General features: G+C 33.8%; 109 protein-coding genes and 1 tRNA gene (2 of these 110 running past the window's edge). 44 read left to right on the top strand and 66 right to left on the bottom strand.

The genetic code is table 11. From position 1 onward, the window contains the following. Together GGR32_RS01390 and GGR32_RS01385 are read left to right on the top strand one after the other, a co-directional pair. Window positions 1-1,448 carry the 3' portion of a PIG-L family deacetylase gene (locus tag GGR32_RS01390; protein WP_183475652.1) on the top strand. Its footprint begins 1,057 nt before the window's first position, so 1,448 of the gene's 2,505 nt are visible here — the last part of the coding sequence; the start codon falls outside the window, past its left edge; it ends in the stop codon at window positions 1,446-1,448. Window positions 1,449-1,554: 106 nt separating this feature from the next. Continuing rightward, window positions 1,555-3,234: a sodium:solute symporter family protein gene (locus GGR32_RS01385; RefSeq protein WP_183475651.1), complete on the top strand. Its 1,680-nt coding sequence runs from the start codon at window positions 1,555-1,557 to the stop codon at window positions 3,232-3,234. Between the two features lie 98 nt (window positions 3,235-3,332). Here the strand turns inward: GGR32_RS01385 and GGR32_RS01380 are convergent, their stop codons facing one another. Beyond that, window positions 3,333-4,175 (bottom strand): DUF2911 domain-containing protein, encoded by an 843-nt coding sequence (locus GGR32_RS01380; protein ID WP_183475650.1) that lies wholly within the window; start codon window positions 4,173-4,175, stop codon window positions 3,333-3,335. Between the two features lie 137 nt (window positions 4,176-4,312). After that, on the bottom strand, window positions 4,313-4,564 hold the full coding sequence (locus GGR32_RS01375) for a type B 50S ribosomal protein L31 (protein ID WP_183475649.1): 252 nt from the start codon (window positions 4,562-4,564) through the stop codon (window positions 4,313-4,315). A gap of 152 nt (window positions 4,565-4,716) precedes the next feature. On the opposite strand from GGR32_RS01375, the gene GGR32_RS01370 reads away from it, so the two are divergent. The 7 genes from GGR32_RS01370 (at window position 4,717) to GGR32_RS01340 (ending at window position 11,342) form a co-directional block, all read left to right on the top strand. Next, entirely contained in the window at window positions 4,717-5,238 is a 522-nt protein-coding gene (locus GGR32_RS01370) for a DUF4199 domain-containing protein (RefSeq protein ID WP_183475648.1), read from the top strand. Window positions 5,239-5,254: 16 nt separating this feature from the next. Beyond that, window positions 5,255-6,214: a glycosyltransferase family 2 protein gene (locus tag GGR32_RS01365; protein WP_183475647.1), complete on the top strand. Its 960-nt coding sequence runs from the start codon at window positions 5,255-5,257 to the stop codon at window positions 6,212-6,214. A 66-nt stretch (window positions 6,215-6,280) separates the two neighbouring features. Then, on the top strand, window positions 6,281-7,999 hold the full coding sequence (locus GGR32_RS01360) for a phospho-sugar mutase (RefSeq protein WP_183475646.1): 1,719 nt from the start codon (window positions 6,281-6,283) through the stop codon (window positions 7,997-7,999). After that, on the top strand, window positions 8,000-9,826 hold the full coding sequence (locus GGR32_RS01355; RefSeq protein WP_183475645.1) for an ABC transporter ATP-binding protein: 1,827 nt from the start codon (window positions 8,000-8,002) through the stop codon (window positions 9,824-9,826). A 10-nt stretch (window positions 9,827-9,836) separates the two neighbouring features. Further along, entirely contained in the window at window positions 9,837-10,379 is a 543-nt protein-coding gene (locus GGR32_RS01350; protein ID WP_183475644.1) for an RNA polymerase sigma factor, read from the top strand. Window positions 10,380-10,412: 33 nt separating this feature from the next. Continuing rightward, a complete protein-coding gene (locus GGR32_RS01345) occupies window positions 10,413-10,907 on the top strand; it encodes a hypothetical protein (protein ID WP_183475643.1) in 495 nt (164 codons plus the stop codon). A 12-nt stretch (window positions 10,908-10,919) separates the two neighbouring features. After that, a complete protein-coding gene (locus GGR32_RS01340) occupies window positions 10,920-11,342 on the top strand; it encodes a hypothetical protein (protein ID WP_183475642.1) in 423 nt (140 codons plus the stop codon). 21 nt (window positions 11,343-11,363) lie between these two features. On the opposite strand, the gene GGR32_RS01335 is transcribed toward GGR32_RS01340, so the two are convergent. Continuing rightward, complete coding sequence (locus GGR32_RS01335; protein ID WP_183475641.1) at window positions 11,364-12,440, bottom strand: sialidase family protein; 1,077 nt, start codon at window positions 12,438-12,440, stop codon at window positions 11,364-11,366. 81 nt (window positions 12,441-12,521) lie between these two features. On the opposite strand from GGR32_RS01335, the gene GGR32_RS01330 reads away from it, so the two are divergent. From GGR32_RS01330 to purL, 3 genes are all read left to right on the top strand, one after another. Then, window positions 12,522-13,736 (top strand): RsmB/NOP family class I SAM-dependent RNA methyltransferase, encoded by a 1,215-nt coding sequence (locus tag GGR32_RS01330; protein WP_183475640.1) that lies wholly within the window; start codon window positions 12,522-12,524, stop codon window positions 13,734-13,736. A gap of 76 nt (window positions 13,737-13,812) precedes the next feature. After that, on the top strand, window positions 13,813-15,612 hold the full coding sequence (locus tag GGR32_RS01325; RefSeq protein WP_183475639.1) for an endonuclease: 1,800 nt from the start codon (window positions 13,813-13,815) through the stop codon (window positions 15,610-15,612). Between the two features lie 157 nt (window positions 15,613-15,769). Continuing rightward, the gene (purL, locus tag GGR32_RS01320; protein ID WP_183475638.1) at window positions 15,770-19,435 is read left to right on the top strand and encodes a phosphoribosylformylglycinamidine synthase; all 3,666 of its coding nucleotides are present in this window, start codon (window positions 15,770-15,772) and stop codon (window positions 19,433-19,435) included. 66 nt (window positions 19,436-19,501) lie between these two features. Here purL and flxY read toward each other — a convergent pair whose 3' ends face one another. The 4 genes from flxY to GGR32_RS01300 are packed head-to-tail and all read right to left on the bottom strand — an operon-like array spanning window position 19,502 to window position 27,651. Beyond that, window positions 19,502-20,791 carry a flexirubin biosynthesis putative acyl-CoA ligase FlxY gene (flxY, locus tag GGR32_RS01315; RefSeq protein ID WP_183475637.1) on the bottom strand — a complete coding sequence of 430 codons (1,290 nt, stop codon included), beginning with the start codon at window positions 20,789-20,791 and terminating at the stop codon, window positions 19,502-19,504. Beyond that, window positions 20,788-22,440 (bottom strand): C45 family autoproteolytic acyltransferase/hydrolase, encoded by a 1,653-nt coding sequence (locus GGR32_RS01310; RefSeq protein WP_343066407.1) that lies wholly within the window; start codon window positions 22,438-22,440, stop codon window positions 20,788-20,790. The genes flxY and GGR32_RS01310 overlap by 4 nt, the downstream gene beginning before the upstream one ends. After that, complete coding sequence (locus GGR32_RS01305; RefSeq protein ID WP_183475636.1) at window positions 22,437-23,987, bottom strand: phytoene desaturase family protein; 1,551 nt, start codon at window positions 23,985-23,987, stop codon at window positions 22,437-22,439. Before GGR32_RS01305 ends, GGR32_RS01310 begins: the two co-directional genes overlap by 4 nt. After that, complete coding sequence (locus GGR32_RS01300; RefSeq protein ID WP_183475635.1) at window positions 23,980-27,651, bottom strand: 1-acyl-sn-glycerol-3-phosphate acyltransferase; 3,672 nt, start codon at window positions 27,649-27,651, stop codon at window positions 23,980-23,982. Before GGR32_RS01300 ends, GGR32_RS01305 begins: the two co-directional genes overlap by 8 nt. A 234-nt stretch (window positions 27,652-27,885) precedes the next feature. On the opposite strand from GGR32_RS01300, the gene GGR32_RS01295 reads away from it, so the two are divergent. After that, the gene (locus GGR32_RS01295) at window positions 27,886-28,083 is read left to right on the top strand and encodes a hypothetical protein (RefSeq protein WP_183475634.1); all 198 of its coding nucleotides are present in this window, start codon (window positions 27,886-27,888) and stop codon (window positions 28,081-28,083) included. An 89-nt stretch (window positions 28,084-28,172) separates the two neighbouring features. Here GGR32_RS01295 and GGR32_RS01290 read toward each other — a convergent pair whose 3' ends face one another. The 28 genes from GGR32_RS01290 to flxA all read right to left on the bottom strand — a co-directional run bounded on the left by GGR32_RS01290 (window position 28,173) and on the right by flxA (window position 50,432). Beyond that, window positions 28,173-29,357, bottom strand: coding sequence for a DUF2062 domain-containing protein (locus GGR32_RS01290; RefSeq protein ID WP_221403671.1), 1,185 nt, complete (start codon window positions 29,355-29,357; stop codon window positions 28,173-28,175). Between the two features lie 7 nt (window positions 29,358-29,364). Then, window positions 29,365-29,829, bottom strand: a complete 465-nt coding sequence (locus GGR32_RS01285; RefSeq protein WP_183475633.1) for a hypothetical protein — start codon at window positions 29,827-29,829, stop codon at window positions 29,365-29,367. 54 nt (window positions 29,830-29,883) lie between these two features. Continuing rightward, entirely contained in the window at window positions 29,884-30,252 is a 369-nt protein-coding gene (locus GGR32_RS01280; RefSeq protein ID WP_183475632.1) for an ApeI family dehydratase, read from the bottom strand. Window positions 30,253-30,255: 3 nt separating this feature from the next. Further along, window positions 30,256-30,867 (bottom strand): outer membrane beta-barrel protein, encoded by a 612-nt coding sequence (locus GGR32_RS01275; RefSeq protein ID WP_183475631.1) that lies wholly within the window; start codon window positions 30,865-30,867, stop codon window positions 30,256-30,258. 7 nt (window positions 30,868-30,874) lie between these two features. Then, window positions 30,875-31,498 carry a flexirubin biosynthesis protein LolB2 gene (lolB2, locus tag GGR32_RS01270; protein WP_183475630.1) on the bottom strand — a complete coding sequence of 208 codons (624 nt, stop codon included), beginning with the start codon at window positions 31,496-31,498 and terminating at the stop codon, window positions 30,875-30,877. After that, window positions 31,464-32,105 (bottom strand): flexirubin biosynthesis/transport protein LolA2, encoded by a 642-nt coding sequence (gene lolA2, locus GGR32_RS01265; protein WP_246415148.1) that lies wholly within the window; start codon window positions 32,103-32,105, stop codon window positions 31,464-31,466. The genes lolB2 and lolA2 overlap by 35 nt, the downstream gene beginning before the upstream one ends. After that, entirely contained in the window at window positions 32,098-32,757 is a 660-nt protein-coding gene (locus tag GGR32_RS01260) for a polysaccharide deacetylase family protein (RefSeq protein WP_343066406.1), read from the bottom strand. Before GGR32_RS01260 ends, lolA2 begins: the two co-directional genes overlap by 8 nt. A 90-nt stretch (window positions 32,758-32,847) precedes the next feature. Beyond that, the gene (locus GGR32_RS01255) at window positions 32,848-33,336 is read right to left on the bottom strand and encodes a MepB family protein (RefSeq protein ID WP_183475628.1); all 489 of its coding nucleotides are present in this window, start codon (window positions 33,334-33,336) and stop codon (window positions 32,848-32,850) included. Window positions 33,337-33,341: 5 nt separating this feature from the next. Further along, entirely contained in the window at window positions 33,342-34,409 is a 1,068-nt protein-coding gene (locus GGR32_RS01250; RefSeq protein WP_183475627.1) for a beta-ketoacyl synthase N-terminal-like domain-containing protein, read from the bottom strand. 10 nt (window positions 34,410-34,419) lie between these two features. After that, complete coding sequence (locus GGR32_RS01245) at window positions 34,420-35,613, bottom strand: beta-ketoacyl-[acyl-carrier-protein] synthase family protein (RefSeq protein WP_221403670.1); 1,194 nt, start codon at window positions 35,611-35,613, stop codon at window positions 34,420-34,422. A 33-nt stretch (window positions 35,614-35,646) separates the two neighbouring features. Beyond that, window positions 35,647-35,904: a phosphopantetheine-binding protein gene (locus GGR32_RS01240; RefSeq protein WP_183475626.1), complete on the bottom strand. Its 258-nt coding sequence runs from the start codon at window positions 35,902-35,904 to the stop codon at window positions 35,647-35,649. Window position 35,905: 1 nt separating this feature from the next. Further along, window positions 35,906-36,463, bottom strand: a complete 558-nt coding sequence (locus GGR32_RS01235) for a 3-oxoacyl-ACP synthase (RefSeq protein WP_246415147.1) — start codon at window positions 36,461-36,463, stop codon at window positions 35,906-35,908. Between the two features lie 103 nt (window positions 36,464-36,566). Continuing rightward, window positions 36,567-37,694: a beta-ketoacyl synthase N-terminal-like domain-containing protein gene (locus GGR32_RS01230; protein ID WP_183475624.1), complete on the bottom strand. Its 1,128-nt coding sequence runs from the start codon at window positions 37,692-37,694 to the stop codon at window positions 36,567-36,569. Further along, window positions 37,687-38,136 (bottom strand): acyl-CoA thioesterase, encoded by a 450-nt coding sequence (locus GGR32_RS01225; RefSeq protein WP_183475623.1) that lies wholly within the window; start codon window positions 38,134-38,136, stop codon window positions 37,687-37,689. Before GGR32_RS01225 ends, GGR32_RS01230 begins: the two co-directional genes overlap by 8 nt. Further along, window positions 38,111-39,388, bottom strand: coding sequence for an ABC transporter permease (locus tag GGR32_RS01220; RefSeq protein ID WP_183475622.1), 1,278 nt, complete (start codon window positions 39,386-39,388; stop codon window positions 38,111-38,113). Before GGR32_RS01220 ends, GGR32_RS01225 begins: the two co-directional genes overlap by 26 nt. After that, a complete protein-coding gene (locus GGR32_RS01215; protein ID WP_183475925.1) occupies window positions 39,378-40,133 on the bottom strand; it encodes an ABC transporter ATP-binding protein in 756 nt (251 codons plus the stop codon). The genes GGR32_RS01220 and GGR32_RS01215 overlap by 11 nt, the downstream gene beginning before the upstream one ends. Before the next feature lie 16 nt (window positions 40,134-40,149). Next, entirely contained in the window at window positions 40,150-41,145 is a 996-nt protein-coding gene (gene darH, locus GGR32_RS01210) for a BtrH-related acyltransferase DarH (protein ID WP_183475621.1), read from the bottom strand. After that, window positions 41,145-41,546 (bottom strand): flexirubin biosynthesis protein DarG, encoded by a 402-nt coding sequence (gene DarG, locus GGR32_RS01205; RefSeq protein ID WP_183475620.1) that lies wholly within the window; start codon window positions 41,544-41,546, stop codon window positions 41,145-41,147. The genes darH and DarG overlap by 1 nt, the downstream gene beginning before the upstream one ends. Before the next feature lie 2 nt (window positions 41,547-41,548). Further along, entirely contained in the window at window positions 41,549-41,992 is a 444-nt protein-coding gene (locus GGR32_RS01200) for a hotdog family protein (protein WP_183475619.1), read from the bottom strand. Beyond that, the gene (locus tag GGR32_RS01195; protein WP_183475618.1) at window positions 41,993-42,427 is read right to left on the bottom strand and encodes a hotdog family protein; all 435 of its coding nucleotides are present in this window, start codon (window positions 42,425-42,427) and stop codon (window positions 41,993-41,995) included. After that, window positions 42,427-43,560 carry a dialkylresorcinol biosynthesis protein DarB gene (gene darB, locus GGR32_RS01190; RefSeq protein ID WP_183475617.1) on the bottom strand — a complete coding sequence of 378 codons (1,134 nt, stop codon included), beginning with the start codon at window positions 43,558-43,560 and terminating at the stop codon, window positions 42,427-42,429. The genes GGR32_RS01195 and darB overlap by 1 nt, the downstream gene beginning before the upstream one ends. Before the next feature lie 8 nt (window positions 43,561-43,568). Next, window positions 43,569-44,477: a dialkylrecorsinol condensing enzyme DarA gene (locus tag GGR32_RS01185; RefSeq protein ID WP_183475616.1), complete on the bottom strand. Its 909-nt coding sequence runs from the start codon at window positions 44,475-44,477 to the stop codon at window positions 43,569-43,571. 48 nt (window positions 44,478-44,525) lie between these two features. Then, window positions 44,526-45,398 (bottom strand): lysophospholipid acyltransferase family protein, encoded by an 873-nt coding sequence (locus GGR32_RS01180; RefSeq protein ID WP_183475615.1) that lies wholly within the window; start codon window positions 45,396-45,398, stop codon window positions 44,526-44,528. Next, on the bottom strand, window positions 45,398-45,649 hold the full coding sequence (locus GGR32_RS01175) for an acyl carrier protein (protein ID WP_183475614.1): 252 nt from the start codon (window positions 45,647-45,649) through the stop codon (window positions 45,398-45,400). Before GGR32_RS01175 ends, GGR32_RS01180 begins: the two co-directional genes overlap by 1 nt. 120 nt (window positions 45,650-45,769) lie before the next feature. Next, a complete protein-coding gene (locus GGR32_RS01170) occupies window positions 45,770-46,996 on the bottom strand; it encodes a beta-ketoacyl-[acyl-carrier-protein] synthase family protein (RefSeq protein ID WP_183475613.1) in 1,227 nt (408 codons plus the stop codon). Window positions 46,997-47,043: 47 nt separating this feature from the next. Then, window positions 47,044-47,775, bottom strand: a complete 732-nt coding sequence (flxB, locus tag GGR32_RS01165) for a flexirubin biosynthesis SDR family reductase FlxB (protein ID WP_183475612.1) — start codon at window positions 47,773-47,775, stop codon at window positions 47,044-47,046. 14 nt (window positions 47,776-47,789) lie between these two features. Further along, window positions 47,790-48,902, bottom strand: a complete 1,113-nt coding sequence (locus GGR32_RS01160; protein ID WP_246415146.1) for a WG repeat-containing protein — start codon at window positions 48,900-48,902, stop codon at window positions 47,790-47,792. Between the two features lie 12 nt (window positions 48,903-48,914). Next, window positions 48,915-50,432, bottom strand: a complete 1,518-nt coding sequence (flxA, locus tag GGR32_RS01155) for a flexirubin biosynthesis tyrosine ammonia-lyase FlxA (RefSeq protein ID WP_183475611.1) — start codon at window positions 50,430-50,432, stop codon at window positions 48,915-48,917. Between the two features lie 94 nt (window positions 50,433-50,526). Here flxA and GGR32_RS01150 point away from each other — a divergent pair, with 94 nt between their 5' ends. Beyond that, complete coding sequence (locus GGR32_RS01150; protein WP_183475610.1) at window positions 50,527-51,750, top strand: NAD(P)/FAD-dependent oxidoreductase; 1,224 nt, start codon at window positions 50,527-50,529, stop codon at window positions 51,748-51,750. 4 nt (window positions 51,751-51,754) lie between these two features. Here the strand turns inward: GGR32_RS01150 and GGR32_RS01145 are convergent, their stop codons facing one another. The 11 genes from GGR32_RS01145 to GGR32_RS01095 all read right to left on the bottom strand — a co-directional run bounded on the left by GGR32_RS01145 (window position 51,755) and on the right by GGR32_RS01095 (window position 62,731). Continuing rightward, entirely contained in the window at window positions 51,755-52,780 is a 1,026-nt protein-coding gene (locus GGR32_RS01145; protein ID WP_183475609.1) for an SMI1/KNR4 family protein, read from the bottom strand. A gap of 90 nt (window positions 52,781-52,870) precedes the next feature. Beyond that, window positions 52,871-53,410, bottom strand: coding sequence for a hypothetical protein (locus tag GGR32_RS01140; protein WP_183475608.1), 540 nt, complete (start codon window positions 53,408-53,410; stop codon window positions 52,871-52,873). Window positions 53,411-53,434: 24 nt separating this feature from the next. Continuing rightward, a complete protein-coding gene (locus GGR32_RS01135) occupies window positions 53,435-54,130 on the bottom strand; it encodes a suppressor of fused domain protein (protein ID WP_183475607.1) in 696 nt (231 codons plus the stop codon). A gap of 67 nt (window positions 54,131-54,197) precedes the next feature. Continuing rightward, window positions 54,198-54,617: a hypothetical protein gene (locus GGR32_RS01130; protein WP_183475606.1), complete on the bottom strand. Its 420-nt coding sequence runs from the start codon at window positions 54,615-54,617 to the stop codon at window positions 54,198-54,200. A gap of 130 nt (window positions 54,618-54,747) precedes the next feature. Beyond that, window positions 54,748-55,389 (bottom strand): response regulator, encoded by a 642-nt coding sequence (locus GGR32_RS01125; RefSeq protein WP_183475605.1) that lies wholly within the window; start codon window positions 55,387-55,389, stop codon window positions 54,748-54,750. Between the two features lie 6 nt (window positions 55,390-55,395). Further along, window positions 55,396-57,276 (bottom strand): tetratricopeptide repeat-containing sensor histidine kinase, encoded by a 1,881-nt coding sequence (locus GGR32_RS01120; protein ID WP_183475604.1) that lies wholly within the window; start codon window positions 57,274-57,276, stop codon window positions 55,396-55,398. 36 nt (window positions 57,277-57,312) lie between these two features. Next, on the bottom strand, window positions 57,313-59,706 hold the full coding sequence (locus GGR32_RS01115) for a disease resistance family protein (RefSeq protein ID WP_183475603.1): 2,394 nt from the start codon (window positions 59,704-59,706) through the stop codon (window positions 57,313-57,315). A gap of 16 nt (window positions 59,707-59,722) precedes the next feature. Further along, entirely contained in the window at window positions 59,723-59,899 is a 177-nt protein-coding gene (locus tag GGR32_RS01110) for a hypothetical protein (protein WP_183475602.1), read from the bottom strand. 479 nt (window positions 59,900-60,378) lie between these two features. Then, window positions 60,379-61,692 carry a UDP-N-acetylglucosamine 1-carboxyvinyltransferase gene (murA, locus tag GGR32_RS01105; protein ID WP_183475601.1) on the bottom strand — a complete coding sequence of 438 codons (1,314 nt, stop codon included), beginning with the start codon at window positions 61,690-61,692 and terminating at the stop codon, window positions 60,379-60,381. Between the two features lie 9 nt (window positions 61,693-61,701). Further along, on the bottom strand, window positions 61,702-62,340 hold the full coding sequence (locus tag GGR32_RS01100) for a DUF4290 domain-containing protein (protein ID WP_183475600.1): 639 nt from the start codon (window positions 62,338-62,340) through the stop codon (window positions 61,702-61,704). A gap of 97 nt (window positions 62,341-62,437) precedes the next feature. Continuing rightward, window positions 62,438-62,731: a DUF493 family protein gene (locus tag GGR32_RS01095; RefSeq protein ID WP_183475599.1), complete on the bottom strand. Its 294-nt coding sequence runs from the start codon at window positions 62,729-62,731 to the stop codon at window positions 62,438-62,440. A gap of 140 nt (window positions 62,732-62,871) precedes the next feature. Here GGR32_RS01095 and GGR32_RS01090 point away from each other — a divergent pair, with 140 nt between their 5' ends. The 5 genes from GGR32_RS01090 (at window position 62,872) to GGR32_RS01070 (ending at window position 67,368) form a co-directional block, all read left to right on the top strand. Next, on the top strand, window positions 62,872-63,402 hold the full coding sequence (locus GGR32_RS01090) for an AAA family ATPase (protein ID WP_343066405.1): 531 nt from the start codon (window positions 62,872-62,874) through the stop codon (window positions 63,400-63,402). Window positions 63,403-63,405: 3 nt separating this feature from the next. After that, window positions 63,406-65,328 (top strand): RecQ family ATP-dependent DNA helicase, encoded by a 1,923-nt coding sequence (locus GGR32_RS01085; protein ID WP_183475597.1) that lies wholly within the window; start codon window positions 63,406-63,408, stop codon window positions 65,326-65,328. Next, window positions 65,315-66,262, top strand: coding sequence for a methionyl-tRNA formyltransferase (gene fmt, locus GGR32_RS01080; protein WP_183475596.1), 948 nt, complete (start codon window positions 65,315-65,317; stop codon window positions 66,260-66,262). Before GGR32_RS01085 ends, fmt begins: the two co-directional genes overlap by 14 nt. 186 nt (window positions 66,263-66,448) lie before the next feature. After that, window positions 66,449-66,721 (top strand): HU family DNA-binding protein, encoded by a 273-nt coding sequence (locus GGR32_RS01075; RefSeq protein ID WP_183475595.1) that lies wholly within the window; start codon window positions 66,449-66,451, stop codon window positions 66,719-66,721. A gap of 89 nt (window positions 66,722-66,810) precedes the next feature. Continuing rightward, the gene (locus tag GGR32_RS01070) at window positions 66,811-67,368 is read left to right on the top strand and encodes a YqgE/AlgH family protein (protein ID WP_183475594.1); all 558 of its coding nucleotides are present in this window, start codon (window positions 66,811-66,813) and stop codon (window positions 67,366-67,368) included. Here the strand turns inward: GGR32_RS01070 and GGR32_RS01065 are convergent. After that, window positions 67,365-68,216 carry an aminotransferase class IV gene (locus tag GGR32_RS01065; RefSeq protein WP_183475593.1) on the bottom strand — a complete coding sequence of 284 codons (852 nt, stop codon included), beginning with the start codon at window positions 68,214-68,216 and terminating at the stop codon, window positions 67,365-67,367. The two genes, GGR32_RS01070 and GGR32_RS01065, sit on opposite strands and share 4 nt — an antisense overlap. Before the next feature lie 75 nt (window positions 68,217-68,291). Further along, complete coding sequence (locus GGR32_RS01060; RefSeq protein ID WP_183475592.1) at window positions 68,292-68,678, bottom strand: START-like domain-containing protein; 387 nt, start codon at window positions 68,676-68,678, stop codon at window positions 68,292-68,294. Between the two features lie 129 nt (window positions 68,679-68,807). On the opposite strand from GGR32_RS01060, the gene GGR32_RS01055 reads away from it, so the two are divergent. The 7 genes from GGR32_RS01055 (at window position 68,808) to GGR32_RS01030 (ending at window position 73,522) form a co-directional block, all read left to right on the top strand. Then, window positions 68,808-68,881: transfer RNA gene (locus tag GGR32_RS01055), tRNA-Met, on the top strand. Window positions 68,882-69,293: 412 nt separating this feature from the next. After that, window positions 69,294-69,425, top strand: coding sequence for a hypothetical protein (locus tag GGR32_RS12075; RefSeq protein ID WP_281372593.1), 132 nt, complete (start codon window positions 69,294-69,296; stop codon window positions 69,423-69,425). Window positions 69,426-69,437: 12 nt separating this feature from the next. Next, window positions 69,438-69,899: a hypothetical protein gene (locus GGR32_RS01050; protein WP_183475591.1), complete on the top strand. Its 462-nt coding sequence runs from the start codon at window positions 69,438-69,440 to the stop codon at window positions 69,897-69,899. A gap of 116 nt (window positions 69,900-70,015) precedes the next feature. Next, window positions 70,016-70,762: a hypothetical protein gene (locus GGR32_RS01045; RefSeq protein ID WP_183475590.1), complete on the top strand. Its 747-nt coding sequence runs from the start codon at window positions 70,016-70,018 to the stop codon at window positions 70,760-70,762. 98 nt (window positions 70,763-70,860) lie between these two features. Beyond that, window positions 70,861-71,319, top strand: coding sequence for a hypothetical protein (locus GGR32_RS01040; RefSeq protein WP_183475589.1), 459 nt, complete (start codon window positions 70,861-70,863; stop codon window positions 71,317-71,319). A gap of 130 nt (window positions 71,320-71,449) precedes the next feature. Then, window positions 71,450-72,616, top strand: coding sequence for a nicotinate phosphoribosyltransferase (gene pncB / locus GGR32_RS01035; RefSeq protein ID WP_183475588.1), 1,167 nt, complete (start codon window positions 71,450-71,452; stop codon window positions 72,614-72,616). 192 nt (window positions 72,617-72,808) lie between these two features. Beyond that, window positions 72,809-73,522 carry a DUF4197 domain-containing protein gene (locus GGR32_RS01030; protein ID WP_183475587.1) on the top strand — a complete coding sequence of 238 codons (714 nt, stop codon included), beginning with the start codon at window positions 72,809-72,811 and terminating at the stop codon, window positions 73,520-73,522. Window positions 73,523-73,670: 148 nt separating this feature from the next. On the opposite strand, the gene GGR32_RS01025 is transcribed toward GGR32_RS01030, so the two are convergent. Further along, window positions 73,671-74,435 (bottom strand): ABC transporter substrate-binding protein, encoded by a 765-nt coding sequence (locus GGR32_RS01025; RefSeq protein WP_183475586.1) that lies wholly within the window; start codon window positions 74,433-74,435, stop codon window positions 73,671-73,673. Between the two features lie 40 nt (window positions 74,436-74,475). Here GGR32_RS01025 and GGR32_RS01020 point away from each other — a divergent pair, with 40 nt between their 5' ends. From GGR32_RS01020 to GGR32_RS00965, 12 genes are all read left to right on the top strand, one after another. Further along, window positions 74,476-75,060 carry a Crp/Fnr family transcriptional regulator gene (locus GGR32_RS01020; RefSeq protein WP_183475585.1) on the top strand — a complete coding sequence of 195 codons (585 nt, stop codon included), beginning with the start codon at window positions 74,476-74,478 and terminating at the stop codon, window positions 75,058-75,060. Window positions 75,061-75,128: 68 nt separating this feature from the next. After that, the gene (locus GGR32_RS01015; RefSeq protein WP_183475921.1) at window positions 75,129-76,007 is read left to right on the top strand and encodes a pirin family protein; all 879 of its coding nucleotides are present in this window, start codon (window positions 75,129-75,131) and stop codon (window positions 76,005-76,007) included. A 137-nt stretch (window positions 76,008-76,144) separates the two neighbouring features. Further along, window positions 76,145-76,708 (top strand): helix-turn-helix domain-containing protein, encoded by a 564-nt coding sequence (locus GGR32_RS01010; RefSeq protein ID WP_183475584.1) that lies wholly within the window; start codon window positions 76,145-76,147, stop codon window positions 76,706-76,708. Window positions 76,709-76,866: 158 nt separating this feature from the next. Next, complete coding sequence (locus tag GGR32_RS01005; RefSeq protein WP_183475583.1) at window positions 76,867-77,235, top strand: DUF2085 domain-containing protein; 369 nt, start codon at window positions 76,867-76,869, stop codon at window positions 77,233-77,235. Window positions 77,236-77,245: 10 nt separating this feature from the next. Further along, a complete protein-coding gene (locus tag GGR32_RS01000) occupies window positions 77,246-77,479 on the top strand; it encodes a hypothetical protein (RefSeq protein ID WP_183475582.1) in 234 nt (77 codons plus the stop codon). Window positions 77,480-77,584: 105 nt separating this feature from the next. Continuing rightward, window positions 77,585-78,166, top strand: a complete 582-nt coding sequence (locus tag GGR32_RS00995; protein WP_183475581.1) for a LamG domain-containing protein — start codon at window positions 77,585-77,587, stop codon at window positions 78,164-78,166. Window positions 78,167-78,392: 226 nt separating this feature from the next. After that, the gene (locus GGR32_RS00990; protein WP_183475580.1) at window positions 78,393-80,810 is read left to right on the top strand and encodes a heavy metal translocating P-type ATPase; all 2,418 of its coding nucleotides are present in this window, start codon (window positions 78,393-78,395) and stop codon (window positions 80,808-80,810) included. 99 nt (window positions 80,811-80,909) lie between these two features. After that, a complete protein-coding gene (locus tag GGR32_RS00985) occupies window positions 80,910-81,131 on the top strand; it encodes a heavy-metal-associated domain-containing protein (protein ID WP_183475579.1) in 222 nt (73 codons plus the stop codon). 13 nt (window positions 81,132-81,144) lie between these two features. After that, complete coding sequence (locus tag GGR32_RS00980; RefSeq protein ID WP_183475578.1) at window positions 81,145-82,107, top strand: cation diffusion facilitator family transporter; 963 nt, start codon at window positions 81,145-81,147, stop codon at window positions 82,105-82,107. Window positions 82,108-82,411: 304 nt separating this feature from the next. Beyond that, entirely contained in the window at window positions 82,412-83,275 is an 864-nt protein-coding gene (locus GGR32_RS00975) for a DUF5004 domain-containing protein (RefSeq protein ID WP_183475577.1), read from the top strand. 115 nt (window positions 83,276-83,390) lie between these two features. Beyond that, a complete protein-coding gene (locus tag GGR32_RS00970; RefSeq protein ID WP_183475576.1) occupies window positions 83,391-84,659 on the top strand; it encodes a DUF2130 domain-containing protein in 1,269 nt (422 codons plus the stop codon). Window positions 84,660-84,693: 34 nt separating this feature from the next. Continuing rightward, window positions 84,694-85,119, top strand: a complete 426-nt coding sequence (locus GGR32_RS00965; RefSeq protein WP_183475575.1) for a GNAT family N-acetyltransferase — start codon at window positions 84,694-84,696, stop codon at window positions 85,117-85,119. A gap of 108 nt (window positions 85,120-85,227) precedes the next feature. Here the strand turns inward: GGR32_RS00965 and GGR32_RS00960 are convergent, their stop codons facing one another. The 4 genes from GGR32_RS00960 to GGR32_RS00945 all read right to left on the bottom strand — a co-directional run bounded on the left by GGR32_RS00960 (window position 85,228) and on the right by GGR32_RS00945 (window position 88,398). Next, complete coding sequence (locus GGR32_RS00960; protein ID WP_183475574.1) at window positions 85,228-86,442, bottom strand: serine hydrolase domain-containing protein; 1,215 nt, start codon at window positions 86,440-86,442, stop codon at window positions 85,228-85,230. 146 nt (window positions 86,443-86,588) lie between these two features. Next, on the bottom strand, window positions 86,589-86,804 hold the full coding sequence (locus GGR32_RS00955) for a hypothetical protein (RefSeq protein ID WP_183475573.1): 216 nt from the start codon (window positions 86,802-86,804) through the stop codon (window positions 86,589-86,591). Between the two features lie 158 nt (window positions 86,805-86,962). Further along, window positions 86,963-87,781, bottom strand: coding sequence for a DNA alkylation repair protein (locus tag GGR32_RS00950; protein ID WP_183475572.1), 819 nt, complete (start codon window positions 87,779-87,781; stop codon window positions 86,963-86,965). After that, window positions 87,775-88,398, bottom strand: coding sequence for an FMN-dependent NADH-azoreductase (locus GGR32_RS00945; protein ID WP_183475571.1), 624 nt, complete (start codon window positions 88,396-88,398; stop codon window positions 87,775-87,777). Before GGR32_RS00945 ends, GGR32_RS00950 begins: the two co-directional genes overlap by 7 nt. Before the next feature lie 94 nt (window positions 88,399-88,492). Between GGR32_RS00945 and GGR32_RS00940 the strand changes: the two genes are divergently transcribed. Beyond that, a complete protein-coding gene (locus GGR32_RS00940; protein WP_183475570.1) occupies window positions 88,493-88,828 on the top strand; it encodes a winged helix-turn-helix transcriptional regulator in 336 nt (111 codons plus the stop codon). A gap of 292 nt (window positions 88,829-89,120) precedes the next feature. Here GGR32_RS00940 and GGR32_RS00935 read toward each other — a convergent pair whose 3' ends face one another. From GGR32_RS00935 to galE, 6 genes are all read right to left on the bottom strand, one after another. Next, the gene (locus tag GGR32_RS00935) at window positions 89,121-89,981 is read right to left on the bottom strand and encodes an NAD(P)-dependent oxidoreductase (protein ID WP_183475569.1); all 861 of its coding nucleotides are present in this window, start codon (window positions 89,979-89,981) and stop codon (window positions 89,121-89,123) included. Between the two features lie 18 nt (window positions 89,982-89,999). Next, window positions 90,000-90,320: an ArsR/SmtB family transcription factor gene (locus GGR32_RS00930; RefSeq protein ID WP_183475568.1), complete on the bottom strand. Its 321-nt coding sequence runs from the start codon at window positions 90,318-90,320 to the stop codon at window positions 90,000-90,002. 277 nt (window positions 90,321-90,597) lie between these two features. Further along, the gene (locus GGR32_RS00925; RefSeq protein WP_183475567.1) at window positions 90,598-91,536 is read right to left on the bottom strand and encodes a BatD family protein; all 939 of its coding nucleotides are present in this window, start codon (window positions 91,534-91,536) and stop codon (window positions 90,598-90,600) included. Window positions 91,537-92,299: 763 nt separating this feature from the next. Next, complete coding sequence (locus tag GGR32_RS00920) at window positions 92,300-93,079, bottom strand: zinc ribbon domain-containing protein (protein WP_183475566.1); 780 nt, start codon at window positions 93,077-93,079, stop codon at window positions 92,300-92,302. Window positions 93,080-93,085: 6 nt separating this feature from the next. After that, entirely contained in the window at window positions 93,086-94,180 is a 1,095-nt protein-coding gene (locus GGR32_RS00915) for a Nif3-like dinuclear metal center hexameric protein (RefSeq protein WP_183475565.1), read from the bottom strand. A gap of 22 nt (window positions 94,181-94,202) precedes the next feature. After that, window positions 94,203-95,228, bottom strand: coding sequence for a UDP-glucose 4-epimerase GalE (gene galE, locus GGR32_RS00910; protein WP_183475564.1), 1,026 nt, complete (start codon window positions 95,226-95,228; stop codon window positions 94,203-94,205). 136 nt (window positions 95,229-95,364) lie between these two features. Here galE and GGR32_RS00905 point away from each other — a divergent pair, with 136 nt between their 5' ends. Further along, window positions 95,365-95,664 carry a DUF3817 domain-containing protein gene (locus tag GGR32_RS00905; RefSeq protein WP_183475563.1) on the top strand — a complete coding sequence of 100 codons (300 nt, stop codon included), beginning with the start codon at window positions 95,365-95,367 and terminating at the stop codon, window positions 95,662-95,664. 2 nt (window positions 95,665-95,666) lie between these two features. On the opposite strand, the gene GGR32_RS00900 is transcribed toward GGR32_RS00905, so the two are convergent. Continuing rightward, window positions 95,667-96,050, bottom strand: coding sequence for an acyl-CoA thioesterase (locus tag GGR32_RS00900; RefSeq protein WP_183475919.1), 384 nt, complete (start codon window positions 96,048-96,050; stop codon window positions 95,667-95,669). A 112-nt stretch (window positions 96,051-96,162) separates the two neighbouring features. Continuing rightward, window positions 96,163-98,223 carry an HD family phosphohydrolase gene (locus tag GGR32_RS00895; protein ID WP_183475562.1) on the bottom strand — a complete coding sequence of 687 codons (2,061 nt, stop codon included), beginning with the start codon at window positions 98,221-98,223 and terminating at the stop codon, window positions 96,163-96,165. Between the two features lie 114 nt (window positions 98,224-98,337). On the opposite strand from GGR32_RS00895, the gene GGR32_RS00890 reads away from it, so the two are divergent. Together GGR32_RS00890 and GGR32_RS00885 are read left to right on the top strand one after the other, a co-directional pair. Beyond that, the gene (locus GGR32_RS00890) at window positions 98,338-99,516 is read left to right on the top strand and encodes an acetyl-CoA C-acyltransferase (RefSeq protein WP_183475561.1); all 1,179 of its coding nucleotides are present in this window, start codon (window positions 98,338-98,340) and stop codon (window positions 99,514-99,516) included. Window positions 99,517-99,546: 30 nt separating this feature from the next. Continuing rightward, window positions 99,547-100,296: a C40 family peptidase gene (locus tag GGR32_RS00885; RefSeq protein WP_183475560.1), complete on the top strand. Its 750-nt coding sequence runs from the start codon at window positions 99,547-99,549 to the stop codon at window positions 100,294-100,296. 58 nt (window positions 100,297-100,354) lie between these two features. On the opposite strand, the gene GGR32_RS00880 is transcribed toward GGR32_RS00885, so the two are convergent. Both GGR32_RS00880 and GGR32_RS00875 read right to left on the bottom strand, forming a co-directional pair. Beyond that, entirely contained in the window at window positions 100,355-103,093 is a 2,739-nt protein-coding gene (locus GGR32_RS00880; RefSeq protein ID WP_246415156.1) for an outer membrane beta-barrel protein, read from the bottom strand. Window positions 103,094-103,177: 84 nt separating this feature from the next. After that, window positions 103,178-104,590, bottom strand: coding sequence for a hypothetical protein (locus GGR32_RS00875; protein ID WP_183475558.1), 1,413 nt, complete (start codon window positions 104,588-104,590; stop codon window positions 103,178-103,180). Window positions 104,591-104,832: 242 nt separating this feature from the next. Between GGR32_RS00875 and GGR32_RS12005 the strand changes: the two genes are divergently transcribed. Both GGR32_RS12005 and GGR32_RS12090 read left to right on the top strand, forming a co-directional pair. Continuing rightward, complete coding sequence (locus GGR32_RS12005; protein ID WP_246415145.1) at window positions 104,833-105,168, top strand: hypothetical protein; 336 nt, start codon at window positions 104,833-104,835, stop codon at window positions 105,166-105,168. Beyond that, the gene (locus GGR32_RS12090) at window positions 105,156-105,806 is read left to right on the top strand and encodes a 3-oxoacyl-[acyl-carrier-protein] synthase III C-terminal domain-containing protein (protein WP_343066404.1); all 651 of its coding nucleotides are present in this window, start codon (window positions 105,156-105,158) and stop codon (window positions 105,804-105,806) included. The genes GGR32_RS12005 and GGR32_RS12090 overlap by 13 nt, the downstream gene beginning before the upstream one ends. A gap of 73 nt (window positions 105,807-105,879) precedes the next feature. Here GGR32_RS12090 and GGR32_RS00865 read toward each other — a convergent pair whose 3' ends face one another. The 3 genes in view from GGR32_RS00865 to GGR32_RS00855 are tightly spaced (at most 27 nt apart) and all read right to left on the bottom strand, a layout consistent with a single transcriptional unit that may run on beyond the window. Then, entirely contained in the window at window positions 105,880-107,643 is a 1,764-nt protein-coding gene (locus tag GGR32_RS00865; protein ID WP_183475557.1) for a T9SS type A sorting domain-containing protein, read from the bottom strand. Window positions 107,644-107,648: 5 nt separating this feature from the next. Then, entirely contained in the window at window positions 107,649-109,415 is a 1,767-nt protein-coding gene (locus GGR32_RS00860; protein WP_183475556.1) for a T9SS type A sorting domain-containing protein, read from the bottom strand. Window positions 109,416-109,442: 27 nt separating this feature from the next. After that, window positions 109,443-115,343 carry the 3' portion of a PKD domain-containing protein gene (locus tag GGR32_RS00855; RefSeq protein ID WP_183475555.1) on the bottom strand. 1,023 nt of this gene lie beyond the right edge of the window, so 5,901 of the gene's 6,924 nt are visible here — the last part of the coding sequence; its start codon lies off the right edge, out of view — the gene reads right to left on this strand; it ends in the stop codon at window positions 109,443-109,445.

Genomic DNA, 115,343 nt, shown 5'->3' with positions numbered 1-115,343 from the left:
TATTGGCTTGTGCTGGAGTATTTGCCGAAAGCACCACCACTATTCCTTACGCCAATCCAAATCAAGAAATTAGTATCCAACATAAAATTATAAGCCGAAATAACATTCCTGTAACCCTAAAAAACATTACAATAAACCAAAATAAAATTGTAAAAAACACTGCTCACCAAAAACTAGCTCACAACCAACCCAAAGTTTATACCGAGCGTTTTAAAGTACCTGCAAGCATAAATTACACCTCTCCATATTGGCTAACAGAAGAAAATACAACAGGTATGTATCGTGTAAGCAATAAAAAATTAATTGGAAAGCCACGTACCCCTACTCCATTAACAAGTACATTTAGCATTGGTATTTTAGATGAAACAATACAACTCAACAAAGCGATAGAATACAAATACACTTCTCCCGTAGAAGGAGAAATTTACCAACCGCTAGCAATTGTCCCTAAAGCTTCGGTAGAAATTTTAAGCAACTTTTTATTATTCGAGAATAAAACCCCAAAAACACTAACTGTAAAAGTAAAAACCTATACCGATAGCATTAAAGGCAAACTAAAACTTAGCCTACCTGCATCTTGGATAGTAAGTCCACCAGAACTTCCTGTAGAATTAACTAAAAATGGAGAAGAAAAAACATTTAGCTTTAGCATAAAACCAACAGATAACAGCACAGAAGCACCTCTTATAGCCGAATTTATTACCAAAGAAAGTAAGTATACTAAAAAACTCTATAAACTTCCCTACAAACACATTCCTAACCAAATTATAAGCATTCCAAACCAAGCTAAAGTAATTAACCTGCCTTTAGAAAAAAAAGGCACAGACATAGGCTATATTATGGGAGCAGGAGATCTTATTCCTGAAAGCTTAACACAGATAGGTTATCATGTTGATATCTTATCGTCAGAAAATCTAAGCTCCAAAAAACTAAAACAATACCAAGCCATTATACTTGGTATTAGGGCTTACAATACGCGAAAAGCTTTAAAATACACACAAGAAACACTATTTGACTACGTGAAAAACGGTGGAAATCTTATTGTACAATACAACACTAATAAAGATTTAATAACCGAGCAACTCGCTCCTTTTCGTTTAGAATTATCTAGAGATAGGGTTACCGATGAAAATGCAAAAGTAAAGTTTCTAGCTCCCAAACATCCTGTACTTAATTCCCCTAACAAAATAACACCGCAAGATTTTTCGGGTTGGGTACAAGAACGCGGATTGTATTTTCCTAAACACTGGGATAAAAAAGCTTTTACACCTATTTTATCCATGAGTGATGCTGGAGAATCTGCAAAAAAAGGAAGCTTACTTATTGCTCCTTACGGAAAAGGAAACTACATCTACACCGGGCTTAGTTTTTTTAGAGAGCTTCCCGCAGGAGTTTCTGGGGCTTATCGTTTGTTTGTTAACCTTATATCATTACCAAAACATGAGTAAACCTACTAAATATAAGTGGAAAAAAATATACAGCCTAGTACTTCTAGCAAATGCTTTTTATTTTTTGGCATTCTACCTTATTACTAACTATTATCAATAAAATAATATGCATACGTTAGATTTTATTATCCTTATTGCTACGCTTAGTTTTATTGTTATTTACGGATATTTAAAAACCCGAAACCAACAAAATGTAAACGATTACCTTAAAGGAGGAAGCTCTGCAAAATGGTGGACAATTGGGTTGTCTGTTATGGCTACACAAGCCAGCGCCATTACCTTTTTATCTACACCTGGGCAAGCTTTTCATAGCGGAATGGGGTTTGTGCAGTTTTACTTAGGGCTCCCTATTGCCATGGTAATAATTTGCTTAGTTTTTTTGCCTATTTACCATAAACTCAATGTATATACCGCTTACGAGTATTTAGAAACTCGTTTCGATTTAAAAACACGTACACTTACCGCTATTCTCTTTTTAATTCAACGAGGACTAGCGGCGGGTATTACCATTTTTGCTCCCGCTATTGTTCTTTCGGCAGTCTTAGGTTGGGATTTGGTAACCTTAAATTTAATTATTGGCGTTTTGGTAATTATTTATACTGTTTCTGGCGGAACAAAAGCGGTAAGCATTACCCAGAAACAACAAATGGCAATAATTTTTATAGGAATGTTTACAGCATTTTTTATCATTCTTAGCTATTTGCCAGAAGAAATTAATTTCAGCAACGCACTTAGCATAGCTGGAGCTAACGATAAAATGCAAATACTTGATTTTTCTTTTGATTTTGAAAACCGTTATACGGTTTGGAGCGGTCTTATTGGCGGTACTTTTTTGGCCCTCTCTTATTTTGGCACCGACCAAAGTCAGGTACAACGGTATTTGTCTGGAAAATCCCTTAAAGAGAGTCAGTTGGGCTTGCTTTTTAACGGACTCTTAAAGGTGCCAATGCAATTTTTTATTCTCCTGGTTGGTGTAATGGTTTTTGTTTTTTATCAGTTCAACTCCTCTCCTATCAATTTTAACCCTGCAGCACTAAATGCGGTTGAAAATTCTGCTTACGCGGAAGAATATAAAAGCCTGCAACATTCGTTAAATCAAAACAATAAAGAAAAATCCAGCATAAACATAGCCTATACCCAAGCAAAAACAACAGCCGATAAAAAAATACTTAAAGAAAAAATTGAGCAATTAACCCATAAAGAAAATAACTTAAGAGCAGAAGCTAATCGTTTAATTACAACGGTTAACCCTGATATAGAAACCAACGATAAAGATTATGTTTTTATACATTTTATTTTAAACAACTTGCCTAAAGGCTTAATAGGATTGCTCCTTGCAGTTATTTTATCGGCAGCCATGTCCTCTACCGCTTCAGAATTAAATGCACTGGCATCAACTACGGTTATAGATTTATATAAACGTAACGCACCTAATAAATCGGAAAAGCATTATGTAAAGGCTTCTAAACTTTTTACACTTCTTTGGGGAGTTTTAGCCATTAGCATTGCATGTACAGCTAATTTATTTGATAACCTTATCCAATTAGTAAACATTATTGGATCTATTTTTTACGGAAACGTGTTGGGTATTTTCCTGCTTGCGTTTTTTATAAAATATGTAAAAAGCAAAGCCACGTTTATCGCGGCTATTATTACACAAATACTTGTTATTTTTATTTGGTGGCATGACTGGATGCCTTATTTATGGCTTAATTTGGTAGGTTGCCTACTTGTAATGGCATTAGCTGTTTTATTACAAGTTACAGAAATTGGTAAACAAAAATAATTCGATTATTATGTTTTATTTATACTTACTGAAGTATAAAAAAGGTTTTCTTAACATCTGTAAGAAAACCTTTTTTTATTTAAAGTACTTATATTACTTTATAATGCTCCCCATTCTTTTAAGGAAGCTTCATTTAAACGCACATAATCGTCGCTACCTGCTTTTTTAGCTTTCTCTAAAGATAGTTTTGCCGTTTTTATAGCTTTTTCCTTTAATCCTAGCTCTGCTTCTACAAGTGCTCTTTTTCGTAAAAAGTAAAAAGGTGTCTTTTTTTCATTTTTGGTTGCTTTAAGCAGCCAATCATAAGCCTGTTCCATATCTTTTCCTTCTTCTAAGAAATAGCTTGCTGCTTTATAATAATCTCCTGCAGTAGGATTTTTGCTCATTACCTCCTTTATGTTGTGCATTGTTTTTTCTTCGGTAGGTACTTCTATAGGTAAAACCGCCATAACATCACTCCACATAAACGCAATGTCAGCGGTATTATGTGTTAGGTTATTAATTGTAATGGTAAATGTTTCTGTAGGAAAAGGTAATTTCTCTGCACGTACTCCTGTACTTAAAGCTACCAAATTTTCATCCCAAGGCTGCGGAAGCCCCCAATTGTTTGCTTTTTTATAAAAAATAACCTCCCAATTAGCTTTGTTTGGAATTGTATAAATTGCATATTCTCCTGCGGCTAATTTTTCTCCGCCAATAAGCACATCATCTTTAAAGGTAATTACAGTATTTTCATTTGCTCCAGTACGCCAATGTTTTCCGTAGGGAACCAATCCGTCCCAAACTTCTCTTCCTTGTGTAGATGGACGAGAATACTCTATATTCACTTCCGTAAGTCCTATTATTTGTTTAATAGCACTTTTAGGGCTAGATGCTGGTGTTTCTAATTGTGCGTAAGTAACAGAGGTGGTTAAAAATAGAAATAAAAATATTTTTTTCATCAGATTTAAATTTTAGGTTTAAAAGAGCTCCTAAAATAAATTATTTTCGCAACACCTCCAAAAAAGCTTTACTTTTTTACAACAGGAAAAGCCTCTACGAAATGTAGAGGCTTTAGCTTATATAGTAAGCAACTAAATTATTTTTTAAATTTAGCGTATTTGTTTTTAAACTTGTCGATACGTCCAGCAGAATCGATAAGCTTCTTTTTCCCTGTATAAAAAGGATGCGAAGTTCTAGAAATTTCTAATTTCACCAATGGATACTCTGTCCCATCGATTTCGATAGTTTCTTTTGTATTAATTGTAGATTTTGTTAAAAAAACATCTTCGTTAGACATATCTTTAAAAGCTACAAGTCTATAGTTTTCAGGGTGAATTCCTTGTTTCATCTTCTTAAGTCTTTAATTCTGCGTTAACTTTTACAGGCTGCAAATTTACTCTTTTTTATTTAACGAGCAAACTATTATTAAATATTTTTACTTTTTATACTGCTAAAACGTATTTTTTAGCGATATTGTGTTCGTTTATAAAGATTGTTATTATGGAACCCCAAAAACCCACTCCACTAAAAAGTATTGCTTATTCTTTTGGTGGTATTTTAGCTATTTACAGTATGGCGTTGCTTGTGTTTATTTACTCTTTTGAGATAAAACAACAACATTGGTCTATTAGTTTGGTAAATATACTTAGTTATGTTTTAATTTTCGGCTATGCTATCCAGCTTTTCAAACAAAAAAACAAAGGTTATTTATCTATGCAAGAAACCTTAAAAGTAGGTCTTGCTGTAGCGGTAATAGGCGGGTTATTATCGGCTATTTATGCTTTTTTTCATTATAGTTTTGTAGATGCAGGATATCAAACCGCAATTCTTGAAGACAGTTTGGCACAAATGGAAAAGCAAAATTTATCAGAAGTAGATAAAGAAAATGCCTTAGAATTTACAAAATTACTAACTTCGCCGTTTTTTATGGGCACCATAACTTTGTTACAAAATTTATTTTTTGGATTTATAATATCGTTAGTTGTAGGATTAGCCTTAAAAAAAGAAAAGCCCAACAATTAGTTTTAAACCATTGCCAATGCAGCTTTCTGTTGTTATACCTTTATTAAACGAAGAAAAATCTATACCAGAACTTTATTCTTGGATTACCAAGGTAATGGAGGTCAATAATTTTACCTATGAAATTATTTTTATCGATGATGGCAGCACAGACGATTCTTGGGAAATTATAGAAGAGCTTTCAGAAACCGATTCCCGCATAAAAGCCATTCGTTTTATACAAAATTACGGCAAAAGCCAAGCCTTACACGCAGGTTTTAAAAAAACTAAAGGCGACGTAGTTATTACCATGGATGCCGATTTACAAGACAATCCTGAAGAAATCCCTGCCTTATATTCCTTAATTACAGCGGAAGGATACGATTTAGTTTCTGGTTGGAAGAAAAAAAGGTATGACGATGTACTTACCAAAAACATCCCCTCTAAAGTTTTTAATGCTGCTGCTAGAAAAACTTCGGGTTTGCATTTACACGATTTTAATTGCGGACTCAAAGCTTATAAAAAAGAAGTGGTAAAAAACATTGAAGTCTACGGAGAAATGCATCGTTACATTCCCGTTTTAGCAAAAAATGCAGGCTTTAGAAAAATTGGAGAAAAAGTAGTACAACATCAAGCCCGAAAATACGGTACAACAAAGTTTGGTGCAGAACGCTTTATAAATGGGTTTCTAGACTTAATTACCATTTGGTTTCTATCTCGCTTTGGGAAACGTCCAATGCACCTATTTGGCGCGTGGGGTGTACTTATGTTTGTACTCGGTTTCTTTATCGCTTTAGGAGTAGGAAGCAGTAAACTCTATAAATTATGGAAAAACATCCCTGATATTTTAGTAACGCAAAACCCTTGGTTTTACATTGCCTTAACTATTATGGTGATGGGAACCATGTTTTTTCTTACTGGTTTTCTGGGAGAGCTTATCTTACGAAACCAACAAAACGAAAAGCGATATTATATTAATAAAACGCTAAACCTTAATTAACTTATAAGCCTTTCCGCTTAAATTTGTACTATTATTTTTATCATTTAGATAACTAATATTAACATTATGACTGAAATTTTAGAAAAAGCCAAGTTATGGCTTACCGATATATTCGATACACATACGCAAGAACAAGTAAAACAATTAATTACCTCTAACCCTAAAGAACTAGAGGATAGCTTTTATAAAAATCTTGCTTTTGGTACAGGAGGTATGCGAGGAATAATGGGCGTAGGCACCAACCGAATTAACAAATATACGCTAGGAAAAAACACACAAGGAATTGCTCTTTATTTAAAAGAAAAATTTCCTGACGAAGAATTAAAAATAGCTATTGCTTACGATTGTAGAAATAATAGTAAAGAACTAGCCTATACCGTAGCCAACGTATTTTCTGCTAATAATATTAACGTCTATATTTTTGAAGACCTACGTCCTACGCCAGAACTATCCTTTGCTGTTAAAAAGTACAATTGCCAGTGCGGAATTGTATTAACCGCAAGCCATAACCCGCCAGAATATAATGGCTATAAAGTTTATTGGAAAGATGGCGGACAATTAGTCCCACCGCAAGATGGTGAAATTATAGAAAAAATAAATAGCTTAACCTATGCACAAATTAAATTTGAAGCAAAACCTAGCTACATTCAAAAAATAGGCATAGAAACAGATAGTGCCTTTGTAACCGAATCTGTAAAAAATGCCAGTTTCAATACCAACAAAGCCACAAAAGAAAACTTATCTATTGTTTTTACCGCATTACACGGAACATCGATTACTTTATTACCCAAAGTTTTAGAAAAAGCAGGTTATACTCAACTGCATATTGTTGAAGAACAAGCTACACCCAACGGAAATTTTCCTACCGTAAAATCGCCAAACCCTGAAGAACCAGCAGCATTAGAAATGGCGATTGACTTAGCAAATAAAAAAAATGCAGACATCGTAATTGGTACCGACCCCGATAGCGATCGTCTAGGAATTGCCGTAAGAAATAAAGAAGGTGAAATAGTACTGCTTAACGGAAACCAAACCATGATTCTCATGACAGATTTCCTCTTAAAAAACTACCAAGAAAAACAAGGATTTAAGGGCAATGAATTTATTGCAAGCACCATTGTATCTACACCTATGATGCCAAAACTTGCCGAATATTACGGAATAGAATGTAAATTAGGTTTAACCGGTTTTAAATGGATTGCAAAAATGATTAAAGACTTCCCTAACCAACACTTTATTGGTGGTGGCGAAGAGAGTTTCGGGTTTATGGTAGGCGATTTTGTTCGAGATAAAGATGCCATCACAGCCAGTTTACTAGCCTGCGAAATTGCCGCACAAGCTAAAGCCGAAGGAAAAACATTACTCGATAAACTAAACCAACTGTACCTAAAACATGGCTTATACCAAGAGCACTTAATATCTTTAGTAAAAAAAGGAATTTCGGGAGCTCAAGAAATTAAAAACATCATGCATAAGCTAAGAGAAAATCCTCCTTTAGATTTTAACGGAATAAAAACCACGCTAATAGAAGATTATCAAACCTCTCAACGCAAAGATCTTACTAATAACACCAACTCTGCATTAAGTATTCCTTCCTCTAATGTGTTAATATTTTATCTAGAAGACGGAACAAAAATAGCTGCTAGACCAAGTGGAACTGAACCAAAAATAAAGTTTTACATCAGTGTAAACACCACCGTAAACACTACAGAACAGCTTGCTATAAAACAAAATGAGTTAACTAAAAAAATACAAGCCATAAGTGCTTTTTTTAACGCTTACTAAATGGAATACATCAAAAAATTATGGCGATTTATTACCCCTTATAAACGCTATGGATATTTAAATATATTTTTCAACATTCTCTATGCTTTATTTGGCACCTTAGCCATGGTCTCGTTAATGCCCATGATAAATGTTTTATTTGGCAAAGCAGAGAAAGTGTACCAAAAACCAATATACGAGGGCGTTTCTGGGCTTAAAAGTTACATAGAAAATTCGCTAAACTATTTTATTACCAACACCTCCCAGCAATATGGAGAACAAACCACCCTATTATACCTTATTGGTCTAATTATAAGCATGTTCTTACTTAAAAACATATTTAACTATTTAGCACTTTACTATATTACTTTTTTACGCAACGGTGTATTACGAGATTTACGCGATGCCATTTACAATAAAGTATTAGAACTCCCTATATCCTATTATTCAGAAAAAAAGAAAGGAGACATTATTGCACGTATTTCTGGCGATGTTAACGAGGTTAAAAACTCTATGTTAGCCATTCTAGAACTTATTGTTAAAGAGCCGCTAACCATTTTGTTTGCTATTATAGTAATGTTTAGCCTATCGGTAAAACTTACCATTTTTGTATTTCTTTTTATTCCGGTATCTGGCTTAATTATTTCAATTATAGGAAAAAGTCTAAAAAAGAATTCAGCAAAAGTACAAAACGAGCAAGGCGTATTTCTTTCCACTTTAGAAGAAACACTAGGTGGTTTAAAAGTAATAAAAGGATTTAACGCCGAAAAAAGCTTTAGTGATAAATTTGAATCTTCTACCAAGCGATTTTTTAATTTTTCTAACACCTTATTAAATCGTCAAAATTTAGCCTCTCCTACAAGCGAATTTCTGGGTATTGTTACCATTGCTATTTTACTTTGGTATGGTGGTAGTATGGTACTTATCGATAAAACATTAACAGGCGGTGCTTTTATTTCTTATATGGCATTAGCCTATCAGATTTTAACCCCAGCAAAAGCCATTAGTAAAGCTAGTTACAAAGTAAAAGCAGGAAATGCAGCGGCAGATCGTGTACTAGAAATTCTACACACAGATTCTCCATTAAAAGACAAGCCCGATGCTATTGTTAAATCAAATTTCGAAAAAGAAATAAGCATTAAAAACATCTCTTTTAAATATGAGGATGAATATGTTTTAAAAAATTTCACAATAAATATTCCTAAAGGAAAAACCGTTGCATTAGTAGGACAATCTGGAAGCGGGAAAAGTACTATCGCCAACCTAGTTACCCGATTTTACGACGTAACAGAAGGCGAAATCTATATTGATGGCGAAAATATAAAAAACATTACCAAACACTCGTTACGTAACTTAATGGGATTAGTAACACAAGACTCCATTTTGTTTAACGATACCATCAAAAACAACTTGCTCCTTGGAGAACCTAATGCTAGCGATGAAGAACTTATTAACGCCCTAAAAGTGGCCAACGCTTGGGAGTTTGTAAAAGATTTACCTAAAGGCATTCACACCAATATTGGCGATGCTGGAGGCAAACTTTCTGGCGGACAAAAACAGCGGTTATCCATTGCAAGAGCGGTACTTAAAAACCCTCCTATCATGATTTTAGACGAAGCCACATCGGCCCTTGATACAGAGAGTGAAAAATATGTTCAAGATGCTTTAGAAAACATGATGAAAAATCGTACTTCTATTGTAATTGCTCACCGTTTATCTACCATACAAAATGCCGATACAATTATCGTAATGAAAAATGGTAGAATTATCGAGCAAGGAAAACACCAGGAATTAATTGCTAGAAACGGAACGTACAAAAATCTTGTAGAAATGCAAACTATCGAATAGTTCTATCAACATGACCGAAGAAGCGCTTATACAACAACTCCAAGAAGCTAAGCACAAAGAAAAAGCTTTTGCCCTTTTGGTAGATTTATATAAAGAACGCTTGTATTGGCATATTCGGCATCTTGTTAAAAACCATGAAGATGCAAACGATCTTCTTCAAAATACTTTTATAAAGGTTTATAAGAACATTTCGTCATTTAAAAAACAAAGTAAGTTATACAGTTGGATGTACCGCATTGCAACCAACGAGAGCTTGACTTTTTTAACAAAAAAAGCGAAAACTTTACACCTAAGTTATGAGCATTTACAAGTATCTTTAGTCAATAAATTGGCTACAGACCCGTATTTTGATGGCAATGAAGCCTTGCTACAATTACATAAAGCTCTGGCAAGTTTACCTGAACGCCAACAACAAGTATTCCAAATGAAATACTTTGAAAACCTTACGTATAAAAACATTGCTGAAATTCTAGAAATTAACGAAGGTACAGTAAAAGCCAATTATCACCATGCAACAAAAAAAATCGAAAAATATTTAGCCATCACCCATTAAACCTTTATAAAAAAATATAGTCTAAAGTATAAGATGCCTAAGAAACAAACAACATATTCGCCTAAGAGCTTCGGATATAAAGTTCCTGAAAATTACTTTAAAGAATTTAAGGTAGAATCTTCTAGTGTTGCTAAGCGAAACAATAAAACACAAGAAGCAGCAGGTTTTAAAACTCCCGATAATTATTTTGAAGAATTTACCATTAAAATTCCTAAACAAAAACAACCTAAGCAATACACTATTGTAAAAAACATAGCCTACCAAATGGTAGGTATTGCGGCTTTACTGGTTTTTAGTCTTTGGATTATAAAACAAACACAACAAAATTACGCTTATCAAGAGGAGTTATCGAAAACAGAAATAGACCTTTATTTTGAACAAAACGGTATTGATTTGGAATACCTACCTATAGATTATACTACCGATATTCCTGAGAGAATATCAGAAAAATTAAACCAAATAAATCCAGAAAGCATAGAGCAATACCTTTCGGAAAACACTGAAATTTCTATGCTTTTAGAGAACTAACCTTACAACGCTATGAAAACTTTATTTTTTCTCTTAATATTTTTTACTTGCATAAATACGCAAGCACAAGTAAGCGACGATCAAATTAAAAGTTTACGTACCGCTTTTTATACAGAGGCTTTATCACTTTCCCCATCAGAGGCTGAAAAATTTTGGCCCTTGCATAATAAATACGAGAAATTACATGATAGTTTGTATGAAAACCAATGGTGTTATGTAAAAAACGGGTTAGAAACCCTATCCGAGCTTAGCCCTACAGAAACCGATGAAATTTTAACTGCTTATGTAGCTTATAAAGATGAAAAAGCGCACTTAAAAAAACAATTTATAACAGAATTAAAAGATATATTGTCAGCAAAAAAAATACTGCAACTAAAAAAAGCACAAAGAGATTTTCATATCATGCTATTTGAAGAATACAAAAATAAAAAGTAAACGCTAAACCTTATCACTAGACTACTCCACTGCTTTTTCTTCTTCTAAAAAAGTAATTTTAGCTATTTTTCCATTTCCCGCGGCATATCCAGTATATTCATTTACAAATGTAAATGTATAAAAACCTTCTTCGCTTAACTTTTTCCAACTGTTCCCATAATTACTACTATAAGAAATTCCTGTTTTTCCCACAGCAACTAACTCTCTCCCTTCACTATTGGGCACATATTTTACACAACTTTTATAACCAGGGTTTGTACCACTCGCAATCAAATTCCATGTTTTACCACCATCTATTGTAATGGCTTTATTTGCTCTATTTTCTTCAGGTTTACTAAAATCGCCCCCTACAATAAAGCCACGATTTTCATCATAAAAATCTATAGAGTAAGCGCCACTAGACTCATTTCCTCTTAGAATTGGTGTGTTATAAGCTTCCCAACTATCTCCTTTATCTTCTGTATAATAAACTCTAGATTTTGTTTTTCCTCCAGAAATAAACCAAGCTTTATTTCCTTGTATTACGATATTGGTATTACTGGCTGCAAAACCTACTTCTCCTGGTAAGGCATCGGGCAATTTATGGCAAGGTACTTTTACCCAAGAGTCTCCCCCATCTTTCGTAATAATTACAGACATACAGCCATTAGTAGGGTCTCCCACAGCTATTCCTTCGTTTGTATTCCAAAAAGCCATGGCGTTATAAAATACGTTGTCTCCTGTTTCCTTGTATACCATTTTGCGTTTCCCTAAATAATTTACTTTATATAAAAAACTTGGATTTCCTGCAGATAATATAAAATCTGCCTGATTGTTTTTGGCTAAAGCTCTAAAATCTGGAAGGCTACCATCTTCAGAAACCGTTCCTATATAAGCTAAAGAATGGTCGGTGGTGTGAATATACCCAAACCTCCCTTGGCTTCCGCTAAACAACAAATAGTCTGGCGTAACATCTAGCGCTCTAATGCTTATAGGGCTTTCAAAAACAGTTTCTACCTTTACGGCCTTATAGGCTGGCGATTTAATTTCTTTAGAAGTAATATTTACACAGCCAATAATAATAACCGATAAAAAAATAACAAAAGTAATTTTTTTCATAAGCAATTTAGAATTTAGCTCAAATATAAGACCATTTCTGTAATTAAAATATGTAGCTTTGCTAGTTTAGGATTTATTTATATGATTTTACATAGAAATTTAGTTTTTGCCGTTGTAGACACCCTACATCTTATTTTTAATGAAGAGCGTTATGCCGATAAAGAAATTTCGTTAACCCTAAAACGCGATAAGCGTTGGGGCGCACGCGATCGTAATTTTATAGCCGAAACCACTTATGAAATTGTACGCTGGAAAAGACTTTACACTAGTATTGCCGAAGTTAAAGCTCCTTTTTCTAGAGAAGAGTTATTTAAAGTCTTTGCGGTTTGGGCTACATTAAAAGGTATAAAACTTCCAGAATGGCCTCAATTCGAAAATACACCTACACGACGCATTAAAGGAAAATTTGATACGTTAAGTAAAGAACGTGTTTACCGAGAATCTATCCCAAATTGGCTAGACGAGTTAGGAGTAAAAGAGTTAGGAGAGAAAAAATGGGAAAAAGAAATTGAAGCCCAAAACCAACAAGCTGACGTAATTTTAAGGGTTAATACTTTAAAAATTACTGTTCCTCAGCTTAAAAAAGCTTTAGAACAAGAAGCTATTTATACAAAAACATCAAAAAAATACCCATCTGCTTTAATCCTAGAAAAAAGAGCCAATGTATTTCAAACCCAAGCTTTTAAAAAAGGCTATTTTGAGGTACAAGATGCTTCGTCTCAATTAGTAGCTCCGTTTTTAGAAATAGAACCAGGAATGCGTATTGTAGATACTTGCGCAGGTGCAGGCGGAAAAACTTTACACCTGGCAGCTCTTTCTGAAAACAAAGGACAAATAATCGCGTTAGACATTTATGCTGGTAAATTAAGAGAACTTAAGCGTAGAGCTAAACGAGCTGGTGCCCATAATGTTGAAACCCGCCACATAGACTCTACCAAAGTTATAAAAAAACTACACAACTCGGCAGATAGAGTACTTATTGATGCCCCTTGTAGTGGTCTTGGCGTTTTAAAAAGAAACCCCGATTCTAAATGGAAACTTACCGAAGAATTTGTTGAAAACATAAAAAAAACACAAGCAGAAATTTTAGAGCTATACTCTAAAATATTAAGAAAAGACGGCTTGTTAGTATATGCTACTTGTTCGGTTTTACCTTCAGAAAACTTTTTACAAATCGAAAAATTTTTAACAACAGAACAAGGAAAAAAATTTAAATTTATAAAAGATCAATCTATTCTAGCCTCAGAAACAGGTTTTGATGGCTTTTATATGGCATTATTAAAAAGGGTTGAATAAATTTATTTAAACTTAGGTTAACATTAGCCAATAATAATGTTGTAAATTTGCAGCCCTTTTTAAATTCATGAATACTATGAAAACTTTTTTATTAAATCTATTCCTATTTATAAGTCTAATAGGATTTTCTCAAGTTACACCGCCAGCAAATTTACAAAATTATTATAGCTCGGTAGATTTTACAAAAACAGGTACTGCCCTAAAAGCTGAGCTTATTTCGGTAACTCTACAGAAGCACTCCAATATTTTAAGCTATGATGAGGTTTGGGATGCTTTAAAAATCACAGATGAAGACCCTAACAACACCAACAATGTTATTTTAATTTACGGCTTTAACGATAACAGTAGCGATATTAGAGAACACCGTACCCGCTCAAAATCACGCAACGGGGGCGGCACTACAGATTGGAATCGTGAACATACATATCCAAAGTCTAAAGGAACTCCAAGCCTAGGAACTTCAGGACCTGGTGCAGATGCTCATCATTTAAGACCCGCAGATGTAAGACGTAATAGCAATCGCGGAAACTATCCTTTTGCAGATGCTAGTGGAAATTCAAGAAGAATCAATAACTCTTGGTATCCAGGAGACGAGTGGAAAGGCGATTGTGCCCGTATGATGATGTATACGTACATACGTTACGGTACGCGTTGTTTACCAAGTAATGTTGGTGTGGGCAGTAATGCCAATACACCTGATGATATGATTGATTTATTTTTAAAATGGAATGCGGAAGACCCTGTTTCTGCCATAGAAATTGCAAGAAATAACTACCACGGAAACACATCTAACACCTACGCACAAGGAAACCGTAATCCGTTTATAGATAATCCTTACCTAGCCACCATAATTTGGGGAGGAACTCCTGCTGAAAACAGATGGACTGGCGGTGGGGACCCTAACGACACCGAAGCTCCAACAACCCCTACAAACCTAGTAGCATCTGGAGAAACTTCTACAAGTATAAACCTAAACTGGACAGCGTCTACCGATAATTCTAGTGCTGTACATTATAATATACATGTAAACAATTCACTTTACACTACAAGTAGTACCAATACTGCAACCGTACAAAACTTAACCCCTAGCACCACATACCAATTTACGGTTTATGCAATAGATGCAACAGGAAACATTTCAGGTGCAAGCAATACTGTTTCGGGAACAACTCTTGCAGGAAATGCTTCAGGAAGCGAATGTGTTGCTGAAAGTTTTGAAGGGATAGATGTTAACACAAGTTCGTACACCGATATTACTTGGGTTGGCGATAATGGTTTTAGCTGGACAGCTACAGAAGCACGTTCAGACCAAGATATAAACGGTAGTAAAGCCATTACCATAAAATTTGGATCGCAAGGAAGTTTAACATCGGCATCTGTACCAGATGGTATCGGGAGCTTAACCCTTAGCACGAAAAGAATATTTTCTGGAGGTAACGGAACATTAGATGTCTATGTAAATAATCAGCTAGTAGGAAATGTACCTTACACCAATGAAGAAGAAACCACTACGCTTAACAATATCAACGTAGAAGGAAATGTAGAAATAAGTATTCGCCAAGGCAATGGTAGCGATCGTGTTGCTATTGACGATTTATCATGGACTTGCTACACGGTAATGAATACCCCAAATACAACAACAAATAGCCTTAGTATTTATCCTAATCCTGTTAAAAACGAAAATTTATACCTAGAATTAAGTCAGCCAGAAAAATTCTCTTATAAAATGTACGATATAAATGGCCGTCTTGTAAAACAGAAAAAACAAGTGTTACAAAACAGGATTAATACCGCTAACCTAACAAACGGATTATATTTCTTACACTTAGAACAAAACGGAAACACCTATATTAAAAAAGTACAAATATCTCGATAATCAAAACCGAGAATAAAAAAATAAAGCTGTCTGAAAAGGCAGCTTTATTTTTTTATACAAACTAGGAAGAACATAAAGCTTAACTTTTTGATAAAATTAAGTACAAAAAAGCTAAATTTGCAGCCAGTAGATATCAACTCAAAACACAACACCACACATGATTCTTTTTTTTGGAAATCCGCAGGAAAAAATTTACAGTGTTCAAGTAAATAAAAATCTAGAAAATAACGATTTAAAAAAACTTGAATGGCTTTTTGGGAACGCACCTCACCTACCCGAAAGCACTATAAAAGCACTTTTTATTGGTCCTCGTGCTAGTATGATAACCCCTTGGAGCACCAATGCTGTCGAAATTACTCAAAACATGGGGATAGAAGGCATTGTTAGAATAGAAGAATTTTTCAATGCCAATTCTTATACAGAAAAATTCGACCCGATGATTTCTGAAAAGTACAACGAGTTAACCCAACAAAGCTTTGATGTAAATATACAACCTAAGGCTATTGAAGAAATTAATGACATTGATGCCTATAACCAACAAGAAGGTTTAGCGCTAAATGCAGAAGAAATAAAGTATTTAGAAGATTTAGCAAAACGTTTAGGTAGAAAACTCACCGATGCAGAAGTATTTGGTTTCTCTCAAGTAAATTCAGAACATTGCCGACACAAAATTTTCAACGGCACATTTGTAATTGATGGAGACGAAATGGAGCAAACGCTTTTTCAGCTTATCAAAAAAACAGCAAAAGAAAATCCTAACGAAATTGTTTCTGCCTACAAAGACAACGTAGCTTTCTTAAAAGGTCCCGTAGTAGAACAATTTGCACCCAAACGTGCCGATGTACCTGAATACTATTATACCAAGAACTACAACTCGGTAATCACCTTAAAAGCCGAAACCCACAACTTCCCTACTACGGTAGAACCTTTTAATGGTGCTGCTACCGGAAGTGGAGGTGAAATTAGAGATCGTTTAGCAGGCGGAAAAGGCTCATTGCCATTGGCAGGAACAGCGGTTTATATGACCGCTTACAGCCGTCTAAATGAAAACAGAAACTGGGAAAATGCTATGGAAGAACGCCCGTGGCTATACCAAACTCCACTAGACATTTTAATAAAAGCCTCTAATGGAGCTTCAGATTTTGGAAACAAATTTGGTCAGCCCCTAATTACAGGATCTGTATTAACATTTGAACACAAAGAAAACAACAGAGAATTAGGTTACGACAAAGCCATTATGCTTGCTGGAGGTATTGGTTATGGTAAAGCAGAACAAGCCATTAAAGCAAAACCTAAAAAAGGAGATGATATTGTTGTTCTAGGAGGAGAAAATTACCGTATTGGGATGGGAGGCGCAGCAGTTTCATCGGCAGATACAGGTGAGTTTAGTACAGGGATAGAACTTAATGCCGTACAACGTTCTAATCCAGAAATGCAAAAACGTGCCGCTAATGCCATACGCGGTATGGTAGAAAGTGATAACAACCCAATTATCTCTATACACGATCACGGAGCTGGAGGACACCTGAATTGTTTAAGCGAACTGGTAGAAGATACCGGAGGAAATATTGCCTTAGACAAACTCCCTGTAGGCGACCCAACTCTTTCTGCAAAAGAAATTATGGGAAATGAATCTCAGGAACGTATGGGGTTACTCATCGCTAATAAAGATTATGATACGCTAAAAAAAGTAGCCGATAGAGAACGCTCTCCTATATACGCTGTTGGACACGTAACTGAAGACATGCACTTCTCGTTTACCGATAAACTTACAGGTGCAAAACCTATGGATTTAGCGCTTAAAGATATGTTTGGAAGTTCTCCTAAAACCATCATGGAAGATACTTCTATAAATGAATCTTATGAAGAGGTTACTTACACTACTTCGGCAATACCCACATACTTAAAAAACGTTTTACAACTAGAAGCCGTAGCTTGTAAAGATTGGTTAACCAACAAAGTTGACCGTTGTGTAACTGGTCGCGTAGCAAAACAACAAACTACAGGAAGCCTTCAATTGCCGCTAAATAATGTAGGGGTTATGGCTTTAGATTATAATGGTAAACACGGTGTTGCTACATCGGTAGGGCACGCTCCTATTGCTGCCTTAATAGATCCTACTGCAGGCTCTAGAAATGCCATAGCAGAATCTCTTACCAACCTTATTTGGGCTCCTTTAGATAAAGAACTTAAATCAGTATCATTATCTGCCAACTGGATGTGGCCAGCAAAAAACAAAGGCGAAGATGCCCGTTTATATCAAGCTGTAAAAGCTGTTTCTGATTTTGCTATAGAATTAGGAATCAACATTCCAACAGGAAAAGATTCACTATCTATGAAACAGAAATATAAAGATAAAGAAGTACTTTCTCCAGGTACTGTAATAATTTCTGCAGCAGGACAATGCGACAATATACAGCAAGTGGTAGAGCCTGTTTTACAAGCTAACGCAGGAAACATTTACTACATTAACCTTTCTCAAGATGCATTTAAATTAGGAGGTTCTTCTTTTGCGCAAACCCTAAATAAAATAGGAAAAGAAGCTCCAACAATTACCAATGCTGCATTCTTTAAAAAAGCATTTAACAGCATTCAGCAGCTTATAAAACAAGACCTTATTACAGCAGGACATGATGTAGCATCGGGCGGACTTATTACCACTCTTTTAGAAATGTGTTTTGCAGAAAACAATTTAGGAGCAGATTTAGACCTTAGCACTCTTAAAGAAAAAGATAGCGTTAAAGTATTTTTTAATGAAAATAACGGAATCGTTTTCCAAGCAAAAGATAACAAGGCTGTAGAAAATTTCTTAACTACAGAAAACATAGAATTTTTCACTTTAGGAAAACCTAATACTTCAGGAGAAATCTACATAAAAAACCATGCTGATTCTTTTACATTTACAGTAAATGAACTTCGCGACTTATGGTTTGAGACCTCTTATCTATTAGACAAAGAACAAAGTGGTGAAGCTAAAGCTAAAGAACGTTATGAAAATTATAAAAAACACGCGTTAGCCTACACTTTCCCTACAAGCTTTACAGGAAAACTCCCTGTACTTACAAACAAACCTAAAATTAAAGCAGCCATTATTAGAGAGAAAGGTTCTAACTCTGAAAGAGAAATGGCCCGTGCGATGTATCTGGCTGGTTTTGATGTAAAAGATGTTCACATGACCGATTTAATTTCGGGAAGAGAAACCTTAGAGGACATCCAGTTTATTGCTGCTGTTGGAGGGTTCTCTAACAGTGATGTTTTAGGAAGTGCCAAAGGTTGGGCTGGTGCCTTTTTGTATAACGAGAAAGCTAAAAAAGCCTTAGATAATTTCTTTAACAGAGAAAATACTTTATCGTTAGGAGTGTGTAATGGTTGCCAATTATTTATCGAGCTTGGTTTACTTACACCAAACGACTTAGAGAAACCTAAAATGCTGCACAACGATTCGCATAAGTTTGAATGTACTTTTACCTCGGTAGAAATACCCGAAAACAATTCGGTGATGTTACATAGCCTTGCAGGAACAAAACTAGGCATTTGGGCAGCTCATGGTGAAGGTAAATTTAGTTTCCCAAAAGCAGAGAAACATTATAACATTGTAGGTAAATACGCATATAATACTTACCCAGCAAATCCTAATGGCTCTGATTATAACACCGCAATGCTTTGCGATGATTCTGGGCGACATTTGGTAATGATGCCTCACTTGGAGCGTTCTACTTTTCCTTGGAACTGGGCTTATTACCCAAAAGATAGAAAAGATGAAGTTACGCCTTGGTTAACAGCTTTTGTTAATGCTAGAGAATGGCTAGAAAATAAATTATAACCATTATAAAAAAGGCAATCTTAAAATAAGATTGCCTTTTACTTTTTATACAATTTAGCTAAAAAGCTATATACGATAATCAATCAAATAAGTTGGTTTTCTTTTATTAGGATTAAAAACAAGTTTAGCTAGTGTTTCTAATTCACAAAATTCGATTGTAGGAATAACCCTCAATTTAGATTGCAAATAAGATTTTACTTTATTTAAAAACTCTTCAGAAACATCATCTGAAGCTATTTTTACGCATATTTCATCGTTACCAATATCGTTGGTATGCAATTCTACAAGGTATAATTTAATCGAATCAAAAAAGTTTAAAATATCAAATATTGCTGGCGGGTAAATGCTTGTTCCTTTATATTTTACCAATTGTTTTTTTCTTCCTAAAACAGGTCCTACCCTTTTAGTGTTTCTTCCACATTTACACTTTTCAGAAAACACGGTTACTATATCGCCTGTTTTAAAACGCAGTAATGGCATTGCCTCTACTCCAAGTGTTGTGATTGTTAGTTCTCCTTCTTCCCCATCTTTAACAGGGTTATTTTGATTGTCTAAAACCTCTATAATAATTAATTCAGGATGAAGGTGACCTGCATTTTGATATGCACACTCGGTAAAAGCAGTGCTCATCTCGGTAGATGCATAGGTAGAATACAGGTTTACATCCCATTTTTCTAAAATTCTATTTGCTAGTACATTATTCTCTAAATCTGCTGTACGTAGGGCTTCACCTATACATATTATTCCTTCTACTCCTAATTGATTATAATCAATTTGGTTTGCCTCTGCATAGGCTATCATTTTCAATAAAAAAGAAGGAACTGCTATAAGGTATTTTGACTTATGTTCTACTATAGAATCCCATTGTAATTGCGGATTTCTTGGCCCTATACGTATTACTCCGGCACCAATTTTTCGCAACCCTAAAAAATAGGCAAGTCCTGCTACAAAGCCTCTATCTATAGTTGTCATTAATTGTACCACATCGCCTTTTTTTATTCCTGCGCAAGCTAAGGATATAGCTTCATTATAGGCAAGTCTATCCAAATCATTATTGGTAAGTCCTACAACCACTGGTTTTCCTAATGTTCCTGAAGTAGTAGCATAATCTATAATTTCATGTTTTGGAACGCAAAGAAAATCATAATTATGCTGCTGTAAATCTGTTTTTGTAGTTACAGGAATTTGTTGTAAATCTTCTAGCGTTTTAATCTGCGAAATATCAATCGCATTATCAGAAAACATTTTTTTGTAAAACCTCGATTTTTCTGCTAGATATGTTAATAATTCTTTTAATTTTTCTTCTTGAAAAACTTTTATTTCTTCGGCAGATGCTAATTCTATGGGTGGAATCATCTTAATTTTCTATCTATTTTATGCAAATACCTTTCAATAGTTTCTCTATCGGGCAAGGTAGTTATTTCTTTAGTGAGTGCTTTATTAAATTCTATCTGAGCCGCTTTATAATAGCCTTTCTCAAAATAATATCTCCCAATATTACTATAAACTTTCCAATATTCTGGATTTAAATTTTGGTAATGTTGAATAGCGGCTGGGCTTAAGTTTATTTCTCCCAAAATTGCTTTGGTTACTCTCCTATCTTTTTTTCTAAACAATTCATAATCTAGGTATTGTACTGAATCTAAAAAGTCATCTTTAGCAATGTTTAATTTTTTGATATGTTGAGAAGTAAGTATTTTTTTCTTGTTTGAAAAAATTTCTTGTAAATCGTAAGCTACAAATTCTCCCAATTGATATGGGTTTGAAGAAACCCATATCAATAAATCTTCTGGCTGAAAAATAACAGCATGATGTGCTAGCAATTGATTTAAAGCTTTTTCATTTCCATAACCAATTTTTTGGTCAGCTAGACCTTCTTTATTACGTAATAAATCTGCTATTTTCTGAGGATTCATTACAGGGTTCTTCCTTAAAATTTCTTCAATTTTATCAAAACGGTATTGTGAATGGCTCTCTATAATATGCTTCTTATTGTTTTCATCCTCCGCATAAGCTTTGCTTCTAAAATGATTTGTACAAATTAATTTATTAGCCATTTCAAAAACTCCGAAATTATCTGAAGATACCTCAATAAGCACTGCTTTTTTATCTTTTGCACTGCTCACCATAAGGGCTTCCGATACAAATACTGCACGTTTTTTAGCAATTGCTATAGCCTGCTCTATAGTTTCTGCATATTGTAAAATTTCTCTTGCTACTATAGATATTGGTGTTTTTGCCGCCAATGGAATATCCGATTTCCCCGCATTCAAAGTTATTGTTAATCCTGCTGTATTCATCCCCGAAACTACTCCTGCCATTCCTGCCCAAGTAACGCTTGCAAAAGGATAACCTTGAGTTGGTTTTACAAAAGCAATAATTTTATTTTCAGCAAATTTATCCCCCGCATAAAAATCAAAGTTTCTTCCTAAAAGCAGTTTTCCATCCTGTGTATAATTTCCCCAAAGCGCTAAAGATGAACAACCAACTAAAGCTAAGTCTTGCATGGCGTGCCCAATATCATGTGCTCCATGTAAATATAAATTTCGTAAATATTTTGGCGCTATATAATTATACTTATCAGAAGCGTATTGTGAAATCCCATAAATTTCGGTTTTATATTCTTCGGGAATATGTAAATACATTTTTCGATTATACCATTTCAAAAACTGCCGAAGCATGTTTTGTTTAAATTTTGAAGGAACAAGTTCTTCTACTTTTTCAAAAAATACTTCTTCTTGGTAATGGTATAAAGGCTCATAAAGTGCTCCTGTATTCAATCCTATTTCCATAGGGTTTCCCGATACATACAACTCCCATTGCCCAAACTTATTTTGTAGAAGTGAATTGTTTTTTGTGGTAAATAAAGAATCTGAATGTTTAATTACCTTTGGTATTTTATAATCATACTTAGAAATTTCAGGTTTATGTTTAATAGATTTTGAAATTCCACAAGAACACAGAAGCAATGCAAATAGGTAATAAAACAAGTTACGAAACATCATTTTCTTCTTTGTTTTTCTATTTCTAACACCTCTTTATTTATTTTATCTACCAAATATTGTTTTCCTATAATTTCGGTACAAGTTAATACCGCTCCAATAGTTACTCCTAAAACACCATGCATATTGATACTTTGCCCTGTCATAAATAAATTTTCGAGCTTTGTTCGTGGGGAGATAAAGGTTTTTAACGGATTTTCTGAATCTTTTACATAGCCATATAAATTTCCTTCAAAACCACCTATATAATCTCTGTACGACAGTGGTGTAGAAGCATAAACTGCCTTGATATTTCCTTTTATATGAGGGAGTCTTTTTTCTATTTCTCTCATAAAAACCTGTGTTTTTTCTTGCTTAAATGCTTCGTAAGCTTCTCCTCTATTAGAAGGATTTACAATGGTATTCTGCGTATTTTGCCATGCCTTAAATTCAGAGAAATGCAGGTAGGTAATCCCGGTAAGGCTTTCTGCCCATAGTTGGTTTTCTTCCGAGATATTCATTGAAAGCATAAAAGCTTCTGGCCAAGATTCTGCGGTATACTCGTTAGCATTCCATACGCGCGTACTATCTTTAAAATGGTAGTTATTATGGTTTACATATTTCACCGTATTAGGCTTCAAAACTACATAAACACTAAAAGCGGCAGGCAAAACCTCTAACTCTTTTATACGGCGGTAATAAGGTTTTCTAAATTTTTCTTTTCCTACCATATCTAAGGTGGTTTTTGGCTCTATATTAGAGATAAAAATATCTCCGTAATAAGCACTTCCATCTTTTGTATTGGCAGAAATTATACGTTTTCCTTCAGAAGAAAAATTGACAACCTCTTTGCGTTTATAGACCTCTCCTCCGTATTTTTTAAGTTGTTTTATAAGCTGTTTTGTTATTTGGCTTCCGCCGTTTATGCATCGCCAAGCACTTTGAATGTAGGAATTTACCGAAAGCGCATGTACATAAAGCGGAGTTTTATCTGGAATTCCTGCATATAAAAAATTAGAACCCGCCAATACTGCTCTAAGTTTTTTATTATCGGTAAGTTCTTCAAAATATTTTTGAGCGTTGATGGAAAGTATTTCTATAGGATGACCATTGCCATAATCTAAATTATACAATGGGAAAGCATCGCAAATTTCTTGTATTTTTTTACAATATTCTTTTATGGCAACTTCTTCTTCTGGGAAATATTTTAATAATTGTTTAGTGAAATTTTCATAGCCTTGTGCATGTGGATATTCTACATCAGCATCTCCGAAGGAAATAACATCGTAAGCATCTTCATCCATCTTAGAAAGTTTTAAGGCATCCATTATCCCTATATAACTAAAGTATTTATTTAGGTTTTGCCCTTCTCCCAACGCACCTATATAGTGAATCCCTGTATCAAAAAGCTTTTTATCGCGAGCAAAAGTTTGTAAATTCCCTCCAAATTGTTGGTTTTTTTCAAGTACACAAACTTTTTTTCCTTCTTTGGCTAAAATTATAGCAGAAGTAAGTCCGCCCAAACCGCTTCCTACAATAACAACGTCATATTTTTTTTCTGTTTTATTCATTTCTTCTAAAACCTCTTATGCCGTTTTGGTTTATAAATGCCGTAAATTCATTTAAATTCTCTATAGCAGCCGAGTTTGCTTTTTCTATTAAAATTACTTCTTTTACAGCAGACGGAATTACAATTTTAACTGCTAATTCTGCCGAGATTAATAAAGTATGTATATTTTCGTCTATACCAAATGTTTCTTTATAACTAATATTACTCCGACCTACGGGATAATTATTTTTTGCCACAGCTCTTTTTTCAGCATCTTTTATATATGTTGAAATTTTCCGTGTTGGATATTGCCAAGTCAACAATAAATCTATTTCGCCATAATTATCTGCAATATGATAAATCGTAGCTTTACTCTCTATTAAAGTCGCTAAGGCTAAATAAGTTAACTTATATTTTTTAACGCTTGTTTTTACTGCCTTTATAACGGCAGATTCCTTATATAAATAAGCTAAAAAGAGTTTCTTTTTGAAATAGTTCTCATCTTCTATTTGTTTTCTTAATTCATCAAATTCTGCTCTAAAATAGCGATTTATTTTTTTTGTTCGTTCCGAATAAGTGTTTCCAAAATTGGTATTGGACGGCGATATTCTATCACCTGTCTTAACCGTCATACTCCCATCGTAAATAATATAATCATTTCGTGGTAAAACTTCCGAATTCCCGTGAACATAAATAGGCAAAATATCAAGCTCAAATTGTTCTGCCAAGTAAAATGCGCCTTTATGAAAACGTTTTATGGTATTATCTTCCGAGCGAGTTCCTTCGGGGAAAACCATAAGAGAATACCCTTGCTTTACCTTTTCTCGTAAATGTTCTACACTGCCATCAACTCCTTGAGAAACGGGATAAAAACCAGCCATTTTTACAATTTTTCCAAATACGGGAGAATTATAAACCCAATCGTTAACCAAGAAAATAATATTAGCGCTTACCATACTTAACGTAAGCGAATCTAAAAATGAAGTATGGTTTGATATAATAACGGCGGGGTTAGAAAAATCTTCTCGGTTGGGATTTAAAATTTCTTTTTTAACAAATGGGTTAAAATATAAAACTGAAGTCAAAAACTTAGACATTAATTTTCTTAAAAAACGCATCTTTCTTTCTTCATTCCCAGGAAGTATTTTAACAAAAAATCGACCTATTACCGATAAAATTATACTCCCGCCTCCGTAGTATAAAAAAGAAAAAAACGAGTGCAGAAATAACCTTAAAGTTATGGGAGACTTATGGTGTTTTGTTCGGTTTGTGATGCATAATTTAAATACGATGGGATAAAAAACAAACGTAATAACTAATGCCGAAAAAACACCTATTAATGATAAAACAGAAATTGATTTTAATGCAGGATGCGCTGCAAAAACAAGCGCACCAATAGCCAAAATTGTAGTAATAACAGCCAGCAAAATAGAGGTTCTGTAAGTGGGCAACTCATTTTTACCGTAGGTGTGTTCTTTTTGTAAGGCATTGGTCATAAAAATAGTAAAATCTATTCCATGCCCAAATATGAGTGTAGCAACAATGCTGCTAAAAATATTTAACTGAATATTTAAAAGCCCCATTACTCCCATAATGATAAAACCTGTTAGTAAAATAGGAATAAGGCTAATTAACACCAATTCTATACGGCGGAAAAAATACCATAGAATTAATACAATGGCAATGAAAGAATAATTTATCAACCGGTTAAAATCGTCTTTTAAATGTCCTAAATAGGTTTCGTTAAGTTGCTTTCTATCTATTACAAGTAAATTATTCTGTTTTGCTTCTATCTGCTTGATAGCCGCAGCTCTTTTAGCATCATCTACCTTAACTACCGAGGTTATGGTATAAAAGCCGTTTTTTTCGCTTATAAACTCTTCGGTAAAAAAAGCTGGAATTTCAGCATACTCTTTCAACTTAACAGGTTGCTGTTGTGTTGTTAAAAGCGTAAAGAATTTTTGGTGAGTTTCTGCTTTAAAACCAAGCGGTTTACCTGCGTTTATAATGTTTTGTTTAAATTTATTTACCTTGTTTTCATCCCAAAATTCATTCCACTTTTTTATTCGTTTCAATTGCTCTTTATTAGATAAAACGATATTTGATAACGAATTAAAATCTATTATTTTTTCTGCTAATTTAAATTCTTCTAGATTTTCCTTTAACTCCTCGTTTCTCTGTAAAACTTGCTCTTTATCTTCGCCATAAGCAACTACATATAAAGATTTTGAGGTAAGATTGGTTGAGTTTTCGAGCTTTTTTTCTACTTGCTTAATTTCTGCTGGGATGTAATTTAGTTTAGATAAATCATTATCAAAACTAACATTTTTGTAGGTAAAAAAACTTCCTATAATAAGGAGTAAACTGCCAATTAGTAATACTTTATTTTTTTCAAATGAAAAGGAAGCAATTTTATCTAACATTGTTTTTCTAGGTTGCCCCGTTGTATTGCTTACTTTATAGAGATGAGGGATTATAACTATCGAGAATAATGCTGACATTACAACCGCAATTGAAGCAAAAAGCCCTAAATCTTGTAAAGCTTCAGACTTTACAAAAAACAAACACAAAAATGCCACTGCCGTTGTTATACTACTCATTATCAACGGGCGTGTAATATCTTTATACAACAAGCTTATATCGGCGTTGTTTTTATAATGTGTAAGAATGTGCAACGAATAGTCTACCGTAATTCCTAACAAAACCGCTCCTATACTTATAGAGATAGCCGATATACTATCTTTAAAAAAATACAAGCACATTAATGCAAAAAGCCCTCCAAAAACAGATGGTATAAAAATAATAACGGGAACATACACTTTTCTGTAATACAGCATTAATAAAAGTATTAATACGCTTATAGAGATAATTACTGTAGTTAAAATATCTGTTTTTATTTGTTTAGCATTAGCCACTGCGATGAATGAAGCTCCAAAATAATCTATTGTTGATTTTCCTAAAAGTTGCGTATTAATTTCGTGCTTAAGTTTATTAAGCTCTTCAATAAAATTGGTGTTTTTTTCTGTTTCACTCCCCGATAAAACAGGATCTATAAACAACAAAAGAGATTGCTCATCTTTAGTTACAATATACCCATCTATTAGTTTAAAATTATCTGAAATACTTAATTCCTGAAGCTTTTTTAGTGCTACAAACGAGACTCCTAACGGATCGGCTACAATAAAATCTTTAGCAATAATGCCCGTTGGGGATAATAGTGTTTTAAAATTTTGTTCTACCTGAACATTAATACTATCTCTTGCTAATTTTTGTTCGATTTTAAGGTAATCGGAATCATCTAAAAAAAGAGGCAAATGTGTATAAACAAAATCGAAGGTTTGTTTTATATTTTTTTCATCTACTCTTCCTTGAACATTTTTAATATATTGGTTACAACAAGCTAATTTATCGAGAAATAAGCGAGCTGTTTGGGTTAAATCATCAAGGCTTCCTTTATCCTCTCTAGAAATTAATACCGTAATTTTATCAGAGAATTTAAGCTGTTGTACAACTTTGGTAGTAATATTTCCCTGTTCACTTTTAGGAATTATTTTAGTAATATCTTCTTCAAAAGTAATTTTAGAAGCAAAAAAAGCAACCACAACAAATAAACACAGGAAAAATAAGACCGAAAACCTATAGTGTGCCTTTATTGAATGATAAATTTTTATAAAAAAAGAAGCCATTAATAATAAGAGGTTATGTCTTTATTTGTTTTTTATATCAACCTACAAATGTATGAAAAACCTGTAGGTTTCTTTAAATTAAACGAAAATGAAATAAATTTTTAGTAGTTATAATTCTACTTATTTATTTTCTTTTAATTGAACTATAAAAAAATAGTATTTAATGATAATTATCATTTTTATAAACAAAAAACTTCACTTATTTCGTATTTTAAATAATAAAATCATACCGATATGATACTGCAAAACCTCCCTCTTTTCGATTATAATAATGGTACTTTTATGATTATTATTTTCGCTTTAGTTTGTGTTGCTTTGGTAGTTGCTCTATTATCTATGATCAACTCAGGAAAGAAAGTAGACGAAGACGAAAATCAGCAAGATAACTTTGTTAACTCTGATAGCAACAATACAGAAAACGAAAAAGAATAAGAAAATTTCTTTTGAGATAGTTTTTGTAACCAACCAAATTATCTTAGCAAAACACGCTTTTACATTTTTTATTCGTATTAGCGTGTTTTTTATATTTTGGCAACTGTCTTTTTTTCAGTTAACGTTAAAATAAAAAAACTTGTTACTCCAAAAATAAGCGCCATGCAAGTGGCTAAAATTACTCCGCCAATAAGGTATTGGAGAAAGTGGTCCTGAACCATTTCAAAATTAATATCTTCTTGAAAACTAAAGGTAGATAAGCCTGGAGCCACCCACGCTCCTACCTTAAGGGATAGCCAAATAATAAAAGGAATCATAGGAGGGATACTAATGTTAGAAAACGTAAAGGCCAGTACTTTATTCCACTTAAACAAAACCGCAAAAAACATGGTTAAAAAGGTTTGAAAACCCCATACAGGCAAAATTCCCATAAAAACACCTAAAGCTATAGAAAGTGCTTTAACATGTTTAGAATCCTTACTTCCTAAAAAATCTTCAGCTATAAATTGCTTAAAACTTTTTTTTTTGAAATTTCTTAAAAAATTTCTAGGGATAATATATAGAAACGTTACACACACCAATACGGTATTTAATATGCTGATGCGTACAAAATCTTTAAACGGACGAAAATGAGAAACACGCTCATCCATATCATAGAGTACTTTTACCGGTATGTTTTTCACCTTTACACCTCGCCAAGATGCTCTTACAATAACCTCTATTTCAAATTCAAATTTTCTTGTATAAAAGGTTTTAGGCAACTGCTTTAACGGGTATAATCGGTATCCTGATTGGGTATCTGCGAGTTTTATTCCTGTTTCAAACCAAAACCAAAAATTAGAAAACCTATTTCCAAAACTACTTTTTTTCGGAATTCCTTCTTGGTTCATGTTTCTGTTTCCGATAAGTAGAACAGGTTCTTTTTCTTGTTTTAAGGCATTAATAAAGTTCAAAATATCTTCTGGGTAATGTTGCCCATCAGAATCTATGCTAATGGCATAGTCATAACCTTGTACTCTTGCTTTTTTAAAGCCTTCAATCAGTGCTTTTCCTTTTCCGTAATTTTTAGGAAAATGTATTTTTTGTATTGTTTTGTATTCTTCTAAAATTTCTGAAGTTGCATCGGTAGAGCCATCATTAACAACAATTACAGCGTTTGTGTATTGTAATACACCATCTAGCACTCTTTTTAATGTTTTTGCGTTATTGTATGTTGGTACAATAACAACTACGTTGAGGCTTTTTATATCTTGTTGTAATTGAGAATCAATCAAAGATTAGTTATTTAAAAGATTTTGATTGTTTTATATATCGGGCTATATATTGTTTTAGCTCGGCATCGGTTATGTTTTTTAGCCCTTCGCGTATTTGTGCTACATCATCTAAAATATTGGCATTATATCCTAATGCTTTAGGGATATTTTCTTGAATACTTAAACGTATTAAACGTATTTCTATATTACCTGGTTCTTTTACAGCTGCATTATCTATAAGTTTAGCACCTTTCATAAAAAACTGTTTTCTAAGTTTTCTTTCAGAAGTAGTTTTGGATTGTAAGATATATGAAGCGCCTTTATACGCTTGTAATATAGGTGTGGCAGTATCGGTTTTTTGCATATAAGCTACAAAAGCCTTTTGTTTTGCTTTAGATGTTGTTAATTCTACATATAAGCTACGTATCTCGGAGAGGTTAGTACTTGATAAAAAAACAATAAATAATAGACTAAGAGTTTTCAGCTGTAACATGATTACTTTTTAAAAATATTTAATTTTCAAATAAACTAATAAAGGGTAAATATGTTATAAAACTTTATACGTATTGGTAAGTTTTAATGCGATAGTATCGCCAAAAAATGTAGTGTTTTTAACCTTTACTTCATCTTTAGTTTGTACTAAATCTAAAATTAATTTAAGTTCTGGTGTTTCCTCTGGATTAATCAGCGCCATAAACTTTACATTAACTGCTTTTGTAAGAAACAGTTCCTCCCCTACTATTTGTTCTGTTAGCTCTTTTATTATTTGCATCATTCCTACTCCTGGTGTAACAGGGTTTCCAGGAAAGTGTCCTTTAAAAATTTCGTGCTTTGCATTAAGGTTTATACTAACCGAATAAGATGCATCGGTTATTTTGTCTAATGTGTTTATTTTATAGAAATTTTGCAACAACATGTACTACTGTTTATTTAGATCGAAGGTGTAAGATAAGCCTATTTGGAACAAAAGGTTGGTATTATAATCGCTATAATCATCATAGTGATTATGATAGAAATAATCGGACTCAAATACATCTATAATGCCTTTTTTAATCCGCGCTTCGAAAGTTAAATTATTAGTAACGCTATACCCTAAACCAAAAACAAAAGCTAAATCTACTTCTGAGTTAGAATATCTATTGGCATCTGTTTCAATATCTATAGTTGGTCCTATATGAAAATTAAATCCGCTAGGTAGGTTTAGTTTATTTATCAAACTTAGTGAAACGTATGAAATTGTTAGGTTTCTTTTTTCATATACATTTACTTGTGCTTTATAATCATAATATTGCATAGAGATATTGGAAGCGCCTTGCCTAGTATAATTAATCTCGGGTTGCATGGTGTAAAAACGACCTAAGTTTAATTCTCCCAAAACGCCTACATAAAAATCGGTTTTAAAATCTGAATTTGTTTGTGTGATTTTAGAAAAGTTAGCTCCCGCTCTAATACCTGGTTTAAAGGAAACTTGTGCTTGTGTTGCCGATATTCCCATGGCTAGTAAAGCAATTAATAGAATTATTTTTTTCATTAGAAGGTTATATTTTTATCATTTTTATAAGAATAGGAAGGTTATGATGTGAAATTATCAATTTACCTACAAACGTATCTTTTTCTTCCTCAAATTCAAATGTAATCTTTTCTTTTGATTTTTTTGTAAAACTAAGTTTATATAAAAAATTCTTCGTTTTATTTATGTGCAAAAATACAGTTCCTTTATTTTGTTTCCCAGCATAAACCACTTGATTTTCCCCTGTAAAGGTTTTATCTACCAAATATGAAGGATATAATAGCAACCTAAAATCGGTCTCTAAAATTTTTAATAATCGTTTATTTTCTAAAGCTTCTATAATAAAATTTACTGTAAAAGCTGTAGGACTCACCTCAAAATCAATCAGTTTATTCCCAAAATTGGTTGTTAAAACAACACGATGCTTTTGATTGTCTATTTTTTTTATAACAAAAACCCCTCCTAACTTATTCCCAAAAACCTCAATAGATGTTTTATACACATAGTCTTGGGTTATGTCAGAAAAATATGGATTTATATAATTTTTACTTTTAGTTGTTGTTAACACAACATTTTTGGGCTGATAAGTGCCACAAGCCGTAAAAACAAATAGAATACTAATTAGTAAAATCTGATGTGCTAATTTTTGCATTAAGCTGCTGATTTTTAAAAACAATTTTAGTGTAATCGCCCGAAGATTCATTTAATTTTACCTGAGCTACCAATAACTTTGTTAACGGAAAATACATTTCAATCTCATTAATAACTTGTTTTAAGTCTTCAGATTTTGGAACAAATTTAGCAATGTAATGCGTTTTATTTTTATAATAGCTTATGGAAAATTCATTTTCATCAAACATATTACCACTTACGCTTCCCACAATAAGTTTATTTATTTTTTCAAACATTTTATTACTCGAGGCATCAAAACTTGATTTATCTCCTTGATCGTTAATATGAATTTTTCCATCCTTAAAAATTATACTGTATTGATATGGGTTGGTATATTGCCAATGCAACAAATAAGGAGCTTTAAAAACCATATTTCCAGACGTTTCTATATCTTTAGAAAGAAAACCAAGATGCTTGTATTGTACAAAGTTGGTTTTTAAGCTTTTAATACCGCTTGAATGTTTAATCACCTTTCTTTTAAAATCTTCCATTTCGGTAGAAGATAGTTTTTCTTCTTGCGCTAGTGTACTTAGTTGCATTGTAAAAAACAATGTCACACAAAAAAGTACTTGTTGTATTTTAATCATCTGCTAAAAATTTATCGAGATCTTGTAGTTGATATTTTTGTTCTTGTAAGATAGGCAATAATTGTTCCAATACCCTAACTGTTTTTTCCGATGTATCGTGTAACAAGATTATTCCTCCTGGTTTAATTTTTTTTACAATACGATTTAAAATTTTTGTTTCATCTTCAATTACAGTGTCAAGTGAGCGAATATTCCAACCGATTACTTTAAGTCCTGTTTTTTTTACGGCCTGTGCTATATGCGGATTGGTAACTCCAAATGGAGGTCTAAAATAATAATTTTTATTTCCTGAAATTTTTTCTATAATAGCAGTGGTTTTTTTAAGCTCTTCTTCTATTTGTTTTGCTGAAAAAAAACCAAATTTAGAAGTATGTGAATAGGAATGATTTCCTAATTGATGTCCTTGTGCAATAATTTGTTTTGCATATACAGGGTGTTTTTCTAATTGTTTTCCTATACAAAAAAAAGTAGCTTTAGCATTGTATTGCTTTAATAATGCTAATACTTCTGGGGTATATTCTGTAGGACCATCGTCAAAAGTAATGGCTATTTTTTTACATTTAGTCTTCTTTTTATAAATAACCGAAATAAAATAACCTAAACGAATATCAAAAGCTCCCCAAGCTGTAAAACCTAACCACAGTAAACCCACCCATATAACATACTTATATTGCGATAGTAACAAAAGTATTACGAAGAACAATAAAGAAATTACAGTTATGATTTTATGTGGTCTCAAATCTTAGCGGTATAGTTTTTTTACCTTCTCTTGGGTATTAGGATCATTTAGTGCATAAAAAAAATCTAATTGCCATTTTTGCGTGCGTTGCGCCTGTTTATTATTAGGAATATCCCAACTTGGATATACTCTAAAGCCTCGTTTACCTTCTTTATTTTCGGTAGTAATAATTCCTTTTGCTACCAAAACAGATTTTGGAAAAACAAACTGCCCCAATTTATTATCTTTACGAGTATTTACAACATAATAATCAAAATTATCCTTTGTGCAAAAAGGTAGAGTTACTCCTGCTAAGTTACGTTTCCAAAACGTAACAAATTGTCCTATTTTTTTCGGAGTAATTTTAGCCGTTCTGCTAATAACTATTTTATGGTTTAGTATAAACGTACAAGCATCGTATTCTTTACTTTCTTCTTCCTCTTTATAATTAGAAAAATCATAAGAATATTGGTCGTAAATTTTTTGTTTTATTTCAGTTAAATTGGCATTCATAAAAACTAATTCACCGATTTTAACAACACTAAACTATGGTCTAAACCTCTATATTGATTATACAATACAATGTTTCTGTACCCTTTTTTCTCTATTGCATTAATCCTTAAAATTTCAGGAATTTCTTGTTGCCGAAGTATGTTTGCCGCCACCCACAATCCAAATGCAGAAGCTGTATTATATTCTCCGCTTAAATGTTTATAATACAAATGTATAGAATCTTTAAAACCATGCATCGCTTCTTTATAAAAGCCATCAAATTCTACATCGCCATTATTTCCTACAATCAATACATCTATAGCAGAAGTTTCTAAGTTGTTTTTTTCTAGAAAAGAAGCGATAAACGTTGGTAACTCGGCTGAAGTTAATTTATTTCTCAACTGAATATCAACAACTTCTGCATACGTTGATGCATTTTTTGTATTTTCTAATGCAAAAAACGTAGCTCCTTCCGAAAAAACAGTTCCTTTTGTTGTTGGGTTTAATACCGAAAAAGGCACATTTTTTTTATCTTTAATAAAACCTACTAATTCATATAACGAAAAAGTATGCGCTGCATACTCGTCTATTCCTCCTACTAAAACACTTGCTATATCGGCTGCGGTTATTTGCATACAAGCGTCTAATAGTGCCGACTCAAAAGAAACCGCCCCGTTTACATAAGTAAAATTATAGCCTTTACATGCCAATCGTAAAGCTATTTGAGCCGCAACGGTATTATGTGTAGATTGAATAAAAGATGTAGGCGTTAAAAACTGCTCATGATTATCGAGTATGTTTTTCAGGAATTTTTCAGAATCTTGCGAGCATCCCATTCCCGTTCCTGTAATAATTGCTTCTACCTGGGTTAAACCTGCTTCTTCTAAAGCTTTTGCCGAAGTTGCCACCCCCATTTTTATACCTTTTGCCATACGCCTAATCGCTGCAGGCGGAATAAATGCTTTATAATTAGGCTCTGTAGCCCGTAAAATGTTCTCGTTTGGATTAACAGTCTTTAATGAATTTACAAAATCTGACTCAAAAGTATCTTGTGTACTTATTGCCGACAGGCCATTGATAAAGCAATTTTTCATTTATAATCCTTTAAGGTTTAGAAAAAATTAAAGCCGAACAGTTCCCGCCAAAACCAAACGAATTTGATAATACCGTATTTAGTTCTTTTTCTAAAAGTACTGTGGTTGGCTGTATGTATAGTTCTTCCATCTTATTTTTAAAATTTAAATTCGGAAAAACAAGGTTATGTTGCAATGCTAAAATACTATAAACGGCTTCGATAGCCGCTGCTGCCGCTAATGTGTGTCCTGTATATGGCTTGGTTGAGCTAAAATGCGGTACTGCTGTCCCAAAAACGCGTTGCAAAGCATGACCTTCAGATAAATCGTTGTTTGGGGTTGCTGTACCATGTACATTGATATAATCTATTGTAAAGGAAGAAATATTTGCCATTTGTAAAGCTTTTTTCATTGCAAGAAAAGCACCTTCTCCATTGGCTGATGAGGCTGTTTGATGGTAAGCATCATTAGCATTTCCGTAGCCAGAAAGATAAGCCAAAACTTCCTTATTTGTTTCTTTTATAACTTTATCTGATTCTAAAACAAGGTAAGCAGCTGCTTCCCCTAAGTTTAGGCCTTTTCTGTTTTCATCAAAAGGAGTATTGTACGTATCAGATAAAATCATCAAGGTATTAAACCCATTAATGGTAAATTTACTCAACGCATCGGTTCCGCCTACAATAACCCTATCTAATTGCCCAGAAGCTATTAATCTTGCGCCCATCATTATAGCATTAGCAGCCGATGAGCAAGCTGTACTTATGGTGGTTACCATGCCTTTTAATCCTAGTGCATCGGCTATTTTATGAGAAACATCGCCAGCATCATGCGATGTAATAAATTTTCTAACGCTAGGGTCTTCAAAGTATTGATAGAAATACTGTTCGGTTTTATCCATGCCGCCTACACTGGTAGCAGAAACTAATCCCGTAGCGTACGCGTTAATATCGGAAATATTGGCATTTTCTACCGCTTTTTTTGCCGCATAAGCTCCTAAAAGGCTTGTTCTTGAAAAGTTATGGGTTTCAGGTAATTTTAGCATTGCTGCCAATGCGCTATCCGATAGTTTTATTTCTCCTACTTTTAAAACGCCTTTATGAACGCTATTGGAAATATTTTCTAAATTAGAAATTCCTGCTTTACCACTTTTTAAAGCAGCAAAATTTTCGGCTACTGTGTTCCCAATAGCCGAAATAATTCCCATTCCTGTAATCGCTATTTTCATAAGTATATAGGCGTTTCAGAATCTAAAAATAATTTATTTTGTTCTGTTTTGTTCAATGTAAGTAGCCATGGTTTGGATAGATTGAAAAATGCTTTTTCCTTCCTTAGGGTCTGTTAGCTTTATTCCATAATCTTTATCCATAAGCACGATAAGCTCTAGTGCATCTATAGAATCTAGCCCTAAACCGTCACCAAAAAGCGGGTCGTTATCGGCAATTTCTTCTACCGATAGGTCTTCAAGGTTTAAGGTTTCTATAATTTTTGTTTTAAGTTCTAGCTTTAAGTTATCCATATTATTGTGTGTATATTTTTGTTATATTTTCTAAACTATGTACTTGTTTCCCTTCTTTAGAGATTAAGTACATGGTGGCTTGGTAATCTTTCTTAAAATATTCTACCCATCCCCAAAGTACCTGTGTTGTTTTTTTTGATTGTATTAAAAATTCTGAATATTCTTTTAAAAATTTCGGATTAAAATCTTCAAATATAAAGAAAGAATTTTCTGCATACAATTTATGTTTTATGCTTATTTCTCCTATACATATATTGGGTAAGGTATACACAAAAACCGCTGGACTTGGAAAGTAATTTTCCTTATCTGCAATGGTTTCTTGGTATGTAGCATCTGTGTCTAACGAGGATGATTTATTGGCTAAAATCAAAGCAATATCATTATCTGTGGCATTTAATCCTTGCTTTTTTAGCAATAAATCTGCTCCCAAAAAAGCAAGTTTGCTTAAGTTATCCATCTTGAAAAATTTAGGGTAATTTATCTCGAAATTTTTATAAGCTTCTTTAGAAAAGGCTGTAAAACCATCTGTTGCAGAAGAAAAAACTTCTGTTTCATCCAAAACAATTTTATGCTTTTTAATACTAACACTCGACTTTATGTAAAAATTATTGTTCAATGCCTAATATTTATTATTAGTGTGTTTATTTTTCCTGTTATAAGATTTAATTCATTAGCTTTTCAAATACCATAGCGGTATTGCACCCGCCAAAACCAGAAGCTGTTTTTAGAAAATACGTAGTTTTAACTTCTTTAGGTAAAGTATAAATAGTAACAGGTTGCGAAACCCCCATTTCTTTATAGCCTAATGAAGGTAGAATAGTGTTTTGTTGCAGTGCTTCGATACTAATTACCGTTTCTAACAATCCCGATGCTCCTAAAGTGTGCCCATAATTAGCTTTTAAGCTAAAAAGTGGTTTATCTAGAAGGTTTGAACGCCCAAAAGCGATGGCTTCCATTTCGTCATTATACAAAGTGGCTGTTCCGTGAGAAGAAATAAAATCGATATCTTCTGATGGGATTTCAGCCTCGTTTAAAGCGGCTTTTATACTTCTAAAAAGCCCCTCTCCTGTTCGAGATGGTCCCGAAATATGATTTGCATCGTTAACAGAAGCATCGCCTGCTATTCTCACTAATGCTGTTTCTTTTTTTAAGGTTAAATGTGCTGCTGCTACAGCCTCCCCTAGATTAATCCCTTTCCTATCTTTATCATAAGGTTTGCACAGTTGATTGCTTAAAGCTTGAAACGAATTAAATCCAGAAATCACAAACTCAGAAACTTCGTCTGCTGCCACAACAAAAGCTTCTTCATATTCTGAAAATTGCAACATTCGCTTAGCTACCGATAATGCCATAACTCCCGAAACACATGCATTTGACACTACAATTGGTTGGGTTGAAAATCCAAAAAAATTGGCTATTTTTTGTGCTAATTTCCCCAAATTAGCTTCAGCAATGGCTGTATTCTCTTGTAGTAGCTTAATGTTTCCTTTGGTGCTCGATAAAATTAATACCGATTTATTGGTAATTTGCTTTCCTTCTAATACAGGTTGTAAAGCCAATATAGCTAATTTTTCTAAACGTGTATAAGTGCCCTCTGAGGTGAGTTTTGAAAAGTGTTTATCTATTTCTGCATCTAAAATTTCGGCTAAATATATTTCTGGAAATTGGGCATACGTATTGGTTGATGAAACCCCTGTTTTTTTTTCTAAAACTGCTTTAAAATTTGATTGCACATCAAACCCTAAAGGCGTAATACAGTTGGTTTTGGTAATGTATACTTCCTTACTCATTTATTCCCATTTTTTGTTTCCAGTTTTCATAAAACTCAGGATTATTTAATGAAAGGTTTCCTGCTTTATCTAAAAATACTTGGGTTGTTTTTCCTTTACATACTTCCTTATTATTGCTGTTAAAAATTTTATATTCAAAAATCATTTTAGCTGCAGGAGTTGGGATAAGTTTAGTTTCTATACTTGCAGATTCCCCATATTTTAATGATACTTTATGCTCGCATTCCGATTTAACAATTGGTACTACATAACCTTCTTTTTCGATATCTAAATAAGTTAATTGATGTTCTCTTCCAAATGCTTCTCTTCCTTCTTCAAAATAAATCAGGTAATTGCCATGCCAAACAATTCCAAGCGGATCAGTTTCATTAAAGCGTACCCTGAAATGATAAACAGAAGTTAGTGTTTTTAAGTGCTTAGACGGTTCTTTTCTTTTTATCATAAATAACGGAAATGCTTAATGTGGCTATAAAAAACAAAAGTAATAAAATTATATTCGGCAATATATCCCAAAAATTTCCTTGTCTTAAAAGTATGTCATAAAAAGCTTCTAAGCCCCAATTCATAGGAGAAATTTTAGCAAACCATTGCATAACGTCTGGCATTGCAAATACAGGCACCCAAATTCCGCCAAGTGCCGCAAGAATAATTACCGATACAGCTCCAAAAGGAGCAGATTGCTCTTGCGTTTTGGCAAAAGTTCCTAATAAAATTCCAAAACCAATGGCCGCTAAGCCCGAGAATAAAGCGATAAGGCTAAGCCACCCAAAGTTAGTTAATACTAACGGAAGCAGTCCGAAATAAGGAAAAACAAACTTCCCGATGGCTAACATTACCAAAAACTGCAACCAACATATTAGCAAATAAGTTATTATTTTGCCGGTAAGAAATACAATTGGCGATACTGGACTTGTTAATAAGCGTATGTGTGTACCTTGGTTTTTTTCTTTTACCATATTGATAGAAAGCGGAACAACAATAAAAAACATAGCAAAAAGCGTCCAGGCAGGAACATTGTGCTGTACTGAAGTAGGTTTTACCTGATTTTCTGGTAAATTAGGAAGAATTTCTTTAAAAACAATTAGACTCTCTTGATCGAAAAACGAAGCATTATCTTCTTCTGTGAATTGTGCTTGAAAAGCATTATAAATAGATTGATTTTCTATTTGGGTAACAATTTTATCGATGGCGTTTTTTACCCCCGATTTAAAAGATAAATGCGTCGCGGGGTCAAAATACAACTTAATCTCTTTAGTTGTTGTAACTGCATTTGGCGTGGTTTCTTCTGCTCCAAAGCCAAAAGCGCTTATTGCCTTTTCTACATTTTGGTTTACTTTGCTTTCTAGTTCTGTACTCAAATTTTCAGGAAGTACAATTCCCATTTGATATTTTCCTTTAAAAACTAAGTTTTGCAATTCTTCCTCTGAAATTAAATTGCCTTCTCGTTCTGAAATCAAAACAAAGGCATCGCTTTTTGCTAAATTAGAAACAATAGTTTCTGAAATTTTTCCTTTATCATGATCTACAAAAGCTATTTCTATCTTAGTAGAAATAGATTTAAAAGAACTATCTTGAATAAGCGTTACGGTAATAACCAATATAATGGGCATTAAAAAAAGAATAACTAAGCCACCCCAATCTCTTGCTAAAAGCAATACTTCTTTTTTTACCGATTGCCCTATTTTATACATCATCTCGAAGCTGTTTTCCTGTTAATTCTATAAAAACATCCTCAAGGTTTGAGGCGTTTTTTGTAGCGTTAATTAGATTTTTAGGAGTGTCGTGAGCAAAGATTTCTCCATGATCAATGATGGCAATATCTGTACAAAAATTTTCTGCCTCGGTAAGGTGATGCGAGGTATAAACAATGGTTGTTCCTTTTTCATTAAGCTCCTTCAAAAATTCGATAATTACATTTTTAGAATGCACATCTACCCCAACGGTGGGTTCGTCTAAAAATAAAATTTTAGGAGTATGCAACATTCCTACTATAAGGTTAATTCTACGTTTCATTCCTCCCGAAAAAGTAACTATTTTTTTATCGGCAAAATTTAATAGCCCTAATCTTTTTAGTGCTTTATCTACTTTTTGATGTAATTCTTTTCCTTTTAGTCCGTACATACTCGCAAAATATATAATGTTTTCGCGTGCAGTAAGCGTTGGATATAAGGCATACTCTTGTGGTACTACGCCTATTTGTTGGTGAATTTCTTTTTGCTGTTTATTGTATTGTTTATCAAAAATAACAACATTGCCAGAAGTAGGTTTTAATAAGCCACAAAGAATAGAAATTAAGGTTGTTTTTCCTGCTCCATTAGGCCCTAAAAGTCCAAAAATTTCTTTTTCAGGAATAACTAAGCTCACATCTTTAACTACAAAATTATTTGTATGCTGATATTGCTTATATAGGTTACTAATCTCTATTACCGATTTGCTCATCATTATTACTTATGTATCAAACTGCTTTTTTAAGTTGTTTAAAAAAAGCCTCTTCTCTATCTGCAATTTCAAGCATTTTATCAGACAGGTATTGGTATACATCTTCTTGATTACTTCGTTTTTTATATACCCGCGCTATTTGGACTGCAAAATCTCTCCACATATCTCCTATTTGCGTCATTTCTTCCGAAAGTTCTTTTAGCTTATTGTTCTTAAGGATTTCTGCCGATTCTTGTAAAAAAGCTGCATAAATAAACCTAAAGCCTCCGCCGCCTGTACCTATTTCTTCTTGCATACGGATTAATTGCCCCAAATAATGATTGGTTTTTGGAACTCCTATTTTTTTAGGCCACTTTTTTATGTTTTTAGCTACCATCCGCATACCATTTACGCCAATAATTGGAACTGGAGCTAGCATATCTCTACAATTTTTCTTTATGGCTTTTTTTATGGCTTTTTCCCAATTAATTTCTTCTGGGATATAGATAGGGTAATATAAATGTCCTTTAGGTGCTAAAGCGCCTTTTGCAAAACGTACTTTTTCTAATTCCTTATGCGTTAAGCTTGTTGGGAACTGCATTACAGGATCGCTTATTTGATATTGTTTATCATCTTTTCCATAAACTACTAAGTTATGAGCGTTAAAATGAAAACGATATTCTTCCGGGAAATAAGATAATCCATAAACCCCTACTTGTAAACCTGTTGGGATATTTTCTGTTAGGTTTTTATCTAGGGTTTGCTGTGCTTTTTCTGGACTATTAAATTTTTGCCGTTTAAACTTTATCCCTAAAAGTTTTGCCATGCGTTTAAAAATCCACCCAGGCATAGGTCGGTAACTAAAAGCTGGAGAAAAGTTCACTTTTAAAAAAGGTAAATAAACAAAGAACAAACCCGAACCTAAACCAAAAACCATAGGTTCGCTAATTTCTATACCTTGATGTTTTAACAAATTAGATGCTACCCCATTTTCACAATGGGCAGCTTGCTGGTGTTTAAATTCTACCTGCATTATCCTTTAAAATTTTTTAATTCTTCTACAGAAATCTCAAATACATCGGCATATTTCTGTAGTGTTTTGGAAGATAGTTTTTTAAATACTTTTGGTTTTGTATGCCTTTTAACTCGCCATTTCCATAGAGAAACATAACTTGCAAGAATAGATAAATCCATCTTGTTTTTTTCCATAAAATATACAATCGGACTTTTTTTTCCTACCAAAACCAGCTTTTTTGCTTCTTCTACTCGTTGCTGAATAAGTTGGATAGAACCGTTTAAAGCTACCGATTTAGGCTCCCATCCTGAGCTAAGCGCAGTGGTGTAGTTTCCTTTATCATCAACAGCATAACAAAGCTCTTTTAGTTCTTTGTCTGATAAGCTGCTCTTGTCTTGTGGTACTTGTTCTGCTTTCATGGCTATTGTTCTTTTATAAACAAGTTCATTTGTGTTTCTAAAAGCAATTTATTTTCTGCAAAAACCTCACATGCTATCAGGCATAAAGTAAAGTCTTCCGTATTCATTTTTGAGATCAGCTTTGCCTTAGATACTAAAGTTTGATTTGCCAAAGGTAAAGCCTTTATTATTAATTTTTTAATTCCTCCTATAAAACCTATTACTTTTACATCTGTTTTTTCTGGTGTAAAATAATTTTGCGCAACTATTGCTGCGCAAGTTTGGGCAGCATTTTCTATTAAACCTGCTTCAGCTAAGCGTTTTTTAGCGATAAAAATACAATCTTCTGGAATACAAAAAGTAGTTTCTACATAGTCTTCACTAATGTTAGTTATCAAATCTACCATTAGCATTGGAGCTCGATGTGGTAAAAAATTTCGTATTTCTATTGCCGAGATTGCTTTCATTTATTTTGCCAAAACGGTTTTCATTTGGGCTTTTGCAATAATTTCATTATTTACTTTAGACGTTATATTTACTAAAGTAACGCCCATAAATTCTTGTAAAATTTCGGCTGTTGTCTCTATTGTTTCTCCTGTTTTTGGCAGTTTGGTTACCTCGACTGTTTTTATAGACCCTATATATCCCGTTGGCGCTTGTTTTTCTGCAATATGATATTCAAAACCCGTATGCAATGCCACGGTTTGTGCCATGTGCTCGATAAGCCCTGATGCCGAAAACTCTTTATGAGTTGCTAAAATATTTTCGGGACACACGGCTAAAGAAGCGGTAATTTCTGTAGGAGAATAAGCGATTAACCCATCAACCATTGCAAAAGGATATTTTTGCGGAATTAGCGTCTCTACAAATTTTTTATCGGTTATAGGAAATGTATATTTCATTAAACAACAGTTAAGTATGCGTATGCGTATGAAAATCTTCCACTTTCTGGAACAGAAAGCAGTAATTTATCTCCTTTTTTAAGTTTTCCAGAATTCATAAGTTCTTCAAGCATTAAATATATTGAGGCCGAACCTACATTGCCTACATAAGGCAAATTCATAAACCAATGTTGCTTTGGAATGCCAATTTCAAAATCATAAAGCTTATCGTGTAGCTTATCTACAAAATAGCCAGAAGATACATGGGGTAAAAAATAGGTAATATCTTTAGGGTTTACTTGATGTTTTTTAAGGGCTTCTTTCATGCTTAAAGCTCCTTTTTCTAATATATGTTCATCGAGCAACTTTACATCCTGTTTGATAGACAGTACAGATTTCTCTAGCCATTCCTCGGTTTTGTAGTCATTCCAGGGTTTAAGCTCGCCGTTGGATTGTTTATCTCCGCCTGCATACATACAAGGCTCCAATTCGTACGCATACGAATAGGTATCCATCCATTCTATTTTTAACGAGACTTCTCCTGCGGGTTTATTTTGCAATAGAAAAGCTCCGGCACCGTCTGATAACATCCAGCGTAAAAAATCTTTTTGAAACGCAATAATTGGCTGTTCCTCTATTTTTTTTAAATTTTCGGCTTCGTGTTTAAATCGGTCGGCTTGCAACCAAGTAGATACTTTTTCTGAGCCTGTACAAACGGCGTTTTCTGAATTTCCTGATTTTATAGATAAATATCCATACTTTAATGAGTTCATCCCTGCACAACATACTCCTGAAGATGAGTTTAATTCTACCGAATGGTTTTTTAATAACCCATGTACCATTGCTGCATGTGATGGCAATAGCTGATCTGGTGTAGAAGTCCCACAGGATAATACTTGAAGTTCCTGCAAGTTAAAATGCTTATTTTGTAAATTTTCGATAGCAATTTTGGTAATTGCAGCGTTAGAGTGCGTAGAATTCCCTTTATCATCCAAGGCATAATAACGTTGCTTTATTTTGTTATTACGAAGGATAATATTTTTAGCTCTAGAAAGCTTCCCATTAATCAGCCCTAACTTTTGTTCTATTTCATCATTTGCAACAGCTTTATTGGGTAAAAATTTAGCTGCTCCTGTTATATATACATCAACCATAAATCTCTTTAAACGCCTCTAAAATATGTGGTTTCTTTTTTAATTTTTTTGTACCTAAAAGGATAAATTAACCAGTAGATTACATTTACTATTGGAGATAAAATCCAAATTGCGATGACAAGATAGTAATAAAATCCTTTTAGCCATCTTTTTCTAGATTTTCCTTTTTTATTTTTAATAGCATTTGCCCATTTTGTAAACATTTTATTGGCAGTTTTGTCTATTTGTATTAAAAAATGCGGAATTTCTACTGCTCCTTTTTCTAATAAGTCGGTTTGAAGTTTATTATAATTATTACTTTTTAAATGTTTTAGGATAACTTCTCCAAATTTGTCTGAAGCGTTTATTTCTGCTTGAGAAATTCCTGGTTTAGGAAATATCCCAAATTTGCGCTTTTCTCCTGTAAACATCCATTTTACTATGGTGTAGGCACTAATTAAGTTTGGGTTTCTATCTGCCAAAACAATATTTCCTACCAATGTTGTATCATAATCTTTTAAAAGCTGTTTTACTTTTTCTTGTGCCATTGCCCACATATTCCTGCTTCCTATAATGCTAACTACAGGCACGCCTTTAGAAAACAATTGCTGAGCGTAACTGGATTTTAAAAATGAATTTGCAGGAATTGACGGACTTAAATACCACGGCTGATATGCAAAAAGAATTAAGTTATATTCTTGTTTTAATATGGTTTCTGAAACAGGTTTAATGGCGTGAGGCTCTTGCAGAAAAGTATCTGGAAACACATCAAAAAAAGCTTCACTTGTCCACGGAAAAGGAAAATCGGTTTCCATTTTTATCGTTAAAACATCTACCTGAACTTGGTCTTCCTCATGCAACGGTTTGGTAATCTGTTGAGTGATTTCTTTTAACTGCCCAGATTGTGAATAATATATAAGTAATACTTTTTTTTTCATTTCACACCAAATTTTCAAACTAAGTTACAAAAGTAGTAGTTAACATTATTACTTCTTCCAAAAATCGAAATAATTAAACCATTGCAGCGGATATTTATGCAACATTGTTTCTACATCTGCTACATAGTTTTCTAACAAAGCTTGTGCGTCTCGATGTTTTACTTCTGCTTTTCGGGCGTATAAATGGTAATGAAGGTTTTTTTCTTTCATTACATAAACAAAAACAACGGGGACTTTTAACCTCGATGCTAATAAAAATGGCCCAGTAGGAAATTTTGCTTTTTCTCCCAGAAAAGTGGCTTCGAAAGTTTTTCCCCCCTCAAAATACCTATCACCAGTAAAACAAATTAGTTCATTATTTGCCAATGCGGCGTTAATATCGAAAATATGCGACATATCGTCTTTTACAATAATGTATTTAATAGATGATTTTTCTGAAATACTTTCTAAATATTCTTTAATTTCATTACGCTCTAAATCGGTAGTAACCAAATTTATTTGCATATCGAAGTCTATTTCTGCAAAAAACTTTTCTGCTACTTCAAAATTACCTATATGTGCACTTATTAGAATCCCTCCTTTTTTATCTGCAAGAAGTTTTTGTAGGTTTTCTATCCCATCAAACTCATAGGTAAATTTATTTCGAAGTCCGGAATTGATAGCTACTTTATCGATAAGTACTTTACCAAAGATAAGGTAACTTTGGTACACCAAAACACCAGCTTTAAACGAAGAATACTTAAGGTGTTTATAAAGATAAGTATAGATAGCTTTATTGCTTTGCCATGCCGTTAAAAGGTAATAAAAAGCAACAAAATAGAGTATAAAATAAGCGGTTTTTACACCTGCTTTTTTTATAAAAAAGACAAAAATTCTGTAGCCTAATAAACTACCTCCAGACCTTCCGTCCCATTGGCTCATTAGGCTTCTTGTTTTACTTTTGCCTCTATTAGGTTATAAAAATCTCCAAAAGAAGAGATTCCTGTAAAATCTGCTTCGCCTAGCTTCACGCCAAAATTAGATTCAATGACTACGACCAAATCTACATAATCAAGGCTATCCAAATCTAAGGTTTCCTTTAGGTTTGCGTCTTCTTGAATCATAGAACCATCTGCCTCAAATTCTTCAATCAAAAAATCATTTACAATTTTTACGATCTCCTCTCTGCTCATTTTAATATTTTTTTGGACGGCAAAGTTAACCTTTTTTAACATATAAACAAAGTGCATAAATTGTTTAAAACTATTCTAAAAAACAACCTATACACTCCTGTTTTACAATCGTTTAAAAAATTACTCTTTAAATTTCTTTAGCACTACAGCAGAGTTTGTACCGCCAAAACCAAAGGAATTAGATAAAACGGTATTAAGTTGTGTTTTTTGAGCTTCTCGGATTAAATTTAATTTAGCAGAATCTTCGTCTGGATTTTTCAGGTTTATATTTGGAGCTATAAAATTATTTTGCATCATTAAAATGGTATAAATAATTTCGCTTGCTCCTGCCATCCAGCATTCGTGCCCTGTCATCGATTTTGTAGAGCTTACAGGGGTTTGATTCGTTCCAAAAATTTCATAAATAGCTTTAGCTTCATTGCTATCGCCTAATACTGTAGAGGTTGCATGTGCATTGATATAATCTATTTCACTAGCATCTATTTGTGCGTTTTCTAAGGCTTTTTTCATCGCTTTTGCAGGACCTTCTACATTTGGGGTAGAAATATGCCCTCCGTTAGAAGAAAAACCATAACCTACAACTTCTGCTAAAATGGTAGCACCTCGGTTTATTGCAGATTCATAACTTTCTAACACCAGTGTTGCCCCTCCTCCACTAGGTATCAACCCATTTCTTGAAGCATCAAATGGCCGTGAAGCTTTTGTTGGGGTATCTTCATCATTAGAAAAAACTCCTAAACCATCAAAACTTCCCATGGCATACTTATTAATTTCTTGAGCTCCTCCGCAAATAATCATGTCTTGGAATCCGCTTTTTATTAAAAAGTATCCTAAGCCCACCGAGTGTGATCCACTAGCACAAGCTGCACTAATAGTCATATTAACTCCTTTAAGCTTAAAAATGGTAGATAAATTCATGGTTACGGTAGAATTCATAGATTTAAAGATAGCCCCAGAGCCTATCAAAGTGGTGTCTTTTTTTTCTCTTACAATATCTACCGCATCGATAATGGCTTTTGATACACTGTCGTTTCCGTATAAAATACCAACATCATTAGTATCGAAAAAATCACCTTTAATACCGGCTTGTTTTAAAGCTTGGATGGTTGCCATATAGGCATATTCTGTTTCTTCGCCTATACTTACGCGTTGCCTTCGTGTTAGAAAGGGTTTTAAATCGGGCTTAGGCACCATTCCTGTAAGTGCAGAACGAAACCCAAACGCTTTGCGCTCGGTATCGAAAATAATTCCTGATTTCCCTTGATATAAAGATTGTGTTACCTCCGCTAAGGAAGTTCCAATGCAGGAATAAATTCCCATCCCTGTAATAACAACTCTTTTACTCATAAATACTTATCTAATGCAAAATAATTAAGGTTTTTTACTCTTACAATTTAAGAATAAATTCCTCCGTTAATATTAATTATTTCACCTGTAATATATCCTGCTTTTTTAGAGGCTAAAAAGTTTACTAATTCTGCTACTTCTTCAGCTTCGCCAAAACGGTTAGCTGGAACAAGTTTTTTTAGTTCTTTTTCATCTAAATCACTCGTCATATCGGTTTTTATAAATCCTGGAGCTACGGCGTTTACTGTAATATTTCGTTTTGCGACTTCCTGCGCAAGTGCTTTTGTAGCGGCTACTAAGGCTCCTTTTGCAGCGGAATAGTTGGTTTGCCCTGGTGTTCCTTTTACCCCAGAAACAGATACCATATTAATGATTCTGCCGTATTTATTACGAAGTAATTTTTGGATAAAGAAGTTGGTAACATTATAAAATCCGTTTAAACTTGTGTTAATCACATCGTTCCAATCTTGTTGTGGCATCCACATAAAAAGTCCGTCGCGCGTAATCCCAGCATTATTTACTATTACCTCCACGATGGCTGTTGGATTTTTTTCTTGCCATTGCGTTAGAACTTCGTTTACTTGCTTATGGTCTGCTACGTTAAATTGTATGATTTCGGCTTTTCCTCCTATTTCTTCTACTTCTTTAAGTGTTGCTAAAGCTGCCTCTTTATTAGATTGGTAATTAATAAGTATGTGATAATTGGTTTCTTGAGCTAATTTTTTACAAATCGCACTTCCTATGCCTCTAGAACCTCCAGTAACAATTGCGTATTTCATAGTTAATTTATAATTTATTTACTGAATAATTCTGCATTATCATACCATTTTCCTATTACAGAACCATCGGTACGTATAAAGCCCCATTTGTTATCTTTTTTAACTCTAGCCACACCATTAATAAAACCTTTGGGTGAAGAACTAAAAAAATTGAAACTTCCTGCCGTTATTTGATATAGGTTAGGAATTACCAATACTGCTTTTTTATTGATAAAACCCCAGGTTTTCCCTATTTTCACAGGAGCCAATTCATCGTTACTAAATACCTCTGCGTCTCTATAATTAAAATCAATAATTACTTTTCCTTGCTTATTAATATAGCCCCAATTTTTTTTAAGTACAACTGGTGCTAAACCGTTTTTAAACATTTTTGCTTTTTTATATATAGGCGCTACCACCCAATTTCCTTGCGCATTTATAAAACCTATTTTCTTTTCTTTTTTTGCATAAGCTAAGCCTTCAGAGAAGTCCCATATTTTCTCAACGCCTTCAACAGGTTTAAATTTTCCTTTTGTAAAAACACCAAATTCCCCATCTTTTTCTACCTGCACTACTCCTTTGTTGTAGTTTCCTACAGATTGATACTCTACAGGAACTACAATTTTTCCTGTGGTAGTAATTACTCCCCAAAAATCTCCTTTTTTCACTCTTGCAAAGCCGTTTTCAAAAGGCTTGATTATATCGTAAGTAGGTTTTAAAACAACCTCTCCCGATGGATTTATAAGCCCTACTTTGTTGGCGTTTCTTATAAAAGCTACTCCTTGATTAAAATCAAAAATCTTTTCGGTTTCGGCAAAAGTAAGTCGCTCTCCTTTTTTGTTTATGTAGAACCACTCTTCGGTATGAAGTACAACGGCTATCCCCGAATTAAAATCTTTTACCCTATCGTATTTAGGTTTAATTACCCATTCGCCTTTTGGGTTGATAAATCCCCATTTACCATTTTCCAAAACAGGTGCTAATCCGTTATTAAAATTACCTGATTTATCATATTGTGGTTCCAAAACAACTTCTCCAGATTTATTTATGTATCCGAATTTTTTGTTTTCATTCACCAAGGCCAATTCTTGAGCCAAACTACTGTGAGCAATAAGAAGCGTTAGAAATAAAATTAGTTTTTTCATCATATAAAGTTTTGGTTAATTAGCTAAATAATCTTTTACTTTCTGGATATATGGGTATAAAACCTCATCATCTTTAAATGCAGGAACAAGCTTACGAATTTCTTTATAAATTTTTAAAGTTTCTGATGAAACCTTATCTTGACATTCTAAATATTCTATTGCTTGAACAATGGTTATTAAGTGAATACTTAATACCTCAAAAGCATTTTCTATTACTTTTGCCGTAATCAAAGCGCTATTTGTTCCCATGCTTACAATATCCTGATTATCGTTATTATTAGGAATACTATGTACATACATTGGGTTAGATAACGTCTGATTTTCTGCAGTGGTAGAAGTTGCTGTAAATTGCGCTCCTTGCATCCCAAAGTTAAAGCCCAAAGTTCCTAAATTTACAAATGGAGGAAAAATGTCGTTTATTTTAGAATTTAACAAGTAATTTAATTGGCGTTCAGCAAGCATACTCAACCTGGTGATTACTATTTTCAGTTTATCCATTTCTAAAGAAATGTAATCTCCATGAAAATTACCTCCATGAAATACTTGTTTTGTTTCTGTATCAACTATCGGGTTATCGTTGGCAGAATTAAGCTCGTTTTCTAAAACATTTTCTGCATTTATAACGGTATCTAAAACAGCGCCTAAAATCTGCGGAACACAGCGTATAGAGTAATATTCCTGTACTTTATCTTTAAAAACTTTTTCTTGATTTTCTCCTGTATATAAATACTCATCGCGTTTACGAATAAGTTTACTATCCGCCAAATGCTTTCTCATCTTACCAGCTATCTCGCGTTGACCATTATGCAATTTCACTTGATTTAACTCTGCAGAAAAATGATCGTCGTAAGCTGAAACTATTTCATTAATAACACAAGAAAACTTCACGCTCCAATCGATTAGTTTTTTTGCATTAACCAGGTTTACAATCCCTATACCTGTCATTACCGAAGTTCCGTTCATTATAGAAATTCCTTCCCTTAAATGAATCTTCATCGGGCTTAATTTTTCTAACTCAAAAACAGTTTTTGTAGGCTGCCTTTTGCCTTTATAAAACACCTCTCCTTCTCCGATAAGCACCAAAGCTAAATGAGCCAATTGCACTAAATCTCCACTTGCTCCAACGCCTCCATGAGCAAAAATAAGTGGTGTAATATCTCTATTCAGTAACTCTTTCATTAATTCTACCGAAGAATAATGCACTCCAGAGTTTCCTAAAGATAATGAATTTATCCGAGCTAAAATAGCCGCTTTAACTTGCTGTTTTGTTAAATAGGCTCCTGTACCCGAAGCATGGCTTCTAATGAGGTTATATTGCAGTTCTATTTGCTGCTGTTGCTCTATTTTATATTGAGCCATTGGCCCAAAACCTGTATTTACGCCATAAATAATTTTTTCTGCAGCAAAATCTTTCAGAAACGCATAACTTTTATTTACGCGTTGATATACCTCATCACTGATTGAAATTTTTTCTGATTTGAAAATTACTTCTTCAAAATCGGTTATATTTAAATAATTATTTAAATTTTTCATCTATATCTTGGGTAGTTTTAAAAACTAAAAGTTGTTTTATTTCCGTTAAATTATAACTATTTTTGAATGCAAATATAAAATTTATTATCCTACTATGAATGAATTTGTTGATGTTCTGGTTATCGGAGCAGGTCCTTCAGGCTGTGTTTCTTCATGCTACCTGCACAATAATGGAATAAAAGTAAAAGTAGTAGAGAAAACAAAATTTCCACGCTTAGTGGTAGGCGAAAGCTTAATTCCTCGAGTAATGGATCATTTTGAGGAAGCTGGGCTTCTTGATGCTTTACAACAAATGAATTTCGAGAAAAAATCGGGCGCACGTTTTATAAGAGGTAAAGAAGTATGTACGTTTGATTTTAGCCAGAATTACACCAAAGGTTGGACTTGGACATGGCAAGTACCTAGAGCCGATTTTGACCAAGCTATGGCAAAAGAGGTGGTTAGAAAAGGAATAGATTTAGCCTTTGAAACAGAAGTAATTGCTATTGAATTTAACGGAAAAAATTCGATTACTACGGTTAAGGATAAAAATGGAAATCTAAAAAAAATTCATGCCAAATTTGTAATAGATTCTAGCGGATATGGAAGGGTTCTTCCTAGGTTATTAAATCTTGATTCTCCATCAGGTTTAGCACCACACTCGGCTATTTTTACACATATTAAAGACGTTAATAGGCCTAAAAACGATATCATCTCTTTTGATATTATCCAAACAGAAGTTTGGTTATGGGTTATACAGTTTTCTAACGGCAACTCTAGTGTAGGAATTGTTGGCTCTACAGAATTTATTAATTCGCTCTCCACCACATCTACCACCGAAGCGCTTAGAAAAGCAATTTTAATGTCTAATCATTATAAAGATAGATTTGGAACATTAGATTTTCTATTTAAACCGATAAAACTTGAAAATTACTCCAGAACCGTAAAAAAAATGTATGGCGACGGGTTTGCACTTACAGGCAATAGTACCGAGTTTTTAGATCCTGTATTTTCTTCGGGGGTTGCTTTTGCTACAGAGTCTGGAATGCTAGCGGCAAAACTTGCTTTAAAAGAACTCAGTGGAGAGACTGTAGATTGGGAAAACGATTATAGCCATTACATGCAACAGGGTATAGAAACCTTTAGAACCTATGTAGAAGAATGGTATACGGGAAATTTACAGACCTTATTTTTTCATCAACCTGAAAACCCTGAAGTTAAAAAGAAAATTTGCTCAGTGCTTGCAGGCTATGTTTGGGATAAGAGTAATCCCTTTGTAAAAAAGCATAAAAATATTATCAAAAACATGGCGCATATGCTTAATATGGATAAAAAGTAAACTATCAATATTCCATTAACAACATTTCAATCTCTTTATCTACTATTGAACTCATGTGCTTATCAAATCCTCTTCCTTTACAGGTAATGGTAGTGCTATTTTCTAAAGGCGTGTTGCTATCGTCTTGACAAAAATCCATAACACTAACTTCGCCTGTTTCAGGGTTTAATGTATTGTAATCAAAACAGTGAAACCACTCTATTTGCAGCCCTTCATCTCCGTAAGAAAACGTAATTATTTTATCTAGCCTGTTTTTTGTTTCTTTAGAGAAGGCTTTTTCAGAATCTATTCCCCAATAAGCTAAACTATCGCTTAATACATTATAATCGGAAAATAACATTCTGTTAAAATCGTTAACTTCTCCAAACTTAATAAAGCCATGTTTTAGTACAAACTCTTTATAGGATGGCGGAAATTGAACTCCTAAGTGTTTCTCGTACGTATTTAATTCTGTTTCAGTAACTGTTTTTATATGATGTGGTTTATGAAGAATATCTAATTCCTCTATAATTTCCTCATCGAGATCTTTATTTTCTGTTAAAAGGCTAATTACTTTATTTAAGCGTTTTATAGCCTGTTCGGCGGTTTCGTTTTCGGGAGCTGTTTTCAGTTTTTCTATTTCAGCAGTGTGATTTCCTAATACCGATAATTGTCTTCCTGCTTTATCGTAAAAATTATAAGCTTTAGGAGAGCTTCCCACTATTCTTTCTGCTTTCCAAGCGTTTTTAAATCTATTTTCAGGAAAATACTCCATTGTATCTTCTTCAGATGCATAATACACCGATAGTTCCTTTCCTTCCTGATTGTAAGAAAGCTCTAGAGAGCATTCGCCATTAGGGTGAAATCTTTTAACACTTACAAGGTTTCCATCATCCGTAAAAAAAGCATGGCAAGATAAGTAACCTTCTGAAGCTTCCCACCAGCTCCATTCTCCTATTTTATCGCCTTTTTTGTTTCTTATTCCTAATTCCCATTCGTAATCATCTTCATTCCATCTGGCCTCTTTGGGTACTGTAACTGGTTTTTTCATGGGTATTGTAGAGTAGTTTTATACTAAAAAGCAAAACACATAAACAAAAATAGTTTATGTGCTCTGCATAGCTTGGTTAGTTAATTATAGTTATACAAATTTTAGTTTCACACCGTTATTTTCGGCATATTTTTTTGCTTCTTCATCTAGTTTAGCATTTTTTTCTTCGAACGCCTGGTAATGTTCCTCTTCAAACTTTCGTACTTTATCTATAATTTTTTTTCTTGGCTTATTTTCGTCGTACATAAGTACAATTTTAGGATAATCGGTTTCATAAAAATCAAGACATAGCTTAAAAAGATCGAGAGAACTATCGATTAATGGTTTGGAATCTTCATCTACCTGAAGCGCTTCTACCTCTGCTATAATGTTTTCTATTTCTGGAATACTAACTTTTTTTAAATATTGCGAATAGGTTGCGGGTTGCATTTCTCCATTTTTTGATAGGTACATTAAATTGCCGCTCCTCTCTAAAGCCTCTAACTGCTGAAAGTATTGACTACCATAGCTTGCCATTAACAAGTTAGCGTTAAGTACTGTTTTTTCTACTATTTCATGAGGGCTTTCTTTTTTACAACTTGTAAGTAATGTAAGTAGTAGTAGAATTCCAAAAATATTTTTTATTTTCATCTTACAACAAAGTTAATTTACTATTTATAATACCGTATTGGGCCTGTCTAATTGAAAGATATCTGAAACTTGATGTTTATTAAAACCTTCGAAAAGCGCTTCTACTCCTTCTTTTAATTTCAATTCAACTTCCTCTTTGTATAAAGGAATAAGGGCAAAAAAACTAATGGTTTTATGTGGTAATACCAATTGATGATACCCTTTTTCAAACATAACTCCAGGTAAAAGAAGCATGGTATCTAGGTTGGTGTTTTCTGCAAAAGGCTCTGCTGGATTTCCGTTAGGAACGGTATGCCCCCACCATAACCAAGTGTTGTAATCGTGCGGAAATCTAGCCATGTATTTTAACCAGCGTATAGGCCAATAGTTGTTTTCGTCTTTAAAATCTTCTTCTGAAATTTTCCAATCTTTAGGCAAACAAATACTAAGTTCTGCATATTTTGCATCTTCCATTCCTTCTGGAGCATTCATAGGCTTATCGCTCATCCCAGAAGTTATCAAGGTATGAAATGGTCTTTCTGGTGTTGGTTTTACCCAATGCACATCAAGGTGTACTTTGTCTGAAATTATTTCATGAAACACCATGTCTACTTTTCCTACATGTTTTTCTATGTGATTAGATATTTCTTCGATAGAGGAATCTCCCGAAGCTACTTCAAACTCTCTTCTAGTGTTCTCTTCGTATTTATATATCGGTGCACCTGATGCTGATTTTTCCATGCTTGTTTTTTTGTTACTATTAAATTGGTTTATTTTTTATAAAAGAATGGTTAGTTAATTTATATTTTTAGATAAATAAGAACGAAGCTATAATCATCCAAATACCTACACCTATACCTAATAGACCTAATTTTCCTTGTAAGGGAGCTATTTTCTCTCTTATTTTTTCTGCTTTTTCTTGTGCACTAGCATTTTTAGATAAGAATAATTTATTAATCATTCCATAGCCTAACATAAAGCCCAAACCTGCTTCTACAATACTTCCTGCTAAAAGTGTTATCCACCAGATAGGTGCAGAGGTTAACCAGCCTAGGTTTAAAACTGCAGAGATAACGCCCCAAACACCCCAAAAACAAAATATAAGTCCTATCCAACCTTGATAAGGTTCTACTTTTGCCAACAACTCTTTTGCGTTTGGTTTTTTAGAAAGTAATAAAGATGGCACTGCTACAATACTTAAAAACACTAAAGAAATTCCGTAAATCATTTTTTAATTTTTTTTGATGGTTTATATCTTATTTGATTATTACAGTGCAAATATGCAACAAGATGTATGTTGTAAAATAGGCTATATGTAGCGAAAATCACCTCCCTGAAAACAGGGGTATGGGTTTATATTATTCTACCAAGCCTAGTTTTATGGCATATTTTGTTAATCCTGCAAGATTTTTTACATTCAGTTTTGCAATTAAATTTTTACGGTAGCTCTCTATTGTATGTTTACTTAGGAAGAGCTCGTCTGCAATTTCTTGTGTAGTATATTCTTCGGCTATTAGTCTTAGTACTTCTTTTTCTCGTTTCGTTAATGTAATGGTTGTTTCTGTCTTTTTTTCTAAAACTCCTTTCATATATGCTTGCTGTACAGACTGCGAAAAGTACTTTTCTCCTTTCAATATGGTTTTTACGGCTTCAAGCAATTCGGTTTGGGTTGCGTTTTTAGATAAATATCCGTCTACATTATTTTTAATCAATGTATCTATCATTCCTGCATCGGTATGCATGCTCACCATTAGGGTTTTTATTTCTGGACGCTCTTTCTTTATATACTTATTAAGCGTAATGCCATCGGTTGTTGGCATGCTAATATCACTTATTACAATATCTATTGCTTGATTTGGGTTCGTTTCCATATATTTTATAACCTGTGCGCCATTATGTGCGGTTTGTAAAACAGTGCAATTGGCTTCATTTTTAAAAATATTCCATAAGCCATCTAGAAACATTTTATGGTCATCTACTAAAATTAGGTTATAATTCATGATGTTTTATTTTGTTAAAGGAATATCTATATCGATTACTGTTCCTCGATTTGGAGAGCTGTTAATGCATAGATTTCCGTCCATTTTTTTTAATCTATCTTTTAAGTTCTGAAAACCTAAGCCTAGTTTAATTTTATCTATTTCGAAACCTTTTCCGTCGTCTTCAAAAAGAAGTTTTATGTTGTTGTTAAATAAGGATAATTGAATATCTATTTGTGAGGCTTTGGCATGTTTTAACGCATTGGTTAACAGTTCTTGTATAACTTTATAAATTTCGATTTTTATATGTTCGTCTATTTTATTTAGCTTGCCTTTGGGGTAGAGTTGTAAGGTTATCTCTTCTTGTGAAGATTGACTTGCACGAGCGATATACTCTGAAAGTATCGATGTAAATGCAGTATTTTTAAACTTATTAGGCATTAAGTTGTGCGATAATTCCCTCACTTGAACATAAGTATCATCTATTTGCTGAATAAGGTTTTCCTTATTTATTTTATGCATATTAGAAAGCTGTAGCTTTATGGTTGCCAGATTCCCTCCTATACTATCATGAAGCTCTTGTGCGATGCGTTTTCGCTCTATATTTTGCCCTTTTAAAGAGGCGGTTACCAATTGTAATTCTTGATCTTTTAACAAGGCGGCTATCTTCTGCTGACTTACTTTTTCTAATGTTTTTGTTAATTTACTTTGGGTTTGTAATTTCTGGTAATACATGTATAGCAATGCTAAAACAGGTACTAAAACAATTACAAAACCTATAAGAATATAAAATTTTTGGGCTTTTTGCCAAGCTATTTCTTGTGCCTGTTCGGCGGTTTTGTATTGAAACTCTAACTCGTTAACTTGTTGTTTATTTTGGCTTACCAAAATCTCGTTATTGACTCGATTAAGCTGCGTCATTAATGCGTATGCATTTTTATAATCGCCTGTTTTTGCATAGGCTTCTTGCAGTTTTAAAACCGCTTGGCGTTCTATTTCAAAATTCCCCCATTGAATGGAATTTATATGCACAGTAGATAATATCTTCTTTGCATTTTCAAAATCTTTTTCTGCTAAATAAATGTTACCTATCACACTTCCCCCTTTTGCATAAAGCGTAAAATACTCTAAGGTTAAAGCTTCATTAAACACATGATAACAAGTGGTTAAGGCTTGATCTAAATCGCCTTCTTTGTAATAAATACTGCCTAACCACAGGCTGTTTTGTAAACTTTCTTTTTTTAGGTTTACTTGCTTAAAATAGGCTTGAGCTTTGTTAAAAAGTTGCTTTGATGCTGAAAAATCACCTTCTGAATAATGGATAACGGCCAGTTCTGTTATAGCTATATTTTTTAAGGTATCGTTTTTGGTATTTGCAATACATTCTTCTATAATTTTTTTCCCTTCATTTGTATTACCTCTTACCGCCTTTACACTTCCTATACCAATTCTATTTCTTACATAATCGTCTGTTTCAAAATGTTTATCGGTATAATCTATTCCCTTAAAAAACCATTTCAAAGCCTCGTCAAACAAGCCTTTTTCTAGTTTTCCTTTTCCTATTATATAGCAAGGTTCAGCTAAATAAGCGTCGTTGTTTTTATGAGGTGCATTAATTGCTTCTACATAGAGTTTATTTCCATAAAAAATAATAGAATCTATTGTTCCTTTAGCCTCATGGAACTTAATGATATCTAATGTGCGCTTATATTTTGAAGGAAAATCTTCGGCTTGCTTAAGTTTGATAAAAAGAGTATCGTTAGGAATAGCCGGGTTTACTCCAAAAGCTTTAAACTGCTGAAAAAGCACATCTGATTGCGAAGCAACGGGAAATGTTGCTGTAAAAAACAAACTAACAACAAGCAGTAGTCTATTTAATTTTTTAAGCTGTTTTATAACCTTATTCAAACGTTTCTTTTTTATACCTAAAATTAGTTTTTTTAATTACAAATCTTTTACATATACATTAAAATGATTACTAAATTCACCTACCTGTTTGGTATAATTGGGAGTTATCAAATTTCTGTAATTATCATAAGGTATATTATAACCCGAGAATTTATTAATGTAATACTTTAACTCTAGTAGTTTTAGCTTTTTAAAATAGTCTGGAATAGGATTTTCAAACCTACAATGATCAATGGATAATCGGGTTAGGTTAGGTAAATCAGCAATCCATAAAGGCAAGTTTTCAAAAGAGTTTGCACCAAGCGAAAGCGTTTCTAGTGTAGTCATGTTTTTTATATAGTCAGGGAATTCATCTACATCATGCTCCATTAAAAACTCTGTAAGCTTTAATGTTGTAATTTCTTTTGGAATAGTCTTAATGCTGTTTGACCCTGAAAAACTCAACTTTTTTAACTTTGTAAATTGTGGTAGGGCTGCATAAGCTTCGGACGTAAACTCATAACACATAAGCATATAGAGCCGGTCTAGTTTTGGGGCTTTCAAATTTTGAAGCCCTTCGAATGATGTACTTACCAGAAATAAATTTTCTAGTTTAGGTAAATTTACTTTAGGGAAAGTATGTAGTGCATTGTGCCCATTGATAAAAAGTAAATTTAAGTTTGGCATATTGGTTAACAATGCCTTTAGGTTAGCCCCTTTATAATTTGTTAGCCTTAAAACCTTAAGCTGTGTGGCAGGATGGCTTTGCAGTTCAGTTTTGTCTTCGTTTTTATTATCTATCGATAAACGTTCTAATTGCGTACAGTGCTTAAATATTGATTCAAAAGAACCTGTAGGACAAGTAGTGTATAAGGTTTTTAAAACCCCTGGTTTTTGTAAATATGGGGTTAAGTCTTCAGGTGTATAAGCTTCTTCTAATTTTGGGTAAAAAGAAAGGAAAGGAGTTGTTATTTTACTGAATAAAGCTTTAGGGTTTTCTATGGTTACCCCTTCTAATCTTATCGAATCGGAATATATACTGTTTTTACCCACTTGTATTCCTTTTATAAATGCAAGGTTTAATTCTTCTAAATCTAGTGGTAAATGATTTGTATTTAAAACAAAATTATCACTTCGTTCTATACTGACCTTTTTAAGGTTTTGAAGTGTGCTTAAATTAGGAAGCTCCGCTAAACCTATATTGTTAAAATGCAATTCTTTTAACTGTTTGCAAGCTGCTAAACTCCCCCATAAAACATCGCTGTTATTAAGCGAAATCGCCGATATTTTTTCCAGGTTTTTTAGTTGTTCTATTCCTGCTTTTATATTTTCAAAATCCCTAAAATTACCTAAACTTAAACACTTAAGGTTAGAAAAGTATTTGGCATGGCTTAGTACGAAATTTAACATACGTGCATCTCTAATACTTAATGTGGTGTTTTGGAAATGGGTTTGTGTCGAAATTATTTCTACCGTATCATCTAAAGATAACGAACTTATACTTGGAGCAAATATAATTGTATCTTTTATTTGCTTTATAAGCGGAACTTCCTGAAGTCTGATATAGGTTAATTTTTCAAGCTCACTTAGTTCATCTGGAATAGTTTCTAAAAGCGGACAATTATAAACTTCTAAGCGTTCAAGGTTTTTTAATTGAGTAATGGTCTGGGGTAACGCCTTAAGTTTAGGTAAACGATAAAACCCTATTTTTTTTAATGATGTTGGCAGTTGAAGTTCTGTGAAGTTTTCAACATTTATTTTATAGAAAGTTAAACTCTCTAATTGCTTAAGTGCCGATAAATTAAAAGGCATTTTTAAGGGGGCTTCCGCCTCAGAACTAACCATAATATCGAACTCTTTTAGAGCTGATAACTTTACAATACTTGCTGGAATTTCTTGTAACCCCTCACAATCAATATCAAGTTCTTCTAAGTGTACTAAATTCCCTATGGTCTCTGGCAAATGGGAATAATCGCCTTCTATTTCAAGATTTGTTAACGATGTTATTTCTCCAATTTCAGCAGGAATACCGTTGGTAAAACCCTCATAAATATGCAAGTGAGTTATGCCTTTAAACTGAGCAATAATCGAAGGGTTTTTGTTTAGTTTTTTAAAAACTTCCTCGTCACTTAAACGGATTTCAATAAAATCAAATAACTTATACGCTTCTCCAACAGGAAAGTTAGCATCTTTACTAGCATAGGTGATTAATGAACTTAATATTTTGGTTCTATTACCATCTTGCTCAGGTAGTTTATTTCTGGTTTTAAAAGATTGGTTTATAGCTTGGGTACCAAATTGTTGTAGCAATTCGGCTACTTCAGAAATTACGGCTTCATCTCTGCTGATTTTACCAATAATAAATAAGGCATATAAATCATCAGAAGTATATTGTTGTTGGAGTTTTAAACGCTTAAATTCAGTATCAATATTGTGGATATCCAGAGTCATAGAAATAAATAAAAGTTTAGGATTCAGATTTAGTAATTAGCTCCATTTTTTTTAGCACAACAGGCACAAACAAAGCAAACTTTACGTTAAACTCCTCTTGACCTTGCGCTGTATTCATATTGTTTACCATAGTTGTCCAAGTATGGTATAAAACATCTTCGGCATTGTTAATACTTTGGGGTAAAAAAATCATATTATTTTTTTAAATATTATCTGGGAATAAATAACAAAATTAGACAATAATAGGGGATGAAAAACCCCTGTTTTCAGCCATTTTTTATTCCTAAATATTATTAAAATTTATTTCCGTGTATAATCGGACTTTTCTAGTAATTATTTTGCTTTTATTATTCTTTATAAAAAACATAAAGCCTAGACAACTAAAGCTATTGTAAAACATTTAAAAGTTAACCCGTAACATAGGATATTACATTAAAAAAAACCAAAACTTTTACTTATTAAAAGCATAAAAGGGATACAAATACCCCTTTTATGCTTTTATAATTTTTTATACGTATTTTAATCTCTAATTGTTAGTGTACGCTCGTACATATTCAATTATAAAAAAACACTGTACACTTTAATATATTGATTAGTTCTACTAGATATTCAACAACTATAGCGAATATTTACATATAAAACTAAATATCAGAAACTTATAAGATTAAACCATTACTCTATACGTGTAATTTTCGCCCCCAAAGCACGCAAACGCTCATCTATATTTTCATAACCTCGATCTATTTGCTCTATATTATGAATAGTTGATGTTCCTTTGGCAGATAATGCAGCAATTAATAACGAAATTCCTGCTCTAATATCGGGACTTGTCATAGTAGTTGCTTTTAAAGTAGATTTAAAATCATGCCCTATAATAGTAGCTCTATGCGGGTCGCATAATATAATTTTTGCTCCCATATCAATTAATTTATCTACAAAAAACAACCTACTTTCAAACATTTTTTGATGTATAAGTACACTACCTCTAGCCTGCGTTGCTACTACTAATACAATACTCAATAAATCTGGGGTAAATCCAGGCCAAGGAGCATCGCTAATATTCATTATAGAGCCATCTATAAAACTTTGTACTTCGTAACCGTTGGTATGCGGAGGGACATAAATATCGTCTCCTCTTTTTTCTAAAGTAATCCCTAGTTTTCTAAATGTAGTAGGAATTAAACCTAGGTTTTCCCAACTTACATTTTTTATGGTTATTTCGCTCTGCGTCATTGCTGCTAAACCTATCCATGAACCTATTTCAATCATGTCTGGCAGAATCCTATGCGTACATCCGTTTAAGCTTGTTACCCCTTCTATTGTTATGAGGTTAGAACCTACGCCTTGTATTTTTGCTCCCATCGCTATCAACATCTTGCACAGTTGCTGGATATAGGGTTCGCAAGCGGCATTATAAATGGTTGTTTTACCTTTTGCCAAAACCGCTGCCATAATAATATTTGCTGTTCCGGTAACCGAGGCTTCCTCTAGCAACATCGAGGTTCCTGAAAGTCCATTTGGAGCTTCTACCCCATAAAAACGTTCTTCCTTGTTGTACCTAAAATCTGCTCCAAGTTTTATAAAACCTTCAAAATGTGTATCTAAACGTCTTCTACCTATTTTATCTCCACCAGGGCGAGGAATATATCCTTTACCAAACCTGCCTAATAATGGTCCTACAATCATTATAGAACCCCTAAGTCCACTTCCTTCTTGTTTAAATTGTTCGCCTTCTAAATAAGCTAAATTTAGATTATCGCTATGGAAAGAGTAACTCCCTTTGGCTAGTTTTTCTATTCTTACCCCTAGATTTTTTAAGATGACAATTAGTTTATTTACATCTCTGATATCTGGAATATTATGAATAATTACTTCTTGATCGGTAAGTAAAACAGCACATAAAATTTGTAAGGCTTCGTTTTTTGCTCCTTGTGGAATAACTTCTCCTGAAAGATGATGACCTCCTTCTATTTTAAATACAGCCATAGGTATAAATTAGTAACGTTTACGGTTTCTATTTTTCTTTTTAGTATTGGTATTTCTACTAGTGGGTTTGCGTTTAGTATAAGTCATTAAATCTGATGACTCAGAAAGATCTTCATCTTTTTTGTTTAGATTTATTTCTCCTTCACTAAGCTCATACAAGTGATTAAATATCGCAGCATCTTCTACCACATCTTTATTCCAATTAAGGTAACTTTTTTTCATGTGGTTAGCTATGGTGTAGATAAGGGCTTCTTTTTTCTCTCCTTCTTCCCAAGTTCTAGCTTGATCTATCATACGTTTTATGTTATTCCCATAAAAGCGGTATTTAGGATAATTTTGAGGATATGACAGAGGCAATGGTGCTTTTTTCAGTATCTCGTCAGAGGGCTTAGGGAAAGGTGAATCAACGTCTAGTTCTAAATTACTAATAATAAATAACTGATCCCATAATTTATGTTGAAAATCTGGCACATCACGCAGGTGTGGATTTAAATTCCCCATAACAGCAATAATAGATTTTGCCACCTCGTTTCTTTTTTCTTTATCTTCTATTGTTAAGGCATACTCTACCATTTTTTGTATATGCCTTCCATATTCCGGAATAATTAAATGGTTTCTTTCTGTGTTGTATTCTAGGTTATCTATCAAAATGTATCTGGTTTTAAACAAGGAATAGCATTAAACTTCTGCGTAGGTTTGCAAAATATAAAATATTTATCTGATGTAATTGTTTTAATTCTTTTTTTTATAAAGAAATTACACCTGGCACTTTCTCTCCCACTTCTTTATATTTATCTATAATGGCTTGTGCGCTTTGCATTTCTACATTTACAGATATACTTGTATAAGTACCTTTAGAAGATGGTTGTGTTCTGATAACCGCTCCCATGCCATCAAAAATTTCTTCCATCAATGCTATCTTATGGTTATCTGAAGGTACGATAAATTTATACAAATATTCGTTAGGCCAGCTAGAGGTTTCTACAAGTTGTGCTTGTAGTCGTTTATAAAATTCGTCAGAATTGTTAGATTTGCTCATAATATTAATACTTTCGTACCGCAAATGTACAAAATAATAGGCTTGTATAAGTTGTACTTAGCCAATACCCTATTATTTTTTTATTAAATTTAATCAATTAATATATAAGTTGCTAGATTATTTACAGAATGAATAAAGCTTTGAAAATTTTACTTATAGGAGGCCCCAGTACAGGAAAAACTTCTACTATCAAAATATTAAAAGAAAAAGGATATACTTGTTTTGAAGAAGTATCTAGAGAAGTTACTAAAAAAGCTCAAGAAGAAGGAATTACACAACTTTTTCTTACGCAACCCTTATTGTTTAGTGAAAAATTACTCGAAGGCAGAATTAAACAACACCAAGAAGCTGATAAAAGTAAAGAGCCTTTTGTATTTCTAGATAGAGGAATCCCAGATGTAAGCACTTACTTGGATTACAAAAACACCTCTTACCCTAATCTTTTCACCCAAGCTAACAAAAAATACAGGTATGATAAAGTTTTTGTATTCCCTATTTGGGATGAAATATATTTATCTGATAATGAACGTTATGAAAGCTTAAATGAAGCAAAAGAAATTCAGAAATTTTTATTAAAAACCTATCAAAATTTAGGCTACAACTTAACCGAAGTTCCTAAATTACCTATAGCGCAACGCATACAGTTTATCTTAAACCAACTGAAGCACTAAAACATGCAAGAGAACCTAATACATATTCTACAAAAGTATTGGGGTTACACCTCATTTAGACCTAGCCAAAAAGCAGTTTTAGATACACTATACCATAAAAACAAAGTAATAGGTTTACTACCTACAGGTGCAGGAAAATCTATTTGCTTCCAAGTACCTGCAATTGCCGAACCTGGTATTTGCCTTGTTGTATCACCGCTTATTGCCTTAATGCAAGACCAACAAGAAAACCTAAAAAAAAGAGGTGTAAAAACAATTAATTTAAGTGGAAACATAAGCCATGCTGAACTTAACCAACAATTAGACAATTGTTTATACGGAAATTATAAACTCCTTTACATCTCACCAGAACGCTTACAAAACAGTATTGTACAAGAACGCTTAGCTTCTTTACCTGTTAGCATTATCGCGATAGATGAGGCACATTGTATTTCTGAATGGGGAACCGATTTTAGACCTGCCTATAAAAAGCTTTCTCTGCTTACCGCTACATTTCCCAAAGCTAAACTTATTGCATTAACCGCTACAGCTACACCAAAAGTATTGGAGGATATTAAAACATCTTTAGAAATTCCTGAAGCTCCCGTTGTTAAAGCTAGTTTTGCTAGGCCTAATATCTTTTTTTCAATATTTAAAACAGAAAACAAATATGAAATCCTTAGGAAATTTCTACTAAAAAACACTGGTATAAGCATAATATACGTGCGCTCCAGAAAAGCCACACACGATTTAAGCGATTTTTTAAATAATGTAGGACTCTCTACTACTTATTATCACGCAGGAATCCCTCCCAAACAAAAACAACAAAATATGAACCAATGGCTTACAGAAGCTAAACCTTATATTGTTGCCACCAGTGCTTTTGGAATGGGAATTGACAAAAGCAATGTTCGCAATGTTATACATTTTGATATTCCAGAAAGCATCGAAAGCTATTACCAAGAAGCAGGTAGAGCAGGTAGAGATCAACTCCCCGCAAAAGCACTCCTACTTTACAATGAAGCCGATTTTAAAAAACTAGAACATCAATTTATCGAGGTATTGCCCACACCAAAAAACGTAGCCTACATTTATAAAAAACTAAATGCTTACCTTGGAGTAGCCTATGGAGAAGGAACTACCGCAGATTACCAATTTAACCTCATTAGTTTTTGCAAACGATATAACATACCATACACTAACGCACTTTTAAGTTTAAAGCTTTTAGAACGCTACAATATTATCCAGTTAGAGCAATCTCAACAGCTTCCTTTATTAAAAATAGAAATTAGTGCAAAAACCCTAGAAACATACCTTCAGAACAAACAAAACGCTAAGCAAATAATAGAAGCCTTATTGCGTATAAAATCTGGCTATTTTGATATGTTAACCAGTTTTAACCCAGAGCAAGTATCAAAAAAAGCAGGTATTTCAAAAAAGGAATGTATAGAGCAACTACAACAATTACATGAGCAAGAAATTATTCAATTATACTTAAAAGATAAAGATACACAGTTAAAATTCTTAGTTCCTAGAGAAGATAATATAACAATAAACCCTTTAAACACATCTATAAAAAAAGAGTATCAACACAAGGTAAATCAAATTCAAGCCATGGTAGATTATATAAATAATTCTACCACCTGTAAGGTTAAACTACTGCTCTCCTACTTTGGAGAAGACCTAAAAAAAGACTGTCAATATTGCTCGGTTTGTTACGAAAAAAACAGCAATAAAAACAGGTTAAATGCTTCTTCTTTAAAAGAAAGCATTATTAATTTTATAGGTAATACCGAAAAATATTCACATGAAATTACAACGCACGTTAATGTCCCTGAAAAAGATACCTTAACAATGCTACGCATCTTAACAGAAAAAAACATTATTAAACAAACTATTCAAAACTCATATATACTTACCAAAAACATAGACCATGAAAAACCTTAGAATTCTATTTATGGGCACTCCCCTTTTTGCTGTACATATTTTAGATAAAATAATACAAGCAAAATACAATGTTGTAGGAGTAGTTACTGCTCCCGATAAACCTGCAGGAAGAGGAAAAAAACTAAACCAATCTGCCGTAAAAGAATTTGCACTGCGTAAAAATATTCCTGTTTTACAACCTACTAATTTAAAATCGGAAGAATTTCAAGAACAGCTCCAAGAACTCCAACCTAACCTATGTGTAGTGGTTGCCTTTAGAATGTTGCCTAAAAAAGTATGGAGCTTCCCAAAATATGGAACCTTTAACCTCCATGCCTCTCTATTACCAGATTATCGTGGTGCTGCGCCAATAAACTGGGCAATTATAAACGGAGAAACAAAAACAGGCGTAACTACCTTTTTTATCGATGAAGCCATAGATACCGGCAACATTATCCTACAAACTGAAACCCCAATTACAGCTACCGATACAGCCGGAAGCCTACACGACAAACTAATGGAACAAGGTGCCAATTTAGTTACAAAAACCCTTCAGCTTATTGAAGATGGAACCCCAAAAACACACCCACAAAAACAAGAAAATCCACAAAAAACAGCTTATAAATTAACCCCAGAAAACACCAAAATAAATTGGGATAACAATGTAAGCACAATACATAATTTTGTAAGAGGTTTAGCTCCATACCCCGTTGCTTATACCTTTTTACATATAAATGAGGAAAAATTACGAGCTAAAATTCACGCCGTTTCACCGGTAGCAGAACCCCATAACCACACTCCAGGGATGCTGATAGTAGAAAATAAAAAAATAAAAGTTTATGCTCGCGATGGGTATTTGCTTATCGAAGAAATACAATTGCCAGGAAAACGCAAAATGAAAACCACCGATTTATTAAATGGTTTTTCTTTTCCTGAAAATTCATATATGAGTTAACCCCTTATGAATACTGAAACAAGCAAATTTTACAAATAATCAAGTAAAGTTATTAACAATTAAGTGAAGTTATAAACAAAATTAAGTATTTCCCTTGATATTACTTGCATAGAACAGAATTCCGTATAATTTTGTAAGGAATAATAATCGAAGTTTAACCAACATTTCATTTTAATTACAAAAATTATGAACAAGACAAATTTAATTGACGCTATGGCGGAAGATGCTGGAATCTCTAAAGCTGCAGCAAAAAAAGCATTAGAATCTTTTTTAGGAAACGTAGAAAACACACTTAAAAAAGGTGACCGTGTATCTTTAGTAGGTTTTGGTTCTTGGGCTGTATCTAAAAGAGCTGCTCGTGAAGGAAGAAACCCACAAACTGGAAAAACCATCAAAATTGCTGCTAAAAATGTAGTGAAATTTAAAGCTGGTTCAGATTTACAGAAGTCTGTAAACTAATTTCAGGTAAATAAAATACAGATAAAAGCTTCTCTATCTTTTTAAGAGAAGCTTTTTTTTTGTAGCTTTATATAATAAAAATTAAAATTTTGCCTTTAAACCAACCAGAGAAAGGAAATTTTCTCATTGCTCGTCCCTCTATTTTTGGTGATTTCACTTTTAATCGCTCGGTTATTCTATTGGCAGATCATTCCGAAGATGGTTCGGTAGGCTTTATCATCAACAAAAGCTTAGATTTTAACCTCTCTGATATATTTCCTGATATCATCCACCGAAACTTCCATATCTTTAATGGCGGTCCTGTAGAGCAGGATAAACTATTTTTTATTCACAGTATTCCCGAAAAAATTCCTGGAAGCATAAAAATTGTTCGCGATATATATTGGGGCGGAGATTTTGACACCGTAAAAGAACTGCTTAGAAAGGATGAAATTGCCGAAAATGAAATAAAATTTTTTCTTGGTTATGCTGGCTGGCAAGTACACCAATTAGAAAATGAGTTGAATTCAGCATCCTGGGCGATGCTTGATAATAAAAAAAGAGAAATTTTTGAAGATAACACGGGACTTTGGAAAGAAAAAATGAAAGAATTAGGAGGCGAATACCTAATTTGGTCTAACGCCCCCGAAAATCCTAGTTATAATTAATCGCCCAAACGCGCTGTTAAATTTAACTTTGCTAATAATTGCTTAGCCACATTTTTTGTATATGTTTTTTTACGGTATTTGGTAATGGGCTGGATTCCTAGTATTACATTTGTAATAAACATCTCGTCAGATTTTTGCAACTCAAATGGTGAAATTGGAGATTCATCCAAAGTGTACTCTTCTGTTTTATTGATAATTTCTATAAGCTTTTTGCGTATTATTCCTTGTATACAACCTTCTGCTAACGGAGGTGTTTTTATTGTATTTCCTTTAACAACAAAAATATTTCCGTTTACGGCTTCAATAATATTTTTCTTTTCGTTGATAAGCAAACAATTATCATAGGCATTCTCTTCTGCAAAAATACTTGCCAACACATTTAGACTCCTGTTATTGGTTTTTAAGGTACTTAACAAACCACTTGCCTGAAAATAGTCTTTATAAAGTTCTACCTCATAAGCTTCTTTTTTTAGAAGGTAAAACGAATCGGAAATCGGTTTTAAGCTAATAAGGTAGCTTATCTCTCTATCTTCTGGCAAATACAAACCGCCCTCCTTACGGTGAATATTAATTTTAACCCGAAGTGCTTTATCTTCTAGGTTATTTATTTTAATTAGGTGTTGAATTTCCTCGGCGAGAAATTCTGGAGAAAAACTTAAAGGAATTTCCATCCGTAAGATACGCATCGAAGCCATCAGCCTAAAATAATGATCTTCCCAAAACATAATCTTGGTGTTTATTACCCTTATGGTTTCAAAAAGTGCATCGCCATATTGGTAGCCTCGATTATAAATAGAAAAATTAGCTTGTTCTTCGGTAAGAATTTCACCAGATAAATTTACTTTCATAAGATAACTAAAGTATTATATATACAAGAAAACCTCGATTAAAACCGAGGTGTTGTTTTATTTGTTTACTATTTTTTAAGCAGAGCCTAACACATGTTTTAAATCTGATATCATGTTTTCCCAAAGCATCTTCCCTTCACTAACATCATCTTCATCATCGGCAAAATCGGTAATCATCAAAGAAACATCTTTTGTGATTTCATCTACTTGAATACGCATTTCAAAAAAGTTGTTATCATCATCATCCAACCAGCGTAATTTTATACGCTCATCACTTTTTTTACTTAGTAATTTGGCTTGCTCCTCGCTACCTTCCCATAAAAAAGTAAAAATTTCTCCTCTAGAATTCACATTATCAGCAAACCACTCACTTAAACCAGAAGGAGTTGATATGTATTGATATAACAATGATGGCGACGCCTGAATAGGAAATTCCATCTCGTATTTAATTTTCGCATTCATATACTTACTTTTTTGATTGTAAGGCAATATATGTATTCTTTGTTTAGATTTAAAAAAAAAAATGAAATTTATTTTTTAAAACTTATTTGGTAGAATCTAAAATAACATTATATTTGCAGCCGTGAAAATGGCGAGGTAGCTCAGTTGGTTAGAGCGTCGGATTCATAACCCGGAGGTCACGAGTTCAAATCTCGTTCTCGCTACTGCATAAGCCTTAATTGTCTAATACATGATAATTAAGGCTTATTTCATTTAAAAGCTGTGTCAGATTTGTGCCATCTTGGGAGAGCTCAAGAACATTTTCTGGGTTTTAGTATCTTTATAAAACCTTAGGTAAGTACAAGGTGAGTCCAATGTACCTCCAAGGTGTGTCCAATATTTCTTATAAAAACATTGGGCATAAACTAGAAGCACCTTCAAAGTACTTTGTAAAAACAGTGAAATACAATATGTAATTAAGTATTTACTGTTAAAAAGTTATCTATATTTGAGAGAATATTGAAGTTCACACTTCAACGCAAATCGCCATATCCGTCAGGGCGTTGTGAGCAAGCTGAAAAACAGATATATAGAATAATATTTGTTTAGTTATGAATACATTTATACATTTGCAATATGAAAACTAAAAGACTTCACATATCGAAACCCTCTAAAGAGTTACTCGAGTTTGTAAGAGATTTACGCTCTAAAAAGCAAGAACGAAAGTCTGAATACCGTTCAAACAAAGAATTATACTTTCCAAAATAAGTACTTTTAATATTGGAAAAAGAGATTCCTTTAATAACTGATGAGGGTTACAAATACCTAATTGTTTTTAAGGAATTTTGTAATACTCCCAGAGATTATGGAATTGTAATAATTGATGTTTCTATCATCTTGATGGATGATATTACTCCTATTAATAGTTTAAAAACATTTTTTAGATTTTCACAATTAATATTGGATTATTTGAATGAGAATAATGTGATATTATATTATTACTGTGACACCTCAAATATAACTATAAGAAATAATAGGAAGCGAAAAATAACTCCGCAGGAATTTAGGAGTAAACTATTTTCTAGAATTTTTGAGAAAATAAACTCACAAGATTTCATAGAAAAACCTATAAAAATAAATGACCCTGAAAATGGACATCATTATACTTCCTTAATTTGTCATAAAGAAAATTTCAAATTATTACTTAAGATAGAAAAAGACTTAAAATCCACAGAAAAATAAAAGCCTACACCCAATCAAATAAACGGCTCCGCACCTAAATAGGTACGGAGTTCGCCTCTCAACTATTTATGGTATTGTTATTGATAACATATTATTGCCTAACCAATAAAAACACCATGAAAAACCTTTTAGCACTTCTTATCATTTGTTTCTCGATAACTTTATCGGCACAGGAAAAAAATACAGTTATCACCGAGTCTGAATATATTTTACTAAAGCAAAATAATAAGACTAAAAAATATAAACTTCATATAAAACAGACAGGAAAAAAGTATAAAAACTTAAAATTCACCAAACAGATTAACGCTTATTATCAGGTGTTAACAAAAAAAAACCAACTGTTTTACATCAATAATAAAGGGACTATAAAAAATAATGTAGAGGATATTTTTTATGTATGTGGCACCGTACCCGAATATGTATTAAGCATAAAAGAAACCCAAAACCATTTTGAAATTTATCGTGACGAAATTTTTTTTGACAGTAAAAATAAATTCCCACCAGAAAAAATTAACACAATAAGCAAAGAGATTGCCGATAAAGTTTTATTTATCAACGGAAAAAATGATTTTAATTATTCTGGAAATTTTAGCGTAGGAATCACCTCTGCCAATCCAGAAATGCTCATCTTAATCAAAAACGGAAAATACACTACCGCTAATAATCCTAACATTTATTATGACGAGCTTAATTTTTCTAATTTCTACAATTACATTAAAACGAAAAGAAATAATTGCTACGGAATCCTAGAAGTAAGTCCTCCTAAATACAAGAAAATCGAAGATTTTACCTACTACCTAGCTAAAGCAGAAACCATAGAAGGGAAAACCGTTTATATCGATATAGATGGAAACGAATATTAATTAGCCTTAAGAACAACTCATAAACAAAACAATTATACCTAATTCCTTTAATTAAAGCTTCACTTTTTTTAGTTTAGCTATAAACTAAGTCCTGTATAATGAAAAAAACACTTTTACTTCTTAGCTTACTCTTATCACCTATCTACCTACTTGCCCAACAGGAAGATTATGCCGATTTTTATATAAGCGTGGCGGATACCGCTGTAAACTATAAAAGCCTAAAAAATAAGATGGTTAATTTGCAAACAGAGCTTAATATAAAAATAGACACCATGGGGCGCGGATATAATGCCGAGAAAGACCTAATTTGCTTAGCCGAAGATGATGAAGATGAGCTGTATGCAGGACAATATTTCCCTAGAAGATTTCCTTCAGAAAGTTTAAGCATCGAGTACCTTAACTTCTACACCCCAACAACTACCGAAAAAACATTAGCGCTAATAACGGGGATATTTGAAAGTAAAGATGAAGCAAAAAAACACCTTGATAAAGTTTTACTAACCAACAACAATGCATACCTCATAAAATCTAACATTTACATAGGCTGTATGCATTAATATTAGTATGCTAAAAACACTAGCTTTCTATAAAACAATCATTCAGGTAAATATACAAAACAGGACAATATATTATTTTTAACAATAATTACCTGAAAAGGAAACAATGTAAATAAAAAACAAAATAGAGATGATAATTAAATACTTCACGGATAACGATCTTTATAAATTCTCGGTAATGTATGCCATACAGCGACTTTACCCTTGGTCTTATGTGAAATATGAGTTTATAAATAGAGGAGATACATGTTTTCCTGAAGGTTTTGCAGCGCGTTTAAAAGAAGAGTTAGTAAATATGGAGTCATTGAAGATGACTAGAGAAGAAAAACGTTTTATGGAAAAGAAATGTTATTTCTTTGATCCTGTTTTTATCGATTTTCTTGAAGGCTATAGATATGATTCAAGCGAAGTATCGGTAAGTTTATCAGAAGAAGGAGAACTATCGATCTCTATTGAGGGATATTGGTACAGAACGGTGCTTTGGGAGGTGCCATTAATGGCTATTATTTCTGAATTGTATTTTCAAATGACTGCTACCACACCTACAGATATAGAGGCTAGAGCTATTCCTAAAGCTAAAAAATTGGCCGAAATTGGTGCCGATTATTCTGAGTTCGGAACGCGAAGACGCTTTTCTTTCGAAGTACAAGACCGTGTTATAAGCTGCTTAAAATCAAATTCCGGACAGTTCTTTAAGGGTACAAGTAACCTCTATTTGGCTATGCGACATAATACAACACCAATAGGAACAATGCCTCACGAATGGTTTATGTACCACGGAGCTCTTTATGGGTATAGGGCTGCTAATATGAAAGCGCTAGAAGCTTGGGTTGAAGTTTTTGGAGGAAGCCTAGGGATAACTTTAACCGACACTTACACCACAGACTCTTTCTTTGAGTCTTTTAGCTTAAAACAAGCAAAGTTATTTGATGGCTTACGATGCGATAGTGGCGACCCAATAGCGTTTATTGATAAAACGCTCGATTTTTATAAACAAAATCGTATAGAAACGGAGTCTAAAACGGTAGTATTTAGTGATTCTTTAAATCTTGAAGCTGTAAAACGCATCAAAAATCACGTAAGCAATCGCTTACACGACACTTATGGCATAGGAACTTTTTTTAGTAACGACGTGGGAGCCACACCTCTTAATATGGTTATTAAATTAACCAATGTGAAGAGTTCCCCCAAAGGAGAATTCCATCAAGCAGTAAAATTATCCGATGTTATGGGGAAAAATACGGGAAATCATAAAGAGATAGCGATAGCCAAAATGACACTCGGACTTGATGATTAATACCTAAGCCTACACTATTTTTTAGCTCAAGATGATAAAGACTAACCATATACAAGGCTCTATTTTCTCAGAAGATTCGCGCTAAGCAACTTAAACCTAGAGCAACCAAACACTATTATTTTAAAGAAAGAATTAAGATGGTGTTTCGGAAAGTTGCTTATTTTTGAAAAAAATAAAAAAAACACCATTCTTATGTTAAAAAAAACACTTCTTATCGGCTTAATTTTAAGCACAACTGCTTGTGCAGAACTACAACAAATTGCAGAAAATCTTCCTGAAATAGAGCAAAACGCACCTCTTGGTAATGAACAAATTGCTAACGGACTTAAAGAGGCACTTACTAAAGGAATAGACGATCAAGTGCAAAAGCTCACTCAAAAAAACGGTTTTTATAACAACCCTTTGGTAAAAATAGCCCTTCCTGAAGAATTACAAAAAGTAGAAAATGTATTACGAGACATTGGGTTAGGAAGCCTTGCCGATAAAGGAATTGAAGCACTAAACCATACCGCAGAAGAAGCCGTAAAAGAAGCAACGCCTATCTTTGTAAACGCCATTCAGGAAATGAGTATAAATGACGCTAAAAACATTCTTTTAGGGCAAAATAATGCAGCCACACAATACCTTGAAGAAAAAACAAATACAGAACTTTACAATAAATTTAAACCTGTAATTGAAAACTCTTTTGCCAAAGTTGGAGCTAACGAGATTTGGAGCAATATCATAGAACGTTACAACAACATCCCGCTAACCAACAATGTAAACCCTAATTTAACCGATTACGTAACACAAGAAGCCTTAAACGGCGTGTATAAAATGATTGCTGTAGAAGAAAAAGATATCCGAGAAAACATTAACTCGCGTACCTCAGATTTACTTAAAAAAGTATTTGCCCTACAAGATTAATTACGTAGGTATAACCTAAAGCTAATGTTTAGGTAACCTAAAAAAAGTAAAACTGCCTCATATTTGCATCGAGATTTAGGGTATCTCATACATAAAATTATTTGGGTTAAGTCAAAAAAGAGCTATAGTTTACTATGGCTCTTTTATTTTACCGTAAAGTCCTAAAGTAATTAAAAGCATATTGCAAGCGCGAACCGTACCAACTAAAAAACTCTCCATCTACCAATTTTACTTGCAAATTTTCAGGAAAACATAAAAAATGAGCTTCGGAAAAAGGATAAGGCTCTGAGGATAAAAATACCATATCTACTTTATTTTCTAATCCTTCTAAGTTTATTTCTGGATAACGCTCCTCCCCTTGATAAAAATTCTCATAATTACACACCGACAACATATAATCTATAAAATTATTTTTTCCCGCTATCATCCATGGTTTTTTCCATATAAAATATGCTACCCTTAAACTTGGCTGTGTTTTTACTTCTTCACAAAATCTTAAAAACGCGTGTTGGATTACCGCTATCAACTCCGATGCTTTAGGCTGTACTTCAAACAGAATTCCATATTGGTTTATCAACGCATACACATCTGTTATGGTGTAAATATCAGACACATGAACAGGAGCTATTTTCTCCAATTCGGTAACCATTTCCTTGGTGTTTTCTTCTTTATTACATAAAATAATATCTGGGCATAAGGCTTTTATTTTATCGTAATTTACTTGCTTGGTCCCTCCTACTACTCTTTTTTCTTTTCGAAGCTCAACTGGATGTACACAAAATTTAGTAATACCTACGAGGTAATCTTTAAGCCCTAAATCTACCAATAGCTCTGTTTGGCTAGGCACCAGCGAGATTATCCGTTTAGGAACAGTGGGAATACAAAGGTTTCTTTTTAATTGGTCTTGTATCATTAAAATACTTTCTTTATTTTGTTATAAAATAACAACAAACATGAATGGACTTAAATTAATCCAATTTTTATCGGAATACCTTCATATTGACGAAGACGAATTATGTCCATTTTTCGAAAATAGTAAAATTAAGCGTTTAAAGAAAGAGGATTATCTTTTACGTAAAAATGAGGCTTGTAAACATTTGTTTTATGTAGAGAAAGGACTTTTAAAACAATACTCTATAGATGCAAAAGGAAAAGAACATATTTTACTTTTCGCCTCGGAAGGCTGGTGGATTGCCGATAGAGAAAGTTTGTATTTCAATCAAAAATCAAGATATTATATCCAAGCTATAGAAGATTGTGAGCTTATGGTATTTGATACTAATTTTATAGAAACACTATCGCATACATTCCCAAACTTTAATCAATTTAACGTAAATGCTTTACATAAACATATTAGGCATTTACAAATTCGGATAGATATGCTTTTAAGCACTTCTGCCAAAGAGCGTTATTTAGATTTTATAGAAAATTACCCCAATATTATGTTGCGTGTCCCACAAAATATGATTGCTTCTTATTTAGGTATTACCCCAGAAAGCCTAAGTCGAATTAGAAACGACTTAGCTAAAAAAGGCTAAGCTATTTATTAACATACATCAATTTTTAAGCCTTAAATAGGTAGTATTTTTACTAAAAATTAAAAATGATGGATACAAAACACGTTACACAAATTATAGCTCCAAATGTACCACATTACGTGGGCGATGCTTTTAGGGTACATAACTTTATCCCTAGTCATCCTAGTTTAGGGATGAGAAGAATGGATCCTTTTATCATGTTAGATTATAATTCTAAGTTTAATTTTTCGGCTACAGAAACCCCTAGAGGTGTTGGTGTACATCCGCATAAAGGTTTTGAAACAGTTACTATAGCTTATAAAGGAAAAATTGCCCATCATGATAGCGCTGGAGGTGGCGGTATTATTAGTCAAGGTGATGTACAATGGATGACTGCTGGAAACGGAATTTTACATAAAGAATATCACGAAAAAGAATGGAGTAAACAAGGTGGCGATTTCCAGATGGTACAACTTTGGGTTAACCTTCCTAAAAAAGATAAGAATACATTACCTAAATACCAATCTATACTAAATAGTGAAATCCCTAAGGTAAAGTTAGCAAATGAAACTGGCGAAATAGAAATTATAGCAGGAAATTATAACCATATTACTGGAGCTGCAAGTACATTTAGTCCAATAAATATGTTTAACCTAAAGCTTAAAAAAGAAGCTTCTGCAAGCTTCAATTTCCCTAAGCATTACAATACTTGTATTTTGGTAATAGAAGGTAATATTACTATTAACCAAAATAACGAAGTGGCTTTAGATCACCTAGCTTTGCTGGACAATAGCGGAGAAAACTTTAGTATTACGGCAAAAAATGATGCGCTTGTGCTTGTTTTAAGTGGCGAACCTTTAAATGAGCCCATTGCTGCACATGGTCCTTTTGTAATGAATACGCACCAAGAAATAATACAAGCCTTTGCAGACTTTAACGCCGGAAAATTTGGGGTTTTACACGATTAATTAAAAGAACTTATTGCTATTAAAAAAGGTAAACCTCTACAACAAGAAGGTTTACCTTTTTACTTTATATAAAAAGCCTAAATAAAACAACAGGGGTTAATTTAGAATTTTATCTTTGTAATTCTAAACAGAAGAGTATGACAGTGCTATTCATTAAAAACATGGTTTGTAATCGTTGTAATATGGTTATTAGAAACGAGTTAGACAAACTAAACATAAACGTTAGAAGTATTAAGCTTGGAGAAGTTATTATAGAAAATCAGCTTAGCGTAGAAGAAAAACTTAACCTCAGTAAAATTTTATCAAATTTAGGCTTTGAATTAATCGATGACAAAAAAAGCCGCATTATAGAAAAAATAAAAACAATTATCATAGACCTTGTACATCATCAAGATGGCGAAACAAAAACAAACCTATCTAACCTGCTTAGTAAAGAATTAAACCTTGATTACAATTACCTTTCCAACCTATTTTCGGAAGTTGAAGGTACCACCATCGAAAAATATTTTATCGCCCAAAAAATTGAAAAGGTCAAAGAATTACTTGTCTATGACGAGTTATCACTAAGTGAGATTGCACACCGTTTAAACTATTCTAGCGTTGCTTACCTAAGCAATCAGTTTAAAAAAGTTACTGGATTAACCCCTAGCCACTTTAAAAAAATTAGAAATGAAAAACGAAAACCCTTAGATGAAGTGTAAATAAAAAAACACCTCAAATTACAAGCATCACGATAAAAAAAGAATTGTAAAACCTCAAAAAACACTAAATTAGCAGTCGCTTAAAAATATTATATTTACATAGTTTACATACAAAGTAACCCATGTAAAATGTTTCTATCATCAGAAAGAAATAATTAATGAGAAAAATAAAAGATTTTAAACTAAAAGGAGCTAATCTAGAATTTACCTACTGCCACAGAAAACCTGAACGCTCTTTTTTTTGGAAAGGAAAACAATTCCCCCTATGCGCACGATGTACAGGAATTAACTTAGGTTATGTTGTGCTCCCACTCTTTATTTTTGGTGTTATAAAAATACCGCTTCTCTGGACAGTTTTATTAATTATCCCTACTTATATAGATGGAGCTATCCAAGCATACTTCAATATAGAGAGTACTAATAGCAGAAGGTTTATAACCGGGTTAATGAGCGGAATAGGCACTATGTCGTTAATATCTATAATCGGAATTTATATCGGAAATCTAATACTAACAATCATCAATTAATTTTTAAACTATGTCAGAACAATTAAACACAAACGAAAACAATAACGACCAGTTAAGCACTGGGTTAAAAGTTTTATCTTTTTGTATTCCTTTAGCAGGAGCTATTATTTATTTTATGAATAAAAACGAAAGTCCTCAAAAAGCTAAAACTGCTTGTTATGCTGCCTTATGGGGGTTTGGATTTGGAATACTTCTTCAAATTATAGCAACTGTACTTGGGATTGGCGCAGCTTCAATGAGCTAATTTAAACCTTACCCAACTTATATACGTGATTCTCAAAAATTTGTTATTCACTTTAACAAGTATTAGAATCACGTATTTTTTTTAACTTCTAACTAATCACCACTTATGAAAACTAAACACATTGTATTACCGCTATTTATACTTCTACTTTTTTCTTGCGCAGGAAGTAAAAACATTTCCTTAGAAGAACCAAATTGGAAAATTATTTCAGGAAATTGGACGCTAGATGAATATACTTATATAGGCAACGGAAAAAGCCTAGAATGGGCTACCCTAACATCTTTAGAAAAGCTACCCAAAAACTACAGCATAGAATTAGATGTTAACATGCTTAATGGTTCTTTGTTTGAACTTATGTTAAACCTCAACCAAGATGAATACCTTCGGGCTTACCTTTATACCATAGAAAACGCGCTAAAAATAGGCCGAGGAGAATTTGATGAAACCAATACAGAACGCCCAGGAGGAGGTTCTACATTTATAGAAAAACCTATCGAAATCCAAAACAATACATGGTATAACCTAAAGGTAAAGCTTTACAAAGATAACCTAAGCATTTTTATAGACGATGTCCTTATCATCGATAAGCAAATCGCTAAATATAAACTTAATAAACCTGGCTATTTAGGCTTAATAACAAACGGAAAAACAATTGTTAAAAATTTAGCTATAAAAAAGCTTTCTTAAGCTGTTATCTCTCTCCATAAATTACAAAAAAAAACTTTCTTACAGAGAAAGTAATCATCCTTTTTTTCAATAACATTGTACACTTTTAGTTACAGTTAATATAACTATTTCAAAAAAATTATTATAAAGCCTCTTATGTAAATCTTATAAAACAATTCTAAAATTTCGCAATAATTTTTTCGTAACTTCCTGTCATCTTTGTAGTTCAAAATAAACACTATAGAAAATGGCAACAACTATAAATGAAAACATTATTTACCTTCCATTAGAAGGTGTTGAGAGCGAACATTGTGCACTAATTGTAGAAAAAGGTTTAGCCCAAGTTGATGGCATTATATCTCACAAAGTAGAATTAAACAATCAACGTGCTGCAATTAATATTAAAGACGAAGAAGTACTTCCCAAAGCAGTACAAGCCATTAAAGATTTAGGCTATGGTGTTACTGTTGTAAAAAAAGTTTTCCCCGTGTTAGGAATGACCTGTGCCTCCTGTGCTGGAAGTGCCGAAAATGTTATTGCTTATGTGCCTGGTGTGATAAGCTCTGCTGTTAATTTTGCGACAGGAAACTTAACGGTAGAATACCTCCCAAACATAACTAACGCCCAGAAATTACAAAATGCCATTCAAGAGGCTGGTTACGACTTATTGATTGAAGATGAGTCTACCCAACAAGAATCTCTTGAAGCCATTCATGAAAAAAAATTCAAGCAATTAAAAACAAAAACCACATGGGCTGTACTGCTATCAATCCCTGTTGTTGTAATCGGAATGTTTTTTATGAACATCCCTTACGCCAACGAAATCATGTGGGTGTTTTCTACTCCTGTATTACTCTGGTTTGGTAAAGATTTTTTTATCAATGCATGGAAACAAGCCAAGCATCGTTCGGCAAATATGGATACGCTTGTCGCATTAAGTACAGGAATCGCTTACATATTTAGTGTTTTTAATATGCTGTTCCCTAAATTCTGGGAATCCAGAGGCTTAGAAGCACATGTTTACTTTGAAGCTGCTGCAGTAATTATCGCTTTTATATTATTAGGAAAATTACTAGAAGAAAAAGCCAAAGGAAACACCTCCTCTGCCATCAAAAAACTAATGGGACTCCAACCTAAAACAGTAGTAATCGTAAAACCTGATGGAACAGAAAAACAAATCCCTATAGAAGAAGTTGTTACCAACGATATTATTCTGGTAAAACCCGGAGAAAAAATTGCGGTAGACGGTATAGTAACCAACGGAACCTCTTATGTAGATGAAAGTATGCTTAGCGGCGAACCAATCCCTGTATTAAAAAAGGAAAATGAAAAAGTTTTTGCAGGAACCATCAATCAAAAAGGCAGCTTTAATTTTAAGGCAGAAAAAGTAGGTAAAGAAACCATGCTTGCCCAAATTATCAAAATGGTACAAGATGCACAAGGTAGCAAAGCACCTGTCCAGAAATTAGTCGATAAAATTGCTGGTATTTTTGTTCCAATAGTAATGGGTATTGCGCTACTTACCTTTATACTTTGGATAATACTAGGCGGCGATAACGGAATAGTTCAAGGATTATTAGCTGCCATTACCGTACTAGTTATTGCCTGCCCTTGTGCATTAGGTTTAGCTACGCCTACAGCCATTATGGTAGGTGTAGGAAAAGGTGCAGAACAAGGTATTTTAATTAAAGATGCAGAAAGCCTCGAATTAGCAAAACAAGTTAACGCAATTATCTTAGATAAAACAGGTACCATTACAGAAGGAAAGCCTATTGTTACCAACATGCATTGGCTTAATAGCGATTCTTCAGCCCAAGCCATTTTATACAGTTTAGAAAAACAATCGGAGCATCCTTTAGCAGATGCCGTGGTTAAAAAATTAGGAAACTTACCTATAACCAAGTTATCTAATTTTGAAAGCATCACAGGTAAAGGCGCCAAAGCCCAGCATAATCAGGAAACCTATTATGTGGGTAACAAAAAACTCCTTGCCGAAAATGCAATTCAAATAGATGCTAAACTCTTAGACCATGCTAAAAAATGGAGCGCTGAAGCAAAAACAGTAATTTGGTTTGCTACAAGTACCAAGGCACTTGCTGTACTAGCCATTTCAGATAAAATTAAAGAAACCTCCGCTGCTGCTATTAAAACGCTACAATCTATGGGTATAGACCTTTATATGCTAACAGGAGATAATGAGGCAACGGCAAAAGCAATTGCAAAAGAAACAGGTATAAACCACTATAAAGCCGAGGTCTTACCACAACATAAAGCCGATTTTGTAAAAGAATTGCAACAAAAAGGAAAAATAGTAGCCATGGTAGGCGATGGCATTAACGATAGTACAGCACTTGCTACCGCCGATGTAAGTATTGCCATGGGAAAAGGAAGCGATATTGCTATGGATGTTGCTAAAATGACGATTATATCTTCCGATTTAAGTAAAATCCCTCAAGCAATTAAACTCTCTAAACACACCGTTGCTACTATTAAACAAAACCTATTTTGGGCATTTATTTACAACCTTATAGGTATTCCTATCGCTGCTGGTATTTTATACCCTATAAATGGCTTTTTGCTAAATCCTATGATTGCAGGAGCTGCCATGGCAATGAGTAGTGTTAGTGTAGTTACTAATAGTTTACGCCTAAAATGGAAAAAATAAATCTGTAAATCTCATAAATCATACGCAGAATTGTACAACACTTTCTCTATTTATTTTAATGAAATTTGTACCATATTATAACTATAAAAAACAAGTCACATGGAAAATAACAAAGAATTTATATTTAAAACCAATTTAAATTGTGGTAATTGTGTAGCCAAAGTACAAGCCGATTTAGACAGTACCGATGCCATTAGCAACTGGAGTGTAGATACCGATAATCCTGATAAACTCCTTACAATAAATGCTAAAGAAATTACCCCAGAAAAAGTAATTACCATTATTAAACGTAAAGGTTTTAAAGCAGAATTGATAGAATAATAAAAATAATATCATGATAGATACTAACGAAAAAAGTAGCTGCACTGCTCACAAAAACACCTCAAATAAGCCATCTTCTACTAAAGATGGCTTATCCTTAGCTTTTTGGTTAAACCTTTTCTTTTCGATAATCGAATTAATTGGAGGGATCTTAACCAACTCTACTGCCATTATTGCCGATGCTTTTCACGATTTTATGGATGCTGGAGCTATTGGGCTTGCTATAATTATGGAGAAAATATCGGGAAATAAACGCAGCAAAACATTTTCGTACGGATACAAACGCTTTTCTCTCTTATCTGCTTTAATATTATCTATTTTCCTATTAGTAGGCTCTTTTACAATGATTATAGCCGCGTATAATTCCTTTATAAACCCTAAAGAAGTTCATAGCTTAGGAATGCTCTGGATAGCAATTTTAGGACTTGCTGTAAACGGGTTTGCTTTCCTTAGAATAAAAAATGGCGGCGAACATCACCACCATCACGGACATAATCATGGGCATAGCCATAGCGAACATAATAACAACAGCCAATCGATCATGTTGCATTTATTAGAAGATGTACTCGGATGGGCTGCAGTCTTAATTGGTTCTATAATAATTTACTTTACGGGTTGGAATTGGATAGATGGAGTTCTAGCCATAGGTATTGCCATATTTATTGGCTACAATGCTACTAAAAACTTAATTGATACAGTAAAAGTAATGCTACAAGCTGTACCTCAAAATGTTAACATAAATAAGCTTCAAAATGAATTACAACAAATAAATGGCGTTGTAAATATCCACGACGTTCATGTTTGGACAATGGATGGCAGTTACAATGTAGGTTCGCTTCACGCAGTAATAAACAGTAAATTTGCAGAACAAGATGTTATGAAAAACATCATCAAGCTCATGCAAAAATTTAATATTCAGCATCCTACTGTACAAATTGAAACAAACAAAAATAAATGTGAGTTTCTAACCTGTTAATAGCTTTTTATGCAAAGAAAACACCATTAGTCTTTTAATAGATTAATGGTGTTTTTTTATGATTATAAAATATGCGTGTAATTTTATTTCCTATAAGGAAACAAATAACTATTTTTAACATTTTTTATTAGAAATACAACTCGAAAATATGGCTTAAAAAACTTCTTCATTATTTTATTAACTACCTATAAATTAACCTCTTAAGATAACTATCAAATTAAAATACATATATACTACAGAACGATCAGAGATAAATTATAAAATCCAATTTACAAACTAAAATAACTAAACTAACCTTTTAACTATGAACACCATCAAATTAATAGTGCTGCTATTTTGCATTAGCGCATGCACCTCACAAACAGAAAACAGCATCACACTAGAGGGAAAATGGAAAATAACCGATTGGACTTATAGCAGTTTTGTAGGAAGATCGCTAGATACCGATGAGGTCGAAAATATGAATACCAGCTTTAATGACCTAATTATAGAATTTAACACAGACAATACTTTTGCTAGCAACAACCCCAAATTTTTTGAACATCTAGAAAAGAAAACTTACCACGTTAGCGAGTACCAAGAAATTATAATAGACAATCAGCCGTATATACTCCTACTAAGAGGAGGAAATTGCTATTTCTTTTTTGATAACATCGTACTCCAATTAGAAAAAATAAAAACTTATAAAGGCGCTAAAAATAAATTTGAAGAAATCCCAATAGATAATAGTAAAGTAGCCAAGATTAAAGATAAAAAACTCTCACCTACCGAAACCATTTACGCTATTGAAAATGTAACTATTCCTCCTAAACTAAAAATGACAGAATTCGATGATGACTGCCGTATAGATTGTTTATACCGTAGTTTCCAGTCAGCAATAAAATATCACCTAGATTATGTACAGGCACATAAAGATACCAGTTACTTTATAGATTTTGTTATCGATACTAAAGGCGATATCCGTAACATAGAGATTAAAGCTGTTAGCAATACAAAAAAACGGCAACGCACAATAAGTACAGAAACAAGCACCACAGAAAACACAATTCTAAAACAAGATATTGTAAGAAGTCTTTCTGTATTTCATGACATATTATTACCTGGAAAAAAAGACGGCAAAAATGTAAACACACAAATAAAGCTAGAAGTAAGACTAATATCTAGCTAAAATTAGCATCCTCCTTCAAAAAAGCCTTTTGTAAAAATAATCTTTTATAAAAGGCTTTTTTATTTTATATTCCTAACGTATTCGTGTATTTTTAATCTTCCAAAATTTGTAAACCATGAACGATATTATATGCCCAAACTGCAAAAAAACTTTTAAAGTAGATGAAGCCGGATTTGCAGACATTCTTAAACAAGTGCGCGATCACCAATTTGAAGAAGAACTTGCAAACAGATTAGCACTTGCCGACAAAGAGAAAAAAAATGCCATACAACTTGCCGAAGCAAACCTTAAAAACGCATTACAAAAAGAATTTGCCGATAGAGAAAAACAACTTACCGAGCAACAAGCCAACAGTCATGCAAGGCTAGCAAAAAAAATAGCTCAAAAAGAAGCTGAACTTGCAGAGATGAAATCTAAAATTGAAAATGCAGAAACGCAAAAAAAATACGAAGTATCTGAAGCTATAAAAAATGTAGAAAAAGAGCGTGATACACTAGCTAATAACCTTAAAATCAAGGAAACAGAAAAGCAACTCCTAGAAAAATCTATCCGAGAGCAATTCAACAATAAGCTTAGCGTTAAAGATGAAACCATTAAAATGAAAGACGATGAAATTGCACGCTTAAAAGATTTTAAACAAAAGCTTTCTACAAAAATGGTAGGCGAAACCTTAGAACAACACTGTGAATCAGAATTTAATAAACTTCGCGCAACCGCCTTTCAAAATGCTTATTTTGAAAAAGATAACGATGCAAAACAAGGCAGCAAAGGAGATTTTATTTATAGAGAAACCGACAACGAAGGCAACGAAATCATTTCGATTATGTTTGAAATGAAAAACGAAAACGACGAGACCAGTACAAAAAAACGAAACGAAGACTTCTTTAAAAAACTTGATAAAGACCGAACCGATAAAAACTGCGAATACGCCGTCTTGGTATCTCTCCTAGAGGCCGAAAATGAATTTTACAACACTGGTATTGTAGATGTATCGCACAAATATGAAAAAATGTATGTGGTACGCCCGCAGTTTTTTATCCCGATTATAACACTACTTCGTAATGCAGCCATGAATTCTTTAAAATACAAACAAGAATTAAACATCATGCGAAATCAAAACATAGACATTACTAAATTCGAAGAAAAGATAGATGCTTTTAGAAAAGGTTTTGCCTACAATTACGACCTGGCAAGTCGAAAATTTAAAACGGCAATCGATGAAATTGACAAAACAATAAATCACCTTAACAAAACAAAAGAAGCCCTTTTATCATCAGAAAATAACTTGCGCTTGGCCAACAATAAAGCAGATGATTTAACCATAAAAAAGCTTACTTATGGCAATCCTACCATGAAAGCTAAATTTGATGATTTAAATCAATAATTACTCTTCTAATAAAGAGAAATAAACCTTTAAAATGACTATAGAAACTACCATTACTCCCAAAAAAGAAGAAGCTGAAATACTTAGTAAAGGAATTATTGCTTTTAATAATGCAGAAATTCCAAACTTAGAACCTATCGAAAAAGAAATTAAATTTTTCACCTTTGTACGCGATAAAGATAAAAATATTGTAGGAGGAATTAGAGCTTCTTGCTATTGGAATACCTTACATATAGAACTATTATGGTTAGCTAAAACATGTAGAGGTACGGGTATAGGTGGTAAACTACTAAAAGAAGCTGAAGATTTTGCTAAGAAAAATAATTGTGAAAAAGCTTTTGTAGAAACCACCAGTTGGCAAGCAAAACCTTTCTACGAAAAAAACAATTACCAACATATCGCAACAATTAATGATAGACCAAAAGGGCATGCTTCTCATTACCTAACTAAAAACTTATAGCATAACCCTGCGAATTTACACCTAAAATCAGTGTTTTTCTTATAAAAAAGAAGCGATGTAAATTATTTAAATACACTTAATCTTTTACATCGCTTATAGAAATAGCCCTTATTTTTTTTCATCCAAAATACGCATCGTTTCGATAAGAATATCATAAAGTGCTGTTGCCTCGTTTATAAAAGTTTCTGTTGTTTCTACATTTAAGTGATTGGTAAAAATAACAAAAGTCCGATCGCTATTAGGCTCATAACGCATCGTACTTAAATATGCCATATGCGCCCCGTCATGGCCATAACCTAATTCTGTAGGGTAAGCTTGTATGCCTAAGCCATAAAAACCATGGCTTTCATCGGCTGGTAATACATCTAGCATCATGGCTTGTACTTCTGGGGTTAGCACTTTAGTTGAGCCCAGCAGAGCTTTCCCCCACTTTGCTAAGCTTTTTGGAGTACTTATTATTTGTCCTTCAGAAATATTTCCTGTTAGGTTATCCTTATCTATTTCTATAATTTCTCCTTCATAATTAAGATAAGAAAAAGTATAAGGTGAGGGCATTTGCATATCGCTCCCTAAATGCGGAGAATAAGTGTTTTCTAAATTTAAAGGTATAAAAAATTCGTCTTGTAAATATTCGTGTAAGCGTTTCCCCGAAACATTTTCTACAATATACCCTAAAATATTATATCCTGTATTAGAATAATGAAACGCTGCCCCTGGTTCAAAATCACTAAGTTGCGTTTCTGCAACCACACCTATCAATTCCTCAAAACTAAATGTATAATCTTCACCGTTAATTTCCTTTATATAATCGATATAATAATTTCCCGCATAAGGAACTTGAAGATTCTCAGGAATAGGGCTATTAGTAACATCAAACACCCCTGCTCTATGCTGCAACAATGTTTTTATTGTAATTTGGTTTTTATAAGGAATGTTAAAATTTTCGGTTGCTGGAATATAGGTTTTTTGGGTAGTTGGTATTACATCGGTTATTTTATGATTAATATCTAACTTTCCTTCCTGGTGCAATTTTAAAATTGCAGCTGCTGTAAAAGTTTTAGAATTACTCGCAATTCTAAATTGTATATTCTCTTTATAACTTTCGGGAAAACCTTCCGACACATAAAAACCTTTATCACCTTCCAACACATATAAACCTATGCCTATAGGTTTATTATCCATTTTAGCAGAAAAATCTTGCTGATACGTAGTGACTATTTTTTGTATTTCAGCTATAGCTATTTCATAAGGTTTATCATCTACATCATCGTTTTTACAAGCAGTTAATAACAAACTTAATAATAAAAAAACAATTTTTTTCATAAAAAAATATCAATTAGTTACATCCTGTAAATATAGAGTTAAATTATCAAATATAATAGAAACAAAAGCCTAAGCTTAAAATTTCATTCCTTTACACACTTTATCGTAATTATCGATTTTTTAACAATAAACCCTAGAGGAATCTTTCATGTTGATGCCGAAGGCAACAACAATACCACAGGAGCTCCCACTGCTGCAGAACAAAAAGATGATTTCACTATACTTTCTAATGGAAGTATAGGTATAGGAACCATCTCTCCAGACCCATCCGCTATTCTAGAACTTAATGTTAACGAGTTTGCAGTAGGAAGTAAAAAAGGCTTTTTAGCCCCTAGAGTAGCATTAACAGATAGGCTAGACATGGTTACAATTCCAAATCCTGCAGATGGACTTCTTATATATAACCTTGGTACCGAACCTAATTATTTCAACTATAGGACTTCGTGAGTATAAATAATTGAGAGGCGAACTCCGCACCTATTTAGGTACGGATCCGTCTACTCGATTGTAGGCAGTTCTTTTATTTCTCAATTGTCCTTTTCGCTCTTTTGATAATTTTCTCGGTTTCTTTTGCAGGAGATTCTTTTTGCCATTTTTTGCAGAGTTCAATCACGAAATTGGGTTGAGATTTACTTACATCGTTAAGCCAATTGCCAACACTGTATTGAACATATTTTGATGTATCAGATTTTAGATGTTCCAAAATAGGCAAAGCAATTTCGGGGTTTTCTTTCAGTCTATCAATGTGTTTACACCAAACGCCTCTCGGTCGTGTTGCTTCGGTCGTAAAGCGTCTAATGTTTTCATCTTCACTTTTTGTCCAATCGATTAGAAATACAATTGATTCTTCAAGATTTTTTTCAATTTCTGGGCGTAAAGCCATCCAAACAATTTCACGAACGCCAAAATGCTTGTCGGCAACCAAAGGTTTGGCTTGGTTTAATTTTTCTTGAATTTTTAGCTTTTCATTCAACGAAATTAAATACGGGGCATAACAGCGAATAGAATCGGACGGATGATTGCTTAAACTGTCTAAGATATTTTCAAACTCTTTTTTGTCTTTCAATTCTTGGTAAAGCATTTCGCCAACAACTTTTATGGTGTTCATTGTTGAAGATTTTTTCTGATTTTGGATTTCACTCAAAACCTTTTCAATAGCTGAATTTGAAATTCCCAATCCCGAAAAATTGGTTTTGATGAGTTGAATATGATTTACAATCAACCATTCTGTTAAATTCACAGTTTCAATTTTTCCGTTATTCAATAACTCCAAAACTTCGGTTGGAATATTTTCTGCTTTTAAAGCTCCTTTTCTGTTTAAAATCTGTGGTTCTACCATATTTTAGAAAGTTTGGATAATTGATTTTTAGAATGTTCAAAGTTAATCATTTTCATTTCGGCAGTTCCAAAGTCTTGGGCTTCTGTATTTACAAAAATGGAATCGGAAATTCCCATAAACAGAAACACCGATTTTAGATAACTTTCTTGAAAATCAAACGATTCCAAACTTTTATTTTTGCCATAAAACATTGCACCTCTGGAAGTAATGACCAATAGTTTTTTATCATTGAGTAAACCTTGCATATCGCCATTTTCATCGATATAAAATGTACGTCCGACTCTTACTATATTGTCGATAAACACCTTTAATGTTGCCGAAACGGTAAAGTTGTACATTGGGGAAGTAATCACGATTTTATCTGCCCAAAGCAATTCATCAATTAAAGCATCTGAATTTGCTAAAATTGATTTCATTTCGTCCGTCCTGTTTTCGGGTACAGTATAATTGGCTTTTATAAAATCATCAGTTGGAAATGCAGGTGGATTAATGCCTACATCACGAATTTTTAGATTAAAGTCTTGTTTTATTGAAAGTTTTTTGAGAAAGAAATCCGTCAGTTCTCTTGACTTTGAGTTTTGTACTCTTACGCTTGAATCGATTCTTAAAATATTCATATTTTTGTAATTAAATTTACTCAAATTTAGAATAGCAAAAATGCTCTCGCAATACCGCATTAATTAATCAATAGGGGATAAAAAAGTCAATTTTATGAGTACAAAGGCTTTAGCGATAGAAGAAAAAATATGTCCGTTGGAAAAAGCGGTAAACGCCATTAGTGGAAAATGGAAAATCGCCATCGTTTGGCAAATCAACGAAGGAAAAAAACGACCAAGCGAGTTTTTGCGCGGCATAAAAAATGTTGATCGAAGAGTACTCAATCAACAACTTTCCGAAATGGTTAAAGACGGATTGCTTACCAAAACTTCTTTTAACGAACTTCCTCCCCGTGTCGAATATCAATTGACGGATTTAGGAAATGGATTGCTAAAAATTCTTTGGGATTTAAACGAATGGGGGAAATCTTTAGACAATTCAGTTGGGTAAAATCACCTAACGTATTCACATATAGCTTGTTGTATGGTTTAAACACTAAACTTAGCAAATAAAACCCGAATAGAAAATTCGCGAGGATTTTCGTAAGAAATAATATAAACCCTAAGGGAGTTTAGTTAAAATGTATAAGCAAAAAGCATTATTGCACTTACTTTTTTTAGTTCACTAACCTTTTATTTACTAATGATGTTCATAAATCAACAAAGTTAATTTAATCGATAAAAAACAAAAAGGTTTCCTAAAACTAAAAAAGGTGACTTCTCAACTTAAACTTTTATTATTGCTATTTATTATTTTTTAAATATTTATCTTTCATATCTACTAGATACACGCCGTGACCATACCATTGTGTTCTTTCGTCATTGGGTAACGTAGCTACTCTTAATATCTCTTCGGCTGTATCTTCCCTACTAATTGTTCTCTTAGCATATCGTAGTGGAAGTTCTTCACTATCTAATGCTGTTGTATCAAAAACATACCCGTACTGTCTTTTTGCAGGGGTATCTTTTAATGCTGCAGGCCTAAATATGATAAAGTTTAAACCTTCCGATTGCGCTTTAGCAAGAATCGCCTCGCTCTTGGTCACATTTTTAAAAATAGGAAAAATCACTTGAACCAAGTTAGATAACCTATTGTAATTTGCAGGCCATGCAGTTATGCTTTGCCCTGGTACGCCCTCAGTACCTACCGAGCCATGATAGAATGTTTCTACCCAACGGCTATTTCGCTGACCATCAACTATTGCTTGTATCGTATCGGTGTAAAGCATGTTTTTAGCGTTTATCATGTCTTTAACCTTTGTTACTCCAACAAAACAACAAATCGCATCTATAGATTCATCCTCTCTGAGTAGCTGCGCATAAGTTTCAGGTTTTAAAATGTTGCTATTCTTTGCTTTCAATTTGCCTGCTGTGTGCTTTACCGCTATTCCGTTGGGGGTCAGGTTTGTATTTTCCAGTACATTATTCATTCGTTTTAGTGCTGCTTTATCATCTGCTGCACGGCAAAGCGCTGTTACATCATGACCTTGTCTTAATGCTTTTTTGATAAAGAAACGTGCACCACGAGATGCTGCTGCTACAACTAGGAAATGTCTTTTTTTATGTTTCATCATTTTAATTTGTTTACATGTGCATACATGCACGTATTAAGTTAAATTTTTTTAATCAGTAGTATGTATATTCATTAAGTCTCTCAACGACTTAGCAGTTTTTTCAACATGTTGAGTAATTAATTCACAGTCGAGTGTATAGAATGTGTGTCTTGAGCGTTTCTCCTTTACAACTATTCCTTGTGTTTGTAATTGTTCCAAATGTCTTGAAATCACTGATCTATCCTGTGGAAAATTTTCTGCAATTTCTTTGATACTGCGTTCCTTTCCATCAGCTAAGTGTTTTACAAGTTCAAAACGAACAGGCTCAAACAAGGTGAGAAAAAATTTCAAATTGATAGATTCTTCTAGGTTATGTTTTGAATTTTCCATATTTCACTAATACGTGCAAATGTATGCATATAATTTGATAATCAAAAATTTTGTTTTGCTTGTTAACCAAATTGATTTAGCAGCGATTTTAAAAATTTACTTAAAACGGTCTTGACTTTTTGGTTCGTTTTGTGTCAAGACAAAATGAACGAATAATAAACTTTAGTATACTTACTTTTTTTAGTTCACAAATCTTTTATTTGCTAATGGTGTTCATGAATCAACTTAGGCAAAGTTATAGCTAGTGTAGCATTTGTCCGTGTTGTGCAACGTGCTTTTATTTTACATTAATTTTTAGTTCGTTAGATTTTATTTTAAACTTTGTTGCTCCATTGTCAGTTACAGTATATGTGCCATTGTCATTAGGAACAAACCTATTGTCAAAATAATCTGTATTGCTTTTGTATAATGAAAATTCAAATTCACTGATGCCTATATCAAATGTGCCTTTGGATTTTGCTAAAAGATGAAATTCCGCAATCATTGTTTTAATATATTGCATATTATCAATATATTCCATTGTTTGTTTTTGTGTTCTAAACGGATTCCAATCAAAGTGTACAACCTCAAAATTTTTATCGATCATTTCTTCAAAATTCTCTATTCCTACAATATTGTCAATGGTTTCTTCAAAACCGACATGAATTTCGTTTTCTTTTCCTTTCAGCGATGGCAAGTTTTCGGGAGGCAAGTATTTTCTTTTAGTTTCAAAAAATCGGGAGTATTCATACAGACTTACTTTAATAGTATCGTTTTTGTTATAAGTGGCTTTGTCTGATGTCCAACTAACTTTTAAGTCGTTTTGGTCAATCGTGATGTTGTCAACTACGTTGATATGAAACGGTTTGCTTTTATATTCTTTTCCTTCATGTATCACGGTCAAAACAGGAAGGTCAATTCGTCCTGTTTTTGTAGGAACGGCATAGCTCTCAAAACTATAATAGGCTTGAATTATTTCACCGTTTTCATCTGTGGTATTACTGCTAGAAATTCTTTTCAAAATTTCGTCTAAATTATAGGTCAACTCCAATCCGTCAACATAGTTGCTGGCAACAATTATACTGTCTGGCTTTTGTTCAAAATATATATTGAACAAAATAGACTTCCCGACTTCTGCTTCTGGTTGAACTACAAATCGTACAAATTCTTTATTCTGTCCACTACAAGATTGGAAATGAAAGATAGTTAGTAAAAAAAGTGTGATTAGTTTTTTCATTTATTAGTTTTCAGTGTATAACTTAAACAAGTAAAGTTTACCTTAGCAAGTGGTACCCAAAAAGGTGATGCAAAAACAATGGATTACCTAATAAATTAGCATTTACTTCTCCTATTTTCTCTGAAATAGAAGATGTTATTTCGTAAGCTGGATTCATTTATTGATATCATCAAAGATACAATCATTTAAATAGGTTATGTCATGAGACGGTATTTTTTAATTGAACACAACGCCCTGACGGATATGACGATTTAAGTTAAACTATCAGTTTCAAATATATAACTTTCTACGTTAAAACAAGAGAGGGTATAAAACCTAAGATGGTTTGGTTAAAGTGTATAAGTTAAAAACATTATTACACTTACTTTTTTTAGTTCACAAACCTTTTATTTGTTAATAGTGTTCATGAATCAATAAAGTTGATTTCATTGATAAAAAAACGAATCAAAAAAATCTAGGCTACCGAATCTTGTCTTAAATTTATTACTCAAAAGCTAAATTTTAGAGAACTCGTATTGGCAAGCCAATACTCAAACAACCTAAAATTTTAACGCTTCTTTCGTGGCAAATTTTACAGACAATTTTCGTGATGCCAGAAAAAATTGTATTAGTTCACAAACCTTTTATTTGCTAATGGTGTTCATGAATCAACAAAGTTGATTTCAACCCAACCGACAGTTTTACAGAAATAGCTGTAAAAAAGAAAATCGTCTAAAAATTACTTCTTAGACGATTTCCTCTTTATGATATTTTTTACTGAAGATTACAGCTTTTGGAAAAGTGCTTGCATTTTTTCTTTTTCTTCTTGTGCTAATTCTGGGTCTACCAAAATACGTCCACTATGCTCATCGGTAATAATTTTTTTACGACCAGCAATTTCCATTTGTACTTGAGGTGGAATTGTAAAGAAAGATCCTCCCGATGCTCCACGTTCTATTGGCACAACGGCTAAACCATTTTTTACACTTCCTCTAATGCGGGCATAAGCTTTTACCAAACGCTCTTCTATCTGCGCTTTAAAGTCTTCTGACTTGTCCTGTAAAGCTTTTTCTTCTTTTTCGGTTTCTGCTAGAATATCGCTTAGCTTATCTTGCTTGTGCGTTAGGTGTTCTTGACGTTCTCCTAAACGTTTTTGCGTAGTTTCTATCACTTCTTTTTTATGCTCTATTTGAGCATAAAATTCTTTAATATGCTTTTCGGCCAGCTCTATTTCTAATTCCTGAAATTCTATTTCTTTAGAAAGGGCATTATACTCACGGTTGTTACGCACATTTTTTTGTTGTGTGGTGTATTTTTTTATCAGCTCCTTTGCCTCTTCTATTTTGTTTCTCTTAGCCTTAATATCGTCATCAATACTTTCTAAGCTTGTATTAAATTTGTCTAAGCGCTTGGTTAACCCCGCCACTTCGTCTTCTAAATCTTCTACTTCTAAAGGCAATTCCCCGCGAATGTTACGTATTTCATCTATACGTGCATCGATTAATTGTAAATCATACAATGCTCTAAGCTTCTCTTCTACGGTCATTTCTTTTTTATCTGCCATAATTAATCAACTATATTGAATTGGGTTGGTACTTTTTTCTGATAAAACGATTGCAAAATTACGGAATTTTTCTTTAAGATAAGAATGTATTAAGTTTTTTGTGAATTGTTCACTTTCATAATGTCCTATATCTGCTAAAATTAACTTTCCTTCGGCCTTATAAAAATCATGATATTTTAAATCGGCAGTTAGGTAAATATCTGCATTTGCTGCTATTGCATTAGGTATGGCAAAAGCACCACTTCCGCCGAGCACAGCTACTTTTTTTATCGGTTTTTGTAACAGTTCACTATGCCGTATTATTCTGCAATTAAAGGTCTGTTTTACAAAGGTAATAAATTTTTCTGGAGGTATTGCTTCGGGTAATGTTCCCAACATCCCTATTCCTATATGTTGGTGTTTATTTTCTACTTGAACCACTTCAAAAGCCACTTCTTCATACGGATGGTTAGCAAACAATGCTGTTAAAACTTTATTTTCTAAATGCTTTTCATATACCAGATTTAACTGAATTTCTGTTTCGTTTTGTAAAACTTCTGGCTCGCCTATGCTTGGGTTGCTTTTTTCATTTCCTTTAAAAGTTCCTTCTCCTAAGATGTTAAAGCTACAATTATCGTAATTCCCGATAGCTCCTGCACCTGCTTCAAACAATGCTTTTCGTAAATTGTTGGCTGCTGCTTTTGGAACATAGGTGGTTAGTTTTTTAATTGTTTTAGCCTGAGGAACTAAAATTTGTTGCTGTTCTAGCTTAAGTTTTTCGGCAATTTTGGCATTAACCCCAGTAAAGCTATTATCTAATGCAGTATGTATGGCATAAATCGCAATATCATGTTTAATGGCTTTTTGCACCACACGTTCTACATAGGTTTTTCCGGTAATTTTCTTAAGTCCGCTAAAAATAATAGGATGAAAACTTACAATAAGGTTACATTGTTGGGCTATTGCCTCGTTAAGTGTTTCTTCTAATGTATCTAGGGTTACTAATACTCCTGTTACTTCTTTGTTTTTATCACCTACAAGAAGCCCTACATTATCAAAATCCTCTGCGTATGCTAAAGGAGCCCATTCTTCTAAAGCGGTAATTACAGCTTGTATCTTCATTTTATTATATTGTCTTTTTATCCTACGAATTATTTTCAGCGTAAGCTTGCTCCCATTCCCAGGCACTCAATAATGCTTCGTCTAGGCTTCGTTTTGTTTCCCAACCTAGTTCGTGATTCGCTTTTTGAGTTTCGGCATAGTTTGCAATCACATCGCCTTCTCTTCGTTCTGCAAATTTATAAGGTAATTTTTTTGACGTTACTTTTTCGAAAGTTTTTATTATTTCTAATACAGAATTTCCGCTTCCTGTTCCTATATTAAAAACTTCAAATTTTTGTTTGTTATTAGCGGCTATCAAACGTTTTAAAGCTGCAATATGGGCTTCTGCTAAATCTAGTACATGAATATAATCCCGAACACAAGTACCATCTGGTGTTGGGTAATCGTTTCCAAAAACCGATAATTCTTTACGCTTTCCGATAGCGGTTTGTGTAATATACGGAACTAAATTTTGAGGCGTTCCGATAGGCAACTCTCCTATTTTTGCAGACGGATGCGCTCCTATTGGGTTAAAATACCTTAAAGCAATACTCTTAAAAGCTGTAGCGCTTTTGCAGGTATCTTGTATAATTTCCTCCCCTATTTGCTTGGTATTTCCGTAAGGTGATAGTGCTGGTTTTATTGGTGCTTCCTCTGTAATTGGAAGCTTATCTGGTTCTCCGTAAACGGTACAAGATGAGCTAAATATCAGATTATTTATCTGGTGTTTTTGCATTTCCTGCAACAAGGTAATTAACGTAGAGATGTTGTTATGATAGTATAACAAAGGATTTTCTACGCTCTCTCCTACTGCTTTGGAACTTGCAAAATGAATTACCCCTGCTATGTTTTTATGCGTTTCGAAAAAAGCCGAAACATTTTCGGTCTCTCGTAAATCTAACTTACAAAATGTGGGTGTTTTTTGTGTTATGGCAGCTATACCTTCCAACACATGCAAGCTAGAATTAGATAGGTTATCTATAATAATAACCTCATAACCTGCCTCTAACAAACTAACTACGGTATGCGAACCAATAAAGCCTAAACCTCCTGTAACAAGAATTTTCAAAATTGATTTTATTTTTTGTCTAAAGTACTAATTATACGCTAGTATAAAAAACAAAGCTTATGAAATTTTAACAATTTCAATATTAAGATTAAGTAAAAATAATACTTATCTTCGCTAGCTATTAAATGTTATTTTTATGTACGATAATCAGGTAAAAATCTTCAAATTAATTAGTACTCTTGAAGCTATTTCTTTTCTAGTTTTATTATTTATTGCAATGCCGTTAAAATACGTTTGGGACATACCTGAGATGGTACGCCCCGTAGGTATGGCACACGGAGTTTTGTTTGTGCTTTATGTTATTGGAGCTTATTTTATGTATGAAAAACTTAATTGGAGTTTTAAAACATTAATGATTTGTATTTTTTGCTCTGTATTACCATTTGGTCCTTTTTACGCCGAGAAAAAGTTTTTGCCACGTAAGAAAGAAGCTTAAGCTTAAAGCCTATCTTTAGCAAACTCTTTTTGTGTTTTTCCGTGAGGGATTGCTTTGCCGTTTTCATCTAAGCTTACCATAACAATTTTATCGATGGCAATAATTACTTCGTGTGTCATTTTATTTCTTACTTGACAAGTAAGTGTTAGAGAAGCGGTTCCGAATTTAAGGATATCAATTCCTATTTCTATAATATCACCTTCACGAGCCGAGCTTCTAAAATCTATCTCACTCATAAACTTGGTAACTGTTTTTGGGTTTTCTAACTGGATAATAGCATATAGCGCAGCTTCTTCGTCTATCCATTCTAAGAGTCTCCCACCAAATAAGGTTCCGTTAGGGTTTAAGTCTTCTGGTTTAATCCATTTACGTGTATGGTACTTCATCATATCAAGGTTTTACTATTGTGCCTTTACAAGATACTCTATTTTACTTTTTTAGCCAGCAAAAACAATCGAATTTATCTATGCTGTCATTTTAAAAAGTAACCATTTAGCATTATTCTGGATATTCAATTCTTAAATGATAAATATTTTTAAGTTTTTGCTTTAGTATCTTCTTAATTTCTTTAATTTCTTTAAATGTAATATCTGCATTTAAAAACTGCCCTGCTTCCATTTGTTTATTGATAATTTTATCTACCAATTTTTCTATACTTGTGGCGCTTGGTTCTTTAAGGCTTTTACTTGCAGCTTCTACACTATCGCTCATCATTAAAATGGCGGTTTCTTTGCTAAAAGGTGTAGGCCCTGGATACCTAAATTTTTCGATATCGATGGTTTCATTTTGCTCTTCAGCCAAGTCTTGTGCTTTCTTATAAAAATAATAGATTAGGCTTGTACCATGGTGTGTACGAATAAAGTCAATAATCCGATCTGGCAAGTTATGCTTCTTGGCTATTTCTATTCCATAAACCACATGGTTCACAATAATTTGAGCGCTTTCTATAGGCGATAAATCGTCGTGAGGGTTTACCGAAGAGGTTTGATTTTCTGTAAAAAAGCTAGGATTTGCCATTTTTCCTATATCATGATACAAGGCTCCTACCCTTACCAGCATGGCATTTGCCCCTACTTCATTAGCTGATGCTTCTGCTAAGTTTGCAACATTTAGACTATGGTGAAAAGTTCCGGGTGCTTTGTTAGAAAGTTCTTTTAACAATTTTGAATTGGTATCGGATAGCTCTAGCAAAGACATGTCTGAAATAAGCCCAAATACTTTCTCATAGGCATAAATCAGCGGCTGTACGAATAGGGTGGCTACACCGCCTAATAAAAACATAAGGAAAGGCTTATAATCTATCGAAGCTATAGCGCCTTCCTGAATAATGGTAAATGCAAAATAGGCAAATATATACACGCCCGTAATCTGCCCTACCGAGATAAAAAGATTAGCTCGTTTATAAAGCTCTGAGGTGGTTAAAATAGTTACAATCCCTGCGATGATTTGCAAAAACATATACTCAAAACTATTCGGCACAATAAAACCTAATATCAACACGGTAAGCACATGTGCAAACATACCTAAACGTGTATCGAAAAAAGCTTTCAGCGTAAGCGGAAGAATACACAAAGGCACGATATATATATAGGAATTCCCTAGCCACTTTATAGCCGTTATGCTCAGCAAAACAAGCATTACAATATTGAAAAAAATAAACGTAACCTTGGTGTTGTTTTCAAAAATAAAAGGACGGTATTTGTAAATAAATAACATTAACATAAGCAATGCTAAAGCAACCAGCATGGTGTAACCTAGAACCACAATATAGTAATTGGTTTCTGTCCATATTTTAGACTCGTATTCCTTTTTTAATGAAGCCAAAATACTCAGCTTATTTCCTTCTATAATTTCTCCTCTGCTAATAATTTTACTCCCTTGTACAACGCTCCCTCGTGTATATGAAATTGTATTTAGCTTGGTTTCTAAATCTTGCTGTGTTAATGCTTCATCTGCTTTTACATTAGGTTTTACTGTATTAAAAAAGAGCTCTAACAATGCATTTCTATACTGCTGTAAGCTACTGTTATCTATAGCTAGGTTTACATAATCTTTAATTTCTTTTTCTTTCAGAACACTTTTATAAACGGCTTCCTCTGCTTGATTTCCTTTCTTAAGGTACACAATACGGTTTTCGTCTAAAGGCTTTATTTCTGCCAGAACTCCACGAGAATAAATATCGTCTAAAAGCTGTGTAGAAAATTTTACCAACTCCACGCCATTTTTTGCAATTTCTTCTTCGGTGAAAATTTCTGATATATTCTCTGCAAGTTTTTTATTTACCAACTGTGGTACATCGGTATTAAAAACATAATAAGGAATATGGCCTCTTCTTATCTCTTGTTTCTCTTTCGTTATTTCTTCTTCAGATTTAAGAATAGCAAAATCAAAAGGAGCATATAAAGTCTCGTACTGCCATGGTTTTCCTTGCGTAATATCGTATTTAAACTTACTCCCTTTTGGAAAAACATAAACGATAAGTGCCGTGGCAAATACATACAAGAAAATCTTATAAATAAGTCCTTGTTTTTTATAAATTGTATTGATAAAATTTTTCATCCTGAAATGCTTCTTAGGTCAAATGTACTAAAAATGTACGTCATCTTAGATTCTATTCGGATGTTCGCTATAAAATCATTAAATTCGCAAAGCATTATTCTAAAAACACAAAACATGAGTAAAGAAGTTGTAATTGTAAGTGCAGCCAGAACACCAATAGGTAGCTTTTTAGGAAGCTTATCGAGTGTAACTGCCCCAAAATTAGGAGCTACCGCAATAAAAGGAGCTTTAGCTAAAATAAATCTAGACCCAAAGTTAGTAGAAGAAGTAATTATGGGTAATGTTGTACAAGCAGGCGTTGGCCAGGCTCCTGCAAGACAAGCAGCTTTATTTGCTGGCATCCCAAATAACGTACCTTGTACTACTGTAAATAAAGTTTGCTCTAGCGGTATGAAAGCCGTAATGCAAGCTGCACAAAGTATTGCTCTTGGTGATAACGAGATTGTTATTGCTGGAGGAATGGAAAACATGAGTTTAATTCCGCATTATACCCATTTAAGAAACGGACACAAATTTGGTCCTAAAATGATGGAAGATGGTATGCAAAAAGACGGACTAACCGATGCTTACGACGGAAATGCCATGGGTGTTTGTGCCGATGAATGTGCGGTTGAATATAAATTTTCTAGAGAAGATCAGGATAATTTTGCTATCCAATCTTATGAGCGCTCTAAAAAAGCTTGGGAAGAAGGAAAATTTGATGAAGAAGTAGTTCCTGTAGAAGTTCCTCAGCGTCGCGGAGAACCTATTATTGTAAACCAGGATGAAGAGTTTAAAAACATTAAACTCGAAAAAATACCTCAACTACGTGCAGCTTTCACAAAAGAAGGAACTGTAACTGCTGCCAACGCCTCTACCATAAACGACGGTGCTGGTGCCATGATTTTAATGAGTAAAGAAAAAGCCGAAGAATTAGGGCTTACTCCAATAGCTACTATTAAAGCTTATGCCGATGCAGCACAAGAACCTAACTGGTTTACCACAGCTCCTGCAAAAGCACTTCCCAAAGCGCTTGCAAAAGCAAATATCGACATTAAAGATGTAGATTACTTTGAGTTTAACGAAGCTTTTTCGGTTGTTGGCTTAGCCAATATGAAAATTTTAGGCCTTACCGACGATAAAGTAAACGTTAATGGTGGTGCTGTTTCTTTAGGACATCCATTAGGTTGCTCTGGCGTAAGAATTTTAATTACCCTTATCAATGTTTTAAAACAAAACAATGCCAAAATTGGTGCTGCAGCTATTTGTAATGGCGGTGGTGGTGCTTCGGCAATGGTTATTGAAAGAAATTAATTTTTTACAAATCATTTTTATAAAAAACACATGCAATACGGAGTTTGCACACTAAACATTGTTCCTGTGAGAGCAGAAGCAAACGATGCTAGCGAAATGGTTACCCAACTTCTTTACGGAGATATTTTTACCATTATAGAACAACGGAAAAACTGGTGTAAAATCCGTATTGCATTTGATAATTATGAAGGCTGGATAGACCCTAAACAAACCTGTTTACTTCATAAAGAAATTTTTGATCACCAAAAACAACTCAGCAATAGGTATGTTGCTGATTTAATAGAGTTTATCACCACAAAAAACCAAGAGCTTATCCCGGTATCTTTAGGCGCTAACCTCTCACATCTTTCTTTTTTACAACATCAATACGAAGGTCGTTCCCAACAAGGGGAATACCCTAAAAGCAAACTGCTAGAAACCGCATATATGTACCTTAATGCGCCTTATTTATGGGGCGGAAAATCTCCTTTTGGTATAGATTGTAGTGGCTTTACACAAATGGTTTATAAAATTAACGGTTATGCCTTATTACGAGATGCTAAACAACAAGCAACACAAGGAGAACCATTAAGTTTTATAGAAGAAAGCGAACCAGGAGATTTAGCTTTTTTTGATAACCATGAAGGAAATATTATCCATGTAGGTATTATTATGGAAGACAATTACATTATCCATGCACATGGTAAAGTACGTATTGACCGTATTGACCATACAGGTATTTTTAATGTTGATACCAAAAGGTATTCGCACAACTTAAGGGTGATTAAAAAAATTATTTAACACCTTATAAAAATATATTTCTCCTAATAGTAAGCATTAAAGAAACCTTTATTGTTTATTACCTTATTCTGTAACGGCGATTACGTTTAGATGGCGGCGAAGTCTTGCTTCCTGCAAATTTATTGAATTTATACGTAAAGCTAAGCATTATGTATTGCTCTAAAACCAATTGCTCGGTATCCTGAACATAATCTTGTCCTGTATAACGAGAAGTTGACGTGTTCTCGTTTAGCATATCAAAAACTTTTAATTTTATAATCCCATCTTCTCCCCAAAACTTATAGCCCAAACTTACATTCCATAATAAAAAATTATCTTTAAAACCTGGAGCTACATTTCCTAACTTGGTATAACGCATATCACTACCAAAAACCAAATTTTCGGGAAAATAAGAGGTTATATTTAAACCTAAAGCTTGGTTGATGTATTGCTCATTCCTATTATTATTTAAGCTGTATCGCGAATTATTAAAATCGATACTATAATTAGGGGTTATACTTATTATTTCGCCAACATCGTAAGTTACCGAAACTCTAGGAGAAGTAGTAAAACGTTTGGCGGTATACTTTTTCCCGTTAGAGAAACCTATATTATTACTATAATTCCCCGTAACTCCTATAGAAATTTTTAACGCATCCCCATTTACCCAATCATACTTTTTATCTCCATTTACTCCCATAGTTACACGCCAAGATCCGTTTACGTTAGCATAAGTAGTGGTTCTAATCAAGTTTTCATCGGTTATGCTTACACTAACTATTTTATCGTTAACCACACTTCCATTTATATAAGCATAAAAACCTGTTTGAGCTTTAAAATTGTAATCGTAATAATTTAACCTCATACGGTGTGACAGTGTGGGGTTTAAGTCTGGATTTCCAACAACCGTATTTAACGGATTGGTAACATTTGCTACTGGTTGTAATTGCTGTATAGAAGGTGTACTACGAGAGTTTCTGTAGGTAAAACGCAAAGATTTAGTTTTGGTAATTTTATAGCGAGCAAATATTCTTGCATACAAGTTGTTGTAGGTATTGCTAAAGCGTTTGTCTGAAAAATAATCCTCGTTACTCAATTTGGTCTGCTGAAGCCCCGAAGAAACCTTTGTTATTAGCTTCTCTGTTTTATATACCCAACCTAAACTTGGCTGATATTTATATATGGTGGTCTGAAAATTATTGCTTAAATTTTCGTTTAAAGCATTATAATGTGCTGCTTGATCTTTCTCATACACCAAGCGCTCGTTAGCTTGATTTTCTTTTACATACGTATAATTTATATCTATAGAAGATTTTTCGGTTATCGGAATTCTAGTGTCTAACATCACCGAATACTTATCGGTTTGTTTATTTTCTTCAATATACTGATCTTGTATGCTTGTTTCTGGTAAGGTTTCTGTTTCCTTATAAATTTTTCGCTCAGCATAATACTCCTCTTGTTGCTTGCTATTGTTATTTGTATTAGAAAATTCTAAAGCAACATAAGCTCCGTTTTTACCTATTTTTCTAATGGCATTTAACGTGTTGGAAAAATTGATATTTTTCACTTCCGAAAATGTAGAAGTTTCTGCATCATTTATAGGATCTCCGTTAGCGTTATAAGAAAAGGCTTTAGAGGTATTGGTAGAAAACCCTGTATTTGCTGTTAAATTAGGGTAAATAGAAATTCGTGTTAACGTATCGGGTTCAGCGTGAAAACCAATACTTGCTCTATGGTTTTGATTATTGCGTTTGGAGGTTGTTTTATTTTCATTAAAATAGTGTTTATCTGGAAGAATATTTTCTCTATATCCTATAGAAGCTGTTGTATTAGCAGCTTTATTATAAAAATAACTAGCCGAAAGTTCTGTTTTATTATCCCATTCATTTACAAAATCAACCCCTGTATTTTCTGTTTTGGTAATCCCTGAATTACTTCCACCTCCTGTTACCGAATAGGCATTTCTCCCCATAGAATCAAAAACTTCATCGAAGGTAAACCCCGAAGAGTTAATATTATTGCCGCTCCCCAATAAACTAAGCCGCATTTTATTATTAAAATAATTTGCTGTTCCATTAAGTTCGTACCTGTTGTTTGTTCCTCCTCCGGCAGTCATCCTGGCGAAAAAGCCTTTATTTTTATCTTCAGCTATGGTAATGTTTATGGTTTTATCTTCTGCATCGCTTTCTTTTCCTGTAAATTCTTCTTTTTTAGTTTTAGTATCTACTACTTGTATTTTGTTTATAATGTCTTTGGGTAAATTTTTTGTAGCTATTTTAGGGTCTTTTCCAAAAAACTCTTGTCCGTTTACCAATATTCTAGAAACTTGTTTCCCATTTACCATAATGTTCCCGTCGTTATCTACTTCTATTCCTGGTAATTTTTTAAGCAATTCTTCCAAGTTAGCATCGGGACGTGTAGCAAAAGAGGCTGCATTAAACTCTAAAGTATCTTTTTTTATGGCAATAGGAGCCGATTTTCCTTCTACAAGCACCTCATCTAAGGTATTGTTTTCTATTTTTAAAGGTATTTCGCCCAGAGATATTGTAGGCTTAGGAATAAGCTTTTGTTTATGCGTTACAAAACCTGTATATGAAATATATAAGTATATCTCCTCGGGGGTTTGCATTTTCTCTGTCAATTCAAAATCTCCGCTAGCATTGGTTATGGTGTAACCTACCAAACTGCTATCTTTTACGGTTTCTGCAAATACAGTTGCCGACTCTAACGCTTGTTGTTGTTCATCGACTACTTTTCCTGTTATGCTAAACGTTAGTGTTTGTGTATAACTCGTATTTATCCATAAAAAAAGTACCATCAAAATAGTACTTTTAAAAAACATTTTCATAAAAAGTGTATTTCTATATCTTAGACCCTAAAAAACACCTAAGGTTTAATAAACCTACTCAAAAACATTTGGTAAACTTAGCAACTCATTTTCGGTAAACAGGTAAATGTTATCTTTGCTAAAGCGTATATCTTTTACTGTTTCGGTATTAAATGGTAAAAGTTTTTCTTGTTGTAATTCCCAATTTTGGTTGTAGGTTTTTAAGGCATAATTTTCTTGTTTTTTTACCAACACCGTAAAGTTATCTTCTTTTTCCCAAAACTGAAGCTGGCTGTAAAATATTTCTACCGGATAGTAATGTTTATTCTCATCTTCCCAATCTAACTGATATTTTTGTTTTTTAACAAGGTTAACGGCATAAGGGTATTCCCGTAATAAAATATTTTCTTTATTTTGTAGAAATCCTATTTCCATTAAATATTGCACATTCAATAAGCTATCTTGTTGAAAATTAAAGTTCTTTAAATTATCTACTACTCCTTCTAATGTAATCTCCTTTAAGTCTTTATCAATTTTAAATTGACTAAGTAGGGGAAATTCTGGTATTTCGCTAGATGCCATTACTTGGTTTATATAGTATAATTTATCTGCATATACCGCCATTTGTCTAGAAGGATAGTATTTTATTTCTTCTAGGCTAAAATTCTTAATAACATAGGTATTATCTATAAAACTATTAAAAGTAATTCTTTCATCTATTGGTTGAGAAAACATTAAAAGCAAATTACTTAATACAGTTGCTTGTTTTCCCGCATACATCATAACACTAACATAGGGTATGCTATACTTAATGTAAATTTTTTCTTCTGCAAAGCTTATATCGATAATCTTGATACCATTTTGACCTTGGAAAGATTTTGAGGTTTCACCATATTCTTGATGAGTTTTATAATCGTCTTCACTTAAATAGTGTTTTCTTAACGAAGCAATACTTGAACTATCTTCTTTTAAATTTAAAACGGAAAACTCTGATTTATCTCCATCAAATCGATATAATTTCCCGAAAAATTGGTCTGATAGAAACAAAAATGGACGCTTATAATCTATTTTATTCAAAAGATTATTCGATAGCCCCTTTTTACTTTTATCTAAAATCTCTTGTAAACTACTAAGGCTTTTTATAATAGCATTTATGTTTTTAGCGTTTATATCTTTAATAGAAAAAAAGGCTATCACTTCACCCTTATTTACTAAAGAAATTCCAGATAAGTCGTTTAACGGCTTGCTTGTGATTTGGTATAACTCATCAGAGAAAACCACTTTAGACATGGTTAATTTATTTTCAAAATATAACTTATTTAAATTATCAAAACGCTTACCTTGATAATTTATAGGCAACAAAAATTTTATTTTGTCTTGGTAAGTGCTTTCATCTAACACAGAAAAAACTGGGGTATAATAATTACTACAATCATTCTCTGATACGCGAAAATAGATTTCCTGTGCACTTATATGATTACTAAACACAGTATAAAACAAAAGAAAACATAAACCCTTTAACAACCTGCGTTTTGCAAGTAAAAATATTGTTCCTGTCATGGTTACGAATTAGCATTGATAAACAACAAAAAACTTATTATTTAAAAATACATAAAATTTAAAAAATTAATAAAACATTTTTATAAGCAATCAAACAAACAACTAAATATATAATTTTTAATATCAAAAACACTATTTTAGTAATATAACTTAAACAAAAGCTTTTTTTTATGAAACTAAAACACATGTATTTTCATCCTGCTTCTAAACAAGAAAATAACGAAACCGTACTATGCAGCTTTGAAAAAAAAGGCATTCCAATGGAGAAAATACAAAGTGCCTTAGGAAGACAAAAACGGCACATCGCTTCCTCTAACTCAACAGAAACTTCCTTATCTATGGGAATTGAAGCAGCAAAGGGAGTTTTAAAACAGAGTTCTATTTCGATACAAGAAATAGACATTATTATTTTTGTTTCCTCAACAGCTGAACACTTAATTCCTTGTGATTCTATATACATTCATCAAGCCTTACAAGGAAAATCTGAAACCATGTGTTACGATTAAATGCCAATTGTATTGGTGCATTAATCGCTTTAGATCAAGCCGCACAATATCTTTCAAATAGTAAAACCGCGCAAAAAGCCCTTGTTGTATGTGCCGAAAAAATGTCTAGCATTCTAGACCCTGAAAACCCTGTTACTGCATTTTGTTTTTCTGATTCTGCTTTTGCCTTCATCGTAGAAAAAGACAATTCTACAGCAGGTTTAGTAGATGTACATTACCACACAGATAGTAGTTTTAGCGACTCTGTTTTATTTCCTCCGCAAGGGTATTCCTGTTTTACAGAAGGCAATTTAACAACATGGGATACCGCATTTGATGGAAGCGGAAGTGTTGAATATGCAACTCATAAAATAGAAGACTTTCTGAGTAGAAACAACCTTACAATCCAAGATATTAGTATATTTTTATTCTCTCAGCTATCACTAAAGAACATTGAAGTTATAAAAGAAAAATTTCAACTTCCAGACCATAAGGTACCTTTTTACTCTAAAGAAATTGGCTATTCTGGTTCATCTAGTCCTCTTTTAGCATTACACCGATACCAACAAATGGTCGCACCACTAAAAAAAGGACAGTATGCACTTATTTGGACGCTAGGTGCGGGCTATCAAGCAGGTTTAATGCTTTGGAGGTTTTAAAAATTTTAAATTCTCGCTCGTTTTCTTTACCCGAAAAATAAACTTAACGTAATAAAAAAGCCACATCTATACTTTACTCTTTTACGATTTTTTTAACCTGTTTGTTGCCCTGTTGATTGGTGGTTTCAATGAGGTAAAGTCCAGAAGGGAGCTCTTGTAGGTTGAGGCTGTTTTTACCAGTGTTAAGTTTTCCCTCTTTGACCAGTTGGCCGGTGATAATGTACATACGGTAACTGCTAGGCGCCAACACCGAGATATGTATTTCGCGGTTTGCCGGGTTAGGCCATAGTTTTATACTTTGCGTTTTCCAGGTATTTGTGCCTAATTCTGGACAAGGCTCCAGTGCATATTTAGCGATAAAAAAGTTGGTATTGGAAGGGTTGGGGTTCATCACCTGCCCGCCGTTGGCATCATAAAGGGTGTGTTTTAAGGCACCTCCCAACAGGACGTCACCATTAGCATCGATATCAAGAGCTGTCCCATTGTCCGAGTTTCCTGGGTTGCCGGGGATAAAGGTAAGCTCAAGGGTTTCCCCGGTATCTTTATCAAAAAATGCCAGTAATGGCTCAAAAGTCCCATCACTGGTAATGGATATTGATTTATTTCCCCAGGTAAAATTTGTCCTTCCGGCCCCTGCAGTAAAAGCGACCACATCATTCTTCATTCTAAAGCCTGCCTTGGAAACGAACCCCTGAGAATCAGTAGAAAACCAATCTACCTGTGTGGCATCAGGGTTGGTTTTCATGACAAAACGGGGAACAATTTGTTCCGGTACGCTTTGGCCCAAAAAGGTATCGTAACCAAAACCTAAAAAAACCCCCCCCATATAAATATTATTCTGGTTATCAAAATCAAGTCCATATATAATGGTTCCTACACCTTGGTTATAGGTATTTTGCCGTAGCCATTGAAAGTCCCCCTGTGGGTTAAAACAGGCCAGATAAAGCGAACCGGAAACTTGTTGCCCCCCTATAGTAGCAGTACTAGGTTGGTTTCCATTATCAAATCTCCTTCCGGTAAAATAGTAATTCCCATTGTTGGGGTTTCTATACATTTTTAAATAGTTTCCCGCAATTCCCGTTAATTGTATATCTAAATACACAGCACCAAGAAAATTACCGTTGGCATCATATTTAAAAATATGATAGGTGTTCCCAGGTCTAGTATTTACATAATTTCCATTGTCGTAAGAACCAGGAGGGATATAGGTCAGCCAGTAAATGATGCTCGTACTTTTATCAATGGCCGTGTTAAAAGAAGTGAATTTATTGGCACCACCTCCCAAAGTAGAAGTGCTATCTCTGTCCATAGGTTGTTCAAACCAAAGCATAGTACCATTTTTATCAAATTTGGTAATGTAACCCAGGCTACAATCTTGATAGGTATTATTGGAAAGGATAGTGTCATTCTCTATCCGAAAAGGATAATTCTGCCCATCACAACGGTAAGAGCTCCCTGCTATATAGAGATTATTGTTGTTGTCGGTCTCAATATAGGGTGCTGGTTCATATCCTCTTCCGCCAATGATCTTGGACCACCGGTAACTGCCATCACAGGCAAAACTTGCGAGGGCATAATCGTTTTGTACATCATTGCCCCCGCCGTAGTAATTTTTTTGGTGGCCGTCTATCTGTGGGTTAAGGTATCCTATGGGGGAGAGCACATAAACATTGCGGTCGCTATCTGTGGCGATATCGTAAACCTCTTCTGGGTCAATGGTATTATCAGTAGTGGAACTTGCCCCACCTTGTTTAATCCATTGCCATTGTTTTTGTTGGGCAGTTATAGAACTACTCAACACTAACATCAGAAAAGTGACTATATAAATTGGTTTCATAAGTTTTACTCTTTTACGATTTTTTTAACCTGTTTGTTGCCCTGTTGATTGGTGGTTTCAATGAGATAAAGTCCGGAAGGGAGCTCTTGTAGGTTGAGGCTGTTTTTACCAGTGTTAAGTTTTCCCTCTTTGACCAGTTGGCCGGTGATAGTGTACATACGGTAACTGCTAGGCGCCAACACCGAGATATGTATTTCGCGGTTTGCCGGGTTAGGCCATAGTTTTATACTTTGCGTTTTCCAGGTATTTGTGCCTAATTCTGGACAAGGCTCCAGTGCATATTTAGCGATAAAAAAGTTGGTATTGGATGGGTTAGGATTCATTACCTGCCCACCGTTGCTATCATAAAGGGTGTGTTCAAACTGCCCGCCGATGAGGACATCCCCATTAGCATCAATGGCAAGGGCAGAACCCCTATCGGGATGACCATTGTTCCCAGCTATAAAATCAAGACCAGTACAGGCTCCTGTAGTTTTATCGAAAGTTGCTAAAAGAACTTCTGTACCTTCTCCTGAATTATTGATGTTGACAGTTTGATTGCCCCACGTAAGTTGTTTCCCAGCTTGATTAGTTAAAAAAAGGGTGTTATTTTTTAACTTTATGTCTCCATTGGCCCAACCTGAACCTGAACTTGTGGTGTAATAAGAAAACCAATCTACTTGTGTAGCATCAGGGTTGGTTTTCATCACATAACTTGGAACAATCTGTTCAGAAATATTCTGTCCTAAAAAGGTATCATAACCAAAACCTAAAAAAACTCCCCCTATGTAAATATTGTTTTGGTTATCAAAATCTAGCCCGTATATATTGCACCCTATAGCTTGGTTATAGGTGTTCTGCCGGAGCCATTTAAAATTACCTTGAACATCAAAACTGGCAAAATAAAGTGAGCCGGTAACTTGTTGACCGCCTATTATTGCTGAGGAATTCGGCTCCCTACTTCCTGTAAAATAGTAATGACCGTTATAAGGGTTTCTGTACATTTTTAAAGAGGACCATGCAGTTCCTGTTAATTGCATATCTAAATAAGTTCCTCCTAAAAAGTTTCCATTACTATCATATTTTAAAATATGCCAGGTGTCACCAAGTTGGTTATTGGTATAGGCTCCATTGGCATAAGTGCCCTGTGGGATACGGACCAGCCAATGGAGATCACCATTACCCGTGGCAACAAGGCCGCCGGAATCAGTATGGACGAAGGCTAAAGAACCATCGGAAGGGGGCATCGGCTGTTTAAACCATAACATAGTACCATCTTTATCATATTTGGTTAAAAACATCAGGCTACAGCTTGAATAAGTCTGATCTAAGATGGTATCGTTTTCTATACGGGCCGGATATTTGAATGGCTCATTTTCATCACAGGAATTAAACTTACCTGCCATATACAGAAATCCATTAGCATCGGTTTCAATAACCGGGGGTGTTTCATCATTTTTTCCGCCAATAATCTTGGACCAACGGTAACTACCATCACAAGCAAAGCTTGCTAAAGCATAATCACCTTTTGTACCTGCGGGAGAACCGTAAAAGGTTTTGATATTTCCGTCTATCTTAAGATTATAAATTCCCATAGCCGAAACTGCATATACATTTCGGTCGTTATCAGTGGCGATATCGTAAGCCTCTTCGGTTTCATCTTCTATACTTGCCCCACCTTGTTTAATCCATTGCCAACTTTTTTGTTGAGCTGGAACACTCAACGTATATAAAAAGCTTATAAACAATAATTTTTTTTTATGTTGAGCAAAAAGATAAAATAGTTTTTTCATAAAGATTGTTTTTTATTAAATTGTTCTTTATTCTACAATAAGTTTTACAGCGGTCATGGTACGTCCGTGTTTTTGCAACACTACATAATAGGTGGCAGCTTGTAAAGGGCTACAATCCAATACCAATTGCCCTGTTATCTCTCTAGGTTGTTTTGTTATCAGGGCTTTCCCTGAAAGATCTGTAAGGGTTATCTGGTATTCTTCTGGGTTTTCGGGCAATTCATAATATATGGTGGTATATTTTGGAGCAGGATTAGGTGCTACTTCTATGATAATGGGCTGTTTTGGCGCTGGTCGAGGCGTAGGCGATGGTATTGGGCATTGTGGTAAATTAAATGATATATTGGTATGACATTCTATATTTTCTGGTCCTTGCCCCGTAACTGAGATATCCAATATCCCACCAGAAAATCCGAAATGGGTATAAAAGTAAAACACTTGACCTGAATTTCCTGACGGTAACAAAGCAGAACTTTGTGTAAAATAACCGTTGGGATTGGAAGTAAACAGGTTAATTCCTACTGGCACACCATAATTATTGGTAAAATCGATATGAATTTCATATACCCAATTGCCATTGATGTTTAGGCAGTGAATCTGCCAATTGTTTAGGTTAATATTACAACTATTACAATCTCCATACTCCATTTCCATACTACCAATATCTAACGAGCAATTGTCCTGCAAGTATAAAGAGTAACTACTCCCTACATAAATATCCTGACTCACCAAGGGCTGTACAGCTCCTACTCCTTGTGTTACAATTTGTTGATTTCTTCTCCATTCCCATCTGTCAAATCCATCAAGAGGTCCTATCAAATAGCCTTCAGCAAAATCACCTCCACAAGAAACATAGCAACCAGTAGGGAAAATCCATGCTAGTGCCTCTAAATCGGTAGGTAAATCGATCTGAGCCGAGGCTGAACAATTGTTTACTTCTGCCCGTACCCGTATTGGCCCATCGTGTGTAATTACTGCTTGCGCCCCAGTATCGCCATTACTCCAATAATACGCTACTCCTGGCTGTGGATTATCTACAAACACCTCTACTTGATAAGGCGAACAAGAAAGGATATTTACTCTAATCTCGGGTTGTGCCGGCGGGTTGACCACATTTACGGTAAAATTCCCTGCCGGTCCGGTACACGAAACACCATTGATGGTGACCGTGGCTTCTACGGTATAGTGGTAAGTCCCAGGCTTTTGATAATCAGTAATCTCATGTTGATTATTCCACTGGGTTTGCAACACATTATTACGGTACCAAGTATACTCCAAATTATCGTTTTTAGGAATGCTTAGGCCAATAGCACCTTCGTTGCAGACTACTGGCTGCCCGGAAATGACTGGTGGCGTAGGTGCTTTTATAAAACTGACACTTATGGGATCTATATCATAAGTTTTACAACCATTATTATCAGTTATAAAAGCAAAATACTGTCCGTTTTCGGTTACGTTGAGCGTAGGAGATGTGGTTATCGCATAAGGACTTGGTGTGACTTTATCTTTATACCATTCAAACGAATCAGGTACACCAAAAGAAGTGTTATTGAAACTTAAAGTTATGGTCTCCCCTTCACAGGCAGTTTCAGGGCTCTTTTGAAAAAAACCACCCATATTGACTTGGGTTACATTGACTAATTGTGAGCTAGAAGAATAACATCCGTATTTATTGGTAACGGTTAACGCAACTTGATTGACGACTCCTGAATTCAAAGATTTTACAGGGTCTTGCTGGAGATTGGTGGCTCCGTCGACAAACACCCATTCGTAGGATAAGTCAGGATCATTAGCTAGGGCGTCAAACTGGACCGATTTATTTTCGCAACCTGCAATAAAGTTAAAGCTCGCATCGGGCAATGCGGGTAAAGTGATGGTTTCGTATGCTTCGCAGGCAGGCTTGCCGTTGGAAACACGAATACCTACTTGATACGTGCCGGGAGCTAATTGCGTATTCAATTGCGCTACGCCATTTATGGTTGTTCCGCTTTGCCAAGAAATACCCCCGTCTGTGGTAAAGTCAAATTGGGTGGGCGGTTCATCTGGATGATATTCTGAATGATCTAATAGGTTTACATCGTATTGTCCATTTCCAGCACAAGAAATGTTGTATTTTAACCCAGTTGCATAAGGGATGACAAAGTCTAACCATTTCCCACAGGTTTCCTGATTCCCACTTGTATTAATATAAGTAATGGCTAACCTTGCTCTCCAAATTCCTGGTGTTAAATCTCCTAAAACCAACTGAGTTGGATTATTTATACTAACCACCGTAGCCCCTTGAGGAAAATCGGAGAAATATGCATTAACATAACTACCTCCTATATTGGTTATATTTATGGTAATTTCTCCACAAGCAGAGTTAGTCGTATTATAAGCAAAATTATCAAAATCAAATCCTCTACATACAGGTATTTCTCCCTGGCCACAATCGTAAATCTCTAAATTTCGTGTACTAGAGGTGCATCCGTAGGTGTTGGTAACTTCAGCGTGATAGTTACCTGCATTATTAACTACATCTAGAGTGGGACTAGTAGCTCCTGGCACAATTGCGCCATTTTTATACCATTGAATAGCATCGGTAGCTGCAAATCCTCCTTGTTGATTTACAACCATTGTTGTATCTGAGTCATCTTCACAGGCACTTACCGTTCTGGGCGTAATCGTAATTATCGGGGACGGTGATACCGTAACGGTATAAGAAGCTGTTGAAGCCATCGTACAGCCATTTACTCCGGTAACCCTAGCAGTTACGGTGTATGTTGTACTAGCTGAAAGAGGAGCTTTATACGTGTGAGATATGTCGGTTGCGTTAGTAATAGGACCTTCAGTAGTGCCATCTCCAAAATCCCAAGTAATATCTGTAAAACTAGCCCCTGAAGGCAGTACAACATTAAAGTTGGCAGGCTGGTTTGTACACGCATCTACATTCCCATTTATACTTATTTGAGGAGATTGAATAATATCAACAGTTTGAGAATTATCAAAAAACACCTGACATTTTCGTGCATTCACTTTTACTTGGACATTGCTTAAAGCCGCTTGATTCCATAAGACATAAATTTGGTTGGTGTTTTGACCGCTTTCTATACTTCCTGCTGAGGGAGGGATAATTTCCCAATTATAAGTTTCAGCCGTGGTATCGGTTACTTCATAAATTTCATAACTACTTCCACATACTTGTGTAGCACCCGCAGTAAACGACAAATCTACGGTTTCCGTCTGAACAGGTAATGTAAAGGTATCGGAAGAACACTCTGAATCATCTTTCAACCAAACTTCAACCTCTAAAGTAGCACTTGGGTTGAAATTTACATCAATTTCAGACCCGGTAGGCGAACCCAAAATTTCTCCGTTCGTGACACTCCAATGAGCGGTGCTCCCTTGAGGAACAACTACCGAGTATGTCTCTGGCACACCAGGACATACTGTAGTAGGACCGTTAATGGCATCTGGGGTCTCAGAAGGACCATCTACTTCTATTTTCATATTACTAGCACAATACAGGTCTGATAATATATCAACTACATACGTTCCACTCTCAGGTAAAGTAACAGATACAGGAGAACTATTTCCATTCTGTGAAAACCCATTAGGACCAGATATAAGCCAGTCTACATTGTAAATAGTGTTACCGGTTTCATCTATAAACTCTATTAAAGCAGTATCATTTACACATAGATCAGAAATATTTCCTGCTAAGGATAAAAAGGGCTTGACTTCTATATCAAACTCTGCCTTACCTCCACAGCCTAACAGCGTATTTTCATAATTACATACTAAGGTTACGGTTCCTGAAAAATTGGTTTGCACAATAATTTCGTTACGTTGATTTGTTGATCTTAACGACGCTCCAATAGTATTGTTTTTAAAACTCCAAGAATAATCGGTTGTAGGCCATTGGGGTAAAGAATATTGCCCTTGCTCTCCGGCGCAAATAGTCTCTGGTCCTTTTATGGTTCCGCGGCTTTGTACTACTGGTACTTTAGCAGATGTGGTGCAATTTCCACATTCTGTAGAAGATGCACTAACGTATCCCACTCCATCTTCATCTACTTGATTCCAATGTACGGATACTGAGTTGTCATTTTGCCAAACTACTTCACCGCCTATGATTTGCCAATCTATAAGGCAAGCGTCAATAGGAAGGGAATAAGTAACGAGTGCTCCTTCACAAACCACTCCCGGACAGGAAATAGGAGGGAAAGGTTTTGTTACAGTTACTTCTAAGGTATATTCAACCATGCAGCTACATCCATTAAATACTTGTAAAGTAACCTCATAAACCCCCGGGGTTTGGTATGTATGGGTAGGTTCAAATTCATTTGATATATCTCCGTTACCGAAATCCCAATTGTAATATAGATCTCCATGGCCATTATTAGTCGTACTTAAATTATTAAAAACAATTCCTGTCTCAGCACACACGGTTATTTCTTCTTCATCTCCGGAAAAAGGCACAACCTCGAAATAAGCAGTTGGGGGCTGTAATTTTTCAATACATCGTTCCATTGTTATCTCTGAACCGTCTTGTAAAATTATTTTGACTTTTATAAAACCTGAAGGATTGGTATCCCATTCTATTTCAGCGGTAGTTCCATTACCTGTAATTGAACTAACAGTACCTCCAGAAACAATCCAATCTACCGAAGTTATATTACCCGTGTTCCCTGTAATAGTATAAACTGTAGAGCTGTTTCCGCAAACACGGAGGCAAGGAGCATCTTCAATGTCTTCATAGTCAAAGTTAATTGGTTCGAAGTTACCTTCTTGACAACCTACTTCTCCCCCCCATTCTAAAAACAGACCACATTCCTCTATAACGGTAACTGTTACAGCTATAGTTTCAGCACAATCTTCATCAGGAGTAAAAGTATAAGTTCCCGAATTTTGATTATCAATAAGGGCAGGACTCCATGTACCACTAATTTCATTATCGGACACCAGTGGTAACTCTGGGACATCATTACCTTTACATATTTCAGTTAGAAAACTAAATTCTGGAGTTACTCCATAATTAACTTGAATAGTTACTTGTGCTGTATCGCAAATGCCTGTAAAGTTATGACATAATTCATAGGTTATAATATATGTCCCTGGCATACTAGGCGGAACTGATATAATCCCATTTAATGGAAAAATACTTACACCAGATAGTCCACCATCATTTATAATAGAATAGGAGTATGTGTTGAGAGAGTTAAAAACAGGATTTCCACAAAAAGTATCATTTCTACTGATGCCATTTATAGTACCTCCTTCACAACTATTTATAGGGAAAAAAGTAAAATCATCATTATTGGCGGTAATATTTGGTGGTAATATGGTAAGAGTTACTGTTGCAGTGTCACAATGTGATAGATTATTTCTATTACATATTGTATAATTAAAAGAATAGGTTCCTGGAGATACAGCAGAAGAAATATTCACAACTCCAGTAGATCTATTAAAAGTTATTCCCTGAGGTAAGAAAAGTACTACTCCAAATATAATATTATTAGGAATTGCAGGGTTACCAAAAACAGTATCGTTATCTAATACAGAAAAAGCATGAGAAGAACAAGTAGTAAAAGTTTTTACATCATCATTTGCCGTAATGCAATCTATAAAACTGACATCAGGTCCTGTATCATTAGCCGAAAGATCAAAAATAGGATCAAGGCTATAGTTCCCATTGATTCCTCCACATATTCTTGTAAAATTCCCTTGCACTTCAAATTCAAAATTTCCGTTGGGATTAGAACCAAAAAGAGATAAAGGAACATCAAAACAATAAGTACCTCCAGAAGAATTTGGTGTATGTACAGTAGGAAAAGGTATATTATTAATAATATTACCATTTTTGGTAATGGCTAAACTAATGTTATCATAAACAGATTGGTTTGGAAGGGTATATGTACCACAAATGGTAATATCCTGTGTAGGACA

Origin of the sequence: Mesonia hippocampi (assembly GCF_014197445.1) — a bacterium.
GTDB classification, from domain to species: Bacteria; Bacteroidota; Bacteroidia; order Flavobacteriales; family Flavobacteriaceae; genus Mesonia; species Mesonia hippocampi.
This window is presented reverse-complemented; position numbering and strand designations above follow the sequence as displayed.

Bases quoted from the DNA above. Each gene is read 5' to 3' on its own strand.
- GGR32_RS01385 (WP_183475651.1), top strand. From the start codon at position 1,555: ATGCATACGTTAGATTTTATTATCCTTATTGCTACGCTTAGTTTTATT.
- GGR32_RS01380 (WP_183475650.1), bottom strand. From the start codon at position 4,175: ATGAAAAAAATATTTTTATTTCTATTTTTAACCACCTCTGTTACTTAC.
- GGR32_RS01375 (WP_183475649.1), bottom strand. From the start codon at position 4,564: ATGAAACAAGGAATTCACCCTGAAAACTATAGACTTGTAGCTTTTAAA.
- GGR32_RS01370 (WP_183475648.1), top strand. From the start codon at position 4,717: ATGGAACCCCAAAAACCCACTCCACTAAAAAGTATTGCTTATTCTTTT.
- GGR32_RS01365 (WP_183475647.1), top strand. From the start codon at position 5,255: ATGCAGCTTTCTGTTGTTATACCTTTATTAAACGAAGAAAAATCTATA.
- GGR32_RS01360 (WP_183475646.1), top strand. From the start codon at position 6,281: ATGACTGAAATTTTAGAAAAAGCCAAGTTATGGCTTACCGATATATTC.
- GGR32_RS01355 (WP_183475645.1), top strand. From the start codon at position 8,000: ATGGAATACATCAAAAAATTATGGCGATTTATTACCCCTTATAAACGC.
- GGR32_RS01350 (WP_183475644.1), top strand. From the start codon at position 9,837: ATGACCGAAGAAGCGCTTATACAACAACTCCAAGAAGCTAAGCACAAA.
- GGR32_RS01345 (WP_183475643.1), top strand. From the start codon at position 10,413: ATGCCTAAGAAACAAACAACATATTCGCCTAAGAGCTTCGGATATAAA.
- GGR32_RS01340 (WP_183475642.1), top strand. From the start codon at position 10,920: ATGAAAACTTTATTTTTTCTCTTAATATTTTTTACTTGCATAAATACG.
- GGR32_RS01335 (WP_183475641.1), bottom strand. From the start codon at position 12,440: ATGAAAAAAATTACTTTTGTTATTTTTTTATCGGTTATTATTATTGGC.
- GGR32_RS01330 (WP_183475640.1), top strand. From the start codon at position 12,522: ATGATTTTACATAGAAATTTAGTTTTTGCCGTTGTAGACACCCTACAT.
- GGR32_RS01325 (WP_183475639.1), top strand. From the start codon at position 13,813: ATGAAAACTTTTTTATTAAATCTATTCCTATTTATAAGTCTAATAGGA.
- purL (WP_183475638.1), top strand. From the start codon at position 15,770: ATGATTCTTTTTTTTGGAAATCCGCAGGAAAAAATTTACAGTGTTCAA.
- flxY (WP_183475637.1), bottom strand. From the start codon at position 20,791: ATGATTCCACCCATAGAATTAGCATCTGCCGAAGAAATAAAAGTTTTT.
- GGR32_RS01310 (WP_343066407.1), bottom strand. From the start codon at position 22,440: ATGATGTTTCGTAACTTGTTTTATTACCTATTTGCATTGCTTCTGTGT.
- GGR32_RS01305 (WP_183475636.1), bottom strand. From the start codon at position 23,987: ATGAATAAAACAGAAAAAAAATATGACGTTGTTATTGTAGGAAGCGGT.
- GGR32_RS01300 (WP_183475635.1), bottom strand. From the start codon at position 27,651: ATGGCTTCTTTTTTTATAAAAATTTATCATTCAATAAAGGCACACTAT.
- GGR32_RS01295 (WP_183475634.1), top strand. From the start codon at position 27,886: ATGATACTGCAAAACCTCCCTCTTTTCGATTATAATAATGGTACTTTT.
- GGR32_RS01285 (WP_183475633.1), bottom strand. From the start codon at position 29,829: ATGTTACAGCTGAAAACTCTTAGTCTATTATTTATTGTTTTTTTATCA.
- GGR32_RS01280 (WP_183475632.1), bottom strand. From the start codon at position 30,252: ATGTTGTTGCAAAATTTCTATAAAATAAACACATTAGACAAAATAACC.
- GGR32_RS01275 (WP_183475631.1), bottom strand. From the start codon at position 30,867: ATGAAAAAAATAATTCTATTAATTGCTTTACTAGCCATGGGAATATCG.
- lolB2 (WP_183475630.1), bottom strand. From the start codon at position 31,498: ATGCAAAAATTAGCACATCAGATTTTACTAATTAGTATTCTATTTGTT.
- lolA2 (WP_246415148.1), bottom strand. From the start codon at position 32,105: ATGATTAAAATACAACAAGTACTTTTTTGTGTGACATTGTTTTTTACA.
- GGR32_RS01255 (WP_183475628.1), bottom strand. From the start codon at position 33,336: ATGAATGCCAATTTAACTGAAATAAAACAAAAAATTTACGACCAATAT.
- GGR32_RS01250 (WP_183475627.1), bottom strand. From the start codon at position 34,409: ATGAAAAATTGCTTTATCAATGGCCTGTCGGCAATAAGTACACAAGAT.
- GGR32_RS01245 (WP_221403670.1), bottom strand. From the start codon at position 35,613: ATGAAAATAGCGATTACAGGAATGGGAATTATTTCGGCTATTGGGAAC.
- GGR32_RS01240 (WP_183475626.1), bottom strand. From the start codon at position 35,904: ATGGATAACTTAAAGCTAGAACTTAAAACAAAAATTATAGAAACCTTA.
- GGR32_RS01230 (WP_183475624.1), bottom strand. From the start codon at position 37,694: ATGAGTAAGGAAGTATACATTACCAAAACCAACTGTATTACGCCTTTA.
- GGR32_RS01225 (WP_183475623.1), bottom strand. From the start codon at position 38,136: ATGATAAAAAGAAAAGAACCGTCTAAGCACTTAAAAACACTAACTTCT.
- GGR32_RS01220 (WP_183475622.1), bottom strand. From the start codon at position 39,388: ATGATGTATAAAATAGGGCAATCGGTAAAAAAAGAAGTATTGCTTTTA.
- GGR32_RS01215 (WP_183475925.1), bottom strand. From the start codon at position 40,133: ATGAGCAAATCGGTAATAGAGATTAGTAACCTATATAAGCAATATCAG.
- darH (WP_183475621.1), bottom strand. From the start codon at position 41,145: ATGCAGGTAGAATTTAAACACCAGCAAGCTGCCCATTGTGAAAATGGG.
- DarG (WP_183475620.1), bottom strand. From the start codon at position 41,546: ATGAAAGCAGAACAAGTACCACAAGACAAGAGCAGCTTATCAGACAAA.
- GGR32_RS01200 (WP_183475619.1), bottom strand. From the start codon at position 41,992: ATGAAAGCAATCTCGGCAATAGAAATACGAAATTTTTTACCACATCGA.
- GGR32_RS01195 (WP_183475618.1), bottom strand. From the start codon at position 42,427: ATGAAATATACATTTCCTATAACCGATAAAAAATTTGTAGAGACGCTA.
- darB (WP_183475617.1), bottom strand. From the start codon at position 43,560: ATGGTTGATGTATATATAACAGGAGCAGCTAAATTTTTACCCAATAAA.
- GGR32_RS01185 (WP_183475616.1), bottom strand. From the start codon at position 44,477: ATGAAAAAAAAAGTATTACTTATATATTATTCACAATCTGGGCAGTTA.
- GGR32_RS01180 (WP_183475615.1), bottom strand. From the start codon at position 45,398: ATGAGCCAATGGGACGGAAGGTCTGGAGGTAGTTTATTAGGCTACAGA.
- GGR32_RS01175 (WP_183475614.1), bottom strand. From the start codon at position 45,649: ATGAGCAGAGAGGAGATCGTAAAAATTGTAAATGATTTTTTGATTGAA.
- GGR32_RS01170 (WP_183475613.1), bottom strand. From the start codon at position 46,996: ATGAGTAAAAGAGTTGTTATTACAGGGATGGGAATTTATTCCTGCATT.
- flxB (WP_183475612.1), bottom strand. From the start codon at position 47,775: ATGAAATACGCAATTGTTACTGGAGGTTCTAGAGGCATAGGAAGTGCG.
- GGR32_RS01160 (WP_246415146.1), bottom strand. From the start codon at position 48,902: ATGATGAAAAAACTAATTTTATTTCTAACGCTTCTTATTGCTCACAGT.
- flxA (WP_183475611.1), bottom strand. From the start codon at position 50,432: ATGAAAAATTTAAATAATTATTTAAATATAACCGATTTTGAAGAAGTA.
- GGR32_RS01150 (WP_183475610.1), top strand. From the start codon at position 50,527: ATGAATGAATTTGTTGATGTTCTGGTTATCGGAGCAGGTCCTTCAGGC.
- GGR32_RS01145 (WP_183475609.1), bottom strand. From the start codon at position 52,780: ATGAAAAAACCAGTTACAGTACCCAAAGAGGCCAGATGGAATGAAGAT.
- GGR32_RS01140 (WP_183475608.1), bottom strand. From the start codon at position 53,410: ATGAAAATAAAAAATATTTTTGGAATTCTACTACTACTTACATTACTT.
- GGR32_RS01135 (WP_183475607.1), bottom strand. From the start codon at position 54,130: ATGGAAAAATCAGCATCAGGTGCACCGATATATAAATACGAAGAGAAC.
- GGR32_RS01130 (WP_183475606.1), bottom strand. From the start codon at position 54,617: ATGATTTACGGAATTTCTTTAGTGTTTTTAAGTATTGTAGCAGTGCCA.
- GGR32_RS01125 (WP_183475605.1), bottom strand. From the start codon at position 55,389: ATGAATTATAACCTAATTTTAGTAGATGACCATAAAATGTTTCTAGAT.
- GGR32_RS01115 (WP_183475603.1), bottom strand. From the start codon at position 59,706: ATGACTCTGGATATCCACAATATTGATACTGAATTTAAGCGTTTAAAA.
- GGR32_RS01110 (WP_183475602.1), bottom strand. From the start codon at position 59,899: ATGATTTTTTTACCCCAAAGTATTAACAATGCCGAAGATGTTTTATAC.
- murA (WP_183475601.1), bottom strand. From the start codon at position 61,692: ATGGCTGTATTTAAAATAGAAGGAGGTCATCATCTTTCAGGAGAAGTT.
- GGR32_RS01095 (WP_183475599.1), bottom strand. From the start codon at position 62,731: ATGAGCAAATCTAACAATTCTGACGAATTTTATAAACGACTACAAGCA.
- GGR32_RS01085 (WP_183475597.1), top strand. From the start codon at position 63,406: ATGCAAGAGAACCTAATACATATTCTACAAAAGTATTGGGGTTACACC.
- fmt (WP_183475596.1), top strand. From the start codon at position 65,315: ATGAAAAACCTTAGAATTCTATTTATGGGCACTCCCCTTTTTGCTGTA.
- GGR32_RS01075 (WP_183475595.1), top strand. From the start codon at position 66,449: ATGAACAAGACAAATTTAATTGACGCTATGGCGGAAGATGCTGGAATC.
- GGR32_RS01065 (WP_183475593.1), bottom strand. From the start codon at position 68,216: ATGAAAGTAAATTTATCTGGTGAAATTCTTACCGAAGAACAAGCTAAT.
- GGR32_RS01060 (WP_183475592.1), bottom strand. From the start codon at position 68,678: ATGAATGCGAAAATTAAATACGAGATGGAATTTCCTATTCAGGCGTCG.
- GGR32_RS12075 (WP_281372593.1), top strand. From the start codon at position 69,294: ATGAAAACTAAAAGACTTCACATATCGAAACCCTCTAAAGAGTTACTC.
- GGR32_RS01045 (WP_183475590.1), top strand. From the start codon at position 70,016: ATGAAAAACCTTTTAGCACTTCTTATCATTTGTTTCTCGATAACTTTA.
- GGR32_RS01040 (WP_183475589.1), top strand. From the start codon at position 70,861: ATGAAAAAAACACTTTTACTTCTTAGCTTACTCTTATCACCTATCTAC.
- pncB (WP_183475588.1), top strand. From the start codon at position 71,450: ATGATAATTAAATACTTCACGGATAACGATCTTTATAAATTCTCGGTA.
- GGR32_RS01030 (WP_183475587.1), top strand. From the start codon at position 72,809: ATGTTAAAAAAAACACTTCTTATCGGCTTAATTTTAAGCACAACTGCT.
- GGR32_RS01025 (WP_183475586.1), bottom strand. From the start codon at position 74,435: ATGATACAAGACCAATTAAAAAGAAACCTTTGTATTCCCACTGTTCCT.
- GGR32_RS01020 (WP_183475585.1), top strand. From the start codon at position 74,476: ATGAATGGACTTAAATTAATCCAATTTTTATCGGAATACCTTCATATT.
- GGR32_RS01015 (WP_183475921.1), top strand. From the start codon at position 75,129: ATGGATACAAAACACGTTACACAAATTATAGCTCCAAATGTACCACAT.
- GGR32_RS01010 (WP_183475584.1), top strand. From the start codon at position 76,145: ATGACAGTGCTATTCATTAAAAACATGGTTTGTAATCGTTGTAATATG.
- GGR32_RS01005 (WP_183475583.1), top strand. From the start codon at position 76,867: ATGAGAAAAATAAAAGATTTTAAACTAAAAGGAGCTAATCTAGAATTT.
- GGR32_RS01000 (WP_183475582.1), top strand. From the start codon at position 77,246: ATGTCAGAACAATTAAACACAAACGAAAACAATAACGACCAGTTAAGC.
- GGR32_RS00995 (WP_183475581.1), top strand. From the start codon at position 77,585: ATGAAAACTAAACACATTGTATTACCGCTATTTATACTTCTACTTTTT.
- GGR32_RS00990 (WP_183475580.1), top strand. From the start codon at position 78,393: ATGGCAACAACTATAAATGAAAACATTATTTACCTTCCATTAGAAGGT.
- GGR32_RS00985 (WP_183475579.1), top strand. From the start codon at position 80,910: ATGGAAAATAACAAAGAATTTATATTTAAAACCAATTTAAATTGTGGT.
- GGR32_RS00980 (WP_183475578.1), top strand. From the start codon at position 81,145: ATGATAGATACTAACGAAAAAAGTAGCTGCACTGCTCACAAAAACACC.
- GGR32_RS00975 (WP_183475577.1), top strand. From the start codon at position 82,412: ATGAACACCATCAAATTAATAGTGCTGCTATTTTGCATTAGCGCATGC.
- GGR32_RS00970 (WP_183475576.1), top strand. From the start codon at position 83,391: ATGAACGATATTATATGCCCAAACTGCAAAAAAACTTTTAAAGTAGAT.
- GGR32_RS00965 (WP_183475575.1), top strand. From the start codon at position 84,694: ATGACTATAGAAACTACCATTACTCCCAAAAAAGAAGAAGCTGAAATA.
- GGR32_RS00960 (WP_183475574.1), bottom strand. From the start codon at position 86,442: ATGAAAAAAATTGTTTTTTTATTATTAAGTTTGTTATTAACTGCTTGT.
- GGR32_RS00955 (WP_183475573.1), bottom strand. From the start codon at position 86,804: ATGTCTAGCCTATCTGTTAATGCTACTCTAGGGGCTAAAAAGCCTTTT.
- GGR32_RS00950 (WP_183475572.1), bottom strand. From the start codon at position 87,781: ATGGTAGAACCACAGATTTTAAACAGAAAAGGAGCTTTAAAAGCAGAA.
- GGR32_RS00945 (WP_183475571.1), bottom strand. From the start codon at position 88,398: ATGAATATTTTAAGAATCGATTCAAGCGTAAGAGTACAAAACTCAAAG.
- GGR32_RS00940 (WP_183475570.1), top strand. From the start codon at position 88,493: ATGAGTACAAAGGCTTTAGCGATAGAAGAAAAAATATGTCCGTTGGAA.
- GGR32_RS00930 (WP_183475568.1), bottom strand. From the start codon at position 90,320: ATGGAAAATTCAAAACATAACCTAGAAGAATCTATCAATTTGAAATTT.
- GGR32_RS00925 (WP_183475567.1), bottom strand. From the start codon at position 91,536: ATGAAAAAACTAATCACACTTTTTTTACTAACTATCTTTCATTTCCAA.
- GGR32_RS00920 (WP_183475566.1), bottom strand. From the start codon at position 93,079: ATGGCAGATAAAAAAGAAATGACCGTAGAAGAGAAGCTTAGAGCATTG.
- GGR32_RS00915 (WP_183475565.1), bottom strand. From the start codon at position 94,180: ATGAAGATACAAGCTGTAATTACCGCTTTAGAAGAATGGGCTCCTTTA.
- GGR32_RS00905 (WP_183475563.1), top strand. From the start codon at position 95,365: ATGTACGATAATCAGGTAAAAATCTTCAAATTAATTAGTACTCTTGAA.
- GGR32_RS00900 (WP_183475919.1), bottom strand. From the start codon at position 96,050: ATGAAGTACCATACACGTAAATGGATTAAACCAGAAGACTTAAACCCT.
- GGR32_RS00895 (WP_183475562.1), bottom strand. From the start codon at position 98,223: ATGAAAAATTTTATCAATACAATTTATAAAAAACAAGGACTTATTTAT.
- GGR32_RS00890 (WP_183475561.1), top strand. From the start codon at position 98,338: ATGAGTAAAGAAGTTGTAATTGTAAGTGCAGCCAGAACACCAATAGGT.
- GGR32_RS00885 (WP_183475560.1), top strand. From the start codon at position 99,547: ATGCAATACGGAGTTTGCACACTAAACATTGTTCCTGTGAGAGCAGAA.
- GGR32_RS00880 (WP_246415156.1), bottom strand. From the start codon at position 103,093: ATGGTACTTTTTTTATGGATAAATACGAGTTATACACAAACACTAACG.
- GGR32_RS12005 (WP_246415145.1), top strand. From the start codon at position 104,833: ATGAAACTAAAACACATGTATTTTCATCCTGCTTCTAAACAAGAAAAT.
- GGR32_RS00865 (WP_183475557.1), bottom strand. From the start codon at position 107,643: ATGAAACCAATTTATATAGTCACTTTTCTGATGTTAGTGTTGAGTAGT.
- GGR32_RS00860 (WP_183475556.1), bottom strand. From the start codon at position 109,415: ATGAAAAAACTATTTTATCTTTTTGCTCAACATAAAAAAAAATTATTG.